Source organism: Ruegeria sp. HKCCD6428 (assembly GCF_013110595.1).
GTDB lineage: Bacteria > Pseudomonadota > Alphaproteobacteria > Rhodobacterales > Rhodobacteraceae > Ruegeria.
Window position 1 is genome coordinate 575192 of record NZ_WVQX01000002.1, and the last position, 115343, is coordinate 690534.

General features: G+C 57.5%; 97 protein-coding genes, 1 tRNA gene, 1 pseudogene and 1 riboswitch (2 of these 100 running past the window's edge). Of the genes and pseudogenes, 50 read left to right on the forward strand and 49 right to left on the reverse strand.

Features of this window, described 5'->3' with window-relative positions:
• The 3 genes in view from gpmI to GS620_RS08040 are tightly spaced (at most 6 nt apart) and all read left to right on the forward strand, a layout consistent with a single transcriptional unit that may run on beyond the window.
• A protein-coding gene (gpmI, locus tag GS620_RS08030) for a 2,3-bisphosphoglycerate-independent phosphoglycerate mutase (RefSeq protein ID WP_171615098.1) crosses the window boundary here: on the forward strand, positions 1–258 show its final stretch. 1260 nt of this gene lie to the left of the window's left edge; the window shows 258 of its 1518 coding nt (coding positions 1261–1518); its start codon lies off the left edge, out of view; its stop codon occupies positions 256–258.
• Positions 255–1385 (forward strand): murein hydrolase activator EnvC, encoded by a 1131-nt coding sequence (locus tag GS620_RS08035; protein ID WP_171615100.1) that lies wholly within the window; start codon positions 255–257, stop codon positions 1383–1385. The genes gpmI and GS620_RS08035 overlap by 4 nt, the downstream gene beginning before the upstream one ends.
• A gap of 6 nt (positions 1386–1391) precedes the next feature.
• A complete protein-coding gene (locus GS620_RS08040) occupies positions 1392–2732 on the forward strand; it encodes a S41 family peptidase (RefSeq protein WP_171119151.1) in 1341 nt (446 codons plus the stop codon).
• A gap of 42 nt (positions 2733–2774) precedes the next feature.
• On the opposite strand, the gene GS620_RS08045 is transcribed toward GS620_RS08040, so the two are convergent.
• The 3 genes from GS620_RS08045 to GS620_RS08055 all read right to left on the reverse strand — a co-directional run bounded on the left by GS620_RS08045 (position 2775) and on the right by GS620_RS08055 (position 5512).
• On the reverse strand, positions 2775–4301 hold the full coding sequence (locus GS620_RS08045; protein WP_171615102.1) for an MFS transporter: 1527 nt from the start codon (positions 4299–4301) through the stop codon (positions 2775–2777).
• Between the two features lie 78 nt (positions 4302–4379).
• Positions 4380–4739, reverse strand: coding sequence for a hypothetical protein (locus GS620_RS08050; protein WP_152460198.1), 360 nt, complete (start codon positions 4737–4739; stop codon positions 4380–4382).
• Positions 4740–4750: 11 nt separating this feature from the next.
• Positions 4751–5512: a DUF6478 family protein gene (locus tag GS620_RS08055; protein ID WP_171615104.1), complete on the reverse strand. Its 762-nt coding sequence runs from the start codon at positions 5510–5512 to the stop codon at positions 4751–4753.
• Between the two features lie 252 nt (positions 5513–5764).
• Between GS620_RS08055 and GS620_RS08060 the strand changes: the two genes are divergently transcribed.
• From GS620_RS08060 to GS620_RS08075, 4 genes are read left to right on the forward strand one after another with little or no spacing between them, the layout of a single operon-like run.
• A complete protein-coding gene (locus GS620_RS08060; protein ID WP_171615106.1) occupies positions 5765–8872 on the forward strand; it encodes an ABC transporter transmembrane domain-containing protein in 3108 nt (1035 codons plus the stop codon).
• Complete coding sequence (locus GS620_RS08065) at positions 8865–9749, forward strand: CPBP family intramembrane glutamic endopeptidase (RefSeq protein ID WP_171615108.1); 885 nt, start codon at positions 8865–8867, stop codon at positions 9747–9749. Before GS620_RS08060 ends, GS620_RS08065 begins: the two co-directional genes overlap by 8 nt.
• 60 nt (positions 9750–9809) lie before the next feature.
• Positions 9810–10739 carry an acetyl-CoA carboxylase, carboxyltransferase subunit beta gene (gene accD / locus GS620_RS08070; RefSeq protein WP_171615110.1) on the forward strand — a complete coding sequence of 310 codons (930 nt, stop codon included), beginning with the start codon at positions 9810–9812 and terminating at the stop codon, positions 10737–10739.
• Positions 10736–12010 carry a folylpolyglutamate synthase/dihydrofolate synthase family protein gene (locus tag GS620_RS08075; protein ID WP_171615112.1) on the forward strand — a complete coding sequence of 425 codons (1275 nt, stop codon included), beginning with the start codon at positions 10736–10738 and terminating at the stop codon, positions 12008–12010. Before accD ends, GS620_RS08075 begins: the two co-directional genes overlap by 4 nt.
• 60 nt (positions 12011–12070) lie before the next feature.
• Here the strand turns inward: GS620_RS08075 and zapE are convergent, their stop codons facing one another.
• Positions 12071–13138, reverse strand: coding sequence for a cell division protein ZapE (gene zapE, locus GS620_RS08080; RefSeq protein WP_171205077.1), 1068 nt, complete (start codon positions 13136–13138; stop codon positions 12071–12073).
• 148 nt (positions 13139–13286) lie between these two features.
• Between zapE and GS620_RS08085 the strand changes: the two genes are divergently transcribed.
• Positions 13287–14522, forward strand: coding sequence for an MFS transporter (locus GS620_RS08085; protein ID WP_171615114.1), 1236 nt, complete (start codon positions 13287–13289; stop codon positions 14520–14522).
• 45 nt (positions 14523–14567) lie between these two features.
• On the opposite strand, the gene GS620_RS08090 is transcribed toward GS620_RS08085, so the two are convergent.
• The 6 genes from GS620_RS08090 to GS620_RS08115 form a co-directional block, all read right to left on the reverse strand.
• Complete coding sequence (locus tag GS620_RS08090; RefSeq protein ID WP_216597842.1) at positions 14568–16607, reverse strand: bifunctional aldolase/short-chain dehydrogenase; 2040 nt, start codon at positions 16605–16607, stop codon at positions 14568–14570.
• Positions 16608–16670: 63 nt separating this feature from the next.
• A complete protein-coding gene (gene mtnA / locus GS620_RS08095; protein ID WP_171615116.1) occupies positions 16671–17777 on the reverse strand; it encodes an S-methyl-5-thioribose-1-phosphate isomerase in 1107 nt (368 codons plus the stop codon).
• A gap of 121 nt (positions 17778–17898) precedes the next feature.
• Positions 17899–18354: a YaiI/YqxD family protein gene (locus GS620_RS08100; RefSeq protein ID WP_171615118.1), complete on the reverse strand. Its 456-nt coding sequence runs from the start codon at positions 18352–18354 to the stop codon at positions 17899–17901.
• Positions 18351–19808, reverse strand: coding sequence for a Si-specific NAD(P)(+) transhydrogenase (sthA, locus tag GS620_RS08105; protein ID WP_171615120.1), 1458 nt, complete (start codon positions 19806–19808; stop codon positions 18351–18353). Before sthA ends, GS620_RS08100 begins: the two co-directional genes overlap by 4 nt.
• A gap of 3 nt (positions 19809–19811) precedes the next feature.
• Positions 19812–20645, reverse strand: a complete 834-nt coding sequence (fghA, locus tag GS620_RS08110; protein WP_171119176.1) for an S-formylglutathione hydrolase — start codon at positions 20643–20645, stop codon at positions 19812–19814.
• A 103-nt stretch (positions 20646–20748) separates the two neighbouring features.
• Entirely contained in the window at positions 20749–21678 is a 930-nt protein-coding gene (locus GS620_RS08115; protein ID WP_171119178.1) for an AEC family transporter, read from the reverse strand.
• Between the two features lie 146 nt (positions 21679–21824).
• On the opposite strand from GS620_RS08115, the gene GS620_RS08120 reads away from it, so the two are divergent.
• The gene (locus tag GS620_RS08120; RefSeq protein WP_171119180.1) at positions 21825–22442 is read left to right on the forward strand and encodes a TetR/AcrR family transcriptional regulator; all 618 of its coding nucleotides are present in this window, start codon (positions 21825–21827) and stop codon (positions 22440–22442) included.
• Between the two features lie 106 nt (positions 22443–22548).
• On the opposite strand, the gene GS620_RS08125 is transcribed toward GS620_RS08120, so the two are convergent.
• Positions 22549–23322 carry a hypothetical protein gene (locus tag GS620_RS08125; protein ID WP_171615122.1) on the reverse strand — a complete coding sequence of 258 codons (774 nt, stop codon included), beginning with the start codon at positions 23320–23322 and terminating at the stop codon, positions 22549–22551.
• Between the two features lie 55 nt (positions 23323–23377).
• On the opposite strand from GS620_RS08125, the gene GS620_RS08130 reads away from it, so the two are divergent.
• Both GS620_RS08130 and GS620_RS08135 read left to right on the forward strand, forming a co-directional pair.
• Positions 23378–23596 (forward strand): hypothetical protein, encoded by a 219-nt coding sequence (locus GS620_RS08130; protein ID WP_171615124.1) that lies wholly within the window; start codon positions 23378–23380, stop codon positions 23594–23596.
• Between the two features lie 93 nt (positions 23597–23689).
• A complete protein-coding gene (locus GS620_RS08135; protein WP_171615126.1) occupies positions 23690–24073 on the forward strand; it encodes a LysR substrate-binding domain-containing protein in 384 nt (127 codons plus the stop codon).
• 92 nt (positions 24074–24165) lie between these two features.
• Here GS620_RS08135 and GS620_RS08140 read toward each other — a convergent pair whose 3' ends face one another.
• Together GS620_RS08140 and GS620_RS08145 are read right to left on the reverse strand one after the other, a co-directional pair.
• Positions 24166–24867 carry a GntR family transcriptional regulator gene (locus GS620_RS08140; RefSeq protein ID WP_152460215.1) on the reverse strand — a complete coding sequence of 234 codons (702 nt, stop codon included), beginning with the start codon at positions 24865–24867 and terminating at the stop codon, positions 24166–24168.
• 78 nt (positions 24868–24945) lie between these two features.
• Complete coding sequence (locus GS620_RS08145; RefSeq protein ID WP_171615128.1) at positions 24946–26307, reverse strand: formimidoylglutamate deiminase; 1362 nt, start codon at positions 26305–26307, stop codon at positions 24946–24948.
• An 82-nt stretch (positions 26308–26389) separates the two neighbouring features.
• Here GS620_RS08145 and hutI point away from each other — a divergent pair, with 82 nt between their 5' ends.
• The 13 genes from hutI to GS620_RS08210 all read left to right on the forward strand — a co-directional run bounded on the left by hutI (position 26390) and on the right by GS620_RS08210 (position 40724).
• A complete protein-coding gene (hutI, locus tag GS620_RS08150) occupies positions 26390–27601 on the forward strand; it encodes an imidazolonepropionase (protein WP_171615130.1) in 1212 nt (403 codons plus the stop codon).
• Positions 27598–29136 (forward strand): histidine ammonia-lyase, encoded by a 1539-nt coding sequence (gene hutH / locus GS620_RS08155; protein WP_171615132.1) that lies wholly within the window; start codon positions 27598–27600, stop codon positions 29134–29136. The genes hutI and hutH overlap by 4 nt, the downstream gene beginning before the upstream one ends.
• Positions 29133–29927 (forward strand): N-formylglutamate deformylase, encoded by a 795-nt coding sequence (gene hutG, locus GS620_RS08160; RefSeq protein ID WP_171119194.1) that lies wholly within the window; start codon positions 29133–29135, stop codon positions 29925–29927. The genes hutH and hutG overlap by 4 nt, the downstream gene beginning before the upstream one ends.
• The gene (hutU, locus tag GS620_RS08165) at positions 29924–31606 is read left to right on the forward strand and encodes a urocanate hydratase (RefSeq protein ID WP_171615134.1); all 1683 of its coding nucleotides are present in this window, start codon (positions 29924–29926) and stop codon (positions 31604–31606) included. The genes hutG and hutU overlap by 4 nt, the downstream gene beginning before the upstream one ends.
• Positions 31607–31748: 142 nt before the next feature.
• Positions 31749–32798 (forward strand): quinolinate synthase NadA, encoded by a 1050-nt coding sequence (gene nadA / locus GS620_RS08170; RefSeq protein ID WP_171119198.1) that lies wholly within the window; start codon positions 31749–31751, stop codon positions 32796–32798.
• A 6-nt stretch (positions 32799–32804) separates the two neighbouring features.
• Positions 32805–34373, forward strand: a complete 1569-nt coding sequence (locus GS620_RS08175) for an L-aspartate oxidase (RefSeq protein ID WP_171615136.1) — start codon at positions 32805–32807, stop codon at positions 34371–34373.
• Positions 34370–35218, forward strand: coding sequence for a carboxylating nicotinate-nucleotide diphosphorylase (gene nadC, locus GS620_RS08180; protein ID WP_171364306.1), 849 nt, complete (start codon positions 34370–34372; stop codon positions 35216–35218). Before GS620_RS08175 ends, nadC begins: the two co-directional genes overlap by 4 nt.
• 126 nt (positions 35219–35344) lie before the next feature.
• The gene (bioB, locus tag GS620_RS08185; RefSeq protein ID WP_152460224.1) at positions 35345–36325 is read left to right on the forward strand and encodes a biotin synthase BioB; all 981 of its coding nucleotides are present in this window, start codon (positions 35345–35347) and stop codon (positions 36323–36325) included.
• Positions 36322–37455: an 8-amino-7-oxononanoate synthase gene (locus tag GS620_RS08190; protein WP_171615138.1), complete on the forward strand. Its 1134-nt coding sequence runs from the start codon at positions 36322–36324 to the stop codon at positions 37453–37455. Before bioB ends, GS620_RS08190 begins: the two co-directional genes overlap by 4 nt.
• On the forward strand, positions 37452–38072 hold the full coding sequence (bioD, locus tag GS620_RS08195) for a dethiobiotin synthase (protein ID WP_171615141.1): 621 nt from the start codon (positions 37452–37454) through the stop codon (positions 38070–38072). The genes GS620_RS08190 and bioD overlap by 4 nt, the downstream gene beginning before the upstream one ends.
• Complete coding sequence (bioA, locus tag GS620_RS08200) at positions 38069–39355, forward strand: adenosylmethionine--8-amino-7-oxononanoate transaminase (protein ID WP_171615143.1); 1287 nt, start codon at positions 38069–38071, stop codon at positions 39353–39355. The genes bioD and bioA overlap by 4 nt, the downstream gene beginning before the upstream one ends.
• Entirely contained in the window at positions 39352–39972 is a 621-nt protein-coding gene (locus GS620_RS08205) for a DUF452 family protein (protein WP_171615145.1), read from the forward strand. The genes bioA and GS620_RS08205 overlap by 4 nt, the downstream gene beginning before the upstream one ends.
• A complete protein-coding gene (locus tag GS620_RS08210) occupies positions 39969–40724 on the forward strand; it encodes a methyltransferase (protein WP_171615147.1) in 756 nt (251 codons plus the stop codon). The genes GS620_RS08205 and GS620_RS08210 overlap by 4 nt, the downstream gene beginning before the upstream one ends.
• On the opposite strand, the gene GS620_RS08215 is transcribed toward GS620_RS08210, so the two are convergent.
• The gene (locus GS620_RS08215; RefSeq protein ID WP_171232251.1) at positions 40705–41502 is read right to left on the reverse strand and encodes a DeoR/GlpR family DNA-binding transcription regulator; all 798 of its coding nucleotides are present in this window, start codon (positions 41500–41502) and stop codon (positions 40705–40707) included. The genes GS620_RS08210 and GS620_RS08215 overlap by 20 nt on opposite strands.
• A 217-nt stretch (positions 41503–41719) precedes the next feature.
• Here GS620_RS08215 and GS620_RS08220 point away from each other — a divergent pair, with 217 nt between their 5' ends.
• The 6 genes from GS620_RS08220 to GS620_RS08245 all read left to right on the forward strand — a co-directional run bounded on the left by GS620_RS08220 (position 41720) and on the right by GS620_RS08245 (position 50131).
• Positions 41720–42664, forward strand: coding sequence for an ABC transporter substrate-binding protein (locus GS620_RS08220; protein WP_171169534.1), 945 nt, complete (start codon positions 41720–41722; stop codon positions 42662–42664).
• A gap of 74 nt (positions 42665–42738) precedes the next feature.
• Complete coding sequence (locus tag GS620_RS08225) at positions 42739–43761, forward strand: glycine betaine/L-proline ABC transporter ATP-binding protein (protein ID WP_171169827.1); 1023 nt, start codon at positions 42739–42741, stop codon at positions 43759–43761.
• A complete protein-coding gene (locus GS620_RS08230) occupies positions 43758–45749 on the forward strand; it encodes a proline/glycine betaine ABC transporter permease (RefSeq protein ID WP_171615149.1) in 1992 nt (663 codons plus the stop codon). Before GS620_RS08225 ends, GS620_RS08230 begins: the two co-directional genes overlap by 4 nt.
• Position 45750: 1 nt before the next feature.
• Positions 45751–46632 (forward strand): phosphotransferase, encoded by an 882-nt coding sequence (locus GS620_RS08235; protein ID WP_216597844.1) that lies wholly within the window; start codon positions 45751–45753, stop codon positions 46630–46632.
• Between the two features lie 8 nt (positions 46633–46640).
• Positions 46641–49085: an FAD-dependent oxidoreductase gene (locus tag GS620_RS08240; RefSeq protein ID WP_171615151.1), complete on the forward strand. Its 2445-nt coding sequence runs from the start codon at positions 46641–46643 to the stop codon at positions 49083–49085.
• A gap of 266 nt (positions 49086–49351) precedes the next feature.
• Complete coding sequence (locus GS620_RS08245; protein WP_171615153.1) at positions 49352–50131, forward strand: inositol monophosphatase family protein; 780 nt, start codon at positions 49352–49354, stop codon at positions 50129–50131.
• A 23-nt stretch (positions 50132–50154) separates the two neighbouring features.
• On the opposite strand, the gene GS620_RS08250 is transcribed toward GS620_RS08245, so the two are convergent.
• The 9 genes and pseudogenes from GS620_RS08250 to GS620_RS08285 form a co-directional block, all read right to left on the reverse strand.
• Positions 50155–51165: an iron ABC transporter permease gene (locus GS620_RS08250; protein ID WP_171615155.1), complete on the reverse strand. Its 1011-nt coding sequence runs from the start codon at positions 51163–51165 to the stop codon at positions 50155–50157.
• Position 51166: 1 nt separating this feature from the next.
• Positions 51167–52117, reverse strand: a complete 951-nt coding sequence (locus GS620_RS08255) for an ABC transporter substrate-binding protein (RefSeq protein ID WP_253283829.1) — start codon at positions 52115–52117, stop codon at positions 51167–51169.
• Between the two features lie 16 nt (positions 52118–52133).
• Complete coding sequence (locus tag GS620_RS08260; protein WP_171119227.1) at positions 52134–52907, reverse strand: ABC transporter ATP-binding protein; 774 nt, start codon at positions 52905–52907, stop codon at positions 52134–52136.
• Positions 52904–53260: a DUF1636 domain-containing protein gene (locus GS620_RS08265; protein WP_171169546.1), complete on the reverse strand. Its 357-nt coding sequence runs from the start codon at positions 53258–53260 to the stop codon at positions 52904–52906. The genes GS620_RS08260 and GS620_RS08265 overlap by 4 nt, the downstream gene beginning before the upstream one ends.
• A gap of 97 nt (positions 53261–53357) precedes the next feature.
• Positions 53358–53555, reverse strand: a riboswitch (cobalamin riboswitch).
• A complete protein-coding gene (locus GS620_RS08270) occupies positions 53549–54238 on the reverse strand; it encodes a D-lyxose/D-mannose family sugar isomerase (protein ID WP_371419764.1) in 690 nt (229 codons plus the stop codon). (Overlaps the previous riboswitch by 7 nt.)
• 95 nt (positions 54239–54333) lie before the next feature.
• A complete protein-coding gene (locus GS620_RS08275) occupies positions 54334–55260 on the reverse strand; it encodes a carbohydrate kinase (RefSeq protein WP_171615157.1) in 927 nt (308 codons plus the stop codon).
• Positions 55261–55290: 30 nt separating this feature from the next.
• Positions 55291–56349: an ROK family protein gene (locus GS620_RS22005; protein WP_253283843.1), complete on the reverse strand. Its 1059-nt coding sequence runs from the start codon at positions 56347–56349 to the stop codon at positions 55291–55293.
• Positions 56326–57627: pseudogene (locus GS620_RS22010) on the reverse strand (GH1 family beta-glucosidase); the annotation flags it as partial. The pseudogene GS620_RS22010 and the gene GS620_RS22005, both read right to left, overlap by 24 nt.
• Positions 57624–58661 (reverse strand): LacI family DNA-binding transcriptional regulator, encoded by a 1038-nt coding sequence (locus GS620_RS08285; protein ID WP_171615162.1) that lies wholly within the window; start codon positions 58659–58661, stop codon positions 57624–57626. The gene GS620_RS08285 and the pseudogene GS620_RS22010, both read right to left, overlap by 4 nt.
• Before the next feature lie 220 nt (positions 58662–58881).
• Here GS620_RS08285 and GS620_RS08290 point away from each other — a divergent pair, with 220 nt between their 5' ends.
• From GS620_RS08290 to GS620_RS08355, 14 genes are all read left to right on the forward strand, one after another.
• Positions 58882–60240: an ABC transporter substrate-binding protein gene (locus tag GS620_RS08290; protein ID WP_171615164.1), complete on the forward strand. Its 1359-nt coding sequence runs from the start codon at positions 58882–58884 to the stop codon at positions 60238–60240.
• 55 nt (positions 60241–60295) lie between these two features.
• The gene (locus GS620_RS08295) at positions 60296–61303 is read left to right on the forward strand and encodes a carbohydrate ABC transporter permease (protein WP_171615166.1); all 1008 of its coding nucleotides are present in this window, start codon (positions 60296–60298) and stop codon (positions 61301–61303) included.
• A gap of 3 nt (positions 61304–61306) precedes the next feature.
• Entirely contained in the window at positions 61307–62455 is a 1149-nt protein-coding gene (locus GS620_RS08300; protein ID WP_171615168.1) for a carbohydrate ABC transporter permease, read from the forward strand.
• 9 nt (positions 62456–62464) lie between these two features.
• The gene (locus tag GS620_RS08305; RefSeq protein ID WP_171615170.1) at positions 62465–64120 is read left to right on the forward strand and encodes an alpha-glucosidase; all 1656 of its coding nucleotides are present in this window, start codon (positions 62465–62467) and stop codon (positions 64118–64120) included.
• Between the two features lie 3 nt (positions 64121–64123).
• Positions 64124–65206: an ABC transporter ATP-binding protein gene (locus GS620_RS08310; RefSeq protein WP_171205107.1), complete on the forward strand. Its 1083-nt coding sequence runs from the start codon at positions 64124–64126 to the stop codon at positions 65204–65206.
• 71 nt (positions 65207–65277) lie between these two features.
• Positions 65278–66027, forward strand: coding sequence for a sugar phosphate isomerase/epimerase (locus GS620_RS08315; RefSeq protein ID WP_171615172.1), 750 nt, complete (start codon positions 65278–65280; stop codon positions 66025–66027).
• Positions 66027–67073, forward strand: a complete 1047-nt coding sequence (locus tag GS620_RS08320; RefSeq protein ID WP_171615174.1) for a LacI family DNA-binding transcriptional regulator — start codon at positions 66027–66029, stop codon at positions 67071–67073. Before GS620_RS08315 ends, GS620_RS08320 begins: the two co-directional genes overlap by 1 nt.
• A gap of 22 nt (positions 67074–67095) precedes the next feature.
• Positions 67096–67845 (forward strand): basic amino acid ABC transporter substrate-binding protein, encoded by a 750-nt coding sequence (locus GS620_RS08325; protein ID WP_171615176.1) that lies wholly within the window; start codon positions 67096–67098, stop codon positions 67843–67845.
• A 64-nt stretch (positions 67846–67909) separates the two neighbouring features.
• Positions 67910–69556, forward strand: coding sequence for an amino acid ABC transporter permease (locus tag GS620_RS08330; RefSeq protein ID WP_171615178.1), 1647 nt, complete (start codon positions 67910–67912; stop codon positions 69554–69556).
• The gene (locus GS620_RS08335) at positions 69553–71517 is read left to right on the forward strand and encodes a beta-galactosidase (protein WP_171615180.1); all 1965 of its coding nucleotides are present in this window, start codon (positions 69553–69555) and stop codon (positions 71515–71517) included. Before GS620_RS08330 ends, GS620_RS08335 begins: the two co-directional genes overlap by 4 nt.
• A 148-nt stretch (positions 71518–71665) precedes the next feature.
• Positions 71666–72790 carry an extracellular solute-binding protein gene (locus tag GS620_RS08340; protein WP_171615182.1) on the forward strand — a complete coding sequence of 375 codons (1125 nt, stop codon included), beginning with the start codon at positions 71666–71668 and terminating at the stop codon, positions 72788–72790.
• A gap of 116 nt (positions 72791–72906) precedes the next feature.
• Positions 72907–74019: an ABC transporter ATP-binding protein gene (locus GS620_RS08345; RefSeq protein WP_171615184.1), complete on the forward strand. Its 1113-nt coding sequence runs from the start codon at positions 72907–72909 to the stop codon at positions 74017–74019.
• A 12-nt stretch (positions 74020–74031) separates the two neighbouring features.
• The gene (locus tag GS620_RS08350) at positions 74032–74952 is read left to right on the forward strand and encodes an ABC transporter permease (RefSeq protein ID WP_171615186.1); all 921 of its coding nucleotides are present in this window, start codon (positions 74032–74034) and stop codon (positions 74950–74952) included.
• Positions 74949–76220: an ABC transporter permease gene (locus GS620_RS08355; RefSeq protein ID WP_170345342.1), complete on the forward strand. Its 1272-nt coding sequence runs from the start codon at positions 74949–74951 to the stop codon at positions 76218–76220. The genes GS620_RS08350 and GS620_RS08355 overlap by 4 nt, the downstream gene beginning before the upstream one ends.
• Positions 76221–76260: 40 nt before the next feature.
• On the opposite strand, the gene GS620_RS08360 is transcribed toward GS620_RS08355, so the two are convergent.
• The 10 genes from GS620_RS08360 to GS620_RS08405 form a co-directional block, all read right to left on the reverse strand.
• Entirely contained in the window at positions 76261–78177 is a 1917-nt protein-coding gene (locus GS620_RS08360) for a beta-galactosidase (RefSeq protein WP_171615188.1), read from the reverse strand.
• Positions 78174–79034 (reverse strand): SMP-30/gluconolactonase/LRE family protein, encoded by an 861-nt coding sequence (locus tag GS620_RS08365; RefSeq protein WP_171615190.1) that lies wholly within the window; start codon positions 79032–79034, stop codon positions 78174–78176. Before GS620_RS08365 ends, GS620_RS08360 begins: the two co-directional genes overlap by 4 nt.
• Positions 79031–79636: a 2-dehydro-3-deoxy-6-phosphogalactonate aldolase gene (locus GS620_RS08370; protein ID WP_171615192.1), complete on the reverse strand. Its 606-nt coding sequence runs from the start codon at positions 79634–79636 to the stop codon at positions 79031–79033. The genes GS620_RS08365 and GS620_RS08370 overlap by 4 nt, the downstream gene beginning before the upstream one ends.
• A complete protein-coding gene (locus GS620_RS08375; protein WP_171615194.1) occupies positions 79633–80526 on the reverse strand; it encodes a 2-dehydro-3-deoxygalactonokinase in 894 nt (297 codons plus the stop codon). The genes GS620_RS08370 and GS620_RS08375 overlap by 4 nt, the downstream gene beginning before the upstream one ends.
• Before the next feature lie 4 nt (positions 80527–80530).
• Positions 80531–81295 carry an SDR family NAD(P)-dependent oxidoreductase gene (locus GS620_RS08380; protein ID WP_171230436.1) on the reverse strand — a complete coding sequence of 255 codons (765 nt, stop codon included), beginning with the start codon at positions 81293–81295 and terminating at the stop codon, positions 80531–80533.
• Positions 81295–83001: an IlvD/Edd family dehydratase gene (locus GS620_RS08385; protein WP_171615197.1), complete on the reverse strand. Its 1707-nt coding sequence runs from the start codon at positions 82999–83001 to the stop codon at positions 81295–81297. The genes GS620_RS08380 and GS620_RS08385 overlap by 1 nt, the downstream gene beginning before the upstream one ends.
• 58 nt (positions 83002–83059) lie before the next feature.
• On the reverse strand, positions 83060–84400 hold the full coding sequence (locus tag GS620_RS08390; RefSeq protein ID WP_171615199.1) for an alpha-glucosidase/alpha-galactosidase: 1341 nt from the start codon (positions 84398–84400) through the stop codon (positions 83060–83062).
• Positions 84397–85245: a carbohydrate ABC transporter permease gene (locus tag GS620_RS08395; protein WP_170345350.1), complete on the reverse strand. Its 849-nt coding sequence runs from the start codon at positions 85243–85245 to the stop codon at positions 84397–84399. Before GS620_RS08395 ends, GS620_RS08390 begins: the two co-directional genes overlap by 4 nt.
• A 1-nt stretch (position 85246) precedes the next feature.
• Positions 85247–86173 carry a carbohydrate ABC transporter permease gene (locus GS620_RS08400; RefSeq protein WP_171119269.1) on the reverse strand — a complete coding sequence of 309 codons (927 nt, stop codon included), beginning with the start codon at positions 86171–86173 and terminating at the stop codon, positions 85247–85249.
• Between the two features lie 92 nt (positions 86174–86265).
• A complete protein-coding gene (locus GS620_RS08405) occupies positions 86266–87525 on the reverse strand; it encodes an ABC transporter substrate-binding protein (RefSeq protein WP_171615201.1) in 1260 nt (419 codons plus the stop codon).
• A 141-nt stretch (positions 87526–87666) separates the two neighbouring features.
• Here GS620_RS08405 and GS620_RS08410 point away from each other — a divergent pair, with 141 nt between their 5' ends.
• The 3 genes from GS620_RS08410 (at position 87667) to GS620_RS08420 (ending at position 92059) form a co-directional block, all read left to right on the forward strand.
• Positions 87667–88473, forward strand: a complete 807-nt coding sequence (locus GS620_RS08410; protein WP_171615203.1) for an IclR family transcriptional regulator C-terminal domain-containing protein — start codon at positions 87667–87669, stop codon at positions 88471–88473.
• On the forward strand, positions 88470–89528 hold the full coding sequence (locus tag GS620_RS08415) for an ABC transporter ATP-binding protein (protein ID WP_171615205.1): 1059 nt from the start codon (positions 88470–88472) through the stop codon (positions 89526–89528). The genes GS620_RS08410 and GS620_RS08415 overlap by 4 nt, the downstream gene beginning before the upstream one ends.
• Before the next feature lie 317 nt (positions 89529–89845).
• Entirely contained in the window at positions 89846–92059 is a 2214-nt protein-coding gene (locus GS620_RS08420) for an NADP-dependent isocitrate dehydrogenase (RefSeq protein ID WP_171615207.1), read from the forward strand.
• A gap of 575 nt (positions 92060–92634) precedes the next feature.
• On the opposite strand, the gene GS620_RS08425 is transcribed toward GS620_RS08420, so the two are convergent.
• From GS620_RS08425 to GS620_RS08485, 13 genes are all read right to left on the reverse strand, one after another.
• Positions 92635–93597 (reverse strand): glycosyltransferase family 2 protein, encoded by a 963-nt coding sequence (locus GS620_RS08425; RefSeq protein WP_371807874.1) that lies wholly within the window; start codon positions 93595–93597, stop codon positions 92635–92637.
• 266 nt (positions 93598–93863) lie between these two features.
• Positions 93864–94973: a LysM peptidoglycan-binding domain-containing protein gene (locus tag GS620_RS08430; RefSeq protein WP_171615209.1), complete on the reverse strand. Its 1110-nt coding sequence runs from the start codon at positions 94971–94973 to the stop codon at positions 93864–93866.
• Between the two features lie 44 nt (positions 94974–95017).
• The gene (locus GS620_RS08435; protein ID WP_171119275.1) at positions 95018–96280 is read right to left on the reverse strand and encodes a transporter substrate-binding domain-containing protein; all 1263 of its coding nucleotides are present in this window, start codon (positions 96278–96280) and stop codon (positions 95018–95020) included.
• A gap of 21 nt (positions 96281–96301) precedes the next feature.
• Positions 96302–97084 carry a PP2C family serine/threonine-protein phosphatase gene (locus GS620_RS08440; RefSeq protein ID WP_171615211.1) on the reverse strand — a complete coding sequence of 261 codons (783 nt, stop codon included), beginning with the start codon at positions 97082–97084 and terminating at the stop codon, positions 96302–96304.
• A gap of 3 nt (positions 97085–97087) precedes the next feature.
• Positions 97088–98128, reverse strand: a complete 1041-nt coding sequence (locus GS620_RS08445; protein ID WP_171364334.1) for an FHA domain-containing protein — start codon at positions 98126–98128, stop codon at positions 97088–97090.
• A 201-nt stretch (positions 98129–98329) separates the two neighbouring features.
• On the reverse strand, positions 98330–100516 hold the full coding sequence (locus GS620_RS08450) for a serine/threonine-protein kinase (protein ID WP_171364335.1): 2187 nt from the start codon (positions 100514–100516) through the stop codon (positions 98330–98332).
• A gap of 341 nt (positions 100517–100857) precedes the next feature.
• Positions 100858–102144, reverse strand: coding sequence for a dynamin family protein (locus GS620_RS08455; protein WP_171615213.1), 1287 nt, complete (start codon positions 102142–102144; stop codon positions 100858–100860).
• Positions 102141–104183, reverse strand: coding sequence for a dynamin family protein (locus tag GS620_RS08460; RefSeq protein ID WP_171615215.1), 2043 nt, complete (start codon positions 104181–104183; stop codon positions 102141–102143). Before GS620_RS08460 ends, GS620_RS08455 begins: the two co-directional genes overlap by 4 nt.
• A 68-nt stretch (positions 104184–104251) precedes the next feature.
• On the reverse strand, positions 104252–105124 hold the full coding sequence (locus tag GS620_RS08465) for a hypothetical protein (RefSeq protein WP_171615217.1): 873 nt from the start codon (positions 105122–105124) through the stop codon (positions 104252–104254).
• Between the two features lie 23 nt (positions 105125–105147).
• Positions 105148–105519 (reverse strand): hypothetical protein, encoded by a 372-nt coding sequence (locus GS620_RS08470; protein ID WP_253283830.1) that lies wholly within the window; start codon positions 105517–105519, stop codon positions 105148–105150.
• 82 nt (positions 105520–105601) lie between these two features.
• Positions 105602–107353, reverse strand: a complete 1752-nt coding sequence (locus GS620_RS08475; protein WP_171615219.1) for a dynamin family protein — start codon at positions 107351–107353, stop codon at positions 105602–105604.
• An 8-nt stretch (positions 107354–107361) separates the two neighbouring features.
• A complete protein-coding gene (locus tag GS620_RS08480; protein ID WP_171615221.1) occupies positions 107362–109374 on the reverse strand; it encodes a dynamin family protein in 2013 nt (670 codons plus the stop codon).
• Positions 109375–109376: 2 nt separating this feature from the next.
• On the reverse strand, positions 109377–109799 hold the full coding sequence (locus GS620_RS08485; protein WP_171230454.1) for a hypothetical protein: 423 nt from the start codon (positions 109797–109799) through the stop codon (positions 109377–109379).
• Between the two features lie 832 nt (positions 109800–110631).
• Between GS620_RS08485 and GS620_RS08490 the strand changes: the two genes are divergently transcribed.
• A tRNA-Leu gene (locus GS620_RS08490) sits at positions 110632–110716 on the forward strand.
• A gap of 455 nt (positions 110717–111171) precedes the next feature.
• Here GS620_RS08490 and GS620_RS08495 read toward each other — a convergent pair.
• From GS620_RS08495 to GS620_RS08505, 3 genes are all read right to left on the reverse strand, one after another.
• Positions 111172–112350, reverse strand: coding sequence for an acyl-CoA dehydrogenase family protein (locus GS620_RS08495; RefSeq protein ID WP_171615223.1), 1179 nt, complete (start codon positions 112348–112350; stop codon positions 111172–111174).
• 194 nt (positions 112351–112544) lie between these two features.
• A complete protein-coding gene (locus GS620_RS08500; RefSeq protein ID WP_171615325.1) occupies positions 112545–113564 on the reverse strand; it encodes an AraC family transcriptional regulator in 1020 nt (339 codons plus the stop codon).
• A 16-nt stretch (positions 113565–113580) separates the two neighbouring features.
• On the reverse strand, positions 113581–113937 hold the full coding sequence (locus tag GS620_RS08505) for a hypothetical protein (protein WP_171119286.1): 357 nt from the start codon (positions 113935–113937) through the stop codon (positions 113581–113583).
• A 24-nt stretch (positions 113938–113961) separates the two neighbouring features.
• On the opposite strand from GS620_RS08505, the gene GS620_RS08510 reads away from it, so the two are divergent.
• Entirely contained in the window at positions 113962–115275 is a 1314-nt protein-coding gene (locus GS620_RS08510) for an amidohydrolase family protein (RefSeq protein WP_171615225.1), read from the forward strand.
• Positions 115276–115302: 27 nt separating this feature from the next.
• Positions 115303–115343: the beginning of a BMP family protein gene (locus GS620_RS08515; protein WP_171615227.1), read on the forward strand. The gene runs 943 nt beyond the window's last position; only the first 41 of its 984 coding nucleotides appear in the window; its start codon is at positions 115303–115305; the stop codon falls past the right edge of the window.

The window sequence follows — 115343 nt, forward strand, 5'->3', positions numbered from 1 at the left end:
GTCGTTGCTGCCTTGGAAAAAGCAGGCGGCGCAATGATCGTCACCGCCGATCACGGTAACTGTGAAGTGATGGTTGATCCGGAAACCGGCGGTCCGCATACGGCGCACACGCTGAACCCGGTGCCCATAGCTTTGGTCGGAGGGCCAGAGGGCGCGCAGGTGCGTCAGGGGCGGTTATCTGATCTGGCGCCGACCCTGCTTGATTTGATGAACCTGCCCAAACCGCCGGAAATGACCGGAGAAAGCCTGCTGTCATGAGGCTGACCGCCCTAGCGATTGTGCTGCTTTCAGCTTGTCAGGCCTTTGCCCAGACCGACGCTTCTCGGGCGGCGCTGGATGCGGCAAGGATGCTGGAACAGGCGTCGATCTCGCTGAGCGAAGCAGACGGCGCAAGGGATCGGGTGCGGGCGCTGACCGAAACGATACAAGCCTATGAGGCCGGGCTGAGCGCGATGCGGACCGGTCTGCGCAAGGCTGCAACACGCGAAGCGCAACTGAGCGCGCAATTGAGCGCGCGTGAAAAGGACGTCAGGCAGTTGCTTGGCATCTTGCAGACCATCGAAACGACCGCGCCGCCAGTGCTGATGCTGCACCCGTCAGGCCCATTGGGCGCGGCGCGGGCCGGAATGATGCTGTCCGAGGTGACGCCTGGGCTCAATGCAAAAGCGCAAGCGCTGGCAGAGGACCTGCAAGAGGTTCAGACCCTGCGTCTGCTGCAACAAAGCGCCTCGGAAACTTTGACCGAAGGGCTGCGCGGTGTGCAGGATGCCCGCACGCGATTGAGCGAAGCGATTGCCGACCGCACTGATTTGCCGCGTCGGTTTGTCGAAGACCCGGTGCGCACGGCCATTCTGATTTCTTCGACCGAGACTCTGGATGGCTTTGCAAGCGGTCTGTCAGAGATTTCAGAAGGCGAGATCATTGAAACTGACGCAAGCATCTTGGATCAGAAAGGACAGATTCCCTTGCCGGTGCAGGGCATCCTGCTGCACAAGGCCGGTGAACCGGACGCTGCAGGGGTCGCCCGCGCTGGTCTGGTCATCGGCACCCGTTCCCGTGCGCTTGTAACATCCCCCACTGCGGCCACGATCCGCTATCGCGGGCCATTGCTGGATTTGGGAAACCTTGTCATTCTGGAGCCGCAACCGGGCCTGTTGTTCGTGTTTTCGGGCTTGCAAGAGGTCTATGGTCAACCCGGGCAGGTGATCCCCAAAGGCACTCCGGTTGGCCTGATGCCGGGTGAAACGCCGGAAATCGGCGCAATATTGTCAACAAGCGGTGATGGCACTGGAACTGATCGCCCAGAAACGCTCTATATAGAGGTAAGAGAAGACAACACCCCGGTGGACCCGGAAACTTGGTTTCGGACCGACAAGGATGGATAAACGAGTATGAAGAAATTTGTGATGGCCGGTTTGGCCGGAACTGTGGCAGGCATTCTTGCGACAACACAGATCGCAGGTCCCCTGCTGGCGCAGGAGGCTGTGAACAAGGCCAGCGTCTATGAACAGCTTGACCTGTTTGGTGACATTTTCGAACGCATCCGTGCGCAATATGTCGAAGAGGTCGAACCCGAAGAACTTATCGAGGCGGCAATCGATGGTATGTTGACCTCGCTTGATCCGCATTCCAGTTATCTTTCGCCCGATGATGCGGAACAGATGCGCGTGCAGACCCGGGGCGAGTTCGGTGGACTGGGTATTGAGGTCACGCAGGAAGACGGTTTTGTCAAAGTCGTGTCTCCCATCGACGACACACCCGCTGACGAGGCTGGGATCGAAGCCGGAGATTTCATCACACATGTGGATGGCGAAAGCATTCTGGGCCTGACACTGGACAAGGCGGTGGATCTGATGCGGGGTCCGGTCGGCTCCGAGATCGTTATTACCGTCGTGCGCGAAGGCGAACCTGATCCCTTCGATGTCACCATTATCCGTGACACGATCAAGCTGACCGCCGTTCGCGCCCGCACCGAAGGCACAAGTGTCGTCCTGCGGGTAACGACCTTTAATGATCAGACTTTCCCCAACCTACAGGAAGGGTTGAAGGAACAGATCGAAGAAGCTGGTGGCATCGACAAGGTCAATGGTGTCGTACTGGACCTGCGCAACAACCCGGGCGGTCTGTTAACACAGGCCATCAAAGTTTCGGATGCGTTCCTGAACGAAGGGGAAATCGTCTCGACCCGTGGACGGGACCCGGAAGAGGGTGAGCGTTTCAATGCCACCCCCGGCGATCTGGCGGAAGGCAAACCCATTGTCGTGTTGATCAATGGTGGTTCGGCCTCGGCATCTGAAATCGTCGCGGGCGCGCTTCAGGATCATCGCCGGGCCATCGTAGTCGGCACCAAAAGCTTCGGCAAAGGGTCGGTTCAGACGGTGATGCCGCTTCGGGGTGATGGTGCGATGCGCCTGACCACGTCCCGGTATTACACCCCATCGGGGCGGTCGATTCAGGCTCTGGGTGTCAGCCCTGATATTATCGTGGAACAACCCCGTCCGGCGCCAGAACCGGAAGAGGAAGAAACCAACGCCCGTTCGCGCTCCGAGGCCGATCTGCGCGGTAGCCTCAACAATGACAGTCTGAGCGAAGATGAGATCCGCCAGATCGAAGAAGATCGCGCCAAGGCCGAGGCAACCGCAGAGCTGAGGGAAGAGGATTACCAGCTGGCCTATGCCATCGATATCCTGAAGGGGCTGTCGGCCTTCAACCCCAACGGGCCGTCACAGTAAAACGGTAAGGGCTGCGGATGTCGCAGCCCTTGGCTCCCGGCTTCAGCTTTCGATCCGGTGCAGTTTTTTTTCGTCGAGAAGCAGCGCCAGAACGAGACCGACCGAGACGGACAAGGCCGAAAAGACGAAAGCCATACTCATCCCGCTGTCAAACGCCGCCGACAATGCCCGTTGAACCGTCTCTGCTTCGCTGGATGACAACCGGCTGATAACCGCATGGGCGGACGGCGTATCAAGTGTTCCGCCGTTGATCGTGCGAAGCTCTGCTTCGGTCAACTTGATGCCCGAAGCGGCCACATACTGGCGAAGCTCAGACAGGCTGACGACGTACATGATGGCCGTGGCACAGGCGACAGAGATTGCGCCGTAAACCAGGTGGGTCATGAAGCTCAGGCCGCCAACCAGACCAGCCCGTTCTGGCTTTACGGCGCACATTGCAGCAGTGCCTGACGGCCCAACCGTCAAAGTTGCGCCCAGCCCGATCATCGCCATGCCGGGCAGGATGCGAAAGTACCCCAGATCACTGGGCAGCACGACAATGGTCGCAGCGCCGATCGTTGCGATCACATATCCCCAAAACAGCAGCCGCTTGGGGCCGAAATCATTGTAAAGCGTGCCCGAAACAATTGATCCCACGGCAAGCAACACGGTCAGCGGCGCCAAGCCCAGTGCCGATTCAAACGTCGACCAGCCCAGCACCTTTTGCATGTATTGGGGAAAATACAGCAGCCCCACAAATGCCGCGGACACGTTGAACATGTTCAGGCCAAGGGTGATGCGAAACTCGCGGTTTTGCATCATCTGCGGCAAAAGCAGCGGCTCTGTCACGCGTTTTTCGACTTTGGGGAACAGAATGAAAAGCGCAGCACTGATGAAAAACAGCATCAACAACGGAACGGATGTCCATCCCCAGTCCGCGCCCACATCCAAACCGTAAAGCAGCAGCAAAACGGCAAAGGACAACACACCCATTCCGGCTAGGTCGAGGTGTTCATCCGGTTTGTGCTGTGTTTCGCGCTCCATCAGGATCAGCGCGGTGGCCATCGAAATGCAAGAAAAGACCACATTGGCAAGGAAAAAGTAGCGCCACTCTCCCAGGTTCACGGCCAATCCGCTGATCATCGGACCAAACACATTGCCGGTGGTCACACCTGCCAGAATTAGCCCCATCACCAAGGCTCGATGTTCTGGCTTTGATACTTTGGTTGCCCCGAAGGCCAGCGTGCAGGGCCATACACAACCCGCGCCGATGCCTTGCAAAGCACGCGCAATGACAAGAAAATCAAGACTGGGCGAAACAAAGCACATGACTGAGGAAAACAGAAAGATCGACAGGCCAAAAAGCATCATTCGGCGGTGGCCATACATGTCGCCAAGCCGCCCGCCTGCGACCATGGTCATGGCGAAAAACAAGGCATAGATGTTCAGAACCCATTGGGTGCTGGTAATATCGGCGTCAAAGCTGCTTTCGATCGCAGGCACCAGCATCAGGGCGCCGGTAAAATCAATACCGATGCCAAATCCGGTAACCATCAAAGCGATGACTTTGACTATGCTGCTGCGATCCATGACAAGGCGCAATCCGCTCTGAAAACGCCAATGATGCACGAATCTGGCAAGATTGACAGGAAAACCAGCAGGAACGGATTAGGGGTCGTCTCGGCAAATCCGGCGGAAAGCGCGTTTCAGCATATCCAGTTCAGCCCGCAGCAAATCAATTTCGGCCCTTAGATCATCTGCGGCGGGCTCACCGGCAATCACCGTGAAGCTTCCCAGTTTTTCGGTTGTGGCTGCATCTGCAACGACGAACGTGTGCACGCCTTCGGATAGGGCTGCAACAGGCACCTGTATGCGCAAGTCCCATCCGTCTTCTGCGGGCGACAGGTCAACATCGCTCAGGGTTTCGCCCTGATAGCTTACCTCGGGGTTAGGCGTACTGCTGGCTTGAATGTGGCCTTGCCAGATTCCGTTTTCGAACCGTATGAAGGTTAGCTTGGTCTGCGTCATGACTGATCTTCTCACAAATCGGCACGATGAAAACGGCAAAACGTAAGATCCCGCACCACCATGCGATTCATCTCGGGCGTTTCAAAAATCAGATCCAGCCAGATTTTTTCGATCCTGCGCTCATTCAGGGGGAGATGCGCCAGATCAAAATCCACGGCCTTTGATACCTCGCTGGGATCAAGGCTTCGCAACACCTGTTCCATATTGGGCCCGTGCTGAATGTTGAGGCGCGCGAAAACGCCCGATGGCTTTTCACACTCGATCAGGGTTTCCAGCCTCACAAGATGCTCGCGCGTTAGATGAATTGCAGCATCCTCAGGCAATTCAACCGAAACGGACAGGAAGGACCCCCCAAAGCTGAAAACCTCGATCACGAGACTGAACGGAGCCAGATCTCTGTCCCCTCTGTTCCGGACTTGCCGAACGGCAATTTCAGAAAGCGGGCAGTCGTGGAACACGCTGACCTGACTGTCCAGAACGGTCTTTCGCGGGGCCGAAGCCACACCCGGTTGCGTCAGGGGCGCACGCCATAGGTCGGGGCGGCAGCTCCAGTCTGTTCCGACGGGTTTGGGAAACTGCGTTGACCCAATCGTTGGCCGGATCAGGCGACTGTCCGCCTGCTGAATCAGATGATCAAGATGCCTGCGCAAGCCGCGGGCCTGATCCCGTTGCAAGCGCAAATCTGCCTGGCTGGCATACGGCGCCTGATGCGCGGCTCGACGCCAGCGCCCCAGAATCTTGCGATGAAAATAGCGATCCAGAATCCTGCCCATGGCCACGTCGTCCGATAATGCCCGGCCTTAGTCAAGGACAACAGCATGAACAAAGCCGCAATAACGGAATTGCTATCGAAGCCTTGTGTTTTCCTGTTGGGGTCCCTCCATAATTTGGTTAGGCGCAACATGCTGAAACTGAACCGGTCTATTCTTGCAATGTACCGGGTCAGTGCTTACCGTTTGGCTCCTGCAAAGTGGGTCATCCCAAGAACAGCCACACAACAGTTTAGCGCATGACAAGGCCAGGTTATGGAGTCCACTTTATTTGCCTTCATTTGGAAATATTCGAAGAAACAGCAACTTGTTCTTCTTCTGCTGACGGTCCTGTCGTTCCCGTTTCTTTACGCCTCGCTGGAACTGCCCAAACAAATCATCAACGACGCAATCGGCGCGCCGGGTGACACGGTAACCATCTGGAACTTCACCGTGACGCAGGTTCAGTATCTGATGATACTGTGCGTTGCATTTCTGGCGACGGTGATCGCGAGTGGTGTCATGAAGATGCGCATCAACACGATGAAGGGCGTCCTAGCCGAGCGCATGCTGCGGCGCCTGCGCTATACGTTGATTCAACGGTCGATGCGGTTTCCGAAATCCTATTTTGCGACCACCAGCCAGGGTGAGCTGGTATCGATGATCACGTCCGAGGCCGAACCGATGGGTGGCCTGATGGGGGATGCCATCGCGCAGCCGGTTTTCCAGTTCGGCCAGATGATGACGATCGTCACCTTCCTGTTCATGCAAAGCGTTTGGTTCGGGCTTGCCAGTATCGCGCTGATCCCGCTTCAGGCCTGGCTGATCCCCAAGCTTCAGCGGCAAATCAACCTTCTGAACAAGGACCGCATTCAGGAAGTTCGACGTCTGAGCTCGGAGATCGGCGAAACTGCGGCGGGTATCAGCGATCTGCGGACCAACGGAGGGTGGCGCTATCGCCTTGCGCAATTCAGCCATCGGCTGGGGAAACTGTTCGAGATCCGTTTCAAGATCTACAACAAAAAATTCTTCATGAAGTTCCTCAACAACCTGATAACTCAGATGACACCCTTCCTGTTTTATTCAGTGGGAGGATATCTGGCGATTACCGGTGAGGTGACCGTCGGTGCGCTGGTTGCCGCGTTAGGCGCCTACAAGGATCTGAGCGGCCCATGGAAGGATCTGCTGACCTATTACAATCAGGTACAGGACATGTCTTTGCGGTGGGAAATCGTCACCGAGAGATTTGCACCGGGCAACATGATACCGGAAGAGCTTTTCGAGGGTGAGCCTGAAACCATTCCGCGTCTGACTGGCGACATAGAGCTGCGAAATGTGACAGTTCGCGATAGCGATGGTAAAACCGTTCTCGAAGATCTCGATCTGACCATTCCGCGCGGCGCGCGCGTCGCAATTCAGTCTGGACAGGCGTCGGAACGCAGTGCGTTGGGACAGCTTCTGACTCGTGAGGTGTTGCCGGCTCACGGTGAGGTGATCATAGCCGGGCATAATCTGCGGGGTCTGCATCAGGCCGTCATCGCGGCCCGGATCGGCTATGCCTATTCGCGCCCTTACCTGTTTGACGGGACATTGGGCGACAACCTCATGATGCCTTTGCGCACGCATCCACGACATCAAGCAGATACGCTCAAGGCCCCGACGCGGTGGCAGATCGAAGCTGTTCGTGCAGGCAATTCACCGGATTCTCTGGACGATGAATGGATTGACCCGGGCCTCGCCGGTCTTGACGATATCGACGAAATACGTGACTGGTGGTTCCAGCTGGTGGAAGCGATGGGTATCGACGAGTTCATGTTCCGCCGCACTTTGCGTACGCAGTTCGACCCGGAAATTCACCCGGTTCTGGCACAGGAAGTTGTCAATTTACGAGGGACCATCGCCAAGCGCCTGGCAGCAAAGGGGCTTGATCGATATGTGTACCGGTTCGACCCTGATCGCTTTAACCCGGCAGTTCCGCTGGGCGGAAACCTGTTGTTCGCGGCGCCATCCAAGGACATTTCTCCGGATATATTGGCGGGTGACGAACGGTTCGTTCAGATGCTCAGGGCCCATGATCTGGTTGACGACGTGATCAGCATCTCTCAGGCCGTCATGGACACGCTCAGCAAGACCTTCGGGCGGGACGGGGCGGATCACCCGCTTTTCCTAAGGCTTGGCATGTCCAAGGACATGTATCACAAATTGCTGGATATCGAAGAACGGCGCAAAGCCAAGGGTGATATGGCCGTGAGCGACCAAGAGCGCGCATTGCTATTGACGGTACCGTTCCTGTTGACGGCCGAGCAGATCGGCCCAAACTTCCCGGAAGAATACAAGGAAAAGATTCTTGCCATCCGCAAAAGTCAGGCCAAGCGGCTTCGGGATGCGATGGGCGGCATGTTCATGTCAGTTGCGCCGGACATCTATGTGCCACGTCTGACCGTGATGGAAAATGCGATCTACGGCCGGGTTTCGTTGATGGCCGGTGCACACGCGGACGAAATAGAAGACGTTGTGGCCGAAGCCATGAACGAAGCCGGCCTGCGACGCCGTGCAGCTGCCATCATCTACGATTTGCCAGCAGGCCTGGGCGGGAACAATCTGCCGACCGTCTTTCAGGAGCGTGCCGCATTCTCTCGCGCGGGTATCAAACGGCCTGACGTCCTGATTCTGGACAGGGCCCTGGCAAGTCACGATTCCGAAAGCCGGTTGCGCACCCGCCTGAAACTGCGGGAATTGTTGCCGGATTCCATTATGATATTTATGGAAGATCACTTTGCACATCCCGAAGCGTATGATCTGTTTGTGGAAATCAAGGATGGCCGTATCGATGGTGTGTCACGATCCAAATCCCCGCAAGAAGTCAGCACGTCGGACGATCTGAGCCGCAAGCTCGAGATCATTTCGGCGACCGAGTTGTTTTCCGGCGTGGATGGCCGCAACCAGCGGTTGTTGGCGTTCTCAGCGCAATGGTACGAAGCAGCAGCGGGGCAAGTCATTTTCTCGCGTGGTCAGGCGCCGGACGCGGCGTATCTGTGCGTCTCAGGGCGGGCCAGGCTGGACTGGCCCACGGATGATGGAAAAAAACGCCCGATCTCGATCATCGAACCCGGGCGGCTGATCGGTGATCTCTCGATCATAACAGGAGAGCCCAGACAACTGGATCTGGTCGCCACCGAAGATTGCAGGTTCCTGCGTATCGGCGCCGAGGAACTGCGTGCCGTGGTCGAAAGCGACGCTTCGGTTGCTACGCAATTGCTGCAGACTGTTGCGGGATATCTGACTACGTTGTCCACAAGAATCAATGCGGCGCAGAACCCCGAGGAGCTGCTCCCGACGATTACGGATCAGGCGATTCAGGAAAGCACGGATAATCATGCCTAAAGCATATTCCGCTCATGACCATCTGGTCGAAACCGCGCGCGGCAAACCGGAAATCTGGCGCCTGTTGCTGGGGCTCTTGCTGGTTGCCGTGCTGGTCAGCGTTCTGAACATGGTGTTTTTTACCGTGGTTGCCGGGATGAGTCCGGAAAGCTGGGCGCAGACGCTTCTGATGGGCGGTTCACCCCTCGCGCTGCTGTTGCTGTTGGCCAGTTTCGGTTTCATCATTCTGGGCGTGGCAGTCGCCGCCCGGCAGGTTCAGCACAGGTCTTTGGTGTCCATCGTGGGCGGGTACCGATTGGCTGCGGGCCAATTCCTCAAAGTGTTGAAAGCACTGCTTATTTTGGGCGCTGTCGGGTTCCTGCTGCCGCCTTATGGCTTTGGCGGATCTCTGTCGCAGAACCTGCCATTGTCAACCTGGCTTCTTCTGTTGCCGGTTTCGGCCTTGGTTGTTCTGGTGCAGACCAGCGCCGAAGAGCTGTTGTTCAGAGGCTATATTCAGCAAACCCTGGCAGCCAGATTTCGATCGCCTGTCATCTGGATGGGGGTGCCATCCATCCTGTTTGCAATTGGACATTACACACCGGACATGGCCGGCGACAACGCGTTGCTGATTGCGCTGTGGGCTTGCGTTTTCGGTCTGCTGACATCGGACCTGACGGCACGGGCCGGAACATTGGGGCCAGCTATCGCCTTGCATTTTTTCAACAACATCATAGCGTTGCTGTTCATCTCGTTGCCTGACAACCTGAACGGGCTGGCGCTGTTCACCCTTCCGTTCGATGCATCCGACGCCGAACAGCTTCGCCCCTGGCTTCTGGTGGACCTTGCCGTGATGTTCGTTTGCTGGCTGGCCGCGCGACTTGCGCTCAGGCGTTGATTGCAATTCCTTCCGTGGCGTCCTATTTGACGTCAACACCGCACAAGCCAAGGTTCCGACATGAACTGGATCACAAACTACGTCCGCCCCCGGATCAACTCGATCTTCTCACGCCGCGAAGTGCCGGAAAACCTCTGGCACAAATGCGACGAATGCGGAACGATGCTGTTCCATCGCGAGCTGGCGGAAAACCAGAATGTCTGCACACAGTGCGACCACCACATGGCGATCACACCGCGAGAGCGGTTCAAGCACTTGTTTGACGGCGGCATCTTTACCGAACTTGAAGTACCCGCGCCAAAAGACGACCCGTTGCAATTCCGCGATCAGAAGAAATACCCCGACCGCATGAAAGCAGCGCAGAAGAAGACCGGCGAAAAGGAAGCCATGCTGGTCGCCTTGGGTGAAATCGGCCGCACCCCCATTGTGGCCGCCGCGCAGGACTTTTCGTTCATGGGCGGGTCGATGGGCATGTATGTCGGCAACGCGCTCATCGCCGCCGCGCAGGAGGCGGTAAAACTCAAACGACCGCTGATCCTTTTCCCGGCTGCCGGTGGCGCCCGTATGCAGGAAGGTATCCTCAGCCTGATGCAGATGCCGCGCACCACCGTGGCAGTCGAGATGCTGAAAGAAGCCAACCTGCCATATATCGTGGTACTGACTCATCCGACAACCGGTGGCGTTACTGCGTCTTATGCGATGCTGGGCGATGTCCATATCTCGGAACCCAATGCGCTGATCTGCTTTGCCGGGCCTCGCGTGATCGAGCAGACGATCCGCGAAAAACTGCCCGAAGGCTTTCAACGCGCCGAATACCTGCTGGATCACGGGATGCTGGACCGTGTCACCAGACGTACCGAAATGCGCGATGAACTGATTACCATCACGCGGATGCTGATGAATCTGCCGCCAGCGATCAAGGGCGATCTGCCTGCACCGGAACCAACCGACGCAATCGAGGCCCCCGCCGAAGAGACAGATCAGAAATGACGGCTAAGACGTCCGACGCCATCCTCGACCGGATGATGGCGCTGCACCCCAAGATCATTGATCTGACCTTGGACCGTGTCTGGCGTCTGCTGGAGGCACTGGACAATCCGCAGCTGAAATTGCCGCCGGTCATCCATATTGCCGGGACCAACGGAAAGGGCTCGACTCAGGCGATGATCAGGGCGGGGCTGGAAGGGGCGGGGCGCTCGGTACATGCCTATACCTCGCCGCATCTGGCCCGTTTTCATGAACGTATTCGATTGGCCGGAGAGCTGATCTCGGAGCCAGAGCTGACGGCGGTTCTGGATGAATGCTACGCTGCCAATGGCGGCGAAAACATCACTTATTTCGAGATCACCACATGCGCCGCCCTGTTGGCCTTTGCCCGCGCCAAGGCAGATTTCACATTGCTCGAGGTCGGGCTGGGCGGGCGTCTGGACGCCACAAACGTGATTGAAAGCCCGGCCGTCACGGTTGTCACTCCCGTATCCATCGACCATGAACAGTTCCTGGGTGATACTTTGGGCAAGATCGCGGCGGAAAAAGCGGGCATCATCAAGCCAGGCGTTCCGTGCATTGTCGGCCCGCAACGGGACGAAGCGCTTGAGGTCATCGAATACACGGCCGCCCGATTGGGTGCGCCTTTGTTGGTTCATGGTCAGCACTGGCACGTACAGGAAGAAAACGGGCGTTTGATTTATCAGGACGAAACCGGTTTGCGGGATGTGCCTCTGCCCAACCTTCTGGGCGCACATCAGATTCAGAATGCGGGCGCAGCGTTGGCAGTTCTGCGCCATCTGAACATGGGCGACGACGCATACGAAGCTGCCGTGACCAAGGCCGAATGGCCGGCGCGAATGCAGCGTCTGAAATCCGGCCCGCTCGTCGATCAGGCCCCGCAGGCCGAGATTTGGCTGGATGGTGGTCACAACGCCGCCGCCGGAATCGCGTTGGCGGATGTGCTGACGAACCTGCCGCAAAAACCCACGCACATGATCTGCGGCATGCTCAACACCAAGGATGTGACAGGGTATCTTGCACCTCTGGCAGAAAAGGCGACAAGTCTGACAGCCGTGTCCATTCCGGGTGAGACCGCAACGCTCAGCGCGGAAGAAACGGCTGCGGCTGCGGCCAAGGTCAACCTTCCCGCATCCACCGCTGACAGCGTATCGGACGCATTGAAAGTGATCACGGACACTGACCCGCAGGCGCGTGTTCTGATCTGCGGCTCGCTCTATCTGGCTGGAAAAATTCTGCAAGAAAACGCGTAGGTGCGTTCCGGCCTCATGATCTGGCTGACACACTGTCTTGGCGCGGGCGATACGGGCGGATCAGCGCCCCTGTCGCCCCCAATCCTGATCCTGCATTTCCCGCAGGCGTGATGCCGTGCGTTCAAATTCGAAGGTTCCTTCGCCTTCGACATACAGCATCTCGGGTTCGGCGGCAGCCGAGCAGATCAAACGCACCCTGGCTTCGTAAAGCGCATCAATCAGGGTGACAAAACGTTTGGCCTCGTTGAAATTGTTGCGTGACAGGCGTGGGATGTCCTCAAGCACCAGCAGCTTTACCTCTTCGGCGATCGCAAGATAATCACCCGGCCCAAGCATGCGGCCACACAGATCATAGAATGAAGCCCGCGCCACCCCGTTGCGAAAGGCGGGCAATTCAACGGCCCGGCCTTTGACGTGCAACACAAGCGGATCAGCGGGTCCACCGGCAAGATCTGTCCAGACTTCTCTGATCTTCTGCCGGGCTTCTGGGCCAATCGGAGTGAAATAGACCGGGGCACCCTCCAACCGGTTCTGCCGATAGTCCGTGGGCGACACCAATTCCCACACCTGCAACTGCTCTTTGATATGGGCAATGAAGGGCAGGAACAGCTGCCGGTTCAGCCCATCCTTGTACAGATCGTCGGGATGCCTGTTCGACGTGGTAACCACGACCACGCCGCCCTCGTGCAACAAGTCAAACAGCCGCCCGACAATCATTGCGTCCGTAATGTCGGTGATCTGCATTTCGTCAAACGCGAGCAAGCGAACTGAATTGACCACCTCCTGCGCCACCGGTGCCAGGGCATCCTCGACATTCTGTTGCCGGGCCTTGTGCATTCCAGCGTGAATCTCCTGCATGAAAGCGTGAAAATGCACGCGCCGTGCTGGGATATTGCCCAGCGTATCGACGAACATGTCCATCAGCATGGATTTCCCACGCCCGACACCGCCCCACAGGTACAGTCCTTTAGGTGGAGGAGGCGCCTTGCGAAAGAGCCCTCGTTTTACCGGCTTGGACAGCGCCGCCCGGATGCGTTCGAATTGGGGCAGAACGGCCTCTTGCGCGTCGTCGCGTGTCAGCGTTCCGTCCGCAATGCGGGCCTCGTAAAGCGAAATAAGATCCGTCATGAATCCGAGCCTTACCCGTCGTCTCGGCCGTTGAAAAGAAGCCATTTTTGGCGACACATCAATTTTGTTTATCCGTGACCGCAAATCTGCTGAATTGACGGTGACACCAAAAGTAATACGGTCCTTCGGACGTAACGCCTGAGGTCCCATGTCTCAATCCGCCCGCTTGTTGAATCCGATTCTGATTGTCGGATGTATCATCATCACGGTCAGCTTCGCTGTTCGTGCGTCGTTCGGCGTATTCCAGATTCCGATAGCCGATGAGTTCGGCTGGCTGCGGACCGATTTCTCGATGGCGATTGCAATTCAGAATCTGGCCTGGGGCATCGGGCAGCCGATCTTTGCTGCGATTGCCGAAAAGGTGGGCGACCGCCGAGCCATCATCCTCGGCGCTCTCACTTACGCGGCTGGCATGGTGCTGACGGCGTGGTCCGTTACGCCGTTCGAGCATCAGATTTACGCGTGGCTGGTGGGTTTCGGCATCGCCGGGACCGGGTTTGGTGTGGTTCTGGCGGTTGTCGGACGCGCGTCCACCGATGAAAACCGGTCCATGTCGCTGGCCATCGTTACCGCTGCGGGCAGCTTTGGGCAGGTTCTGGGGGCGCCGACCGCTGAATGGCTACTGACTTTCCTGCCTTGGCAGCAGGTTTTTGTCGTGTTCGCCGCGGCAATTCTTGCCCTTGTGCTGACCTTGCCCTTCATGCGCGCACCCCAGCCCGTTTCGAAGGCAGAGATGCAAGAAAGCATGAGCGAGATTCTGGGCAAGGCGTTCCGCGACCCTTCCTATGCGCTGATATTTCTGGGTTTTTTCAGCTGCGGATACCAGCTGGGCTTCATCACCGCGCATTTCCCGGCTTTCGTGACCGAGATGTGTGGACCAATCCAGCCCGGAGGCGTACTGCATTCCATCGGGATCACCTCCACATCCGCACTTGGTGCGGTGTCGATTTCCTTGATCGGTCTGGCCAATATCGGCGGCACGCTACTGGCGGGTTGGGCCGGCAACCACTTTCCGAAAAAGTACCTTCTGGCCGCAGTTTATACGGGCCGGACGATTGCTGCGGCTTTGTTCATCGTGTTCCCGATCACACCCTTTACGGTCATCGTGTTCTCGCTGGTGATGGGATCGCTTTGGCTGGCCACCGTGCCGCTGACTTCGGGGCTCGTCGCGCATCTATACGGTCTGCGTTATATGGGAACGCTCTATGGCTTTATCTTCTTGAGCCACCAGATCGGCAGTTTCCTGGGCGTCTGGCTTGGCGGACGCATGTATGACCAGTATGGCGACTACAACATGGTTTGGTGGATCGGGGTCGCGATCGGTGCCTTCAGCGCCATAGTCCACCTGCCGATCCGTGAGAACCGAACAGCAGTTCCTGCCTGAGGCACATCGATACGCCACAGGCAGGGAACCAATCGGGCAAAGGCGTTACCGAAGTTCGGCCTCGGTATTGCCGCCATCCACCGTAACGACATGACCGGTGGTGCGTTCCATCAGCGCCAGCGCAACAAAGGCGTTCGCGACATGCTTCGCCTCGACTTCGCGGCCCAGCAGGTTGCCTGACATATAGGTCTCCTCGGAAACGCCACGTGCGGCAGCGCGTTCCTGAATGAACCCATCCGTCAGCAGGCCAGACCGAATTCGGTCTGCATTCACCCCGTTCACACGGATTCCATATTCGGCCAATTCAAGCGTCAACTGGCGCAATAGGAACAGGGTGGCGGCTTTTGGCGTGCCGTAAGCCCCCATGTTCCGCCCCGGGTTGATCGCCTGTTTGGAGATATTGAACAGGATCTGACCGCCGCGGCCCTGAGCTTGCATCACTCGGGCAGCCTGTGTCGCAAATGCCTTGTGCGCGAAGAAATTCAGTTCAAAAGCCGCACGGAATTCGTCGTCGCCAAGATCCAGCAAAGCGCCCGAAGTCGCCGACCCGGCATTCGATACCATTACATCGATCCCACCAAACCGGTGTATCGCCGCCGCAATCGCGGCATCTGCGGCGCCACTCTCGGTTACGTCGCAGGCATATGTCGAATGCCATGTGCCAAGGGTCGATTTGGCCTCGGCCAACGCCCGTTCATCCCGGTCCACCAGAACGACATTTGCACCGGCGTCAGCAAAGGCCTTGGCGGTGGCCAAACCTATCGCCCCTGCACCGCCGGTCACCATCACAATCTTGCCCTGAAGCGGAGGTGGTGAGCTTTTGCCCAGCTTCGCCTGTTCCAAGGACCAGTATTCACAATCAAAGCGATCTTTTTCATTGATGGGAAAAAAACCGCCCGCGTCTTCGCCCACTGTTCGAACCCGCAGGTTTTGTTCCGCAAGATCCGCCGCTGCCGAGGCAGCCTTTGCGTTCGGGCCCATTCCCAGGACCCCCACGCCCTCGATCCAGGCATGTTTGGGGTCTTGGGGCAGCAGTTTCTTGGGTTCGTCGGCCTGCGGCGCCTGCCGTTCAAAATACGCCCGATAGTCTTTGGCAAACTCTTCGACCTTTGCCTTGATCCGCGCCCGCCCCCCAGACAAATCCGACGCGCGCAATACAAGCGGGCAGCCTTTTGTCCGCAACACGTGATCCGGCGACGCCATGCCCCGCTGGGCCAATGAGTCAATATCCGGACGATCGAAAAACTGCATGACATCCGGCCCGTTGCGGAGGTCAAAAACCGGCATCGGGTCATCCCGTTGGGCCGCCACTTCGGCGATGACCCCGCGCAGGATCGGCAACACCTCAAGATTCTCAGCCGGATCGCGACGGCCAATTGTCGTCAGGTCCTTCATTCCGAAATAGGCAGCAACCTCGTTGGTATGCGCCACGATCCGGTCATAACTTTCCTGCGCCGTCGCGCCGAACGTGAAATGCCCGTGCTGAAGCAGCAGAAGCCCTTCGACATTCGGGTTTTCGTCAAATACCTCGGCCGCCTTTTTGGCCAGCCCGAAGCCAGGCATGATATAGGGCACAATGCCCAGTCGGTCGCCAAAAATCTCGCGGCAGACTTCCTCGGCATTTGGCAGATTGGCGAGCACCAGAAAGGGTGTCGCATGCGTATGATCCACATATTTGTGCGGCAGAAATGCATGCAACAGAGTTTCCACAGAGGGGTTCGGAGAACCCGAATCCAACAGATTGGCGCGCTGAACATTGACCATCTGCGCATCTGACAGATGGTCCAATGCGCGCAGTTTCATCAAAGGATCAAGCCACACGCCCGGCAGGCCCGGTGCCTCGATGCTGTCCAGATCCCACCCAGATCCCTTGACATGCAGAACGCGCTGCGGATCACCGAACAGATCAGGGCGTTCCAGTTTGACCGACGTGTTGCCTCCTCCGTGCATCAGGAGGTCCGGGTTCTGACCGATCAGCCGCGAGGTATAGACACGTTCGCCCAGTTCCTGATCCGCGGGGTCTGTTCCGGCCCGATCACGCCATTTCCGTGCCTCGTCGGCCCTGTACCAGTTTTCAATCATCATTCATTCTCAGCAAGTTGAGCGGGTGCATGATCCGCGTGGGCGATTGCACAATTCAAGACTGTACTAAACAAAGTGTGAACCAGCCCGTTCGGGAAACAACCGGGCAAGCCCGTCAGCAGACGCCTCGCTGACGCCGCGCTCGGTGATAAGCCCCGTCACCAGCCGGTTTGGGGTGACATCAAAGGCAGGATTGCCACCTTCCGTGCCATCTGGCGTCACGCGTACATCCGAGATGTTCCCCTGCCCATCAACCCCCATGACATGGGTGACTTCCCTGGAATCACGTTCTTCGATCGGGATTTCGGCGACTCCGTCGCGAACGGTCCAGTCAATCGTAGGGGAGGGCAGGGCGACGTAAAATGGCACACCGTTGTCCCGCGCAGCCAAAGCTTTCAGATAGGTCCCGATCTTGTTGCAAACATCACCTTGGGCCGTGGTTCGGTCCGTGCCCGTAATCACCAAATCAACCAGGCCGTGCTGCATCAAATGACCGCCGGCATTGTCCACGATGTAACGATGTGGAATGCCATGTTCGCCCAATTCCCAGGATGTCAGCGCTCCCTGGTTGCGTGGTCTGGTTTCATCCACCCAGACGTGCAAGGGGATGCCCGCGTCATGTGCGTGATACATCGGGCTTGTGGCCGTGCCCCAATCCACAGTCGCCAGCCATCCCGCATTGCAATGCGTCAGCAAACGAACCGGTTCTCCGGCGGGTTTTCGGGCCGCGATATCCTTGATCAGTTCCAACCCGTGCCGGCCGATTGCGGCGTTGATCTCGACATCTTCGTCTGCAATCTCCTGCGCCAGCGACCAGGCGCGCTCGGCACGATCACCCGGAGCAAGCGGCATCAGCGCTTCTCGGCATCTGTCCAATGCCCAGCGCAGGTTGATTGCCGTGGGTCGGGTTGCATGCAAAACGTCATACGCGGCATCAAAGGAGGCTTCGGAGCTGTCCCGAGACATCTGCTCGGCAATTCCAAACGCAGCGGTCGCGCCTATCAAGGGTGCGCCCCTGACCCACATATCCCGTATCGCAGCTGCAAATTCATCAAGGGTTTTCAGGGTTACGACCCGAAAATCATGCGGCAACCACCGTTGGTCGATGATCCGGACCTCATCTGCCGGTTTGTCCCACCAAATAGACCGATAATGGGTGCCTTGTACTTTCATAACGCAGTCTCCGTATTCGAAAAGCCTGATCGGAATTCAAGCACAGGGTGCGTTCTAATGAGGTACTTGTAAACGGGCGTTTCGGTATTCGGGTCAGTAATTGATCCGGCAAAAGGAATGGTCATCCCTTTCTGGCGGCACGTATTTCCCGTTCCAAGGCGTCCAGAAACCGCGAGCGGTCGGCTTTGCCGAAGGGTCGCCCGCCGCCGCCGGTTCCCAACGGATTGGCCGCGCGCAGATCGGCCATCAAGTCTCGCATTGCCAGTTGTTGGCCAATATTTGCCGCAGTGAAGGTTTCACCATTCGGGCGCAGCACGCGTGCGCCCGCTTCGACGCATTTTGCGGCCAAAGGGATGTCGGACGTTATGACGACATCCCCTTCTCCACAGCGTTCGGCAATCCATTTGTCGGCCTCATCGGCGCCTTCGGAAACGACAACGACCTGCACCAGCGGGTTGGCCGATGGACGAAGCCCGCCATTGGACACCAGCGCCATCGGCACTTTGTGCCGCGTGGCGACCCGTTCGGCCTCGGCTTTTACGGGACAGGCATCGCCATCGACATACAGCGTCGTCACGCCTTCTTTGCCTCTTTCTTTGCCGGTTCCACCGGTTTCTTTTTGACCTTGAATTCCTCAGGTATGGGCATGCGGTTGAACGCATCCAGGCCCGCGATTTTATACGCTTCGGCAAGTGTCGGGTAGTTGAACGTGTTCTGAACGAAGTAGTCCACCGTACCTTTCAGGTTCAGCACGGCCTGCGCGATATGAATCAACTCCGTCGCGCCTTCACCAACGATCTGGACACCCAGCACCCTGCGGGTCTTGAGCGAGAACAGCATTTTCAACATGCCGTGTTCCAGCCCCATGATATGCCCGCGTGATGTCTCGCGGAATCGCGCGACACCGACTTCGTAGGGGATGTTGCGCTCCTGCAATTCTTCTTCCGACATTCCGCAGGTTGATATTTCGGGCACTGAATAGATGCCATAGGGGTACCACGGGCTTTCCGGCAGCGTGGGCGTTTCAAGCGCGTGACAGGCAGCCACGCGCCCCTGCTGCAAAGAGGTCGATGCCAGTGACGGATGTCCGATCACATCGCCCGTGGCATAGATATGCGGCACCGCCGTTTGATATGTCTTGCGGTCTACCTTGATCCGATTGCGGTGGTCTGTTTCCAGCCCGACGGCATCCAGATTGAGTTTGGACGTCGCCCCCATGCGTCCGGCCGCAAACAGAAGCATTTCAGCGCGAACGTGGCGACCGTTTTCAAGGGTCACTTCCACATGTTCACCGGCGTCTTCAATTTTCTCGACAGCCGAGCCCAAACGCAGGTCGACACCGTTTTCCCGGATCTGATGGGTAAAGTCGTGAATCAACCGGCTGTCGATGAAATCCAGAAACGTGTCGCGGGGTTCGATCAGCGTCACACGCACGTCCAGGGCCGAAAACATCGTGGCATATTCCACGCCAATGACCCCGGCACCGATAACGACCAGCGAGCGCGGAATCTCAGCCATTTCCAGAAATTCATCACCGTCCACTACCGTTTTGCCCTTGAACGGGACATAATCCGGTCGATAGGTTTTCGTACCTGTCGCGATCAGGAACTTCGCGGCCGTCACACGCGTTGTTTCCCCGGCATCGGTTGCGACCTCTACTTCGTGCGGCCCGACAAATCTGGCCAGGCCGTCGAGGGTTTCGACGTGGTTCCGATTGAACTGATGCTCCAACACATCGACTTCATGGTCGAGGGTCATATGCAGGCGGGCTTTCAAGTCTTCTGCCCGGATCTGATCCTTTACCCGGTATGAACGCCCGTAAAAGCTGCGCTCGCGCCAGCCCGACAGGTTCAGAACCGTTTCGCGCAAGGTCTTGGACGGAATTGTCCCGGTGTGGACAGAGACGCCACCAAAACGGTCTTTGCGGTCGATGACCAGCACACGCCGTTTCAGTTTGCCTGCCTGAATCGCCGCAGAACGCCCAGAAGGCCCCGACCCTATGATGATCAGGTCATAATCGTAGCTGCTCATCCCTCAATCTCCGTACAGTGCCTCGGCATGGAAGATGACGTGATCTTCCATAAACGTGGACACAAAGAAGTACGAATGATCGTAACCCGGCTGGAAGCGATACGTCGCTTGCTGGCGACGTTCGGCGATGGCTTGCGCCAACGCTTCGGGGCGCAGAAAATCCATGAACTGATCGTTTGCACCGGTGTCGATCAGGATCGGACCGTCGAAGCCGGTTTTCTTCATCAACAAGGACGCATCGTGTTTTGACCAAAGCGCTTCGTCGTCACCAAGGTAGGCGCTCAGCTGTTTGCGGCCCCAATCCGCTCCGGTCGGGTTCGAGATCGGCGCAAAGGCTGACACCGAACGGAAGCGTCCGGGCAGGTTCATGGCAAGTGTCAGGGCGCCGTGCCCCCCCATGGAATGGCCCGTAATGGCTTGGCGTTCGCTGTCGATGGCGAAGTTTTCGCACAGCAGGGCGGGCAGCTCTTCGGCAACATAGTCCCACATCCGAAAATGCGGTGCCCAGGGTTCCTGTGTTGCGTTCACATAGAACCCCGCGCCCTGACCCAGGTCGTAATCTTCGTGATCTGCGACGCCGTCACCACGCGGTGACGTATCTGGAAACACCACGGCAATTCCCTGTTCCGCGGCCCACGCCTGAGCCCCGGCTTTGGTCATCGCGTTTTCATGGGTGCAGGTCAATCCCGACAAATACCAAAGAACCGGGACCGGGCCGTCCTTGGCCTCGGCTGGAAGAAACAGGCCAAAAGTCATGTCACACTTGCACGACGAGGAAGCGTGGCGGTACACGCCCTGCACACCGCCGAAACAGGCATTTTCCGAAATGGTTTCCATCAGGCACCGTCCTTGTTTTCGAGTCGCAACATGGCTAACGATCCGCGGACCCGGCGTAAAGTCTGTGCGCCTTCGTTGAGAGTATTTTTCGAAAAGGTGAAGGTCAGAATGTGCCCGCCCAGGCGATCACCATCGGCACGGTGAGAATACTTACGATTGTGGATAGAAGGATTGCCGCCGACGCGCGATGCGGGGCAATGCCGTAATGCGCGGCCAGCATGTAAACATTGCCCGCCACAGGCAAAGCAGCGGCAGAGATGGCAACAGTTGCGGGAAAAGTATCAATCGGTATCAGCCATAACAGAGCGACCGCAACGCAGGCCGGATGGATCACCAGTTTGCAGAAGCTCAACCATGCCGCGATCTGGACACGTTCAGCCGACTTGTCTGCCAATGATGCACCAATGGCGAACAATGCACCCGGAGTTGCTGCCCCACCGAGAATGATAAGAAAATCGCCAAGAGGTTCAGGAACAGGCAATTGCAGCGAGGACCAGATGAGACCGGCCGAGATGGATACGATCATGGGATTGCGGACCAAACCCAGTCCGATCAGCTTGAAGGTGGTCGGAGTCAATCTACCGTCACGGCCGCCGTTGATCAGGATCACGATCAGGGAAGAGAACACGACCAGATCGACGGTCAGGACCAGCATCACGGGCCCGATCGCAGCCTCGGAGAACAAAAGGGAAAGCATGGGCAGCCCGAGGAACCCGACATTGCCGATGGCCGCGCACTGAGCCTCGACCGCAGCAGTCGGAATGTCGAGCCCGCGCAGCCAGGCGATGGCCGACGCCAGAACGTAAACGGTCATGGTTCCCAGCAGATATCCTAGGATGAGCCGGGCATTGAAAATCTCGGCAAAGGGAAGGGTGGCGGCAAAGCGAAACAGCATCGCCGACAGCGCAAAGAAAAAGACGAACTTGGTCAGATATGCCGTGGCTTCAGCCGTGAAGAACCGCGTGCGCCCCGCCCAAAAGCCCAGGCCGATAATCGCGAAAAACGGAAGGGTGCGCAGAAATATTTCGACCATGGGCCCAGTCCTAGCACGGTTTGAACGCGCTGCAAGTCCCCGGCATCAAAGCAAATGCAACCTCCGCTTCGCTGAAATATTCGAGAATCGTTGTATCTAAACCGAACGGTTTATAAACTGGCGCGGCTATCGATCGAGGAGAAGACATGACCCAGACCGCCACCATTCTGCGCACCGGCCGGAAATTCGACCAGGTTCTGCGCGGGGCTCGACAGGTTTTCATGGCGGATGGGTTTGAAGGGGCAAGTGTGGATGACATTGCCCGCGCGGCTGGCGTGTCAAAAGCAACGCTTTACAGCTATTTCCCGGACAAGCGCCTTTTGTTCATGGAAGTGGCCCAGACAGAATGCTGCCTGATGGCCGAGCGGGTCATCTCGATGATCGACGAAACCAAGCCTGCCCGCGAAGTGCTTCAGATCACGGCGACGCAATTGACGGCCTTTCTTGTGTCGGATTTCGCGCAGCAGGTTTTCAGGATCTGCGTTGCCGAGCGCGACCGGTTTCCCGAGCTTGGTCGTGCGTTCTATGAGGCAGGGCCGCAAAACGGCCAGCGACAGATGGCCGAGTATCTGGAAAAAGCCGTGGCCAAGGGCGAATTGGCCATTGATGATGTACATATCGCTGCCGAGCAGTTTTCCGAACTGTGCAAAGTGCGGATCTGGACCCGGGCGGCTTTTGGTATTCAGAACACGTTCACCCAGGAAGAAATAGATCAGGTCGCTGCTCAGGCTGTTGACATGTTTCTTGCCCGTTACGGGGTCTGATCCATAAAAGTGATGGCCCGCGCCCGGAACAGGGGCGCAGACCATCGCTCACTCACCAAAACACTCGATACACAACAGTTTAAAGCTGTAAGTCTTGTAAAACCCTTTACTCGATGAAAGTTCTGGCCAGACGCTCGCTGACAGGCTGTGCCAGATATGCAATCACCGTGCGTTCGCCTGTGTTGACGAACAGGTCTGCGGGCATGCCGGGGACCAAGTCCAAAGCCGCCACTTCGTCGGATTGCTGATCGTTCAGTTTGACCCGGGTCTTGAAAAAGCTCTCGCCCGTGCGTTCGTCTTTCAATGCGTCGGTTGAGATATCAAAGAGGGAACCCCGGGCCTTGGGCGCATCGGCCTGCGCGAAAGCCGACAAACGAATCCGTATGGCCTGACCGATTTTCAGCTTGTTGACGTCACCAAGTCTAATCCGGCCCGAAATCGCCGAATTGCAACCGATAAGGATGTCGTCGCCGCCTTTACCGTTCTGCGGATCATCGCCGACCGCGCCGTTCAGCGCATTGGTCAGATCGCTGACGACAATCACGTCGCTATCATCCGAGGCAACGACGTTCTCAATTGAAAACAGCACATCGGTCTCGGCCTGGTTCGAGATCACGTCCTGACCGATGACACCGATGCCCCCTGATGCGTTCACATTCAGCTTGGCGCCTGCATCCGCCAGCGTTTCCTGTACAACCGGGCCGTTTTGGCCGACCCACCCATTGTGCGGATGGATGGCCGAAACTGCGCCGGGGATGGGCGTGTTCAGGTCAGCTTCGTTCCGCCCGACAACGCTCAGTTCGCTGGAATACGAGACTTCTCCGGTCGCCGAATTCCGGGTGATGACTACGGTCGCGTGGCCGGTGACCTTGCTGTCCAAGGCCGGCCCGGGCTCTTGCTCCGCGTTCAGGCTACCGCTCAGGGTGACGGTGCGAATGTCACCCTTGGCCAACCAGATCAAAAAACTTAAACAGGAATTGGGAATCGATCTGTTCCTGCGCCTCAACAACGAGGTGCGCCCGGCACTGTACGGTGCCCGTGTCGTTGAACCGGCTGGGCGCCTTCTGAACGATGCGCAGAAAATCCGTGACACCGCAACCGAGTTCCGCGACCCCGAAGCAGTTCCTTTAACCGTCGGAAGGACTCCGACTTAGGCCCCTTATCTGACCGGGTATCTCTCTGAACCCTTCAGCTCGCTGTTTCCAAGGATGGGGGTCACGCTGATCTAGGATCTGCCTGAAAATATATTGCGTATGGTCGATGATCACTTGCTGGACATGGCGCTTGTGGCGAAGATCAACAGCAGCGCCGCTTTGGATTTCACTTCAATCTGGTCTGAACCATTGTTTCTGGCCCTTCGAAAAGGGCAACCGCTTTGCGCCTTGTCGTCCACCACCCCAGAGGATGTTCCGCCATATGATTTCATCCGGCTTCCACACGGTTTCGGATACGAACTTGAGGGGAGGCTTCCCAAACATGACGGATCAACCCGGATCAGCAAAGGTTTCGACCTGACCACGCTGAGGTTCGAGACGATCTGCCGCCATATTTGCCATTCCGACGATTGTACAATTGTCTCGGCCTTGGCCGCTGAACAACGAGAACCAAATCTCTGCTGCTTCGGACGCTGAACGGGCAAAGGTGACTGCCACGACAGTCAGGAAGGTGGGATCGAAGCGATAAGGTTTTGCCTCTATGTCAAAACCTGTTCGGTGCTCTGGCCTCAATACGTGGTGCGCATCTGGTATCCCTGATGGAAAGTCATGCGCACGAAAGTTACCGGATCGCTGCGAAACCATGTCGTGCGTTCCAGCTGAAACAACGGTGTGCCGGGCGGTACCGCCAGAAACTCCTGCAAATGCCCTGTTGCGGGGACCGCAGAGAAGGCAATTTCAGCGTTTGAAAACGGTACCTCGGACAGCAGCCATTCATTCGGCCCGGTGGTCAGGAAATCTTCGTCGAGAACCTGAGGCACGGTGCTGACGTTGATCCAGCGTTCCTCGAACTGGAATGGACGGTTGTCGGCGTGGTGCATACATTGCAGATGGACGACCTGCGCACCTTCCGGGATGTTCAGCTTTGCCTGCAACCACGCGGGGCAATCGATCAGTGTTCGGCTGACCAGAGCATAGCGGTATTCGGCGTTCATTTCTTCGATGGTCTGCCGAACGACAGTGATCGGTAATTTCGCCTGTTTTACCGGTGTGGTCACAACACGCGTGCCACCCTTGCGTTTGCGGGTGACAATTCCCTGTTCGGCAAGTTCCCGCAGCGCCCGATTGACCGTCGCCCGTGCAACGCCGAATTCGGCTGCCAGTTCCATCTCGGTGGGCAACAGGCTGCCCTGTGGCCAGACACGGGTTTGAATGCGGTTCACGACTTCGTCCCGAATGTCCTGAAAACCGAGGGGTTTTTGATCGGTCACGTGGTGTTCATCCAATTACGTACAAACATATTGCTATTATGAGGTCATTTTTGTCAGCCCGTAAAGGCGGCAGCAAGCTCAAAGCCTCGGCATGAGATCAGCCATGGCCCGCCGATAGTCAGATACGATCCGATCCCGAGCAATATGTCGGCCCAGGCGCACCTGATGGCGGCCGGCCGACCACAGATCGGTCACTACGTGGTCCTTCGCGGCAAAGACCAACCCGTCGAGCAACTGTTCAGGACGCAGGGCACAAAGTGCCGGATCCTGGCTGTCAATGGCAACAAGATCCGCCAGCATCCCTTCTGCGATCTGGCCCGCCGCGCGACCCAGAGCCTGCGCACCGCCCAAAGCCGCATTGCAATACAGTGTCTGTCCTACCGAACCGTCCCCTTCGACCAGGACATTGCGCGACAGGTCTCGCAGGCGTTGGGAATACTCCAGCGTACGCAGTTCCTCTGTCATCGAAACCAACACGTTTGAATCCGACCCGACCCCGAAACGACCACCGGCTTCAAGAAAGACGGCCCCATTGAAAGGGCCATCCCCCAAATTGGCTTCGGTGATCGGGCAAAGCCCCGCGACCGCGCCCGTTACAGCCATATCGCGGGTCTCCTTTTCCGTCATGTGAGTGGCGTGGATGAGGCACCAGCGATGGTTTAACGGTGCATTGCTCAGCAGCCATTCCACCGGGCGGGCGCCCAGACCCTCGTGAACCTGCTCAACTTCCATGGGTTGTTCCGCAATGTGGATATGGACAGGTCCCGTCTTTTTTGCGTTCAGAACCCGGGCAAGATCTTGCGGTGATGTCGCGCGCAAGGAATGTGGGGCAATGCCTATCTGACAGTCACCCGGCAGATCGCCCAGTGCCGCATGCGCATGTTCGACCAACGCCAGATAGCCGTCCACATCATTACCAAATCGTTGCTGTCCCGCTTCCAACGGTTGCTCGCCGACCCCTGCGTAAGAATAAAGTACGGGCAGATGCGTCAGCCCGATTCCCGTCTCGTCCGCAGCAGCCATGATCCGCTGGGACAGCTCTGCAAGATTGTCATAAGGTGTGCCGTCTGGCTGGTGATGCAGATAATGGAATTCACCAACCGAGGCGTAACCGGCTTCCTGCATCTCCATATAGACCAGAGCGGCAATCGCCTGCACCTGATCAGGCGTCAGATGGGCGGTGAAACGATACATTAGTTCCCGCCACGTCCAGAAACTGTCGCGACCGGCCTTTCGGTATTCGGTCATGCCTGCCATCGCGCGCTGAAATGCGTGGCTGTGCAGATTGGCCAATGCGGGCAGCAAAGTGTCGACGCAAGTGTCACCCTCTTGCGCCGTCGCGCCCTGTTGCAGCGACACTATCAGCCCTTGCCTGATTTCTACCCGCAGGTTCGTAACCCAACCGGTGCTCAATAATGCGCGATTAGCGAAGATAGCCATTTTCCACCTCATTTTATGCATAGACATATAAATGATAGAAATGTACTAGAAAAGAAGGAAATGCATGGAGGGTGCGAGTCACATGCAGACGCAAACGCAGGTTTTGACGGATCTTGATGCCGCAACGATGACCGAAGGCGGCGCGCCATACGGTTTGGTCCCGGATGCCGCGATCGCGTTGCAGGACGGACAAATCGCATGGATCGGAGCTGTCGCTGACCTTCCTTCAAGATTCGCCGACCAGCCGCGGACTCGACTCGGTGGACGCCTGGTTACGCCTGCGTTGATCGATTGCCACACTCATGTGGTTCACGGTGGCCATCGCGCCACAGAATTCGAAATGCGCCTGAACGGCGCGAGCTATGAAGAGGTCGCCCGCGCCGGGGGTGGAATCATCTCGACCGTAAAGGCCACGCGCGCGGCCGGCGTGGAGGAACTGGTCGCACAAGCATTGCCGCGAGTTGATGCGATGCTGGCCCAAGGGATATCGGTCATCGAAGTGAAGTCCGGTTACGGGTTGGATGACAAGACTGAATTGAACATGTTGCGCGCGGCTCGGGCGTTGCCGGATCATCGTCCCGTCCGCGTTCTGACCAGCTTTTTGGGGGCTCATGCGGTGCCTCGGGACTATGCGGGCAGGGCGTCGGACTACATTCATCAGGTCTGCGTTCCCACGCTTCGCGCCGCTCATGCCGAGGGATTGGTCGATGCGGTCGATGCCTTCTGCGAAGGCATTGCCTTTCAACCCGAAGAGCTGATCCCGCTTTTTGATGTCGCGACAGAGCTTGGCCTGCCGATCAAGATCCACGCCGAACAATTGTCGAATTTGGGCGGCGCAAAACTGGCTGCCGGATACGGCGCCCTGTCGGCAGATCATATTGAGTACCTTGATGAAGCGGGTGTCCTGGATATGGCGCAGGCCGGTACCGTCGGCGTTATTCTGCCGGGGGCGTTCTACACCTTGCGCGAAACACAGACGCCACCGATTGACCTGTTGCGCCGGCATGCTGTGCCCATGGCGCTTGCCACGGATTGCAATCCCGGTTCGGCGCCGATGACCTCGCTGTTGCTGGCGATGAACATGGGCTGCACCCTGTTTCGCATGACGCCAGAGGAGGCCCTTAAGGGCGTGACGACCCACGCGGCCCGCGCTCTCGGGTTGGCTGACTGCGGTCAGATCTCAGTCGGGCGGCGCGCTGATCTGGCGGTTTGGAATGTCGAACACCCTGCGGAACTGGCCTATCGCATCGGCTTCAACCCTCTTCATACTCGCATATTCGGAGGTATATTTTGACGACGCTCACCCTCACCCCGGGCACCGTTACCCTGTCGCAGCTGGAAGAGATCTTTCGCGAAGAGTGCGCTGTTCGGTTGGACCCCGCCTGCCGCCCGGCCGTCGAAGAAGCGCACAAGCGCATCGCCGATGCGGCGGCGGGAGAGGCCGCCGTATATGGCGTGAACACGGGGTTCGGGAAACTGGCAAGCGTCAAAATCGCGGCCGAGGACACGGCAACCTTGCAGCGCAACCTGATCCTCAGCCATTGCTGTGGTGTGGGCCCTGCGATCCCGCGCGCCCTTGCCAGATTGATGATGGTTCTGAAATTGCTGAGCCTGGGGCGCGGGGCCTCGGGGGTTCGGCCAGAAGTGATCACCCTGCTGGAAGGGATGTTGTCCAAAGGTGTGACCCCGGTGATCCCGGCGCAGGGTTCAGTCGGGGCTTCGGGTGATCTTGCGCCCTTGTCCCACATGGCTGCCGTCATGATGGGCGCTGGTGAGGCCGAATTCGGTGGCGATGTGATGCCCGGTGATGCTGCGCTGTCCAAAGCGGGTCTGCACCCGATCGAATTGGGCCCCAAAGAAGGGCTGGCGCTGATCAATGGCACCCAGTTTTCGACGGCCTTTGCGCTGTCCGGCCTGTTTGGCGCATGGCAGGCGGCGCAAAGCGCGCTGGTTACCTCGGCGCTGACGACGGATGCGATCATGGGTTCGACCGCCCCGCTGCAACCGGAAATCCACACGTTGCGCGGGCATCGCGGGCAGATCGAGGCCGGCGTGACCATGCGGGCGCTGCTGGCCGGGTCGGTCATTCGTGAAAGCCATCGGGATGGCGATACCCGGGTTCAGGACCCGTATTGTATCCGCTGCCAGCCTCAGGTGGTGGGGGCCGCGATGGATGTGCTGAGGCAGGCCGCAACAACGCTGGAAATCGAGGCCAACGCGGCGACGGACAATCCTCTGGTTCTATCGGAAACCGGCCTGATCGTTTCGGGCGGGAATTTTCACGCCGAACCCGTTGGGTTTGCCGCAGACATGATCGCGCTTGCCGTGGCCGAGATCGGGGCAATTGCACAACGCCGCATTGCGTTGATCGTTGATCCGGCGCTCAGCTTTGATCTGCCGCCTTTTCTGACTCCCAATCCGGGCCTGAATTCGGGCTATATGATCGCTGAGGTGACGACTGCCGCACTGATGAGCGAAAACAAGCATCTGGCCAATCCATGCGTGACGGACTCGACGCCCACATCGGCCAATCAGGAAGATCACGTTTCGATGGCGGCCCATGGTGCGCGGCGATTGGGGCAGATGGTTGCCAATCTAGAACGTATTCTGGGGGTCGAACTGCTGTGTGCCACACAAGGGGTCGAGTTCCGCGCGCCGCTGCCTACGAGCGAAACGTTGCAGGCCGTGATGGCGCGGCTGCGAGCCGTGGTGCCGGCCTTGGGTGACGATCGCTTTATGGCACCCGAGATCGAAGCAGCCTCGGCCCTGATTGCCAGTGGTGAGATTGCCCGTGGCACGGGCATCGCCATGCCGGAACTTGGCGCATGAGCGGCCCGGTCGAGATTTCGCGCGGTGACGGTCCGATCGTGCTGGGTCTGCCGCATACCGGCACCCATGTTCCGGCCACGATCGAGGCCAAGTTGAATGCGCGGGGTCAAGCTCTAGCAGATACGGATTGGCATGTTCATACCTTGTATGAAGGACTTCTGCCCAGTGCGACCACGGTTCGGGCGACCTTCCACCGATATGTGATCGACGCCAACCGGGACCCGACGGGCGTGTCGCTTTATCCCGGCCAGAACACGACCTCTCTTGTGCCGCTGACGGACTTTGACGGCCAGGGCATTTGGGACATCCCGCCTTCGGAAAAGGATATCCTCGAACGACGGGAAGCTTTTCATGCACCGTATCATGCCGCCCTGAAGGCCGAGCTGGAACGCGTGAAGGCGGCGCATGGGGTTGCGGTGCTGTATGATTGCCACTCGATCCGCAGCCATATTCCTTTTCTGTTCGAAGGTACTCTGCCCGATATGAGCATCGGCACGAACAATGGGGCGACCTGCGCGCCGGAAATCGAAGCCATAGCGCATGAATTCGCGGCGTCCTCGCCCTGTACGGCTGTTCTGAATGGGCGGTTCAAGGGCGGATGGACAACGCGCCATTATGGGCGCCCCTCGGAAGGGGTTCACGCGATCCAGATGGAGCTGGCTCAGTCGACCTACCTGAAAACTGAAGCGCCGCCCTGGGCTTTTGATACCGACAAAGCCGACCGCCTGCGCCGGTGGCTCAAAGACATTCTTGACGCTATCCATGACACTGCATTGGAGCTTGCCCGATGACCGATCCTCGCAAAAATACCCGTGACATCTATCCCCCGACAGGGCCCGAACTGAACGCCAAAAGCTGGATGACCGAAGCCCCGATGCGGATGCTGATGAACAATCTGCACCCTGATGTGGCCGAGAATCCGCATGAGCTGGTTGTCTATGGCGGGATCGGCCGTGCCGCGCGGACGTGGAAAGATTTTGACACCATCGTTGCCAGCCTCAAGGACCTGGAGGAAGATGAAACGCTGGTGGTGCAATCCGGCAAACCGGTCGCCATCGTTCGGACGCATGCCGATGCACCTCGGGTGCTGATCGCGAACTCGAACCTCGTGCCGCATTGGGCCAACTGGGACCACTTCAACGAGCTCGATAAGAAGGGCCTGATGATGTACGGCCAGATGACGGCCGGTTCGTGGATCTATATCGGGACGCAAGGCATCGTTCAGGGCACCTACGAAACCTTCGCCGAGGCGGGGCGTCAACACTATGACGGGGACCTGACCGGCAAGTGGATTCTGACTGGCGGTTTGGGCGGCATGGGTGGCGCGCAACCTCTGGCGGCGGTCTTTGCAGGGGCGTGTTGCCTGGCCGTCGAGTGCAATCCAGACAGCATCGATTTCCGCCTGCGTACCAAGTATCTCGACGAAAAGGCCGAGACGCTGGACGAAGCGCTGGAAATGATCGACCGCTGGACCAGGGCGGGCGAGGCGAAATCTGTCGGTTTGCTGGGCAATGCGGCCGAGATTTTCCCCGAGATCTACCGGCGGATGCAGGCAGGCGGGATGCGACCTGACATCGTGACCGATCAGACCAGCGCCCATGATCCGGTCAACGGTTATCTGCCATTGGGCTGGAGCATGGCGCAGTGGAAAGACAAGAGGGAAAGCGACCCCAAGGCCGTGGAAAAGGCAGCCCGAGCGTCGATGAAGCAGCACGTGGCCGCCATGGTCGATTTCTGGAACGCGGGTGTGCCAACCCTGGACTATGGCAACAACATCCGGCAGGTGGCGCAGGACGAAGGCTTGGAAAACGCCTTTGCCTTCCCCGGTTTCGTGCCCGCCTATATCCGCCCGTTGTTCTGCCGCGGCATTGGCCCGTTCCGCTGGTGTGCGCTGTCGGGTGATCCCGAGGATATCTACAAAACTGACGCAAAGATGAAGGAACTGTTCCCCGAAAATACCCATCTGCACAATTGGCTCGACATGGCGCAGGAGCGCATCGCCTTTCAGGGCCTTCCCGCGCGCATCTGCTGGATCGGACTGGGTGACCGCCACAAGGCTGGGCTGGCATTCAACGAGATGGTCAAAACCGGAGAATTGAAGGCGCCGGTCGTCATCGGTCGCGACCACCTCGACAGCGGCTCGGTCGCGTCGCCGAACCGCGAAACCGAGGCGATGAAGGACGGCTCGGACGCGGTGTCGGATTGGCCGCTGCTGAATGCGCTGGTCAATACCGCCTCGGGCGCGACATGGGTCTCGCTGCACCACGGAGGCGGCGTTGGCATGGGTTTCAGTCAACATGCGGGTGTCGTGATTTGTGCCGACGGAACCGATGCAGCGGCCAGACGTCTCGAACGGGTTCTGTGGAACGATCCGGCTTCTGGCGTCTGGCGTCACGCAGATGCGGGTTATGCGGATGCCAAGGCCTGCGCACGTAAACACGGGCTGCGTCTGCCGGGGATTCTGGGCTGATTTGCCATTCATCTTTGAATTTGTCTGCATGGCTTAGCGCTAACGTCTCATTTTCCGGTTTCGAACCGGGGATGTTTCCGCTAGGGCTAAGCCGTTAAGCAGCCCGCCAGGCTAACGACAACTGACAAAGGTGGCTCGCCCGTTGCTCGATATTGCACAAGTCCGCACTGTTCTTTCGGACGTCTATGACCTCGCCCCATCGGCCACGTTGGCCAATGAGATGAAAGACACGTTTGCCCGTATGGATCGTGTGATCAGCCCGCCGGATTGGGCGATCTATGCGCCCTATGTGCGGGCGATCAACGCGCTCAAGAAAGAGCGTAACGCCGTGATCCTTGGGCACAATTACATGACACCGGAAATCTATCATGGTGTGTCCGATTTCGTGGGTGACAGCCTGCAACTGGCGATCAAGGCCAGCGAGGTGGAAGAGGATGTGATCGTTCAGGCCGGGGTTCATTTCATGGCCGAGACATCGAAAATTCTGAGCCCCGGGAAAACTGTTCTGATGCCCGACATGGATGCGGGGTGTTCTTTGGCAGAATCGATTACTGCCGAAGGAATCGACGAAATGCGGGCCAAATACCCCGGCGCGCCGGTTGTGTCTTACGTGAACACCACTGCCGAGGTCAAAGCGGCTTCGGATATCTGCTGCACCTCGTCGAACGCCTTGCAGATCGTGAATGCCATGGAGAGCGACACGGTCATCATGACGCCGGATCAATATCTGGCTCAAAACGTGGCCAATGAAAGCCACAAGAATGTGGTTTACTGGCCCGGTTCCTGCATCGTGCATGAACAATACACCGCTCAGGACCTGCGCGACTTCCGGGAATGGAACCCCGGAACGCGCCTGATTGCGCACCCGGAATGCCCGCCGGATGTGGTGGCCGAGGCGGATTATTCCGGTTCAACCAGCGGGATCATCAAATATGTGCATGATGAGAAACCCGAAAAGGCGATGCTGATCACCGAATGTTCGATGGCGTCGAACATCGCGGATGAACTGCCCGAGGTCGATTTCGTAGGGCCGTGCAATATGTGCCCGTACATGAAAAAGATCACGCTGGAAAAGATCCTCTATGCGTTGCACACGATGGAAGGCCAGGTCGAGGTCGCCGAAGACGTGGCAGAGCAGGCCCGCAAATCTGTTCAGGCGATGATTGATCTGTCCCGCAAGCTCGGCATCTGATCGGCAATGACCGACATCACCACGGATCGCGTCATTATTGTCGGGGCCGGGATTGGCGCGCTTTATGCTGCGCTGAAACTGGCGCCGCACCCGGTGGTGATCATCTCGCCTGATCCTTTGGGCGAAGGTGCAAGTTCGGCATGGGCGCAGGGCGGCGTGGCGGCGGCGATGGACCTGGCCGACAGCCCGGAAAGCCACGCCGTTGATACCGTCAATGCCGGGGCAGGCACTGTCGAGCCTGACGTTGCGGATTTGGTGACGCGAGAGGCGCGGGATTATATTCTGGACCTGACCACTTTGGGCACACCATTTGATCGCACCGAGGGTGGCGGGTATGTCCTGTCCCGAGAAGCCGCGCACAGTTTTGCCCGCGTCGTGCGGGTAAAGGGCGATCAGGCCGGCAGTGAAATCATGGCCGCCCTGATCGAACGAGTGCGCGAAACTCCGTCAGTTCAGGTGTTGGAAGGGGTTCTTGCCGTTGCGCTAGAAGTGACGGATGGGCGCGTGGTGGGCGTGGTTTTGCAGGAGGCCTCGGAAAGCGGATCCGCACCCGTGACGCTTCGTGCACCTGCCGTATTGTTGGCGGGTGGCGGTTCTGGCGGGCTTTATGCCCTGACGACCAATCCGGCCCGCATCCGGGGGCAGGTTATCGGAATGGCCGCACGGGCGGGGGCGCTGATCGCCGATGCCGAATTCGTGCAGTTCCACCCCACCGCCATGGACGTGGGTGAAGATCCGGCCCCGCTGGCGACCGAGGCCCTGCGCGGAGAAGGGGCAATACTGATAAACAAGCACGGCGAGCGTTTCATGCAGGCCGTTCACCCTGATGCCGAGCTTGCCCCGCGCGACGTTGTGGCCCGGGCGATATTTGCCGAGGTACAGGCCGGCAACCGCCCGATGCTGGACACCCGCAAGGCTTTGGGCGCGCAAATCAACGAACTTTTCCCGGCGGTTGCCGCATATTGCGCGCGCAACGGAATCGATCCGGTCCGGGATGCGATCCCGGTTGCTCCGGCAGCGCATTACCACATGGGCGGGATTGCCACAGGCACTGATGGCCGCGCGACGCTGGATCGGTTGTGGGTGTGCGGCGAGGCGTCTTCGACCGGCCTTCACGGCGCCAACCGGCTGGCCTCGAACGGTTTGCTCGAAGCGTTGGTGTTTGCACGCATCTGTGCCCGGGACATTGCGCGTTCGATACCGGACACTTCCGCGTCGGAACCTGTGGCCCTTCGATTTGATCAAGCTGACATCCCTGATACGTCCGATGCGGTCAGTATGTTGCGCACGACCATGTCGCGCGATGTTGGCGTTGTCCGGGACCGCGCCGGGTTATGCCGGGCATTGCGCAGGATTGCCACGCTCGAAGAGCAGTATGGCACATGCCCGTCCTTCAGAAACATGTGTGCCACAGCAACCTTGATCGCCGCAGCGGCATTGCAGCGCGAAGAAAGCCGCGGCGCGCATGAGCGATCCGACTTTCCGGAAACTGCCGATGGCCCCGGCAAACGATCCCGGATAAATCTTAGCGACGCGCTGCACATTCGCGCCGAAGCCTGCAAGGAAATATCATGAGTTTTGCGACCCTGCCCGATCTGATCCTCGAACCCGTCATCCGCGCGGCGCTGATGGAGGATCTGGGAGCATACGGTGACGTGACCACCCGCGCCGTAATCCCGCCGAACGCGACCTATATGGCCCGGCTGAATGCGCGTGAGGATGCCGTCGTTTCGGGTATGCAGGTGGCGACGATTGCGTTCCGGCTGGTCGACCCGACGCTTGAGGTTGAGGTGCATGTCAAGGATGGCCAGCCTTGTCGGCGCGGCGACACGCTGATGACCATCAAAGGTTCTGCGGCCTCGATCCTGTCGGGTGAGCGGGTCGCGCTGAATTTTGCCGGTCGTCTGACCGGTATTGCCACAAAAACTGCCACCTTTGTCCAGCAGACAAAGGGCACGAATGCCCGCATGACCTGTACCCGCAAAACCACGCCCGGACTTCGCATCGTCGAAAAACAGGCCGTGCTGCATGGCGGCGGTTTCAATCATCGCTACTCTTTGTCCGACGCGATCCTGATCAAGGACAACCACATTGCCGCCGCCGGGGGTGTGCGTCAGGTTCTTGAGGCGGCCAAAGCGCAAGCCAGCCACATGATGGCCGTCGAGATCGAAGTCGATCGACTGGACCAGCTGGCCGAAGTCCTCAGGATTGGCGGTGCGTCCGTCGTATTGCTGGACAACATGGATGACGAGATGCTGCGCGAAGCGGTTGCCATGGTGGATGGGCGGATGAAGACCGAAGCCAGCGGTAATGTGACGTTGGACCGGGTTGCATCAATTGCGGCGACCGGGGTCGATTACATCTCGTCCGGGGCGCTGACGCATTCCGCCCGAACCGTTGATCTGGGTCTTGATTTCTGAAAAATTTCTGAAAAGCGCGGCATTTCTGCTTGATTTGAGATCGTTTGCGCCAACACGGTTGCGCCTTCAGGTTTTATCGATAATAAATCCTCGCCAACGCAAGCTGCAGGAAGTTTTATAGATAAAATGATCATCCCTCATTCCGGCTGGACCCGAAAGTCTGCGCAAGCTGTTCATGACCTCCCGTTGATGGACCTTCTGTTCCGGGCACAGACCGTACACCGCGAGAACTTTGATCCGAACAAGATCCAGACCTCTAAGCTGCTGTCGATCAAAACCGGCGGGTGCGCCGAGGATTGCGCCTATTGCTCGCAATCGGCCCGCAACGGATCCACCCTGCCTGCATCGAAGCTGATCGAGGTTCAGCGTGTACTGGCCGAGGCCAAAAAGGCCCGCGACGGTGGCGCGACCCGGTTCTGCATGGGGGCCGCCTGGCGCGAGCCCAAGCCGCGCGATATGCCTGCCCTGATTGCCATGGTGGAAGGCGTCAAGGCGATGGGCATGGAAACCTGCATGACGCTGGGCATGCTGGATGACACCCAGGTGGTTCAGCTGCGCGATGCCGGGTTGGACTATTACAACCACAATATCGACACGTCCGAACGCTATTATTCCGAAGTGATCACCACCCGTACTTTCGCGGACCGGATCGACACGATGAACCGGGTGCAGGAAGCCGGAATCAAGGTCTGCTCGGGTGGTATTCTGGGTATGGGTGAACACACTGGCGACCGTATCGATATGTTGCTGACTTTGGCCAACATGACCCCGCCGCCGGATTCGGTGCCGATCAACATGCTGATGCCACAGGCGGATACTCCGCTGGCTGATGCGGAACCGGTTGATCCAATCGACTTTGTGCGGATCATCGCAACCGCTCGCATCCTGATGCCCAAAGCCTATGTTCGGTTGTCCGCCGGGCGCAGCGACATGAGCGACGAGATGCAGGCGATGTGCTTCTTCGCCGGAGCTAATTCCATCTTTGTCGGTGAAACTCTTTTGACGGCGGAAAACCCCGAAGAAGACACCGACTCGATCCTGTTTGCAAAACTTGGCCTTCAGGCCGAAACGGCTGAAGACCATAAGCGCACGGAAGCCGCCGAATGAAAGCAGTCGAACGACTGGAATCCATGCTGGGTGCGCTGGAAGCCCGGCACCGCCGCCGGGTTTTGATCCCGGCGCGCGGGCTGGATTTTGCGTCCAACGACTATTTGGGGTTGGCCGGGTCAAGCCTGTTGCAAGAGGCCGCGCAGGCGGCGCTGGCGCGCGGCGTGCCCGTCGGCTCGGGCGGCTCGCGACTGCTGCGGGGGAATCACCCAGAGCATGAGGCGCTGGAACACGAAGCAGCTGCGTTCTTTGGGGCCGAGGCTGCATTGTTCATGGGCGGGGGGTTTCAGGCCAATCAGGCAATCTTTTCCACCCTGCCGGCTGCCGGGGATCTGGTTTTGTATGACGAACTGGTTCACGCCAGCGCCCACGAGGGGATGCGCGCCAGCCGAGCGGACCTGCGCGCTTTCCGTCACAACGACGTCGCGGATGCGCGAAAGGTTCTGACCGAATGGCGATCCGCTGGTGGGCAGGGTCAGGTATGGGTTGCTGTTGAAAGCGTCTATTCCATGGAGGGCGATCTGGCTCCGCTGGAAGATTTGTCATGTCTGGCGCGTGAAGCCCAAGCTGTTCTGATCGTGGATGAGGCGCACGCAACCGGCGTTTTCGGGGCAAATGGCAAAGGTCTGGCGCATGATCTGAACGCTGACCTTCTGACCCTGCACACCTGCGGCAAGGGGCTTGGAGTTTCCGGCGGGCTGATCTGTGGCCCGCGGGCGATGATCGATACCCTGATCAACCGCGCACGGCCCTTTATCTTTGCAACGGCGCCGTCCCCTCTGAATGCTGCGCTGGTACGGGCTGTCCTGTGTGAACTGGCCGAGAATGACGATTTGGTCGCTGCTGCACGCAAACGTCTGCGCCATGCACATGAGGCGGCCCGTGAAACAGGGTTGCCTGACGCGGCCTTGAACAGCCAGATCATTCCCGTCGTTCTTGGGGACGAGGCCCGCACGATGGCGATGGCACAGGCTTTGCAACATCAGGGGTTCGACATTCGCGGCATTCGCCCGCCAACCGTTCCAAAAGGCACATCCCGTCTGCGCGTCTCGATCACCGGGAATGTCGGTCCCGAGGATATTTCCGCCCTGTTTGCAACCATCTCCAGCCATCAGTCGGAGGCCGCATGAGCGCTCTGGTCATTGTCGGAACCGACACCGGCGTCGGAAAAACAGTTTTTTCGGCTGGCCTGACAGCGGCCCTGAACGCCACTTACTGGAAGCCGGTTCAATCGGGGCTCGAGGATGCGACGGACACGGAAACCGTCTGCACCTTGTCCGGTGTGGACGTGTTGCCCGAGGCGTATCGCCTGAACATGCCTGCCTCACCCCATCTTTCTGCCGAGGATATGGGCATAGAGATCGATCTGTCCCGGCTCGCGCTGCCGCAGGTTGACGGGCCGCTGGTTGTGGAAGGGGCGGGGGGGCTGATGGTGCCTCTGAACCGCAAATCCTACTATCTGGATCTGATTGCCCAATGGCAGGCCCCGGTCGTTCTGGTCGCACGCACGGCGTTGGGAACGATCAACCACACCACGTTGTCCCTGATGGCGCTTCGAAGCGCTGGGTGCGAGGTGGTCGGCGTTGCCTTTGTCGGAGATCCGGAGCCCGACGTGGAACAAACCATTGTCGAAATGAGCAAGGTGCGACACCTCGGACGTCTGCCTTATCTTGGCGACCTGACGCAGCAAAGCTTGTCAGAAGCTTTCTCGTCCATAGACGTGGCGACCGTACGGAGGTTTCTGTGACCCCGCTGGAGTTTGACGCCCACCACCTTTGGCATCCCTATACCAACGTGGCCGATCCCGGTGCGATGCATCTCATCGACCGGGCCGAGGGCGTGTATCTTTACCGGGAGGACGGCGCAAAGATGATAGACGCCATGTCGTCATGGTGGTGCGCCATCCACGGCCACAAGCATCCCGAAATCACATCCGCCATGCAGTCCCAGCTGGAAAAGATGCCTCATGTGATGTTCGGGGGGCTGACACACCATCCGGCCATTGATCTGGGGCGCAGGATGGTCGACATGTTGCCCGAGGGGCTGGACCGCATTTTCTATTGCGACAGTGGGTCTGTTTCGGTCGAAGTGTCGATGAAGATGGCGGTGCAGTATCAAATGGCCCATGGCCGCACCCGCAAATTCGAATTTGCCACAATTCGGGGCGGCTATCACGGTGACACGTGGAAAGCGATGAGCGTCTGTGACCCTGTGACGGGTATGCACGGGCTGTTCCGAGGGGCTTTGTCGATCCAGCACTTCCTCCCGCGTCCCCAGGTTCGGTTGGGGGATGACTGGCCCGAAGACCCGGCGTTGAACGGATTGGAGGCGCTGGAACGACTGTTGGCCGACAAGGGCGATCACCTCGCGGCCCTGATCCTTGAGCCCGTGGTTCAAGGCGCCGGGGGCATGTATTTCTATCATCCCCAATGGCTGCGCGCGGCACGCGCCATGTGCGATGCCCATGACGTGCTGATCATTTTTGACGAGATCGCAACCGGATTTGGCCGAACCGGCAAGCTGTTCGCCGCCGATCATGCGGGCATCACCCCGGATATAATGTGTCTGGGCAAGGCATTGACCGGGGGGCATATCTCGTTTGCTGCTACCGTGACCAGCAAGCAGGTGGCGTATGGCATTGGCAACAGTGAGGCCGGAGTGTTCATGCACGGCCCGACCTATATGGCCAACCCTCTGGCCTGTGCCGCTGGTTCGGCCAGCCTCAGACTGCTGGCCGAGGGGAACTGGCAACGCCTGGTGGCTGATATCGAAGGCCAGATGCGGACCGAGCTGGAGCCAGCGCACAGTTTGCCGGGCGTTGCAGATGTCAGGGTTCTTGGCGCTATTGGCGTTATCGAAATGAAGGAAACGGTTGATCCTTCGGTTGCTCATCGGCTGGCTCCTGAAACCGGAGTGTGGCTGCGCCCCTTTGCGCGAAACATCTATTGTATGCCGCCTTACATTGTTACACCTGATGAGCTCGGCCGGATCACCAGCGCGATGGTCGCTTTGGCCGGGGGGCAGCAATGAAACACCAGTGGCTGGCGCAATCGGATGACAGCAAGCTGACACTGGTCTTCGGGGGGTGGGCGCTGGGTGCTGCCCCGTTCCGCGGGCTGACCGGAGGCGGATCTGTTCTGCTGGTTGATGACTATACCCGGCTCGATGATCCCTTGCCCGATCTGGCCGGGTTTGACCGCGTCGAAATGCTTGCGTTTTCCTTCGGTGTCGCATCCGCGGCCCATTGGCTGGCCAGCACAGTGTTTCGCCCTGACCGGCTGGTTGCTGTCAGTGGTACGTTGCATCCTGCCTGCGCAGACCGGGGCATCGCGCCCGATATTGTCCGGGCCACGGCGGATCAGCTGTCATCGGCAAGTTTCGTCAAATTTTGCCGACGCGCCGGACTGTCTGCTGACATACCTGAACTGGACATCGAGCAGGCAAGAAAGGAACTTCATGCGGTCATCGAACGTGGCTCGGCGCCTGATCCCGGCTTTGATCGGGTTTGGATATCAGAGCGGGACCGGATCATTCCGACCAATGCTCAAAGGGCGGCCTGGGCCGCAACCCCGGATGTGGTCAAGGGCGTCGCCGCTCCGCATGTACCTTTCCAACCGGGTCATAGCTGGACGGAGTGGCTGTCATGACGGCGCAATTGGCCGACAAGGTTCAGCGAAGCTTCAGTCGAAGCTTCCAGACTTACAACGATACAGCCAGCCAGCAGGCCTGGGTTGCCCGCAAGCTGGTTTCCGAGATGCGTCGTGTTGGCGCGCCGAACCGGTTTGATGTGGCCTTCGAGCTGGGATGCGGCACTGGCCATCTGACCCGGTTGCTGCGGCAGAACTTTGACCTTCCCGATTTTCACGTGAACGATATAGCACCGCAGGCTCGGGCGACGGCAGATGCGGAAAATGCGGCCTTCATTGCCGGAGACGTCCGCCTGGTCGAATGGCCCGCAAAGCTGGATTTGGTCGCATCGGCCTCGATGATCCAATGGATGGAGGATCCGGCCGGTTTGCTGCAACAGGTTGCCGAGGCGCTTGAACCCGGAGGGTGGCTGGCGATTTCCGGGTTTGGTCCATTGCAATATCAAGAGCTTGCGCAAATCGGATCGACAGCCCGTGCACCGGGCCTATGCCTGCCTGACGCCCTTGCAACCGCCATAGATGGGCCGTTCAAGATTCTGACGGTTGGCCAAAGCGTTCGGCCATCCTATTTTGACACGCCCAGAGATGTGCTGAAACATTTGCGCAGTACAGGAGTAAATGGCCGGGCTCAGGGTGCATGGACCCGGTCCACCTTGGCCCGGTTCGAAGCTGACTACGTGCAGAAGTTCGGAACTGACGGCAGGGTTCCTCTGACTTACCACCCGGTGTGGGTCATTGCCGAAAAGCGTTAGGCGCTTTTTCGGCGACGACAAGGTCGATTTCATTCGCCGACAGCATCTGGCAGATGTCCTCGGGCGGGGTCACATCGGTAAAGAACAGATTGATCTTGTCGGCAGGTTCCAATGTGACCGGCGCGCGCTTTCCCAGCTTTTCGCCATCGGCCACGACAATGCGGACCTGTGCGTTTTGAATGGCGACGCGGGCCAAGTTTGCTTCTTGCAGGTCGTGCAGCATAAAGCCCGGGTCCGCATTGACCGCCCCGACTGAAAGAATGGCGAAACGGACGTTCAAACGTTTGATCAGGTCCTGAGCTTCAACACCAAATGCGCCCCCATCGTGCGACCGCAGCTCGCCACCAGCCATGAACACCCGGTTGTTGTTTCTTGAAGCCAATGCCTGAGCAACAAAAACCGAGTTCGTCACGACAAAGAGATCGCTGTGGTTGCCAAGCGCCTGCGCCACATAAGCGGTAGTAGAGCCGATATCGAGGAAAACGGAGTCGCCGTCACTGATGACCTCGGCAACCGCCTTCGCCAGTTTCTCTTTCGCGTCAACCTTCTTGTCCAGGCGGCTTTGCAGCGACGGTTCCAGAATGTCTTCGAGAAGATGAACCCCGCCATGGACCTTGCGCACGATGCCGCGTTCTTCCAGATTGCGGACGTTTCGCCGAATGGTTTCCAGGCTGACCCCAAGTTCATTCGCCAGAACGCTTACCCGGCACGACCCGCCCGCGCGAAAAAGGGCGCGCAGGATTTCTTCTTCTCGTTGGTTTGTGGTTGGCAGGTTCATGTTTCGCGCTCTGATGGCATCGTCATAAGGGACGTTAAGCCATACCACAATACCCACATAAAGCAACGTTATCCGCGGGTATGGCTTTAGAAACTTGCTTCATGCAGGAAATAATGTGGCTTTACGTGGTTTTTATTGACACAAAACCCCACGATGTGGTCGTCTGTACTCAATACCACCGATTCATCGAAAAAAATCACGACAGGGAGAAGGTGTTATGAATTGTAAAATGGGAATTTCTGCGCTGGCCATCATGGCCGCCGGAGCCGCAACAACTGCATGGGCTGTTGAGTCCACGGACCCAATCAAACTGACGCTGCACGACTGGTCGGGGCAGTTGATCAATACCAAGATCATGGGTTCGATCCTGGAAGAAGCCGGGTACAACGTTGAATATGTTCAGGCGGATTACATTGCTCAGTTCGCCGGTCTGAAAACGGGTGACCTGCATCTGGCAATGGAAATCTGGGAAACCACCGGACGCGAAGCGCTGGACGAGGCAACCGGCACCGGCAAGGTCGTCAATGTCGGCGAAACCGGCCTGATGGCGATCGAAGAATGGTGGTATCCCAGCTACATGAAGGAACGGTGCCCGGGATTGCCGAATTGGGAGGCGCTGAAAGACTGCGCCGAGGAATTCGCGACGGCGGAAACTGCTCCGAACGGGCGTTATGTCGGCGGCCCGGTGACCTGGGGTGGCTTCGATGACGAGCGTGTCGAAGCGCTTGAACTGGATTTCGAAGTCGTCCATGCGGGTACCGACGCGGCCCTGTTTGCAGAATTGGAATCCGCTTATCAAAGACAGGATCCAATTGTTCTGTGGGTCTACGTCCCACATTGGGCGCCGGCAAAATACGAAGGCGAGTTCGTCGAGTTCCCGCCATTTACGCCAGAGTGTTACAGCGACCCTTCTGTCGGTGTGAACCCGAATATGGCCTATGATTGCGGCAAGCCGCGTGGCCCGATCTGGAAAGCAGCCTGGTCTGGCCTGCAAGAAAAATGGCCGGGTGCTTATGACATCATCGAAGCCTACAAAATCAACAATGATGAAATGAGCGCTATGGTTGGCAAGGCCGATCTGGACGGCGTGGAAATCGACAGCGTTGTTGCAGAGTGGATGGAGACCAACAAAGACCGCTGGTCTGGCTGGATCTCGAAGTAATCCACTGGCCAGAGCGGGCCTGTCGCTCTCTCGGACCGCTCTGGCCTTTTTCGCGAATGAACCGGACCACCCTGATGCCCCCCAAGACCAAACTGTCGTGCCGAAACGTCTGGAAGCTTTATGGCCCCAACGCAGATCGGTTGCTGCGGACAACCCCCGAACCTACGGCAGAAGAAATTCGCAAGGCAGGCGTGATCGGCGCAGTGCGCAACGCAAATATCGAGATCTCGGAAGGTGAGATTTTCGTCATCATGGGCCTGTCGGGGTCCGGCAAATCCACTCTGGTTCGGTGCTTGTCCCGGTTGATCGAACCAACCGCCGGTGAAGTTCTGTTCGACGATGCTGACCTCTTGCGCGCCAGCGAGAATGAGCTGATCGAAATCCGGCGTCACAAGATGGGCATGGTGTTCCAGCATTTCGCGTTGCTGCCGCATCTGACCGTTTTGCAGAATGTGATGTTTCCGTTGACGATTCAGGCCACACCCAAACCCGAAGCCGACGCCAAGGCCCGCGAGGTGGTGGAACTGGTCGGTTTGAAGGGGCGCGAGGATTATTACCCGCGTGAGCTGTCCGGCGGCCAGCAACAGCGCGTCGGCATTGCCCGTTCCTTGGTGACCGAGCCTGATCTATGGTTTCTGGACGAGCCGTTCTCGGCCCTCGATCCGCTGATCCGGCGCGAGATGCAGGATGAATTCCTGCGGTTGCAGGAGCGGTTGCACAAGACCATCGTTTTCATCACCCATGATTTCGAAGAGGCCGTTCGCCTGGCCGACCGCATCGCCATCATGAAGGACGGAGAGGTGATCCAGATCGCCACGCCGGAAGAGCTGGTGATGCACCCGGCCACAGACTATGTGGCTGAATTCACCAAACATATCCCCCGTTCAAAGGTCCTGACCGTCGGCGGTGTCATGGCCCCCGGCGCTGTGGGCGAGGGCAATCCGATCTCTCAATCCACCCGCATCTCGGACGTGGTGGAACGGATTATCGCGGCAGATGCGCCGATCCCCGTCGTGGACGCAGAGGGCCAGCCCATCGGAGCGATTGACCGCAAGGCCGTTGCGCATGTGCTGTTCGGCGGCGGAGACACGGCATGATCCGCCTGACCCGCAGCCAGATGGCCATTCTGCTACTTGTTCTGATCACAATCGTGCTTGGCTATTTCGGTCGTGATTTGAGCAAGGCGCTGGATGCGCGCTGGTTGACCAAGTTCCCTTCGGCCTGGGTGATCCCGTTCAAAACCTACATTTCCTCGGCGATGACATGGCTGATCGAGGATGCCGCCATCGGGCCGGTGTCCTTCACCGATGTCACCCGCGCCATCGCGTGGTTGATCGAGCAGCCCTACAATCTGGTATTGGCCCTGCTGGCCGACGGCTTTGTCAGCGGTCAGGGAAATGACGCGCAGGTCATCCTGCCTGCGATCAGCTGGATCGTGGTCATCACCGCCGTTGTCGCCTTGGGTCAATACTGCCGCGACTGGGGATTGGCCGCTCTGGTCGGGGCCTGCTTCGTCTATCTTGCAGTTTTCGGACAATGGGACAGCGCCATGGTAACGCTGGCCTCGGTCCTGATCGCGGTGCCGATTGGCGCGGGCGGAGGGTTGCTGTTGGGCATTCTCGCCTATCGCCATCCGCTTTTTGAAAAGATCATCTCACCAATACTGGACTTGATGCAGACGATCCCGATCTTTGCTTATCTGGTGCCGATCCTGTTCATGTTTGGGTTTGGCCCGATCTCTGCCTTGGTCGCGACGATCATCTATGCGACGCCACCGATGGTGCGGATCACCACGTTGGCACTGAAAGGTGTGGATCCCGAAATCCTGGATTTCGGACGCATGGCGGGCACGACCCGGCGGCAGTTGATGTGGCGCGTGCTTGTGCCCTCGGCCAGCCACAGCCTGATGGTGGGTGTCAATCAGGTGATCATGCTGACCCTGAACATGGTCATCATCGCCTCGATGATCGGGGCTGGGGGGCTGGGCTTTGACGTTCTCGCCGCACTACGCCGTCTGGACATTGGAGCAGGGTTCGAAGCCGGCATCGCCATCGTGGTACTGGCCATCGCCGTCGACCGTCTGAGCCAGGCCTTTGCCGAACGGATGGGCCAGGTGCATCATGAGGTCGCTGGCTCGTGGATCGCGCGTCATCGCCGGACGGTTCTGGTTGTGGTTCTGATGCTGCTGACATGGGTATTGGGACAGTTCTCGCCTCTGTTGTTGGAATATCCTGAAAGCCAGACCATCACCACTGGCGCGTTCTGGGACAACACGGTCGAATACCTGAACGTCAACTATTTCGACACGTTCGAAGCCATCAAGGTTTTCTTCCTGACCTGGTTCATGATCCCGATCAAAACGGTTCTGCTGGGCATCCCGTGGCCGTGGGCCATCGCGATGCTGTTCCTGCTGGGCTGGCACGCAGGCGGTTGGCGTCTGGCGTTTCTGTGTGGCGGAATGGCCTCGCTGATACTTGTGTCGGGCCTGTGGTCAAAGGCGATGGTGACAGTGTATCTGTGCGGCGCATCGGTCATTCTGGCGACGCTGATCGGGGTGCCTCTGGGTGTTCTGGCGGCACTGAACAAACGCGCTGGAACGGCCATCAATCTGCTGATCGACACGCTGCAAACCTTGCCCAGCTTTGTTTATCTGATCCCTGTCGTCATGCTGTTCCGGGTCGGCGATTTCACCGCCCTGATTGCCATCGTTCTCTATGCGCTGGCCCCGGCGGTCCGTTATGCCGCCCATGGCGTGCGCTCGGTCAGTGAGGAACTGGTCGAGGCGGGTCTGGTTTCGGGCTGCACCCGCAGACAACTGCTGCGCCATATCCGCCTGCCGATGGCGTTGCCTGAAATCCTGCTGGGCGTCAATCAGACGATCATGCTGGCGCTGTCGATGCTGGTGATCACCGCCCTCGTCGGCACCCGCGATCTGGGGCAGGAGGTCTATATCGCCCTGACCAAGGCCGATACCGGCCGCGGTCTGGTGGCCGGCCTGTCGATTGCCTTCATCGCCATCATCGCTGATCGGTTGATCAATGCCAGTGCCCGTCAGGCCCGCATCCGCTTTGGACTGGAGAGTTGATATGAGTCATCCCGACCTGATGACCCGCATCCGCGCTCTGCCGATCTGGCAGGGAGAGATCGAGGCCACTCCGTTGACCGGTGGCATCACCAATGTGAACTACAAGGTCACGGATGGCAGCGGGTCTTATGTGGTGCGTGTGGGCGACGACATCCCCCTGCATCAGGTAATGCGGTTCAATGAGCTGGCCGCCAGCAAGGCAGCCAATGCGGCGGGTCTGTCGCCTGCCGTGCTGCATTCCTCAGGCGATTTGACAGTGCTGGAATTCATCGAAAGCCGCACATTGACGGAAGAAGAAGTCCGCCACCCGAACATGCTGCCCCGAGTTCTGGAATTGGTGAAAGCCTGTCATGTCGAAGTGCCGAAACACCTGCGCGGGCCGTCGCTGGTGTTCTGGGTGTTCCATGTCATCCGGGACTATGCCGCAACGCTGACCGAGAATGACAGCGCCCATGCAAAGCTGATCCCCGATCTGATCGACGCAGGCACGCTGCTGGAACATGAAGCAGGGCCGTATGACATCGTGTTCGGCCATAACGACCTGCTCTGCGGCAATTTTCTGGACGACGGCAACCGCCTTTGGCTGATCGATTTCGACTATGCCGGGTTCAATTCTCCGCTGTTCGATCTGGGCGGGCTGGCGTCGAACAATGGCCTGTCGTCTGAACAGGAAGACTGGGTGTTGGAGAGCTATTTCGAAGCCCCGGTCACCGACGATCTGCGCCACCGCTATACGGCGATGAAATGTGCCTCGCTGCTGCGGGAAACCATGTGGAGCATGGTGTCCGAGATCACCTCGGATATCGACTTTGATTACGCAGCCTACACAGCTGAAAACCTGGCGCGGTTCCGCGCGGCCCTTACCGATTTCAAAAATACCTGAGGACAGACATGACCGACCTTCCGAATACAGCCAAAGCCGTCGTTATCGGTGGCGGGATCATCGGCTGCTCGACCGCCTATCACCTGGCCAAGCTGGGCTGGACGGATACGGTGCTGCTGGAGCGCAAGAAGCTGACCTCGGGCACCACCTTCCACGCAGCGGGTCTGGTGGGACAGTTGCGTTCGAACGCCAACATCACGCAATTGCTGGGTTATTCCGTCGATCTGTACAACAAGATCGAAGAGGAAACAGGGCTTGGCACTGGCTGGAAGATGAACGGCGGCTTGCGTCTGGCATGCAACGAAGAGCGCTGGACCGAGGTGAAACGCCAGGCCACTACGGCGCATTCCTTTGGTCTGGACATGCAGCTTCTGACCCCATCCGAGGCGCAGGAGCTGTGGCCCTTGATGGATGTCTCTGACGTGATCGGCGCGGCTTACCTGCCGACAGACGGTCAGGCGAACCCGTCAGATATCACGCAGGCATTGGCCAAGGGCGCCCGCATGGCCGGAGCGAAGATATTCGAAGATACTAAAGTCACCGATATCGAGATCGAAGATGGCAAAATTCGTGCGATAATCACCGAGCAAGGTCGGATCGAGTGTGAAAAAGTGATCTGCTGCGCCGGGCAATGGTCCCGCACCTTCGCCAGCCGCTTTGGCGTCAACGTTCCTCTGGTTCCGATGGAGCACCAGTACATGGTGACTGAACCTTTCGACGTGCCCGGCAATCTGCCCACTCTGCGCGATCCCGACCGGCTGACCTACTACAAGGAAGAAGTCGGAGGTCTGGTCATGGGCGGCTATGAGCCGAACCCGATCCCCTGGGCCACCAAGGGTATTCCGCAAGGCTTCCACTATACCCTTCTTGACAGCAACTTCGATCATTTCGAACAGCTTATGGAACTTGCGCTGGGTCGCGTGCCCGCGTTGGAGAACGCTGGCGTCAAGACGCTGACCAACGGGCCGGAAAGCTTCACGCCCGACGGCAATTTCATCATCGGCGAAGCGCCCGAGTTGAGGAACTTCTTCGTCGGTGCTGGCTTCAATGCCTTTGGCATCGCGGCTGGCGGTGGTGCGGGCATGGCGCTGGCGGAATGGGTGCATAAGGGCGAGCCGCCCTTCGATTTGTGGTCTGCCGATATCCGTCGCTTTGGCCGCCCGCATTTCGACACCGACTGGGTTCGCACCCGTACTGTCGAGGCATATGGCAAACACTACACGATGGGTTGGCCGCATGAGGAACATGACTCGGGCCGCCCCTGCCGAAAATCGCCGCTTTATGACACGCTGAAAAAGCAGGGCGCGTGTTTTGGCGAGAAACTGGGCTGGGAACGCCCCAACTGGTACGCGGACGTGTCAAAGGGCGAGGTGCCCAAGGATGAATACAGCTTTGGCCGCCAGAACTGGTTCGATGCCGTCGGGCGCGAACATAAAGCGGCACGCGAAGCGGCTGTGTTGTTCGATCAGACCTCTTTCGCCAAATTCGCCCTCAAGGGCCCGGATGCTTTGGCAGCGTTGAACTGGATCTGCGCCAATGATTTGGACAATCCGGTTGGCGCGCTTGTCTATACCCAAATGCTGAACGACAAGGGCGGGATCGAGTGTGACCTGACTGTTGGGCGCGTAGCCCATGATGAGTTCTATATCGTCACCGGCACCGGCTATGCCACCCATGACTTCGACTGGATCAACCGCAGCATTCCCGAGGGCATGAATTGCCAGCTTTTCGATATCACCTCATCGAATGCGGTTCTGTCATTGATGGGGCCAAAATCGCGCGAGATTCTGGCGGCGGTGACGCGCGATGACGTCTCGAACAGCGGGTTCAAGTTTGGCACGATCCGCACCATCGGCATCGCCGGGTGCCCGGTTAAGGCGCTGCGCGTGACTTATGTGGGTGAACTGGGCTGGGAACTGCACCTGCCGGTGGAATATGCACAGACCGTGTATGACGCCTTGATGGAGGCAGGGCGCCCGCATGGATTGATCAATGCGGGCTACAGGGCGATTGAATCGCTGCGTCTTGAAAAAGGCTATCGCGCCTGGGGCTCGGATATCGGGCCGGATCATACGCCGTTCGAAAGCGGCTTGGGCTGGGCCGTGAAACTCCGGAAAAACAATGATTTCAAAGGGCGCGCCGCCTCTGAGGCGCAAAAAACCGGCGGCGTAAAGAAGATGCTGGCATGTTTCACGGTTGACCCCGAGGTTGTTCTTCTGGGGCGTGAAACGATCTATCGGAATGGCGAAAGGGTCGGATGGCTGACTTCGGGCGGCTATGGTTACACCGTCGAAAAGTCGATCGGCTACGGTTACATCCGAAACGCCAACGGTGTCGACGCACAATACGTCACATCAGGGACATATGAATTGGATGTCGCCACTCAGAGGGTTCCTTGCGAAGTGACGCTGCAACCGCTTTACGACCCGCAGATGAGCCGGGTGAAGACCTGACCCGAGGGTGCAAGAGCAGATCTACCGACACACGCACGGCGATCGGAACACATGGGGAAAGCATGCAAACAGGGCAAATCCGCCCAGAGTGTCCGAATGTTCGTCGAATCTGACGGATTTCGATCCATAAGCCATTGATAAAGTTTCAGTATTGTCACACCTCATGCCCATCTGAAAACTGAACTGCAAGACTTCTCATTCAGCTTTCAGGGCAAACAACCTTTCATCCGTCGGAGATTGGATGACTTCAGCCGAAAGGACCGGAAATGGTAACCCCAGATGCGTTGACTGAGCATGCGATGAAGATTGCTGATATTACCTCGGAGTCCGCGATGCGGTTTTTTCGGGGGTCTTTGGGCATTGAATTCAAACAGGATGAAAGCCCGGTGACGCAGGCCGACAAGGCAGTTGAGGCGGAAGTACGCACCTACCTGAAACAGCATTTTCCCGGACACGGCATCTTTGGCGAAGAGCACGGGCAAGAAGCAGGCGACGGGCGTCATATGTGGGTGATTGACCCCATTGACGGAACCCGTTCGTTTCTGTCCGGCCATCCTTTGTTCGGGTTCCTTTTGGCGCACCTTGTGGATGGGCGCCCTCGGATGGGCCTGGTCGGAATGCCGGCCTTGCATGAGACCTATTTGGGTGTGGTTGGTGACGGGGCCAGCCTGAACGGGCAACCGATAGAGGTGTCGAACACCACGCGTCTGGATCAAACGGTTTTGTACGTGAATGAAGGCGACAAAATTTATCGCGATCATCCTGACCTGTTCAGTCGGCTGATGAATGCAGGGCAGACGCGCCGATTTGCCTATGATTGTTATCCCCATGCCTTGCTTGCTTCGGGCCATGTCGATGCTGTGGTGGATTACGATCTGCAACCTTATGACTATCTGGCGCTCTCACCTCTGATCACGGCTGCTGGCGGAGTGATGACCGATTGGCACGGGCATGCGTTAACCCTCGATTCAGATGGCGCGGTCGTTTCCGCCGCAACCCCTGAACTGCATGCTGAACTGCTTGACCTCATCAATGTCGAAAAATGACAGTGTTGCGCAACCTTGGAAAACTAGCTCCCGCGATCAGATTTGAACAAATACAAAAAGACAAAAAGTGATCCTATCGACGTTGTGACGATTCCCACGGGCAACTCCTGCGGAGCCAGAAGAAGGCGTGACAAGATATCGGACAATGTCAGCAGAATCGCGCCCACGATCGCCGAGACGATCAGCAGGTTTCGGTGCAGAGTTCCGGCGATGCCGCGTGCAATATGAGGCACCATCAGCCCGACAAAGCCGATGACACCGGCAACGGAAACGAAACTGGCCGTCGCCAACGCGGCCACGAAGAACATGCTGAACCGCAGGCCCTGAACGGGAATTCCCAGTGACGAGGCTGTGAAATCCCCGGTCAGCAGCGCGTCAAGCCACCGGCTGCGGTAAAGCGAATAGCTCAGGATCAGGCCCAATCCGATCAGGACAAGCGGGAAGGTTTCCCATCTTGCCAGTCCCAGACCGCCAAGCATCCAGAATATCACCGAATGCGCAGCGCGATTGTCGCCAGAGAAAATCAGGTAGTTGGTGATCGCGGAAAACAGAAAGGACACCGCCAGGCCAGCAAGGATCAGTTTTTCGGGTGCGCTCGTACGCAAGCCCTGAACCAGCGCCAGAACAATGCCGGATGCGATCAGACCGCCGCAAAACGCCGCCAACGGCAACGTCCAGATTCCCAGGACATCCCCCGTGACGGTGATCACCAGAACGGCGCCAGCAGCAGCACCAGAGGACAGACCGAACAGAAACGGATCTGCCAGATCGTTTCGCGTCGTTGTTTGCAAAACAACACCAACGACGCCCAGTCCCGCACCAATCACGGCGGCAAACAGGGCGCGGGGCAGGCGAAGGTCGAAGACGATCCGGTGCAAAGGCGACATGTCTCCGTCCACCAGACCGGTTCCAAGGCCGATGGCTGAAAAAACTTCGCGCACGGGGATTGGGGTGGTCCCGTAGACGATGGACAACAGCAAAAGGGCGGTCAGAACAACCGCCCCCAGCAAAATCAAACGGCCCAATTGGACCATATCAGTTGATCTCCGGGTGCATCGCCTTCGCCATCTTCTCGATCGCCTCGATATTTGCCGGACCGGGCGTCAGTTCCTCGTAACGCAGGCCAATCCAGCGCTCGTTCTTTACCGCGTCCGTTTGTGACATTACCGGGTGATCCTTGAGGAACTGGAAAGTGTCCTCTGCGCCGTTGCCGGACTGATAGTCGAGCAGCACCAGAAACTCCGGGTTGGCCGCTGCCACGGCCTCCCACGACGTGCGACCCCAGCTGGTATCCAGATCATGCGTCACGTTCTCGCCACCCGCGGCTGCGATCATTGCATCGGGAATGGCGAACTTGCCGGCGGTAAACGGAGCATCGGCCGGCCCGTCCAGCAGGAACACGCGGGGCTTCGCCAGATCGGCTGTTTTTGCTTCGATGGCGGACAGTTGGTCCTTCCAGCGGGCAACCAGCGCCTCGGCCTTGTCCTCGACCTGCATGACCGTGCCCAGACGCAGAACGTCATCAAACAACAGGTTCATGCTGGCCTCGGGGCGATCCTTGTCCAGATGCACGCAGCTTTCGGACAGAATCATGGTCTTGATACCAAAGGGTTCCAGCGTGTCGGGCGTGACGTCACCGCCGGGTTTCATGCCATAGTACCAACCGGCAAAAAACAGATCGGGTTCGACGGCCACAAGGTTTTCAATGGTCGGGTATTTGGGGGCAAGCTCTGGGATATCGCCACGCTGAGCATCAAAATCAGGGCTTGTTTTGTACCAGCCGGTAATTCCGGTAAGCCCCACGATCTTGTCCTGAAGGCCGAGCGCAAAGGCCATATCCGTCATGTTCATGTCATGCACGACCAGACGTTCCGGCGCCGAGTCAAAAGCCAGCGGTTCGCCGCAATTGTCCACGGTGACGCCCTCTGCTGCCGCGCCACCTGCCAAGCCAGCGAAAACAACGACCGGCCAAAGTTTCTGCATCATATTTAAGTTCCTGTTATTATGACAGTTTCCGTTTTCGGATATCCAGTGCGGGGATCATGCGGCCTTCGTGCTGAAAGCACAGATAATCCACGCCGAATGTCTCACGTACCCGGTCTGGGGTCAGAACTTCGACAACAGGCCCGAACCCCGTCAGACGCGTGGCTTTCATCAGCGCCACATGGGTGGCGAATTCCGGGATCATGACCAGATCATGGACGATCATGACGACCGTTACCCCCAGATCAGCAACCAGAGACAGCATGTGCCCCTTGGCATCGGGGTCCAGATGGTTGGTTGGCTCGTCTAGAAACAGCAAGGACGGGTTCTGGGCCAACGCGCGCGCGATATGTGCGCGCTGACGTTCTCCGCCGGACAGTTGACCCATCGTTTTGTTGGCAAAATGCGACAGCTCGGTCGTCGTCAGAACCCGTTCCAGATCAGCCTTGTGCTGAGCCATCGAACGTTCGCCCTGAATCGGGATTTGCCCCAGCGCAACATAGTCTTGCAGGCGCATCCGCCCGTCAGGCATTTCCTGCTGCCCGACCACAGCAATGGAGCGGGCACGTTGGCGAGCGGACAGGGTCCGTAGGCTTTGGCCTTCTATCCAAACATCACCCAAGATAACCCGTTCGATCCCGCACAGCAGTTTCAGCAGAGTGGTCTTGCCGGCGCCGTTCGGCCCGGCGATTGCCAGAATTGATCCTTCTTCCAGACGAAAGGACACATCCTGCAACAGGATATCGCCATTAAGAGCATAGTACTCCAAATTCTCGGCAACCAGAAAACTCATGAAGCGCCACCGGACGGCAATGCGGGTATTCGCGACAAGGTCTTTGCGAAAAGGGCAGGGGGGCGGTCCGAGGCGCTGGTCCAGCCATCGTCACTGTCGCCGAACTGGGTCGCGAATTCGACCAAGGCGGACAGGTCGTGTGATGTCGTGATATCGCCAAACAGGTACTGCGCTTTGCCCGGGGCCTGAAATCCGACCGTCATGGCCCGTTCACAACCTGCCATGCAGGCCACCATTCGGGTTTCAAAACCGTCAGGCAACCGGGCATTCAGCACGTCTTGCGCAGCCTCGGCAGACATCGCCCCCTGACATGTTGAACAGATCAGAACGTAGTGATCAGAATAGCAGGTCATAGCCATCTCCGTCGTTTGCCAGACGCAGACAGAGGGCACATACCCAGATATTACGCAAACGCGCCATCAAGCCTCCTTCCGAGACGCCCCGCCTCGGGTTGGTTTATAGTGCGATGGCAGGTCTCCTGACTTGCGGGTCGTTGCTTGGCCGACCTTCCCAACCCATGCGGGTCAGTGGTGAAGTGGCGTCGCTCACCGCTTACAGTTGCGGGGGCAGTCACGGACTTGGCACATTCCAGCGCCGCACCGTGTTCCCATTTTCATCCCTTACGGAACCATCCCGCTCAGCTAGTCCGGCAATGCCAGACTTGTCAAGCGGCAGACGAACGCGTTGGTAGATGGAATTGCAATAGCCGCGCCAGCTGTCCTGCTGCGCCAGCCCGGACCGAACGGTGTCAATAGTCTGGTACAAGAAGGAAATCCGGCTCGAGAATCTTTCTCGACCTTTGAAAACCGTGGAATTGGCTTTTCAAACCCAATGTCGGTGCGGTCGTTATTCACGGTCGATACCTCGCCAATAAGGCAATCGCCGCGCTCGGCCCAAAAAGCGTGCCAGATGCCGGGCATCAGAGTTACGCTTTGCCTCGGCTTCAGCCGCACGTACTCTTGGGGTTGCAAGGTTACAGGGCAGGCATCGCTGGGGACCGTCACCGGGTTGTCGCGGTCGACGCCACCGTTTGGATCCGACGCATGAATTTCCAGAACGAGATCGCCGCCGCCCCGGTTGATGATGTCTTCTGCCTTGATAATATGCCGGTGCAACGGAGAAAGCTGATTGTCTTTCGAGATCAACAGTTTTCTGCACAGAGCATCCCACGCCCGGATTTCAGATCCTTCGTCTAAACCAGTGCGTAGAGTGAACGGGAATAGGTAATGTTCGTCGAAATGGCCTTGTGCGTAATCGGTAATATCCCAGCCCGCGGCTGCGGATCGTTTTGGCCAGAGGGCTGCGCATTTTCTCGGGCGACCAATCCGCAAAGGGTGGCAACACGGCGCCGAAGGATTGAATGAACGCCTGTGCCTAGGGCTTGATGTGGTTGATTTCGGATCGTTTCATCATACCATCCCGCAGATCACAGTTCGTGCGACCAAGGGGGCTCCGCCCCGGCTCGGGAAACGGTCACGGCCGCGACGTCAGCGCCCAGTTCCATGGCTGCTTGCAGGCTTTCAACCGTCAATCCGCGCAGACCTGACTTGGTCAGATGCCCTGCGCGGCTGAGCTCGGTCAGAACGCCGGCGTTGAACGTGTCACCTGCGCCGATCGTATCGACCACTTCAACGGGTTTCACAGGAACCGAGACTTCGGAACCATCCGCCAGGTAACCGTGCGCCCCGTCACTGCCACGCGTGACGATGACAACGGAAGGACCCGCCTGCAACAGCACAGACGCTTTTGCGGATTCGGCTTCAGCGCCCGGAATGATCCAGTCCAGGTCCTCGTCTGAAACCTTGACGATATCCGCACGCGAGATCATGCGGTTCAAACGCGTCCGAAACCGGGTTTGATCCTTGATGAAATCCGGGCGGATATTCGGGTCCAGCATCACTGCCCGGTCGGAACCGTGGCGGTCCAGGAGGGCGGCATAAGCATCTGCGCAAGGTTCACACGCAAGGCTGATTCCGCCGAGATACAGGGCAGAGACAGCAGGAAGCTGATCGGGCATGTCTTCGGGCAGCAACATCCGGCCTGCGGTGTTTTCATCAACAAAGCTGTACGACGCGTGTCCATCCGAGAGCTGCACAAAGGCAAGCGTGGTCGGACGGTCCGAGGTGATCACATGTGTCGTGTCCACATGGCTCGCTTTCAGCGCATCGATCAGTTGTTGGCCGAACATGTCCGATGACAAACCTGTCAGCATCCCTACCGGAACACCCAGACGTCCCATCGCGACGGCTGTGTTCAGAACTGCACCACCAGTATGTGGCACAAAACCAATTGCGCCCGATGCGGTCGGTTCTGAAATCATATCTATCAGCGCTTCACCACAGCACAGGATCATGTCTTGGTCCTTTTAGGTAAGAAACTTCGGTTAGTCTGGTTGCTGTCTCAGCGCGTTCTTGCAGAAGTTGTTTGCGCCGATGATCCCGAACTCTGCCTGTTCAGATACGTATAGGTTCAGGGAGCGGCGCAAATCGCTGAAGCGGCCGCCGCCGTTGAACGCATCCTTGAAGTTGTCACTGAATAGCCAGCGGTTTTTCTCGGCAACGCCGCCGACGAGGAAAACGCCTCCCTCCGGCATCAAGGTGACCGCCAGATCACCCATCAAAGCACCTAAGTGGGTGGTAAAAATCTGCGCGGCTTTTTCGGCGACCAGATCGGTGCCGTTACGGGCATCGTTCAGAATGTCCTTTGCAGAGCGCGCTTGAGTTCGCGCTTGACCGGCTGCCAATTCAACCGCCTGATACAGGATCGGCAGGCCGGTTCCGCTTAGGAACATTTCTGCTTCCAGCGCTAGGCTGTCCCCAAAGAAACAGCCCGGTGCGATGCGACGTGCCGCCTCAAAGATATCAACTTCGTCGCGATGGCGCGGGTACAGGCCCACGTGCCCGCCTTCGCCGGAAACCGTGTGATACCTGCCTTCGGAATATAGCAACGCACCAACGCCAAGCCCGGTTCCGGGCCCTACAACCAGCCGTGTGCCTGCTGACGGCGTTGCCTGACCCTGCAAGACCGCCACATCCGACCGGGTCACCTCGGCCACCGACCACGCCGCAGCGGTGAAATCATTTATGACAAAGGTGCGCTCTGCTCCTGTTGCTTTCGCCAACTCGGTTTCCGAAAGATCCAGGTTTGCGTTGGTCAGCTGAATCGTTCCGTCCCTGACCGGCCCGGCTCCGGCTGCTACGACTGCCTGTGGGTTGGTTCCGATCTCGTCCCTGAGGTCATGGAACGCCTCAAGCAGATCTTCCAATGTCCCTGTCGGGTGTTTCCGAAGATCTGCCAATTCTCCGTTCGTGACGACGCCCAGACGTGTGTTCGTACCACCGATATCCGCAACCAGGTTCCAATGCTCATGCACGGCACCGAATGGTTGCGCTAACGGCTGAGAGACGCTCTGACCCCCGGACAGGGCGGATTTCAGCGCCATGAAAGACGCTTTGGGCGTTCTCGCAAGTGTTTCGAAATCCACGTCCACCAGTCCAAACCTCTTCTCGTACCCGAAGGCCCATTCATAATTGTCCAGCAGCGACCAGACAAAATAGCCATTCACCGGAACACCTTGTGCCAAAGCGTCCAGCACGGCCGCAAGGTGCTTGTCGAGATAATCGATACGATCATCGTCCTGCACGCGCTCCTCACTCGCCATACCGTTTTCGGTGATATAGATTGGCAACGCGCCCGTATAGTCTTTCCTTGTTCTGACAAGAAAGCGGGTAAGGGCAGAGGGATCGATTTCCCATCCCATCTGCGTTTTGGGTAACGGTCCGGGAACCTCTTGCAGGCTGGGCCAGGCGGCGTCCGCCGGGGCAATCAATTTTCGGGTATAGTAGTTCAACCCGCACCAATCGACCTGTGTGCCGATGGTTTCAAAGTCGTTCTGCCAGCCCTTGGGCAAGTGTGGCTCCAACCCCTCCAGGGCTGTTTGGGGATATTCCTTGCCGAAAACACCGCCAAGGAAGAATCGGTTGTAGATCGCATCGTAGCGATCTGCCGCAAGCCGCGCTTCCGCGCTGTCATCCGCGGGCTCGGACCATTCGAGGTTGAACACGGCACCCAGATTGCCCATCCCAAGACTGCGCATGGCCTGAATCGCCCGCCCGTGGGCCAACAAAACGTGATGCATCGCCCGGGCGGCGGCGCGGATATCGCGCAGACCGGGCGCATGGTGGCCTTCAAAATGGCTCAGCCAACTGACACACCAGGGTTCGTTGATCGGCGCGGCACTGAACATCCGGTCGCCGATCCGACCCATGATGACCTGCGTATAATCCGCGAACCAATCCGCGATGTCGCGATTGCACCATCCCCCCTGATCCGCAAGCGCTGACGGCAATTCCCAATGATAAAGCGTCACACAGGGGCGGATACCGCGTTCCAGCAGGGCGTCCGCCAATCGGTCATAATAGTCCAGCCCGGCCTGATTGACCTGACCACGCCCGTCCGGCAGTACGCGTGCCCAGCTGGTCGAAAAACGATAACAGTCAAACCCGGCCTCGCGCACCAGATCGAAATCCTGTTCGAACCGGTTCAGGTGATCGCAGGCGACGTCTCCGTTTTCCCCGCGCACCACGTTGCCCGGCGACGCCGCAAAGGTATCCCAATGAGTTCGCCCCGCCCCGCCCTGCGCGTGGCCTTCAATCTGGTACGCAGAGGTGGCAACACCAAAGAGAAAATCTTTGGGAAAATCAGCGCGTGCGTGTTTCATGGTTGCACCTTGTTGGGCGCAGGGCCGGTTGACCTGCCCACGACCAGCTCGGCCTCCAGCAGCCTGGTTTTGACGGGATCATTCGGGGATTTGATGCGCTGGATCAACATGTCAGCCGCCATTTCACCCGCCTGACGGACGGATGAGCGTGTTGCCGTGAAAATCGGAACATCCTGCCCGTTCTTCAAATAGGACAGGTCGTCGTCATGGGCGATCACTGACACATCCGTACCCATCTCAAGCCCGTTTTCGGACAGCGCACGCCGTACGCCGATGGCAGAGATCATCGATGAACACAAAATAGCGGTCGGGGGGGACTCCAGGCGCAACATGTTCTGCGTTTCGTGATGGCCGTAAACCTCTGTCATTTCAGCGCTGCGCATCAGATCGGCATCGGGCGCAAGCCCGGCCTGACTAAGCGCCTCAAGATATCCGTCGCGGCGGCGTTGGGCAAAATCCATATCTTCCAGACCGTTGATCAGAGCGATACGGCGATGGCCAAGGTCAATCAGAAAGCGTGTGGCGCGCATGAACGAACTTTTGTTGTTGACGTCGATCCAGTCATATTGAGCGTCGACGCCGGTCGAGCGTCCGTGCACGATGAATGGGACGCCCATGCGGGTCAGGACTTCGATCCGTGGTTCGTTCACTTTGGGGCCTTGCAGCACGACTCCGTCCACCGCGCCGCGCTGAAAGAGGCTCCGATACGCCTCTTCAATCGAAGTGTCGTCGGCGTTGGTGAACATCATGTCATAGCCATGTTCAGCGTATTTCTTTGCGGCACCGGCGACGAAATCCCCGAAGATCGGGTTGACCATTTCATGTTGGGACGAGCTGGGAATGACGTGGCCGATCACCATCGATCGTCCTGTCGCAAGCCCTTTGGCGCGACTGTTCGGCCGGTACCCGTGTTTGCGCGCCGCGGCTTGAACGCGCGCACGTGTGTCCTCGCTCACTTCGGGGTACCCGTTCAGCGCCCGGCTGACCGTAGTTTGCGAAAGGCCCAGAACTTCCGAGAGCTGCTTCAGGTTCATATTACGATTCAAAGCGCCTTCAATTGAGTGGCTCTTTTTTGTTTTGTGAGCAAATACGGCATCCGTCAACTTGTTTTGCGTTGAAAGCAGAAAATATAATTTATTTTGGCGCTGGGAAGCAAAATATTGACAGGGCGCCAATGTTAGCGGATAACACACATCATCCAAAGCGCTTTGAAAGCGAGTCTTTGAATACATGAAAGCTTGGGAGGAGGATTTGATGAAACACGGGCTTTACGCAGGTGCGGCGGCACTCGCCCTGATGGCCGGATCAGTTCAGGCAGAGGGTGAGATGATCCATGCCGTCGGCGAGGGCAGTTTTGACTGGGATGGGTTTCAGGCCTTTGCCGAAGCGAATGATCTGTCCGGCGAAAGCCTGACCATTTTCGGCCCCTGGCTGGCTGGCGAGGGCAAGTCCTTCGAAAACCTCGTGGCCTATTTCGATGAGGCAACAGGCGCGAATTCCAGCTATGTGGGTTCGGATTCTCTGGAACAGCAGATCCTGATTGATGCGGCCGCAGGCTCGGCGCCGAATCTGACTGTTTTCCCGCAGCCTGGTCTGGCGGCAAACCTCGCAAAACAGGGCTATCTGACGCCATTGGCCGAAGGCACTGCGGACTGGATCAAGGAAAACTTCGCCGCCGGTCAATCCTGGGTCGATCTGGGTACGTTTGAGAACGCGGAAGGGTCTCACGATTTTTACGGGTTCTTCTTCAATGTGAACGTCAAATCGCTGGTTTGGTACGTGCCCGAAAACTTCGAAGACTTTGGGTATGAAGTGCCCGAAACCATGGAAGAGTTCAAAACTCTGATGGATCAGATGGTCGAGGACGGCGAAACGCCCTTGTGCGTCGGTCTGGCCTCGGGCGGCGCAACGGGCTGGCCCGCAACGGACTGGGTCGAGGATCTTATGCTGCGTACGCAACCACCTGAAGTCTATGACCAATGGGTGTCGAACGAAATGAAGTTCGATGATCCCCGCGTCATAGCCGCGATTGAGGAATATGGCAGCTTTACCCGCAATGACGACTATGTGGTAGGTGACGCAGACGACACAGCGGCAATCGATTTCCGTGACAGCCCCAAAGGTCTTTTCGATAGCCCGCCCGCTTGCATGATGCATCGTCAGGCTTCGTTTATTCCCGCCTATTTTCCGGAAGGCACGGAATTAGGGGTGGATGCTGATTTCTTCTACTTCCCGGCTTACGCTGAAAAAGACCTGGGGACGCCGGTGCTTGGGGCAGGGACATTGTTCTCAATCACCAACCCAAACCCTGCAGCCGAAGCCTTTCTGGAGTTCCTCAAAACACCTTTCGCCCATGAGATCATGATGTCGCAGGACGGTTTCCTGACGCCTCATCTGGGTGCAGATCCCGCGAACTATTCGAATGATTCACAGCGGGGACAGGGCGAAATTCTGACCAACGCAACGACCTTCCGCTTTGACGGGTCCGACCTGATGCCCGGTGCAGTCGGGGCGGGTACGTTTTGGACCGGGATGGTCGATTACTCGTCGGGTGCAAAAGATGCAGCCACCGTGGCACGTGAAATCCAGGCGTCCTGGGACGCAATCAAGTGACCAACTCATGGGGCGGTCCTGAGGCCGCCCCGTTTGCCAAACGGATGGGCGTATCATGACACCCGCACTACAAGGCCTGCTGACGATCGCCATCGGCGTGTCGGGTTGCGTGGGCTACTTCTATCTTTCCAACCAGTTTCTGGACAAAGTCCTGTTTCCGCCGCGCGGGCCAAATGCGGGCCGAAACATCAATCGGGCGAACTTGATCCGCCCGTGGTTGTTCCTGTTCCCGGCGCTTGCTGCATTGGGGCTGTATCTGGCGTATCCGGTGGTTGAAACCTTGCGCCTTTCGCTTACGGAACGCGTGCCCGGTGGCGGATACCGCTGGGTTGGCCTGGACAACTATTCCCAAATGGCGGCCGAGCCGAAGTTTTGGGAAGCCATGCGCAACAACATGTTCTGGCTGATCGTCGTGCCGGCCATGTCAACGGCTTTTGGTCTTCTCGTGGCGCAACTGACCGACCGCATCCGCTGGGGGAACTTTGCCAAATCCCTGATTTTCATGCCGATGGCCATTTCATTTGTTGGTGCATCGGTGATCTGGAAACTGGTTTATGATGCGCGACCAGCGGAACAGGACCAGATAGGCATCCTGAACGCGCTGTACATCTTCTTCGGCGGCACCGAACCCAACACGTGGTTAACAATTCCTTTCTGGAACAGTTTCTTTCTGATGGTTGTCCTGATCTGGATACAGACGGGTTTCGCGATGGTCATCCTGTCGGCGGCCTTGCGCGGTATTCCCGAAGAAACCATCGAGGCGGCCATTTTGGATGGGGCCAATCCCTTTCAGATCTTCTTCAAGATCAAGGTACCGCAGATCAAAACCACGATCCTTGTTGTTTGGACGACGATCACGATCACCGTTCTCAAAGTGTTTGACATCGTCTTTGCCATGACCAACGGCCAGTGGGAGACACAGGTGCTGGCAAACTACATGTACGACAAGCTTTTCCGCGCCAATGACTGGGGCGTCGGATCCGCCTCGGCCATGGTGATCATGTTGCTTGTTACGCCGATCCTCGTCTGGAACGTGCGTAACGCGCGCAAGGAGATGGAGTAAGCCATGAGCGATATCGCCGGAACCAAACCCGCGCTCAGATGGGTGGTGCATCTGTCAGTCATCTTCCTGGTGGCTCTTTGGGTCATTCCTACGCTTGGCTTGCTGATTTCGTCCTTTCGGACGGCAGATCAGATTTCGTCCAGCGGCTGGTGGCGGTCTCTGTTTCCCTCTGAACAAAACCTGACGCTTCGCAGCGCCGCGCCCGAGACGCAGGTGCTGGAAAACGGAGTGTATGTCATTCAGGGGGCGTTGTTCGGCGAAGATGAGCAAGCAACGATTTCCAGATGGGGTATCAGTTCGCGCGAGGTTGATGCATTTGAACCGGGCCAAACAGCCGAGCTGCGCCGAGGTGGTACGATCACGGTGGATGCGGCGGGCAACTATAGGATGGAAAACACCGAGGAATTCACCGGGAAACGTGGCGCGCGCATCTTCGTAACAGCGGAACTGCCACCCGAGTTCACTTTGGAAAACTACCGAAAGGTTCTTCTGGATCAAAGCAGTACGGACAGCATGGCCAAGGCTTTTTTCAACACGCTGACGGTTACCATCCCTGCAACAATCATCCCGATCCTGGTTGCCGCCTTTGCGGCTTATGCGCTGGCGTGGATGGAGTTTCCCGGGCGCGCCCTGCTGATCGCGGCCGTTGTTGGCCTTTTGGTCGTTCCGCTTCAATTGGCCTTGATCCCGTTGCTGAAATTTCACCTCAATATCGGGATCGGCAAAGGCTATCTGGGAGTCTGGCTTGCGCATACAGGCTTTGGGATGCCATTGGCGATTTACCTGCTGCGCAACTACATGGCCGGATTGCCGCGTGATCTGATCGAAAACGCCCGCGTCGATGGCGCCACCGAGTTTCAGATCTTTACCAAACTGATCCTGCCACTCAGCTTCCCGGCGCTGGCGTCTTTCGCGATCTTCCAGTTCCTGTGGACATGGAATGACCTGCTTGTTGCCAAGGTTTTCCTGATCGACGCGACCGGCCAGACAACCGTGATGACGAACCGCATCGTCGAGCTGCTGGGTACACGTGGCGGCAATTGGGAAATCCTTGCGACCGCTGCCTTTGTCTCGATCTTCGTGCCGCTGGTCGTCTTCTTCGCAATGCAAAAATACCTGGTCCGGGGCCTGTTGGCCGGATCTGTCAAATAGAGGCGTCTGATGAACGTGCAGAACAACTTTATACACAGCAATGCAACGAAACTGTCTTCGGATTGGTGGCGCGGTGGTGTGATCTATCAGATCTACCCACGCAGTTTTCAGGACAGCAACGGGGATGGAATCGGTGATCTGAAGGGCATCACTGCGCGACTGGATTACATCGCCTCGCTGGGCGTTGATGCAATTTGGATCTCGCCGTTTTTCAAATCGCCGATGAAGGATTTTGGGTACGATGTCAGCGATTACCGCGATGTCGATCCCATGTTCGGGTCGCTGGCGGATTTCAAAGAGCTTTTGGATCAGGCCCATGCGAAGGGTCTGAGGATCATGATTGATCTGGTCCTGTCGCATACATCCGATCAGCACCCTTGGTTCATCGAAAGCCGTAGCAATCGGGAAAACCCGAAATCCGATTGGTATGTTTGGGCGGATCCCAAACCGGATGGCACGCCACCGAACAACTGGCTTTCGATCTTCGGCGGCTCGGCCTGGCAATGGGATGCCCGACGGCTGCAATATTATCTGCACAACTTCCTGACATCGCAGCCGGATCTGAATTTCCACTGCCCGGATGTTCAGGATGCGTTGCTGGACGTAGCGCGGTTCTGGCTTGATCTGGGGGTGGATGGCTTTCGGCTGGATACCATCAATTTCTATTTCCACGACAAGGCGCTTCGCGACAATCCTGCGCTGCCGATGGATCAACGCAACGCCACGATCGCACCGGCCGTGAACCCCTACAACCATCAGGACCACCTGTTTTCAAAAAGCCAGCCCGAGAACATCGCCTTCCTCGAAAGACTGCGGGCCTTGACGGACGAATATGAAGGCCGGGCTTGTCTGGGCGAGGTCGGAGATGCGCAGCGTGGGCTAGAGATCATGGGCGAATACACATCCGGGGATAAGCGGATGCACATGTGTTATGCCTTCGAGTTCCTGGAAAAACGTGCATTGACCGCCACTTACACAAAGCACGTTTTTGACCAGCTGGAAGCGAAGGCAGGTGACGCATGGCCATGTTGGGCATTTTCCAACCACGACGTGCAACGTCACGTCTCGCGCTGGAATTTGGATGTCGCGGCAGGCCGCCAGCACGCGGTTCTCATGATGTGCCTGCGCGGCTCTGCCTGCCTGTATCAGGGCGAGGAGTTGGGCCTGCACGAAGCGGATGTGCCGTTCGAGAAACTGCAAGACCCCTATGGCATCGAGTTCTGGCCCGAATACAAGGGCCGCGACGGCTGCCGCACACCGATGGTTTGGGCAGCACAAGATGAACAATCGGGTTTCAGCACCGCAGAGCCCTGGCTGCCGGTAAGCGCACAGCAGGCCGGGCAGGCGGTGGACCGATTGGAGGCGGATCCTAGCTCGATGTTGAACCACTACCGTCGCGCCATCGCCTTGCGGCATGCGCATCCTGCTTTGGCAAAGGGGGCGCAGACCGGCATGACGGAAACGGGTTCGATTCTGTCTTTTGTGCGTGAGGATTCGCATGAGCAGATATTCTGCGCCTTCAATCTGGGCACGGATTCTGCCGCGTTCAAGCTGCCCGAAGGCAGTTGGCAGGTGATGGGTCAGGACCTAGGCGGTGTCGAAGGAAGCGGCAACGTTGTGCTGAACGCGGCGCAGTTCATCCTGATGTACAGGAAAAAGGGATAAAGCATGTCTGAACTCAACCTCACGGACGTCGCCAAGTCCTATGGCCCTGTCGATGTTTTGAAGAACATCAACCTCGACATCGAACAAGGCGAACTGATCGTTTTTGTCGGTCCTTCCGGATGCGGCAAGTCCACCCTGCTGCGGATGATTGCCGGGTTGGAGAAGATTACAGGCGGCACGCTGGAAATCGAAGGGCAGGTCATGAACGATGTTCCGCCTGCACAGCGGGGCATCGCGATGGTGTTTCAAAGCTATGCTTTGTATCCCCACATGACCGTTCGCGAGAACATGGCCTTTGCCCTGAAAATCGCGAAGATGCCCACGGCCGAGATTGATGCTGCCGTAGACCGTGCCGCTCAAATCCTTCAGCTGGAACCATTCCTGGACCGCCTGCCAAAAGCTCTTTCTGGGGGGCAGCGTCAACGGGTTGCCATCGGGCGCGCGATCGTACGTGACCCAAAGGTGTATCTGTTCGACGAACCCCTCTCGAACCTCGACGCGGCACTTCGGGTGGCCACGCGGATCGAGATCGCGCGTCTGAAAGAGGCCATGCCTGACAGCACCATGATCTACGTGACCCACGATCAGGTCGAGGCGATGACACTGGCCAGTCGGATCGTGGTATTGGCCAACAAGGGCATCGCGCAGGTCGGGACACCGCTTGAACTGTATGAGGCGCCTGACAACGAGTTTGTTGCGCAGTTCATCGGTTCGCCTTCCATGAACCTGCTGTCCGGCACAATCACCGGAACCGGCGAAATGACCACCGTCGAACTGTCATCAGGCGGGATTGCAAGATCCGCGGTTCCAACCGAAGACAGTGACCTGGGGAAAAAGGTCAATATCGGGGTGCGTCCCGAAGACTTGGCCATGACGGAAGAATCCGCGATTCTGTCCGGCAAGGTGGATTTCACCGAAGCCTTGGGCGAAGTCACGCTGCTGTATTTTGAGAAAACCGATGGTGCGGATGCAGTCATTGCAAAGCTGCCGGGAGTTCAGCGCAACCTGCGCGGCCAGACGGTCTCGGTCACGGCCGCACCGGACAAGGTGCATCTGTTCCACAATGGATTGTCCATGCGCAAATAACAGCGAAACGCAGTTCTTGACAGAATTGCGTTTTGTGTTTCACCATAATTGAAACGTTTCAATGGTGAAAAATGCGGGTATCGGCGCAGCTTTACACGGTTCGGCAATGCGGTGACCTCTCGGACCAACTGAAGTTGGTTTCTGCTTGCGGGTTTTCGGATATCGAAACCACCGGTCTGCATGACATGACTCCGCAAGAGATGGCACGCATCGTCCATCAATCAGGTCTTATCCTTCGCTCTGCACATTTCGATTGGGAGGAGTTCCACGAGCGTTTCGATGACATCGTTGAAGTACTTCACCTTTTGAAATGCCAGGTGGCGGTCATGCCTTGGCTGGCGCCACAGGCGCGGCCCGGCACTGTCGAGGGATGGAAGGCAGTGTCGGGCCAGTTGTCCGATTGGGCGGATCGACTGAGGGATCACGGCGTCAGCCTGGCCTATCACAACCACGATTTTGATCTGTTCGGGGCGCCGGGAAAAACGCCTCTTGAACAGATTCTGGCGCAAGAAAACATCTATTGGCAACCTGATATCGGTTGGATCGTCGCGGCTGGTCAGGACGCGGCTGACCTGCTGGCGCGCCATGCGGATCGCATCCTGTCTGTTCATGCAAAGGACGTGGACCCGCAGGGCGGATCAGGCGACAGGCGCTGGCGCAATCTGGGTGAGGGTGTTGTCGATTGGGACGCCACGATACGAGCCCTTTCAACCACCAAGTGCACCGACCTTTTCGTCGAGCATGATGAAACCGCCGATCACAGGCGCACCTTGCAAACGGGGCGGTCGTTTTTGACTGAACGGCTTGGGGGCATCGGCTGATGGCGCGGGCAACGATCAAATCGATCGCCCGTATGACCGGCTATTCAGTCGGCACGGTTTCAAACGCACTGCGCGGCGCTTCTTCGGTAAAACGGGAAACGCGGGAGGAGATCCAAAAGGCGGCGTCCGAGCTTGGGTATCGGGTCAATCTGGACGGCCTGAAACTGCGCACCAATAAATCCTACAGGATTGCGGTATTGGTCGGCGTTTCGGGCAGTGCCGCTGAAGAATGGGAGGGTGTGGAATTTACCCGGATTCTGGCCGGAATATCCGACGCGGTTCAAGGGTCACGCTATGAGTTGAGCGTCTTCAGTGTACGAGATGTTGAAGCCGCATTGCAGACCCTACATTCCATCGTGCAGGAAGGGTTGGCAGACGGCGTGATCTTTTCCGGAACTCGCGTGAATGACCCGCGTATCGCCTATCTGCAAGATAAAGGTTTTCCGTTTGTCACATACGGGATGAGTGACAGTGCCCAACCACATCCTTACGTGGATCTCGACAGTCAGGCTGCTGCTTTTGATGCAACGGCTCGGCTGCTGGCATTGGGGCATAAGCGGATTGCGCTTATCAACCCGCCGGATGACCTGATCTATGCCCGTCAACGTCGCCAGGGGTATTCAGATGCTCTGACAGCAGGTAGCATGGAGTTTGACCCGGCCCTTGTTTATCCCGGCCCGACCACGGCGAAGACCGGGCAAAGGGCCTTTGCGGCGCTCATGCGAATGCACAACCGGCCAAGCGCCATCATTTGCGCGAACGAGGCGATGACCCTTGGCGCCTTGTCCGCTGCGGCCGACATGGGCGTTCAGGTCGGCAGGGATGTCGTTGTTATTTCAAACGACGATCTGAAGCTTAGCCAGTATTTCATACCCCCGCCCAGCACCTACTATTTGCCGATAGGCGAGACCAGCCGCATGCTGGGGGAATTCATGCTTAAAGCACTGGACGGCGTTGATCCGTCGGAAACGCAAAAAAAGATCAGGGCCACATTGATCGAGCGGCAACCTGACACCCCGGCGCCGGGCATGGCGCAGACCAACTGAGCCAACAGAGGAGAAACCGAACATGTTCAAAAACCTATTTGCCGTTGCAACGCTTGCAATGCTGACAGCGCCGGCGGCTTTTGCCGCCGATCTGGAAGGTCGCGTTCTCAAGATCGGAACGGATGCAACCTATCCCCCGATGGAAACCGTCGACGAAACAACCGGTGAAATCGTAGGCTTTGATGTCGATGTGATGAATGCAATCTGTGAAAAGATCAATTGCGTTCCGAATTTCGTAAACACCGCTTGGGACGGCATCTTTGCGGCGCTTCAACAGGGTGAGTTCGACCTGGTCATCTCGGGCGTATCGATCACGCCCGAACGTGAAGAAACTATGGACTTTTCCGAACCGTACATCGTTGTCAGCCAGGCCATTTTGCTGCAAGTCGACAACGCGGATATGACGCTTGAGGATTTCAAAGCGGGTGGCCAGAAACTGGCGGCACAAACAGCGACGACCAACGCCCAACTGGCGGAAGAGCTTGTAGGGCGCGAGAATGTTAGCCTCTACGACAACTTCTCGGCGGCTATTCTGGCGCTTCAAAACGCAGACGTGCAAGGGGTGATCATCGATGGCACCTCTGCCGCGGCCTACGAGCAGGAGTTTGCCGGAGAACTGACCGTGGGCATCACAGGCCTGCAATCGGATCCATTGGGAATCTTGTTTCAGGAAGGTGACCCGACGGTGGATGCAATCAATGCCGGTCTCGCCGCCATTCAGGAAGACGGCACGCTGGACGCGCTGAAGGCCAAATACTGGGGCACAAACTGATCCTTCAAGCCCTTCTGGGCCCGGGGGCTGAGGCTGCCGGGCCATGTTTCAGCGGAGAAGTTCCATGTCGCGTCTCAGCACGATCCGCCCGAGCAATCTTGTATTGCTCGCAGCCGCCCCTTTCATCATCTATCTGTTCGCCACATCCTCGAAATATCTGCGATCTCTGATTGCAATTCTGGGGATCGGCAACAATGCAGGGCCGATTTTCGTCGGCTTTCTGCTGATCGTCTCGGTTGCAATCCTTGGATATCTTTGCGCCCGGTATGCACGTTTTACCAATCATGCCCCCGGTTGGTTGCGCGCTTCGGCCCTTGCGGCGCTGCCCGCGTCAATTGCGCTTTTGGTCATAAGCTTTTTATCTCCACAGCTTTTGATGCCCTTCGCGGAATCCGTTTTCTTTCATGCGCTCAGCGAGAACACATCAAGCCTGATCGACCGGTCCAGTCAGACGTGGGTGTTGTATCCCGAAGTCGTGACCCAGGTTCAAACAGGACTGCAAGTTCTTCTGGCCGGATACACAGCTGTTGTCGCCTTGAGCCTGCTGTCCGCGGCGTTGCGACCCCCTTGGCGCGGGCGCGTTCTATTGGGACTGGAATGCCTTACAGGTGCGGTTTTGTTCTATCTGATGTTCATGGCCCACTGGCAGTTCGCGACAGGCGTTGCCATTACGTTCCGCGCAGCCATCTTCGCCTATATCTTCTCGGCCATTCTGGGCTTGATCTGGGTGGGGCTGCAATCGTTCAAACCACGGGCGCGCACCACGATTCTGTATGGTTCCATCAGCCTGGCATTGCTTGCGATATCAGCATTTTTCTTCATGCAGCCGCAGGTCAGTTACGTTCTGGTCGGAAGCACCGAAGGGCGCATCGCCATCGTGCGCGGCACGCCACAGGCGCAGGCTGACATCATCCGGTTTGGAGAGTTCGACGGGGCCGGCGAACAACAATACCGTATACGCAGCGCCACTGATGCAGCGGCCGCCCTGGAGCAGATTGAAACCGTAGACAGCGTTTCCGGAGCGTTTGTTCCCGTGGACGTTCATTCACAAGGCTATCCGGTTCTGTGGCAGACCAGTTTCTTGCCTGATAAATATCGAAATCCCGCACTGGCTTTTGCTGTATTCGGCTTTCTGCTGCTGACGCTGACCATTGGTGGCGCACAGCACAAGCTGCATCCCTTGGCGGTCGGGGCCGAATTTTTCGTGGACACGATACGCGGCATTCCGATGTTGGTGATCATTCTTTACATCGGCCTGCCCTTGGCGGGCGCGGTCAAGGATGCCACGGGGGGCGGCATTGATATGACCAACATGACACGCGGGATCATCGCGATTTCGGTCGGGTATTCGGCCTATATGGCCGAAATATTCCGCTCTGGGATCGAGGCCATCCCGAAAGGGCAGCTGGAAGCAGGCAGTTCGCTGGGCTTGTCGCGCTGGCAGACGGCGCGGCTGATCGTTCTGCCACAAGCCCTGCGGATCGTCACCCCGCCATTGGGCAACGAATTTATCGCGATGATCAAGGATACCTCGTTGCTGTCCATCCTGTCCGTCCGCGACATGACCCAAAGGATGCGAGAGTTTCAGGCAGCAAGCTTTCTGCCCTTTGCGCCGTTCAATACGGCAGCAATTCTGTATGTGGTACTCACCCTCTGTTGCGCAAGCTTCCTGAAATGGATCGAACGGCGCACGGCAAAGGACAACCGATGAGCAAACTGGAGCTTGGGGTTTGCTACTACCCCGAACAATGGGACCCGTCCCAGTGGCGCAGTGACGTCGCGCGGATGGCCGGGATGGGTTTGGATTGGGTTCGGATCGCCGAGTTCACCTGGGGTCTGATTGAACCGGAACGCGGCCGGTTTCACTGGGACTGGTTGGATGACGTCATCGAGATTCTGGGGCGGGCCGGCCTGCGGGTCATGATGTCGACTCCAACGGCTGCGCCACCCAAATGGCTGATTGATGAGCACCCCGAAATTCTGCCGGTTGGCCCGGACGGCCGGGTCAGGGGTTATGGTTCCCGCAGACATTATTGTTTTTCCAGTGACGTGTACCTGGCCGAGGCGCAAAGGATCGCCACGGAATATGCCGCCAGGTATGGCCAGAACCCGCATGTCCATGCCTGGCAGATCGACAATGAGTACAATGACCACGACACCGTTCTCAGCTATTCCGATGCCGCACGGGCGGGATTTCGGCGCTGGCTGGCAAAACGATACGGTACAATTGGCGCATTGAACGAGGCCTGGGGGACCGTGTTCTGGGGGAGCCTCTATTCCGGCTTTGACCAGATTGAACTGCCCAATGGTTTGGTTGCTACACCCAACCCCACCCATGCCCTTGATTTCAGGCGCTATTCTTCGGACCGGGTGCGGTTGTTCAACAAGACACAGGTGGACGTGCTGCGCGAACATGCGCCGGGTCGAGATATCACGCACAACTTCATGGCCGGTAGTTTCGAATTCGATCACCACGCAGTGGCCGCCGATCTGGATATCGTCGGCTTTGACAGCTACCCGCTGGGTAATCTGATGGGCTCAACCCTGTCAGAGAAGGAAGAGCGCCGTTATCTGCGAACCGGCGCGCCTGATTATCAGGGATTTCATTGCGACTTGTATCGCAGTCAGGGGCGGGGGCGGGTATGGGTGTTGGAACAGCAACCGGGGCCGGTGGACTGGGCGGCACAAAACCCTTCCCCAGCCGAAGGGATGGTTCGGCTTTGGACCTGGGCCGCATATGCACACGGCGCGCAAGCTGTGATGTTCTTTCGATGGCGACAGGCAAAATTCGCGCAGGAACAATACCATACAGCCTTGCTGCGCTCGGATGACAGTCTGGATCAAGCCGCGCTCGAACTGGCTCAGATTGCGAAGGATCGCGAAAACCTGCCGTCAACGACGCGGGGAAAAGCCTCGGTGGCGATTATGCTGGATTACGCTTCGATCTGGGCGGCCGATATTCTGCCGCATGATGATGACTTCCCCAATTCCCATATCTTCCGCGAATGGTACACTGCCTTGCGCAGTCTGGGTGTGGACATTGATTTTGTGGGTCCCGAGGATGGTTTGCAAGGTTACGCCCTGATCGTGTTGCCGCAAAGCATGATCGTGACCCCGGATCTGGCCGCGAGACTTGATGCTTCAGGCGCAAAGCTTTTGATTGGTGCCCGGTCCGGCAGCAAGACAGCTCAAATGCAGACCCCTTCGAATCTGGCGCCGGGTGCGTTGGCGGATCTGACCGGCGTCCGTGTCGCCCGTGTCGAATCGCTGCCGGATATTGCAAGGGAGTCTGTGCAGTTGCAGAACGGTCAGCTATTTGACTTTGCTGGTTGGCGCGAAATCGTCGAGACAGAGGCAAATGTCCTGGCGCGCTTCAAAAGTGCCTATTGCGACGCCAGCCCAGCGATCGTCCGGTCGGATCGTGCGACATATCTGGCCATGGTCCCCGGCGGTGCGCTCGTGCACGAGATTATGCGCGATGTCTTGGAATGGGCAGGGCTGAAGCCTTTAGACTGCGATCCAGACCTACGCGTAACCCGACTCGGTACGTTGCATTTTGCTTTCAATTTTGGTGACATGCCCAAACCCCTGCCTGGTGGTGGATCACGACGAATTTTGATCGGCTCTGATCCGGTTGGCGCGCGCGATTTTACCGTATGGCAGGTAAACTAACGCTCTGAAATTCAACCGAAACGTGTCAAGGGCAAAAACTGGATATAAGAATTCCATAAACTGTCACTTTTGGACTGACGTACGGGCACAGAAAGTCCTATGAATAAAAAATACAAAAACAAACTCATCCAACAATGGGAGATCACCTATGGCTAAACATTCTTCATTTTCGAGACGCTCTGTGTTGAAAGGCGCAGGTGCCGCGGCACTTGCGGCACCCCTTTACAGCAAGAGCGCTCTGGCGTCGTCGGGCGAAATCAACATTCTGATGTGGTCGGACTACCTGCCGCCCAGCTTCATCGAAGAGTTTGAGACGCTTACTGGAATCAAGGTGAACTATACCGGCATCGGCTCGAACGAAGAGATCATCAACAAGATGAAGGCCACCAAGGGCCAGGGTTTTGATATCGTTTCACCGACCAACAACCGGTCGTTGCAGTGGGAACCGCTTGAGCTGCTCCAGCCCTTCGACATGAACCGGGTTCCGATCGATCTGGTGAACCCTGCCATGGCCAAGATTGGTACTGATGCGTGGAACTTTGGCGATTCAGGTGCGCACTGGCTGCCGCATATTTGGGGTACGGAAGGTATCGCTTACCGTACTGACCTGTGGCTGCCGGATGGTGATGCGCCGTCCTATGGCGACGTGTGGTCGGAAGCGAACGCCGGGAAAACCATGGGCCGCGCGCATTCCATGATGCTGGGTGCCGGCCTTTATATGGAACGCGCTGGCGAGATGGAGCCGGGTTCGGTCTGGGCGGCATATGGTGATGAAGACACCATGCGTAAGGTTTGGGGCCAGATCACCGATTGGTGCGTTGCACGCAAGGACCGCATCAAATTGATCTGGAACGACGCCGACACACAGAAGAACGGTCTTTTGAACGAAGGCGTTATTGTTGGCCAAACCTGGGACGGCCCACCCCTTGCACTGAAATCCGCAGGCGAGCCAGTACACTATCAGGCGCCTGTCGAAGGTGCGATGGCTTGGGTGGATGGTATATCCATGCCGACTGGTGCCGCGAATATCGATCAGGTTTACGCTTTCATCGACTTTGCCTATCAGGCCAAGCCGGCCGGTGTTGCCATTGACAGTCACGGCTACAACTCGCCGGTATTGGGCGCCGACCAGTATTCTGGCGACACCTACAAGAAGAACTTTGCCGAGGCCTATCCGGGCGACTCGCTGGCCAATCTCAATCCGTGGCCGGCAGAAGCGCCGTGGTATGCTGAAACCCGGACCGAGTTCGTCAACAAGTTCAAGAGCGCTTAAGCGTTCCGAACCTTCGCTCTCCGCATCCTGCGGGGGGCACCCATCTGCGCGCCGTCCCGGCGTGGCGGACACTAATACTGTGTGGTGACAACACGCACCTCAGGGAGAAACCAAAAATGAGTGCAGGGGTCGGAGTCGATCTGGAAAACCTGTGGATCCGTTTCGGCGACTTCGTCGCTGTGCGCGATGCAAACGTCAACATCAACGGGGGCGATTTCTTTTCTTTCCTCGGGCCATCGGGCTGCGGAAAAACAACCATTCTGAGGGCAGTGTCCGGCTTTCTTGAACCAAGCGAAGGCAACGTCCTGATTGGTGGCAACAATATGCGTGGCATCGGGCCCAACAAGCGTCCGACGGCGCTGATCTTTCAGAACCTCGCATTGTTCCCGCTGATGAAGGTCTGGGAAAACATCACGTTTTCCATGGAAATCAAAGGGGCCAGTGCTGCCGAACGCCGCAGGCGCGCCGATGAGCTTCTGGACATGATTGCGTTACCGGGGCAGGGGGACAAGCTGCCAAGCGAATTGTCAGGCGGTCAACGTCAGCGTGTTGCGATTGCCCGGGCACTCTGCGCTGAGCCAGACGTGTTGTTACTAGACGAGCCCCTTTCGGCACTTGACCTGAAACTGCGCCAGCACATGCGGACCGAGTTGCGTGAAATTCAGCAGCGTGTGGGCATTACCTTCATCTACATCACGCACGACCAGGGCGAAGCGCTGACCATGTCAGACAATATCGCCGTCATGCGTGCCGGTGTGATTGATCAAATCGCCGACGGGAAGACGATTTACAACGATCCCAACACGGCTTTTGCTGCCTCTTTTGTCGGCGAAAACAATGTGTTCCGAGGAAAAGTCAAACAGGTGATGGGCACCGAAGCTTTGATCTCGACCAACCGCTCGGGTGATCTGGTGGCACGGATTTCGACGGCCAATCAGGGCAAGATGAAAGAAGGTGATGACGCGATGATGTTCATCCGTCCCGAGGCCTTTGCAATTGCCCCCGATGGCGCAACGGGTGATCACTTCGTCACTGCCCGGGTCAATCATGAAGAGTTCGAAGGAAACGCATTCAATATCTTTACCGAGGGTGAAGGCGGCAAGGAAATCAAGGTCTCGATCCCCAACCACGGGCAGTCTTTCGACGATCACACCGGGCAGAACATCACGCTGGAATACGAAACGCACAATGCCGTCGTTGTTCCTGCCGGTGAACTGGCCGCAGAATAAGGGGATGAACTCATGCCCCATTTTCTGAAGGAATTCTTCAACCGCAACGGAACCGGTATGGGTTTGGCGATCCTGGGCCTGGTTCTGTTCTGGACCATCGGCCTGATCATCCTGCCGCAGCTTTCGATGCTGGATTTCTCGTTCCGTCCGAACCTTCCGCCGCCAGAGATTGGCGGGCCGAAGGACGTCTATACGCTGGAGAACTACAAGTATCTGATATACGGCCCCGAAGGTGGCAGCCAGGACTACAACACGGTTGACCTGCGGGTGTTCTTCCGCACCCTCGTGGCGGCGGTTTGCGTCACGATTTTCAACCTGATCATCTGCTATCCGATCGCCTACTATCTGGGGCAATCCGAAGGCAGCCATATCCGCATCTTCGCGATCATGCTGATCATTCCTTACTGGATCAACGAGATTCTGCGCGCCTTTGCGTTGCGCATTATCTTTGGTGAAACCGGCGTTTTGAACACGCTGTTCGTGGGACTGGGGATCTGGGATGTGCCGTTCGACTTCATCCGGAACGATATCGCGCTCTATGCCGGTTTGGGCTATGCCTATATCCTGCTGATGATCTTCCCGATGTACAACGTCATAGAAAGCTTGGATAAAAATCAGATCGAAGCAGCGCGAGACCTTGGTGCGCCGTGGTGGCGGATACATTGGCGTGTGGTCATTCCCTATGCCAAGCCGGGTATCAGTTCGGGCTGTACCATGGTGTTCATGCTGTCTGCCGGTGCGTTGGCTGCACCGCAAATTCTGGGCGGGCCGTCGTCGCTGTGGTTCACGCAGCTGATCTATCAGCAGTTCAACGATAACAACGACTGGCCGCAAGGGGCTGCTTACGCGATCGTCCTGCTGGTGACCTGTATCCTGTTCGTGCTGGCCATGATGCGCCTGTTCAAAGTGAACATGGGGGATATCGGGAAATGAACAATTCCTTCCTCCGTATAAGCATCTGGGTCTATCTGGCGCTCTTCTTCCTGTATCTGCTGGGTCCGCTTGTGATCATGTCGATCACCGCGTTCAACTCGTCCGGCTTCCCACGGATGAGCCCGTGGGAATGCCTGACCTTCCAGTGGTTTGGTGAGTTGTTTCAGGATCAGCGAATCCTGAACGGTATCAAGAACTCACTGATCATCGGGATCGGCACGGTCATCCTGTCAGTCGCCATGGGTCTGGCGGGTGCACTGATGCTGACCCAGATCTGGCCAAAGCTGCGGGCGACTTACTACACGATCATCATCGCTCCGATCCTGATCCCCGGCGTGGTTCTGGGTATCTCGACGCTGGTGTTCTGGGACCGGATCAACCGGATGTTGGGACTGGGGGCGGACAGCTTCCTGTCGAATGGCATCTTCCTGACGGTGATCGGCCAATCCACCTTTATCGCCAGCTACTGCATGCTGGTGTTGGTGGCACGCTTGCAGCGCTACGACATGGCGCTGACCGAAGCGGCGCTGGACCTTGGGGCCAGCCACGCGCAGGCCTTCCGCAAGATCCTGTTGCCGTTCATGCGCCCGGCGATTGCATCGGCAGCGGTTTTGGCGTTCCTCGCATCGTTCGAGAATTACAACACCACCACCTTCACCTTCGGTGAATACCCGACGTTGACGATCGAGCTGGCCCAAAAGGTCCGTTATGGCATCACACCCGCGATCTCGGCACTGGCCTTCATCATCGTGGCGCTGACGGTGTTCTTCGCTCTGCTGAACGAAGCCAAGCTGAAGCGTCAGGAACTGGTGGCAGCGGCGCGCAAGAACGCGACGGTTGAGGAACTGGCCGGCAAGATCAAATTGCCCAGCTTCTTTTCCGGCAACATGGCAGCGGTTCTGTTGGTTGTATTTGCAGTCGCGACGATCACGGTTGTCGGCACTGCGGCCACCTACAATCCGGCGCAGTGTATCGCCGATATCCGCGAGCAGAAGAAGTTGGAAGCGGAACAGCGTATTCAGGAGTTGCGCAAACAGCGTGAGGAACGCCGCAAGCAACGCGAAGCTGAAGAAGCGGAACAGGGCGGTGCGCAGTCCACTCCAAAACCGACGAACAACAGCGGCTTTGGCAATGTATTCGCGCCGAACTCTTTAGGGGGCGAGGAAAGCGAAGGCGCAGATGGTGGGTCTGAATCTGAAAGCGCTCCGTCCAACAACAGTGGTTTCGGCGGGGTGTTTGACCCCAACAGCCTGCAAAGCGACGAATAGCGGCGCAGGTTCGTAACCTCGGCACCCGCCCGGACTGACCTCAGGTCTGTTCGGGCGGTTTGCGTTTCAGGATTTTGACGTCACAGCCTTCGACGGTGAGCCCGTTCCATTCCACCGGTCCTGCGTTGTAGTTGATCAGGAAGTCATGATTGGCCGTCTCGCGCAGTCGCAGGCCTTGCGGCATCGTGCGCAATGTCAAATCTGCTTCTTCCGCGGCCATGGCTATCACACGGTCCCAAAGGTCCTCATCCGGGAAACCTGCCAAGTACCAAATACCGTCCCCTGCCTTTAGGGCAGATGTTCCGTCTTCAAAACTCAGCAGGTCTTTGGCCGTTCCTGACAATCGGTCGATCCAATGCCGCGCCGCGCCACCACCCTTGACCGCGCGTTCAACCGTGGGCGGCAGAGTTTCGACCAGATCAACATCGCAATCGATCCTGCTCAGACCGGGTCTGCCCTTTTCAGGAATTTGAAAATCACGGGTGATCGCACCACTGCGTGGCCCCAGAATGGCAAGATCGCATCTCTCTGCCAGGCGGTGTTCCAATTCAGGATCCATTGTGGCCAAACCAGGTGCAAGGATCACCGAGTAATCGGCGGGAATGTCCTTCGCCGAAACAAAGTCTACCGACAGACCGGCCCGTCGCAGTGCGCGATAAGCCGAAAAAACCAATCGGAAATAGTCAAATCCCGCGCCTTGTGGTTGTGTTGCCCACGCCCAGTCCGAGGCATAATCGAACAAAATGGCCACTTTGGCCTGTATCTGTTGCACCGCACCCAAATTGTTTAGGTCATCTGCGGTCTGGCGGGCCTCTGCCAGTGCAGCAGCAGGGTGATTGTTCGACGTCAGCAAGCCGGCATGCATTTGCTCTTGCGCAAACGGGGCTTGCCGCCATCGGAAGTAACTCACCACCTCGGCACCATGAGCCACGGCTTCCACAGACCAAAGCCGCACCATTCCGGGCAGGGGTGCCGGATTATACGGTGCCCAATTCACCGGGCCGGGTTGTTGTTCCATCACCCACCAACGGCCGCGTCCGACCGCCCGGTAGAGATCATGATGAAACGCCTGCATGTCCGGGTCGCCCTGTTGCAGATAGGCGGTCTTGTGCGCGTCGTCGCCTTCCAGCCGGTCCGACAGAAAACCGATCGGATAACTGTCCCAGGTGGCGATATCCAGATCCGCGCCAACTTTGAAATGGTCGAAGTCCAGAATACGGCCCATGTAATTGTGCAAGAGCGGCGCATCGGTCAACGGCCGCAGCGTATCCACCTGTGCTTTGTTGAAAGCCGCGACCTGATCCGAACTGAAGCGCCGGAATGCCAGTACATGAGCCGGGTTCGGCTCGGTCACGGTTTGATTGGGCAGGTCGATTTCGCTGAAGTTGCGATATTCCATCGACCAGAACACATTGCCCCACGCCCGGTTCAGCGTTTCAATTGTTCCGTACCGTTCGGCCAGCCAATGGCGAAACGCCTGTTGGGCAGCAGCGCTGTAGCTGAGAGTGGTGTCGTGACACCCATATTCATTGTCAATCTGCCACGCGACCACATGCGGGTTCTTACCGTACCGTTCACCCAATATCCGCGCGATGCGGGTAGATTCGTCGATATAGCTTTGATGGCTAAAACAGTAATGCCGCCGTGATCCGAACTTGCGCGGGTTGCCATTTTCATCGGCAGCCAGCATGTCCGGGTGTTTGTCCAACATCCAGCGCGGCGGCGTTGCGGTTGGCGTGCCCAGCACGACCTTCAATCCGGCTGCTCCGAGTGTCTCAATCGCGCGATCCAGCCATTCGAATTTAAAAACGCCGGATTGCGGCTCGATGCGGCTCCACGCGAACTCGCCAATGCGCACCCATGTCAGGCCTGTTTCGACCATTTGCGCGGCATCGTCGGCCCACATCGCCTCTGGCCAATGTTCAGGATAATAACAAACGCCCAGTTCCGGCTTCATAAGATGACCTTGTGTTCTGCCTGGCCCTGACCTGCGTTTCGTGCGGCAAAGGTCATGCCGTTGGTCGGTTGGCTGTATATTGCTTCTGCGCTTAATCCCTGACGGGCCGTTGTGCAGAAAAGCGTATTCAGTTCATCGCCCCCGAAAGCGGGACATGACGTATGGGATGCGTCAAATGCAACGGCCTTCAGAAACATGCCGTCGGCCGTGTATGCCGCAATCCGGCTGGCACCCCATTGTGCAATCCAGATATTCCCCTGGGCATCGATGACCGCACCATCCGGGTTCAGACCTTCTTTGCGCAAATCCAGAAAAACTGCGCTGTCGCCTTCCGGCCAACCGGTTTCGGCGTTCAGACGCCAGCGCCTGACTTGTTTCGTTGCGGTGTCACAGAAATAGGCCACCGAACGATCGGGGGCAAAACAGATCGCGTTTGAGATTGTTACATCTGGAACCAATCGCCTCAACTCGCCTCTCCAGAAGCGATAGATTGATCCGGCGCCGGGTTCCGCCTGCTTGCCCATTGTACCGATCCAAAACCCACCCCACGGATCGGCGCGGCCATCGTTTGAACGGGTGACGGGGTTGTCGGCTTCCAGAGGCGTGATCAAGTTCCGCTTTCCGGATTGCAAATCAAAACGCCACAGCCCCGTTTCCGACGCCATAAGAAGCGTATCGCGATCCACCCAGCCCGCGGCGGAGACATGTTCATCGAAGCTCCAGCTTTTGGGCATTCCCCGCTCGCGGGTCATCATGCGCTTGCCGATGATATCGAACCAGAAAAGCTGACGCCTTTCAGGATGCCACAACGGGCCTTCGCCCAACTCGCAGGGGCGGTCGTCAAAGATGATGCTCATCCGGCGGCCTCGTCATAGGCCGTAACGATATGCCGGGCGCGCTCGGCGATTTCGGCGACATCCATTCCGGGTTTGAAAAGTGCAGAGCCTATCCCAAAGCCATCTGCGCCCGCTTTGATCCATTGCCCGAAATTGTCGGGTCCGGCACCGCCAACAGCAAAAACAAGCGAGCCTATGGGCAAAACTGGTCGTAAGGCGGCCAAACCCGCCGGACCAGCCATCACCCCGGGGAACAGCTTCAAACCGGTGGCACCGGCCTTGAGGGCCGCAAAAGCTTCGGTTGGGGTGTAAACCCCCGGCCAGCTTTGCAGGCCCAACGCGACGGAACGCTTGATGACCTCGGCGTCATAGTTGGGCGATACGATCAACTTGCCTCCGGCGACCGACACAGCGTCCACCTGATCGACTGTCAAAACAGTGCCCGCGCCGATCAGGGCCTGGTTTCCAAACGCATCAACCAAAGTGCCGATACTGTCGAGCGGATCCGGAGAATTGAGTGGCACTTCGATCCGGTCGATGCCGGCATCGATAATGGCGCGGCCAACGGCTTTGGCTTCGTGTGGTTGCAAGCCACGCAATATGGCGATGATGGGACGGCTCATGCGGTTTGCCTTGTCATGTTTCGGGCCAGCGCAAGTCCGGCCAGAGTTGCCTCGGTGGCGTTTGCGGTTTCCACGAATGCGCCCTGCCGTTGCAGGGCTGTTGCATATGTCTGCGACACGCCTTCTGCTCCGATAATGGCCAGTTGCTGCCCCAGCCAATAGGGCCGTGTCGCGGCCAGTTCGGCCCCGATCAACATTCCGGAAAGGCGCGCACGCGCGGTGGCTTTGGCCTGACCTTGCAGCAAGTCTGCCGCTCGCAAGTTAAAGAGACGCGCAGCCAATTGTTCGGGCTTTGATAACGTATCCGCAACCGCCTCGGCGAAGGCGTCTTCGTCCCAGCCCGGGCCTACAGAGTGCCGCAGCACGGACTGACCACATAGCAAGTCGAACAACTCACCCGTCATGAAGGTACGAAAGCTTACAACCTCGCCAGCGCTTACCTGAACCCATTTCGTGTGGGTTCCGGGCAGGCAGATAACGCCGTCCCAATTCTGGCGCGCGCCCAGAAACCCGGCAATCTGGGTTTCCTCACCCCGCATCACATCCGGCGGAGTTGTCTGTTTCAGACCGGGTATGACAAAGGCCCGAATGCGCGGGTCTGATCCGGGTACGCGGATAGGGACATCCGGCAAGGGGTCCGAGGGCACGGTCGAATAAGGGGCTTCCACCCAGCCCTGGCGTGCGCCGACCATTCCGCAAGCGACCACATCCACCGGCGCGCCGGGCAACCAGTTTTCGATCAAATCCAGCAGTGCGGCTTGAAACCCGTCAGGCCCGACATGCGCCATGCCCTTGTCGGATTGCGCATGGTCCAGCGCAGTCGAACCCTGCATGGCCCAGGCCCGTAAATGAGATGTTCCCCAGTCGACGGCGATCCATTCAGTATTCATAACATCACCCCGAAACCACAACGCCGCCATCAACAGCCATACATTGCCCGGTCATCGCATGGCTGGCCCTGGACGCCAGAAAAAGTGTTGGTGCTATCATATCCTCTGGCTTCAGGTGCTCTTTCAGACATTGCCGGTCCAAATGGGCCGCCAGATCCTCGGGTGTGGCCCATTTATCCAACTGTTTTTGCGTCAGAACCCAGCCAGGGGCCAGAGCGTTTACGCGGATTTTCCTAGGCCCTAGTTCTCGTGCCAATGACCGTGTCATCCCCGTGATCCCGGCATTCGAGGTCGTATAGATCGGATAGCCAGCATTGCCCATCATGTAACTGATCGAGCTGAAATTGATGATCGACCCGCCATCTTTCATTTGCCGGGCGGCTTCCTGACACGCGAAATAATAGGCTTTCAGGTTCACCTCGATCATCCAGTCCCAGAATTCCGTCGTGGTTTCCTCAAGCGTATGACGTTGGTCGTTGGCTGCATTGTTCACCAAGACGTTCAAAGGGCCATGAGCCTCGACAGCTTTGGCCATCGTCGCGTGCAGCAGTTCGGTATCCGTCATGTCGCCTTGCAGGAACAGCGGCGCGCGGCCGTGCTTGTCGCGCATCTCTTCGACAAACCCGCTGGCATCCGACCGACCAATGAAGGCCACATTGGCCCCCTGTGCCATGAATCCATCTGTCAGCGCCGCACCAACGCCCGAGCCACCGCCAGTGATATAGACGGAGGCCCCGTTGAGATCGTGGAATGTAGCTGGTTGGGTCATCAGTGGCTCTCTCTGGTCACGAGGCGGGTGTCTTTGCCAACAAGAAAATCCAGATCCGCCCCCTGATCCGCTTGCAGTACGTGGTCGATGTAAAGTTTTGCATATCCGCGTGTGTAGTGCGGATCATCCGGTTGCCACGCTGCGCGGCGGGCGTTCAGTTCGTTTTCGTCCACAAGCAGTTCCAGCTCGCCGCTGCTGGCTGAAACACGGATGCGGTCTCCGGTTTTGACCAGCGCCAGCGTGCCACCCGCCTGTGCTTCGGGGCTGACATGCAAAATGACGGTGCCATAGGCTGTTCCCGACATGCGGGCATCCGAGATCCGGATCATGTCTCGTACACCCTCTTTCACCAATTTCGCCGGAATTGGCATGTTGCCGACCTCGGGCATGCCCGGATACCCTTTGGGGCCACACCCTTTGAGCACTAGGATGCTCTTGGCCGTGACCGGCAGGTCTTCACGGTCGATATTGGCCTTCAGTTCTTCGATGTTGTCGAACACGAAAGCCTCGCCCTCGGTTTCAAGAAGCGCGTCAGTGGCCGCCGAAGGCTTGACGATGGCCCCATTCGGCGCAAGGTTGCCGCGTAGGACACGCAGGCCCGCAGCGGGCTTTACAGGATCATCGAAGGGACGGATGACGTCGGTATCGAAACACTCGGCTCCTTCGAAGTGAGCCGAGATATCCTTGTTCAGAACCGTCTTTGCCGGGCGCAGGAACGATTTGAGTTCATTCAGTACAACCGGCATGCCGCCTGCGTAGCAGAAGTCTTCCATCAGGTATTTGCCCGACGGCATGCAGTTGACCAGCAGTGGTATTTCGGATCCGATTTCAAAGTCTTTGAGGGTCAAGTCAACCCCGACACGCCCCGCCAGCGCCAGCAGGTGAACCACCGCATTGGTCGAGCCTCCTACGGCGGCATTGGCGAGGATGGCGTTCTCAAACGCCTCTTTGGTCAGGATGTCCGAGGGCTTGAGGTCTTCGTCGACCATTTCGACGATGCGCCGGCCGGTCATGTGCGCCAGCGCCATGCGGCGGGCGTCGACCGCCGGAAGCGCGGCATTGGTGGGCAGGCTCATGCCCATCGCCTCGACCAGCGACGCCATGGTGGACGCGGTGCCCATGGTCATGCAGACGCCAGCGCTGCGCGACATGCCGGACTCGGCGTTCATGAAGTCCTGCAACGTCATTTCGCCGGCCCTAACCGCTTCGGAAAATTTCCAGACATCGGTGCCGGATCCGATATCCTGCCCGCGGTATTTACCGTTCAGCATCGGGCCTGAACTGACGACGATCGAAGGCAGATCGACTGACGCCGCCCCCATCAACTGCCCCGGCGTGGTCTTGTCGCAGCCGCCCAACAGAACGACCCCGTCAATACCATAGGCGCGGATCGATTCCTCGACATCCATGGCCAGCAGGTTGCGGAACAGCATCGCAGTGGGTTTCATCTGGGTTTCGCCCAGCGACATGACGGGGAATTCTACTGGAAAGCCGCCCGCCTCCCACACGCCGCGTTTTACGCCCTCGGCCAGATCGCGCAGGCCCGAGTTGCAGGGGGTCAGTTCCGACCAGGTGTTGCAGATGCCAATTATGGGTCGTCCATCAAAAGCGTGGTCAGGAAAGCCCTGGTTTTTCATCCACGACCGGTGGATGAAGCCATCCTTGTCGAGTTTTCCATACCAATGTTGTGAGCGGCGTTTTGTCATTTCTGGCTTTGTTTTTCTTGGCGGCAGTTGGATCTGAGTATTTGTGAAAAGATGAAGATCAGGCGGCGCGGGCCGGGCGGCACCAGTCGGGCAGCCAATCGTTGTGGGCTGTCAGCAGATCCGTGACAAGGTTGCGGATCTGGCGCAGGTCCAGTTCGGCGGCGGTGTGCGGATCCATCATCGCGGCGTGATAGATATATTGGGGGTTCTGTTCTGTCAGGGCCCGAACAGTCAGTTCCTGTACGTTGATCTGGGTGCGCATCAGGGCAATCAACTGCGGCGGGATGTCGGTCACGACAGAAGGCTGTACGCCGTTGCTGTCCACCAGGCAGGGGGTTTCGACCGCCGCGCCCATGGGCAGTTGCGGGATCTGGCCGGTATTGGGCAGGTTGCCATAGGCCATGTAGGGCGTGTTCGTAACGATCGCGTTCATCAGGTCGGCCGCGAATTCGTGGCTGCGCGTGACATCGATATTGCGCCCGTCGGTCAGGGTCTTGGCCTGTTCCTTCCACATCTCGACCTGCTCGACGCAGCGGGTGGGGTATTCGTCCAGCGGGATGGAGAATTCCTCGATCAGGTCCTGTCGCCCGTCCTTGATGAACCACGGCACGTATTCGGCCAGGTGTTCCGAGCTTTCTGTGCAGAAATAGCCCAGGTGATCCATCACCTCGTACCGCACCTTGTTGGGGCAGCGCGGCATCAGCAGCGGTGCCTTCGGGAATTTCCCCGTCTGATAGCCCTGGCGCAGTGCCGGATACAGGTCGCGACCTTGATGTTCCAGTTTCAGAAAGAATGCGACGTGATTGACGCCCGCGACTTTGTAGCGGAACTCATCCTTTGGCAGATCCAGATCGTGGGCCAGTTCCTCGACTGTATTTTGAACCGAGTGACAAAGACCCACATGTTTCAGGGTCGGGAAGCGTTCGGCCAGTGCCCAGGTGTTGATGGCCATCGGATTTACGTATTGTAGCAATGTCGCGTTCGGACAGAGTTGCATCATGTCCCCTGCGACATCCCAAAGCACCGGAACCGTGCGCAGGCCTCGCATGATCCCTCCGACGCCCAGCGTATCAGCGATGGTTTGACGCAAGCCATACTGCTTGGGGATCTCGAAATCGGTGATCGTGCAGGGCTTGTATCCCCCCACCTGAAACGCGGTGATGACGAAATCGGCCCCGTCCAGCGCCGCGCGGCGGTCGGTATGGGTCGAGACTGTCGCCCCGGCCCCGACCGAGCGGATCATGGAGCGCGCAACTGCTTCGCTTTCCGCAAGGCGCTGGGGGTCGATATCCATAAGCGCAAAGTGACTGTCGGCCAGTGCAGGGGTTAACAGAGCATCCCCAACGATGTTCTGCATGAAAATTGTGGACCCGGCACCGATAAAGGTTATTTTGGTCATTTCACAGCTCCGAGGGTCAAACCCGCAATGAAGTGTTTCTGCATCAGGAAGAACATGGCCACCGGTGGCAGAGCCGCCACGATGGAGCCCGCGCTCATCAATTGATAAGCGGCGCGGAATTGTGCGTTGAAACTGGTGATTCCGGCAGTTACAGGCTGGCTTTCTGCGCCTTGCGTCAGGACGACGGCCCAGAAATAGTCGTTCCAGATGAAGGTGAAGATCAGCACGCTGAGCGCGGCGATCGCGGGCTTCATCAGCGGCAGGACCACGTACCAGAAGATGCGCCATTCGCTGATACCCTCGACCCGTGCGGCCTCGATCAGTTCAAAGGGCAGGGCGCGGATGAAGTTGCGCATGAACAGGGTGCAGAACCCGGTCTGAAATGCGATGTGGAACAGGACCAGCCCGGTCTTGGTGTTGTAGAGCCCAAGTTGCAGGGTCAGGTCGCGCACCGGCACCATCAGGATCTGGAAGGGCACGAAATTCCCGGCCACGAACATGAAAAAGATCCAGAGGTTCGACTTGAACTTGTAGATGCCAAGCGCGAAGCCGGTCATGCAACTGAGGGCCACCGCTCCGATCACGGTAGGGACGGTGATCATAAATGAATTCAGCAGGTATCGCGGCATGTCCGAATTGAAGAACACCTGACCATAGTTGAAGGCGCCCTCAAAGCTGGACGGCATCCCCCAGTAATTCGCGTTGGTGAAGTCAGCAGCAGGTTTTACCGAGAAAAGAGCAACCGCCAGCAGGGGCCCCAGCCACAACAGAAGGGCCAATGGAAGCATGGCTTGATACGTGATCTGCGCCGCGCGGGGTTGTTTTTCGATGGGTTTGGGAAACATCTTAGCGCCCCTTCTCTTCACGGTACATCGACCACAGGAAGTAGGCGATGAAGCACAACATGATCAGGAATAGGATCACGGCGATGGCCGCGCCATAGCCCATGCGGAAGCCATATTCGGACAGCGCGACCTCGAACATGTAATAGGCCAGCACGCGGGAGGATCCGAAAGGTCCGCCTTGTGTCATGATCGAGATCAGGTCGAAAGATCGCAGTGCGCCGATGATGGTCACGACAAACGCGATAAAGGTTGCAGGTCGCAGTTGCGGGATAATGATGTGCCAGAGCATCTTCCAGCCCTTGGCCCCGTCCAGGCGTCCTGCTTCGATTTGTTCCGGGTCTACAGCGTTCAGGCCGGTAAGGTACAGGATCATGCAATAGGCGGTTTGTGGCCAGAGGCCGGCGAAGATGATGCCATAGGTCACGAAACGCTCATCGCCCAACACGTTTACCGGGCCGAGGCCGAAGAAGCCGAGGAATTCGTTCAGCAACCCGAAGGTCGGATCGTAGAACCAGGTGAACACGAGCCCCACCACGACCTGAGAAATCACGAAGGGAAAGAAAAACAGGGACTTATACAGGCGGATGCCCCAAACGGTCTGATTCAGGAACAGGGCGATGAACAAACCTGCCGGAATCGCAGCCAGGTAAAGGATCAGCCAGATCAGGTTGTTTTTCATCGAGATGTAGAAAGCATCCCGATCCACCCACTCCCAATAAAGGTCTTCGTAGTTACGAAAGCCAACGTATTCGGCAGCGCCCAGGCCGTCCCACTCGTAAAGAGACAGGTTGAAGGACTGGAATACCGGGATAATCACATAGACCAAAAAGAACAGCATCCCGGGGGCCAGAAACAGCCAGGGTGCGATGCGTTGTTGGTTGCGATGGAACCAGCTTTCCTGTTCTGAGGCGTCGGCAGCAACTGTCATGGGAAACTCGGGTCTGTTGGAGCAAGGCGAGTCGGAACCCGCCCTACGATTCAAAGGAGCGTGGGCCGGGCTTTGGCCCGACCCTTGCCTAGTCAGTTATCGTAAATACGCGCGCGCGCGCGCTCGAGTTTGGCCAGTATCCGGTCCAAGTTGTCGGGTTTGACCATGAATTCCTGGAAACCTTCCATGGACACTTTGGCCATTTCCGCAGGCGCGTCGCGGTCCCAGAACTGGGCTACCCCACCGGGGCTGTTGGACGAAAGCATTTCAAAGCCCTGTTGCAGGAACTTGTCGTCATCCACAGCGGATTGCGCGTTGACCGGCAATTGGCCGAGATTCGCGCCGTTGTTGATTTCGGTCTGTTCATCAGCAGAGACCACGAAACGCAGGAATTCGCGCGCAGCTTCCTTGTTCGAAGCATTGGCCGGGATGTGGAACGTGTCGGTCGGGGCGTCTTCGGCCAGCTCAACATCGGGATTGATCGCGACGAACTGGTAGAAATCCAGCTGGTCATCTGTCAGGCCCGCGTCGCGCAACGGCGCCACTGCGAAGTTGCCCATCAGATAGGCTGCTGCCTCACCATTGACCATGAAGGGCAGGGCTTCCTGCCAGCTATATGTCTGGTGATTGTCGATGAAGGCGCCCATGTCGATCAACTGTCTCCAGTTGGCGAAAGTCTGTTTTACCCGGTCATCTTCCCAGCTGACTTCGCCGTTGGCGAGTTGCTGGTGGAAGTCGAAACCATTGGTCCGCATGTTCAGATAATCAAACCAGCCACCGGCGGTCCAAAGGAACTTGGTGCCAATAGTATAGCAGGCCCGTCCGGAATCGACGATTTTCTGGCAGTTGGACAGTTCTTCTTCCCAAGTGGTCGGCTCGCTCAAACCCAGTTCATCAAAGATATCTTTGCGATAGTAGACACCCCACTGATAGTAGGTATAGGGCACGCCCCATTGCTTGCCGTCGATTGTCAACGCGCCCTTGGTCGAAGCGAGGTTGTCGGCGATCTCAGGCTCTGCCCACAAGTCCGACACATCCTCGAACAGACCCGCCTCGACATATGGTTTCATGCGGTTGGCCGCGTACCATGTGGCCACGTCCGGGGTGTCAGCTGTCAGGAAATTTCGAATCTGCGTCTTGTACGCCTCGCGGTCGATAACGGTTGTTTCGATTTCCAACCCCGGATGCTGTGCCCCAAAACGCTCGATCATCGCCTCCATCGTCGCGCGTGGCGCCGGGTTCGATGTGTCCAGAAAAATCCGCAGATCTCCGGTGAGTTCCGCAGCAGCTGGCGCCGCCATCGCGACACCAAGCGCCAGCGCAGCCGTCGTGCGCTTGAAAGTTGAATACATGGTTTCCTCCCTGTTGGTCTCCTGCAAAGTTCCAAATAATGAAACCTTGTTTTATATATTGAAAACTACACATCGACTCGGTTACTGTTGTCAAGACCCTCGTGAGGATGGCGAGGGATAATCGGAGGAGAATGATGGCCCGTGTCAGGTGACGGAACTATAGGCAAAGCATGTAATGTGCTGGATCATGTAGCGTCGTTCGAGCGCCCAGTTCGATTCGCTGAACTTTTGGAAAACAGCGATTTTCCAAAGGCGACCCTGTACCGATTTCTGCAATCCCTGACCAACCAGGGAATGCTGTCTTATGACCGCGACAGGCAGACCTATGCGCCCGGGATGCGGTTGGTTCGGTTGGCCCATGCGGCATGGACGCAAAGCTCATTGGCCCCGATAGCGCGGCCTTTTCTGGATGCCCTCAGCCAAGAAACCGGTGAAACCGTGCATCTGGCGCAGCTTGATTCCAGTCAGGTTCTTTACGTCGACAAACGCAACGCCGCACAACCGATCGAGATGTACTCTCAGGCTGGAAAAGTTGGCCCGGCCTACTGCACGGGGGTCGGCAAGGCGATGCTGGCCTTCTTGGATGAAGATGCGTTGAACAAGGCGGTGTCGCAGCAAAGCTATCACCGATTTACCGACAAAACGCTGACATCCGAAAAGATGTTGCGGACTGATCTTGACAGAATTCGCAGCCGGGGATTTGCCATCGATGATGAAGAGCACGAGCCGGGCATCATTTGCATCGCCTGCCCAGTTCTGACGTCAAACGGTCGGATGCTTGGCGCGATTTCGATAACCGGGTCCACCGAACGTATGGATTTCGATCAACTCGAAGCCTGGGTGCCGCGCCTGCGGCGTGTGGCCGAACAAATTGGAGCCGAGGCACAAGCCTGGCGGTTTCCCGAAACAGGCCCAGGTTCGAAAAACGACAGGATGCTAATGACATGACAGGTGTAACTCTGAATCGGGCAATCAAACGGTACGGTCAGACTCAGGTCATTCATGGGATCGACCTGCAAATCGAAGATGGAGAGTTCTGCGTTTTTGTTGGGCCTTCAGGGTGCGGAAAATCCACGTTGTTGCGGATGATCGCAGGGCTGGAAGAAACCTCGGAAGGTGAGATTCACATTGGATCGCGCGAGGTGACACATATGGATCCAGCCAAGCGCGGCGTGGCGATGGTGTTTCAGACTTATGCGCTTTACCCGCACATGTCAGTGGCCGAAAACATGGGATTTGGCCTGCGCATGAACGGTGTCCCAAAAGCCGAGATCGACCAGAAGGTGCAGGAGGCTTCGAGCATTCTGAAGCTTGATCCCTATCTCAAGCGCAAACCCAAGGCCCTGTCCGGGGGGCAACGGCAAAGGGTTGCGATCGGGCGGGCGATTGTACGCGGGCCCGAGGTTTTTCTGTTTGACGAACCCCTGTCCAACCTGGACGCTGAATTGCGTGTCGAGATGCGCGTCGAAATCGCGCGTCTGCATCAGGAAATCGGTGCAACCATGATCTATGTGACCCATGATCAGGTCGAAGCCATGACGATGGCTGACAAGATTGTGGTGCTGCGCGATGGTCGGATCGAACAGGTCGGCGCCCCGATGGATCTGTACCGTGATCCTGACAACCGGTTTGTTGCAGGTTTCATCGGTTCGCCCGCGATGAACTTTCTCGATTGCGATTATGCCGACGGCCATGTCACTCATCCCGCTTTGGGCCAGCCATTGCCGGTCTCGGCAACCGTTCCTGCCGGAACGGACAAGGTGACGTTGGGGATGCGCCCTGAACATATTCATATCGACCGGTCTGCGGACACCTGCACCGTGGATCTGACCGAAGCGCTTGGGGGTGTATCCTACTCATATTTGCTGACGCCAAATCGTGACAAACTGATTGTCGAAGAGAGGGATGACCAGCGCAGCAAAACCGGCGACCGGATTGGCATATCCATTCAACCTAACCGTGCCATGGTATTTGATCCCGAGACAGGGCAGAGATTTCGGTAATCCTTGGCCGCAACCCGAAAAATTCGTGGGACCAGCCGTGCAGCTTTATGGAAAACATGTGGCGTGACCAGAAGGGAAACGCCAAAGACAGGCGGGCGAAACGTTGAGCTGATGACATCAAAGGCCATCCACGCCCAGCCCGTGGCAAAATGCGCGGGCACAGATGATTGATTCCCAGCGCAACGTGATTTAAGGGAGGCCCTGTCAAAACAGAGTCACCCAGGGGCGGTATCGTGATCGCGCCCCTCCCGCGCCACGCTGAAGTGGCTTCAACTCTTGGATCGCACGCCCCGAAAGGCTTAAAAAGGTAAAAGAATATGGCAGATAAATCGAACTTCGACATATTGTATACCATTGTAGACGAAGCGCCCGAACTGGCCAGCGCCTCGTTCCTGCCCATCATTCGCAAGTTCGCTTCGGCTGCTGGCGTCAGCGTGGGCACCAAGGACATTTCACTGGCCGGGCGCATTCTGGCAGCCTTCCCCGAGAACCTGACGGATGAGCAGCGCGTCTCGGACGATCTGGCGGCATTGGGTGAGCTGGTAAAGACCCCGGACGCCAATGTGATCAAGCTGCCGAACATCTCGGCATCGGTTCCGCAACTGGTGGCCGCCATAGAAGAGTTGCAGTCGCAAGGCTATGATATCCCGGCCTATCCCGAAGAACCTTCGACCGACGAAGAAAAGGCGATCCGTGCGCGTTATGATGCCATCAAAGGCTCGGCCGTGAACCCGGTTCTGCGTGAAGGTAACAGTGACCGCCGTGCGGCGCGGGCTGTCAAAAACTATGCCCGCAACAACCCGCATTCCATGGGCGAATGGACCTCGGACAGCAAAACCAAAGTCTCGTCCATGTCGGGCAACGATTTTTACGCCAATGAGAAATCGGCCACCATCACCGCTGCCCAGGCAGGCGATGCAAGGATCGAGTTTGTCGGCAAAGACGGCAGTGTGACTGTCCTGAAGGACGCGTGGCCGCTGGAAGAAGGCACCGTGGCTGATGCGACCTTCATGTCGGTCAAAGCACTGTCATCCTTCCTTGCAGAGGCCATCGAGGACACCAAGAAAGACGGCACAATGTTCTCGTTGCACCTGAAGGCCACGATGATGAAGGTCTCGGACCCGATCATCTTTGGCTATGCGGTCAAGGCCTGGTTGGCGCCGGTTTTCGAAAAATTCGGTGCGGAACTGGATGCGCTGGGTGTGAATCCGAATTCGGGTCTTGGCGACTTGCTTGAGCGGGTTCAAAACAATGCCGAGATCGTCGCCGCAATAAACGCGATCAAGGCTGATCGTCCATCCATGTATATGGTGGATAGCGACAAGGGCATTACCAACCTGCATGTTCCTTCCGATGTGATCATTGATGCTTCGATGCCAGCGGTGATCCGCGCGGGCGGCAAGGGTTGGGATGAGACCGGTGCCAAGGGTGATACTAATTGCGTCATCCCCGACCGGTGCTATGCAACTGTTTATGATGAAAGCATCAAGTTCTTCAAAGCCAACGGTGCATTGAACCCGGCCACTGCTGGTGCGGTCGCAAACGTTGGCCTTATGGCGCAGAAGGCCGAGGAATACGGCAGCCACCCGACCACCTTCGAGGCACCCGCCGACGGCACAATGCGCATCGTTCTTGCCAATGGTGAGACCTTGCATTCGCACGAGGTCGAAAAGGGTGACATCTGGCGGGCCTGCACCGTCAAGAAGGCGCCGATCGAGAACTGGATCCAACTGGCGATGGACCGTCAGCGCCTGACCGGATCCGAGGCGATCTTCTGGCTGGATGCGAACCGCGCCCATGACGCCGAGCTGATCAAATACGTGGAACCGGCGCTCGAGGCCGCGGGCGTGGCTGACAAGTTCCAGATCATGGCCCCGCGCGAGGCAACGCGCCAGACGCTGGAAACCATCACCGCCGGAAAGGACAGCATCGCCATCACCGGCAACGTGCTGCGTGACTATCTGACCGACCTGTTCCCGATCCTTGAACTGGGCACCTCTGCCAAGATGCTGTCGATCGTCAAGCTTATGAATGGCGGCGGCCTGTTCGAAACCGGGGCAGGGGGCTCGGCACCGAAACACGTGCAGCAATTGGTCGAGGAAAATCACCTGCGCTGGGATTCGATGGGCGAATTCTGCGCGCTTGGGGAATCCCTGAACTTCCTGGCCGACGCCAAAGGAAACGCGAAGGCAGGTGTTCTTGGCGCTGCGGCAGAGGCCGCTACTCAGGGCATTCTAGACAACAACCGGTCGCCAAGTCGAAAAGTCGGCGAACCGGACAACCGCGACAGCCACTACTGGTTCGCGCGCTACTGGGCCGAAGCCTTGGCTGCCCAATCTGACGATGCCGATCTGGCAGCTGAAATGGCACCACTTGCAAAAGCGCTGGCAGACAAAGAAGAGCAGATCTTGTCGGAACTGGCCGCAGTCCAAGGACCGTCGGTGGATTTGGGCGGATACTATCACACTGACCCGGTCAAAACCGCCGCTGTGATGCGCCCCAGCGCTACGCTGAACGCAATCATCGGCTGATCGCCGTCGAACAGGCGGGCGAGTTTCGTCCGACATCAAAACACGAAGGGACCGCCTTTGCGCGGTTCTTTTCATGGAACGCGGGATTGCCAAAAGACCCGCCCCGAACCTTGCGCCTGACGATCTGTTGCTTGCTGTTGCTGCGCCGTTAAAACCTACCTTGTCAGGTTCTATGAACGGCTTGCGCAAAGTGTGCCCGGGAAGCATCTGCGCACCACTTTGGATTTCAGCGCTTGGCCGTCCGCTCGCCAGGCGCAAATTTCGATCGCTTTCCCGAAACTGCGAACAAGGCGGTCAGCAAGGATCGAAAGATCCTGATTTTTGGAAAAAATTTAAGATTTACGGGATTCCCCCAATAGCGCCGATTTTCAGTCCGCGATAGGTATTTGGGGACAAAGAATTTCACTGGTGAGGCCTTAGGGCTATATCACTCACTCAGAAAAATGGCCAGCATTTGGGGTGCTGGCCATTTGCGTATCTGGTTCGCCAAATCCTTGAACAATCCAGCGTGTTCAGGCGCTTACGCGCGAACAGGCCGCCCTTTTGCCCGGCAGGAAACTGGGGGATGGTTTTGATCAGCCAAATCGACGGGTTTGAGCCTCGACAAGCGATGGCTTGATTTGGTCAACGCCTGACGCCGCGACACCTTTGTGCTGCAAATATGACAGACGACGTGCTTCCCTCCGGGCAAGAGCCAGAGATTCCAGAATCAAAGCGCAGACGATGGACAGCATTGTCGCAACAAAACCGGATACTGCGACGACGACAGACGGAATTCTATCGACAAGCCCTGTTTCCAAAAATTCCCGGAATACGGATACAAACACAAAGAGCGAAGGCAAAAACATCAACACGGCCAATGACAGGAAAAACGCAACGGGCTTTTCATCCTTGATCAACAAGCCGATCATTTTGAGAATCCGCCATCCGTCGGAAAACGTTGCCAGCTTGGAGTTCGAATCCGGCAGGCGTGACGAATATCTTGTTTGAACTTCACCGATTGGCATGCGCATCTGCATCGCGTGAACTGTCAGCTCTGTTTCAATCTCGAACCCGTTTGATACTGCGGGGAAGCTTTTGACAAAGCGTCTGCTGAAAACGCGGTAACCCGAAAGCAGGTCGTTGATTTTGCTGTTGAAGAAGAATTTCACAAGCCAACTGAACAACGCGTTGCCAAATTTGTGGCCCCGCCGATAGGCTTCGGTTTCTTCATTCACACGGGCGCCGTTGACCATATCCAGATTCTGCGAAACGAGCAGGTCGATCAATTCCGGCGCCGCCGCGCTGTCATAGGTCGCATCCCCGTCAGCCATAACGTAGACATCCGCGTCAACGTCGGCAAACATACGACGGACCACGTTGCCTTTGCCCTGATATGTTTCGGAATAGACTAGGGCGCCTGCCTCAAGCGCGACCTTGACGGAGTCGTCGGTGGAATTGTTGTCATATACGTAAATCGTTGCGTCGGGCAGGGCCGCACGGAATTGCCGAACGGTTTCACCTATGGCAACGGCCTCGTTGTAGCAGGGCAAGATCACTGCAACGTCCAAATCCGATCTGGTCGCGGACGACGGTGAGTTATTCTGAATATTGAAGGCGCCCTGTATCATATGAAAATCACGCTCTTTCATTGGCATCAATTGAATGATGATCGTGCTTGGGGTTAGAAGGTGCTGCGCATTTGAGGCTGTTATGAAGCAGATAAGAGGCCAAAATTTGTCATTCTGAAAAACCTCGTGTTTAACGCTGACAAAAAAGGGGCCGATTGAAGAACCGGCCCCAAAGTTTCAGCTGAACCGAGGGATCAGTTCGACGCTGCCATCAGTTTTTCGTTGTGCTCGCGCAGCGTGTCGGAGACGATCGCATACCATTCCCCGGTTTCGCGCATCTCGTTCAGGCCTTTGTTCAACATCGCCAGGTATTGCTTGCCGAACGGATTGCTGCGGTGGCTGATAAAGCGCAGCGAGGAAAGCGAGGTCACGTACGGGTTCTCAACCAGGTCGTTCTGGTTCAGTCCCATTTCAACCATTGTGTCCGAGAACAGCTGAACTTCAAAAGTTGCAACATCTGCGGTGCCGGTAAGGACCGCGTCCAGGCATTCACGTGCGGTGATCGGCTGCATCAGCGTAATGGTTTCACCATTGTGCAGACCTTCCTGTTCCAGATCATGGATGAACCAGCCATCCATACGGCAGATGGTGGCGTCCTTCAGTTCTTCAAAGGTTGTCGCATTCGCATATTGGCTTTCCGGAATGGTGTAGAACCCGACGACAATGTCGTAGACCGGAACAGATGAATCGAACTGTGTGCAGCGCACCTCGGTTTCCCAGGACCATTCGTAAGTGCGGTTGGTGCAATCCGGCATGTTCCACGCCATGGACACGTCAAAGGCGCCAAGAGGCAGAAGAGTTTCCAGGTGCGAGTTCCAATCATCCACGAAGCTTACGGAATAGTCGCGCGCGTTGCCGCCACGCTGCAAAGCCGTGGTGCCCAGACGGGTGATTGCTCCGCCACCGTTCAGCGATTCATCTGCGAAAGGTGCCCAGCCATTGCCGGTCACCAGCTTGATCGGCGGCTGGTAGACGCTCGAACGTTTGACGCTGGCTGCACGTTGTTCTTCAGCTGCGATGATTTCCTGCGCGCTCTGACCATTGGGCAGGCTGCCGTCTTCACAGGGAAGGGCCAGAACCAGACCTGGCTCCAGAGCGTTGGGGTTGGTGATTTCGTTCCGGTTCGCGTTGAAGATCGGCTGATAGTTCGACGTACCGTAGGCTGCGATTGCAATGGTCGCCATGGTGTCGCCGTCTTGGACGGTATAGTTGGTACAAGCTTCCTGCGCCGCAGCGGCGCCCGCACTCATCGCGGTGATTGCGGTTGCTGAAAGCGCTACCTTCTTTATCTTCTCGTTAAACATGTCCACTTCCTCCAGACTTTAGTTTGTCAGGCCAGATCGGGGCCTTATCCATTTTCCATTTGATGACGCAGGGCGGTTGACACGATGTCGCGCCATTCGCCTGATTGCTGCATGATTGCCAGACCCTGATTCAGCGTCTCAAGGATCGCTTCCCCATCAGGATTATCTTTGTGGGTCATGACGTTAAGCGACTTGATGGCCGCAAGGTTGGGGTTTTCGATAATCCGGTGCTTGTACCCAAGCCGATCTATTGCCTCGGCTGCCAGATGTGCTTCGATGGCGACGATATCTGCGGTGCCTTCCATCAGAGCGTGAAAGCAATCATCCGGTGACGTTGGGCGCAGAAGTTTGATGACCGGTTCGTACAGGCTTACCGCGTCCATGTGAGACAGGGACCAACCTTCCGGCCGGCAAATCGTTGCACCGGCAAAGTCGGCATAGGTTAATGTCTCTTCATAGCCGGAACCTTCCCGGGCGAAGAACGTATCCACAACCTCGTAGAACGGGTTTGAGAAATTGTAGGTCTCGCACCGGTTGCGATCATCTTCCGACAGCGCAACGGCCTCTTCGCAATTGGGACGCGACCAGGGGAAGGTGGCGTCAAATGCAAGCGTCGGCATCAACAGGTCCAGATGGGATGACCAGTCATTGACGAACTGAATCTTGTAGGCCTGTTCGGGAGCGGCACGAAACATCGCTGTCTCAACCAGATGGGTATAGAGCCCCCGATTGGGCAGAGATTCATCGGTGAACGGAGCGTAGTTCCCACCGGTGATCAACAGCAATTGACGATCCCGAATCTCGGGCCGTTCACCCGTTCCGGCATTCCGGATCAAAGCGGCAGCTTCGGCGCGGGCGGCTTCGATCTCTTCCTTGGCAGCAGCCCGTGCTGCAACGACCGCCTCTTCACTTGCTTTCTTTGCCTCGGCTTCCGCTGCGGCAACACGTGCTTCTGCTTCGGCCACAGCTTTTTCAGCGCGTTCTTCTGCGGCTTTTACCAGTTCAGCCGCCATTTCCGCAGCCAGCCGCTCTGCCTCGGTATCAGCCAGCACCGGAGCGCGCCCGACATCTTCCAGACAGGGCAGCTCCAGAACGTCGCCGACGCGGATAATATTGGGGTTGGAACCGATAACATCCCGGTTCGCGTCGAAAATGATCCGAAAGTCTTCGGTCGCATACACTTCGATTGCCAATTCCCGTAAGCTATCGCCGCGTTGAATTTCATAACTTGAACACGCCTCTTGCGCAGATGCCGCGCCCGTGGCGGCAGCAAGGGCAAGGCTTGATATGAGTAAGTGCTTTTTCATGGGTCCTGTTGCTTTGCCTGTTTAGGTTCTTGTAAGTTTCGCCACTGCGATAGAAAGATTGTCCTGATCCGGGTCACCCTTGGCCTGCACGGCCCTCAGCAATGCTTCGGCAATGTCTTGTGCCAGCCCCTGTTGATTATCCCGCAGAATGGCCTGAATTTCGGTGTCGCTGATATACTGCAACCCATCACTCCCAAGGATCAGGACATCGGCGGGCGACACGATCAATGGATCTTCCGGGCAATCCACTTTGGGAATGGCCCCGCCCGTAACCACGGACGTCAATTGATTGCGGTCCATTTCCCGGGCCACCGCTTCGGTGATCTCGCCAGAAGCCACTTTCGACGCAATCACGGGTGCCATCGAGTGGTCTTCGTTGACCTGCGTCAACGCTCCATCTCGAAACAGGTAAAGAGGGCTGTCGCCGATCGAAATCCAGAACACACGCCGCCCCAGAAGAAGGACACCCAACATGGTCGATCCCATGTTGAACCCTTGGCCCCGGGCCTCGGTGTAGTTGGCGATCGCGGCATTGGCTTGCATGGCGGCCAACGGAAGCGCATCTATCGCGGATCCTTCGTTCAGTGTTTCTGCCTCAAGTTCTGCGTCCAGCGCGTCGCGCCATGCGGCCACAATCATTTCTGAAGCTATTTCACCCGCCTCATGGCCACCCATACCGTCCGCAATCACAACATAACCCGCGTCCGACGCGTCAAACATGCGGGCCGCAATCGCGTCTTCCTGCGTTTCCCGCTGACCCTGGTTCAGGATCAGCGCAACATCATATGCCGGAGTTGCCAGCATCAATCAGGAATCCCGCCAATCAAAACCGTCGTCACAGAAGGCCATGAACCGGATCGAGGTTTCGCTGATGCGGATCAGGTCTCCGCTGGACAGGGCCACGGTGCTGAGAACAGGTTTGCCGTTCAGACGTACAAGATTGGCCTTGCCGCCATGGCCCAAGTAACACTTCCGGTCTTCGGGGTCATAGGCGATGACTGCGTGGTTCGAGCGCGAAATGCCGGTATCGCCAAAATCCAACTGAATGGCCTGGTCATCGTTGCGTCCGATTTGCATCAGGCCCTCGGTGAGCGTAATGCTTGAACCTCGTCCCGGACCGGCTGTTACGACCAGCCAGCCCACCGGGAATGTCTCTTGCGCCGCTTCTGCTTTCGCTACGGGTTCGGAGGATTCGATCAGGTCCTGAACATGCGTATCGGCGCGCTCAAATCCCAGAAATGTCGTCTTGACCCGTGAACGGCGATCCTCGACCGGGGCGGGGGCTGGTGCAACCTGCTCAATCACCGGCTCAGCGGTCTCTTCGACCTGCTTTGCTTCTGGGGCCGGAGCTTCGGCAACCTCAACCTCGCCGACTTCTGGCTCGGTAGGTTCGGACACGACCTCGGCCGTTGCTTCCTCTGGCGAAGTCTCGGCGGGTGTTTCCGTCACATGCAAGGTGACAACCTGCTCAACCTCAACCAGTTCTTCGACATGCTCTTCCCCCAGAACGTTTTTCGGAGCGTCGTCCTCTTCCAGGTGGTCTTCTTCTTCCGAACTGTCTTCGGCGAAGATCGACACCTCGGGTTCGGTCACTGCCTCCGGCTCGGCCTCGTCGAACTCGGGCATCTTTTCTTCGGGGATCAGTTCATCCGTTTCCTCATAGGATTCGGATGTCATGTTTCCACCGGCCAATGCGGCGCGCAGTGCGTTGAAATCCGCAATGGGTTCCTGCTTTTCTTCTTCGCTTACGGCGCCGTCTACTGCGGCCGGTTTCTCGGCAACGTCTTCTTCTTTGGATTTGCCGGCACCTTCGAGAAGCCGGCTCAGAGGGCTTTTGTATTTGAACATGGTGTCGACACCTTCAAGTTAGTGACGCAGATAAGCCGCGTCGTAAGCTGCTACTGTTCCCTGCACGTCAGCGCAGAGCCACTCAATGGATACCCATGGGAACTGGTACATTCTGCGGCGGGCCGGTTCCCGCCAGGGTGGCAAACCTTGATACCACCCTCAGCAAACACACACTGGCAGATCACTTTTGAACCGGTCAGATTACTCCTGTGCAAGCTGCATGATTGCGGCCGTCTCGGCCCCATTGCGCAACACTGTCAGATTTGCCTCAGGCTGCTCGCTTGAAACGAGTGCGGCCAGCATCTCATCAAGGCTTTCCGAGCCGTCAAATGTGATGCCGGAATGGCTTTCATTCAGCAGGACATCGTCTTTTTGCAGGCTTCCTGCCGCGTCAGCCGGAACTGCGTTCACCGTGGTTTGCCATCCGCTATTACCTTCGGCGCTAACGGTAAAGGTGTAACCATTTTCCAAACCAACGGATCGTATGGCGGGAAGGGCCAACAGACCATTTTGCGCCCGGGTCTGACCCAGCGGGCGATAGCGGGCAGCAACCCTTGTGTACCCATCGGCGTCAACCTTCAGGTTATCCAGAACCTGCGCCGCAAAAGGAACATCCTGACGGACTGGGCTGCCATTCAGGGTATAGATGACAGCGCCACGCTGTACCCAATCGCCGATCACGCTCATGTCCTGATTGGCGTCCACCCCCGTAACTGCAATGGTGGCTCCGGTCGAGCCGCGGCGGCGGGATGTCTGGAAGGGGATATCGACATCCCAATGCGCAAACGCCACCTGCTGTTCCGCCGGAACTCCGGCGTTGGCAATTGCATCAGTCGCAGGTGTCTCGATCTCAGACACTGCTGCAATATCAGACGCTTCTTCCGACTGTGCCGGAACTTCGGAACGTTCAGTGTCTGCGGAGGCTGTTTCTGTGGCAGCTGGCTCCGCAGGTACTGATTGTGCCTGCTCGACAGGCTCTTCCGGTTTGGGTTCGGGTGCAATGGCCACTTCGGGTTCGGGATCGGTGGCCTCTGTGACAGAAGGCTCTGTAACGGGCGCCTCTGTCTCAGCGGATTGTATGTCTGCCGTGGGCTGCGCGACAGGTGTTTCTGCCTGGTCTTCCGCCTTGTCGCCGGACATCACAAAGAAACCACCCGCGGCCAAAGCAACTGCAACAACAGCCGCGCCTGCAATCAGCTTGCCGCTGCCGCCGGACCCGCTCTGAACCACTGTATCGACAGCGACCGGGGTTTCCTCTTTCTTAGAGATTTTGGTAAGATCGACATCTTTTTTGTCTTCGTTGCCAAGAACGATGTCCGAGTTTCCGGCCAGCAGGGCCGTAACTACGGCTTCGGCGTTCTCGCTTTCGGCCTTGATCCGGGCCTTTTCTTCCTCTTTATCTTTGCGATCCATGCCGACAATCACGGACACGGGCCGATAGGCGAATGTGTCGAACATGACGCCGGGGCCACGGAACATGCGCAACCAATCCAATGCAGATTGAAGACGATCCGTGGCGTGAACTTCCATCGCCTTGTCAATCGCCTCGAGGAACCCGTCTGGGTATCCTTCGAAACGACCGGTCAATGGCGTGTAGGGGTCATCCTGCCCGTTGTTGAACGCGTTCAGGCGGCTCTGGCCGTCGATGGGGCGTTCACCGCTGATCGCGTGATAAAGCGTGGCGGCCAGAACATATAGGTCGCTGCTGGGCCCTTGATCCGCGCCCCGGACATAGAATTCGTGCGGAGAGTATCCATCCTTGATCACGCGCAGGGTCAGCAATGCTGCCGATTTGTTCGCCGCTTGCTCACGTGCGGCGCCAAAATCGATCAGGACGGGGTCTCCGTTTTCATCAATCAGAATGTTGTCCGGCGAAATGTCCCGATGCAACATGCCGCTCTGGTGAATGAAAGACACCGCGGACAGCATTTTTTCGGTGACCTGAACGATGAAATCAGGGCCGCCGTCATTCTCCGGGTTTTCCACGTAATCCAGCAGGTCGCACCCACGGATGAGGTCCATTGCGATATATGCGGTGTCATTGTCTTCGAACACCTGATGCACATCTACGATATTGGGATGTACCAGACGCGCATGATTGCGTGCCTCCTGAATAAAGAGGTCAATGATCGAGCGCAGGTCGTCCTTGAAGGACGGGTCGTTTGGTTCGACCAGATCACCGTTGCGGCGGCACAGCGCTCCGGGGAAGCACTCTTTGATCACGACGTCGCGCTCCAGGCTGTCGCGCGCCAGGTAAGTGATCCCAAATCCGCCGTTGCTGAGATAGCGCAGGATTTCATACTGCCCGCGCAACAGCTTTGCGCCTGGCTGCAATCCTTCAATTTTCGGTTCGTCGTGCGTCGCGCCGACAGCCTGGTTGTGGCTCATTTCAATCCGCCCGTTCTATTCATTTTGCGGCTTAGAAAAACCGGGCCGACAGCCCACGAACTCACAACCAAAAACAACCGCAGGACACTTGAGAACGGTTAGACGTTTCAAATTTGACTTTATTGGGGCCGCCTGATGGCTTCACTATGGATCGTTTTTCGTATGATGGCATATGTTGTGCCCAATGACATCTACCGCACAAAATACAGACATTGAATATAAGCTGATTGAAAACTTAAACCCGAAATCAAGCGTGTTGGTCCACGAATTCGAAACAATAAAGGGCCGATTCCTCGGCCCTTCGAATCGCTGCAATGCAGCTCAATCTGGACGGGAAAGCGTCAGGTTCCGGTTTTCGGTTGCGCCGCTGCGACCGTGCTGCCAGCCCAGGCAAGGTTGTCGCCCAGCTGCGCCAGAATGCTGATTGCGTCCTTCAATGGCGCGTCCCCGCTTTCGAATTGCAGCAACAAAAGCAAGTCTGTCGCCTTTTCGAATTCTGCGGGAATCCAATCAGCTTCGGGGTCGATTTCGCCACCTTGTTCCAGCCGTTCCGCAAAATCTTCGACGATCTCCTGACAGCTGTTCAGAAACGCGGCCGGTTCGATGTCAGAGGTTTCACGTAAATCTTCATAGATGCTTGCTATTGCGGCCAGCCAGTCCTCGAGAATGGGATTGTTCAACGGGGGCAGGGCAGACCCAAGCGTTGAATGCATTGATGCGGTATCATTCGAAACAGGTTCTGGCTCTGCGCCCTTCAGCGCCTCAAGATAGGGCAGGAAGTCCTGCTGCAGATCTTTCCGCGCAGCCTCAAGATCGCCGCGGCGCCGGTCGGATGCCGCTTCCAGCACGTGTTCCGCAAGGTTCTGCCCGCCGCAGGTTTCCCAAAGCGCAAAGTCGGGCTCGGGCTCTTGCGCCATGGCACGCACGGCGACCGGCGTACCAATTGGGACAACGGCGCGGAACATTCCTTCTTTTTCTTTGTTCAGGCGCGCAAGGACGCGGTCCAGGGCACCCTGCACAGGTGGCAGATCGGCATGTGTTACGGCAAGCAGGCTGTTGGCCCTCAGTTCGGGGGGTACCTGAGACCACAAGTGGCGCTCGGTCTCGCGCCAGGCATTGGTTCCATTTGTGCACCAGATGGCACAATCGACGAATTTCAGCAGATCCAAAGTCGGCTGGTAGGTATCATCCAGAGCACCCGAGCCCGGAAGATCAAACAGTGATATTTCCTTGAGAGCCGGTGTATTGATGCCGACCGATATGAAATCGGGCTGTTCCTCGGCCGCTTTTTCCAGCACTATGCCGGAATAGGTCTTTGGTTCCCTGTTCCACCAACCGACAGTCGTTTCGGGCGCATCCGCGTAGGCGACGATCACCAGCGGCAATTTCAGATGCTGCGGGCCGGTTGGCAGAATGTCCGCACCAGCCAGCATGTTCGCCAGACTTGACTTGCCTGCGCCGAATTCCCCGGCGAAACCGATATTGACAGCGTTTGACAGACGTTCAGCGTGGGACAGAGCCCGCGCACGCATATCCTCCAACGCCTCGTCAGGCGTCAGGTTTTCAGTTGCGGTCAGGAAGCGCTCCAGTTGGCGTACTTCCTTTTCAGTTCCGGGAAATTCAATCATTCCGCAGCCTCTGCTTGTCTTTCATCCGCATCGGGTGTTCCAAAAACCGTCTCCAATTCGGCTGCAATGCGACGCGCCTTGTCGAATGCACCTTGCGCTTCCGCCTGGGCGTTCAGCTCTCCTGAGTTGGAACGGTGTTCAAGATGACCGGCCAGAAGGGCCATATAGTGGTCCAGAACCGTATTCAGCCGTTCCAACAGATCGTCGCGGGTCGTGTCGATCAGGTCATCCCCGATCAGTTCGAACTCCTGCACGATCAGCCGTTCTGCACGCGCCACAACGCTATTGCGCGAGATCAGACGCGACAACCAGTTTACACGCAATTCAACGGTAATGCCACGGGTCAGGGCGGTGGTGTCCGGCCGGAACCAACGTACAGCACTGGTGTTCATGCGATTGTCGACCGGTTCTTGCCATCCCGGCAATGCCCGCAAGGCGGCATTGCAATGCATGTCGATCGCGTAAAGCTCGCTGAGCATGCGCTGCCGAACAACTTGCGACGCCCCCTGTACCAGTTCACGCATACGCTCGCGCAATGGCGTAAAATTGAGCTCGGTCTCTCCGCCTTTTGCCAGCAGAGGCGACTGGCCGTCCGGCCCGCGCACAACGATAGCCACCGATTCCGAGACAGTGTCATCCATGACCCCGCGCAGATTCGACAGGACATCATCCATGTCACGCGTGATCTCCTGCGTTTTTTCAGCAATCAACTTGCGTAGGTCGCCAAGTGTCTTGTCGCTTTCATCGGCATTTCGAACATCCGAGCCGTCTTCATCTTGCAGCGCCCGCAAACGAACCTGAGATCGCTCAAGCTCCCCGCGTGCGAAGCTGTCGAGATGTTGCCAGGCCATCCGCAACTGTTCGTTGATCGGTCCGTCCGTCAAAGCCTGAGTGACATGACGGCGCAGATCGGGCAGGCCCGACGCGATCATTGCGGCAAAGCGCAGAACCGCTTCGCGGCTGATCGGTCCCGGGCCTTGTTTGATCTCGGCCACACCGTTGAGGTATTGCTGCATCTGTTCCGGGTGGGCGCGCAGCCATGCCAGAACGTGGTCGTGGTTCACTCCGGTTTCATCACCGGTCAGAGCATAATGCGCCCATTGCGCACTGCCCATCAGGACATCGATGTTCGAGTTGCCGAGCGCCTTTTCCAACCCGTCCAATACATCCAGACGAACCTTGGCCGCGTCTTCGGCGCCGCCGCCCAATTCGTCCACACGGTTGATGAAGACGACGATCTGCCCAAGTTCCAGCGCTTGCATCAACCGGAACAATTTCAGATCCGCGCGCGACAATGCCTGATGCGCGGACAGAACCACCACAAAGAAATCGGATTCCTTCAGATACTGTCGTGAAATTTCTTCGCGGATCAGCAGGGGATCATTCACGCCGGGCGTGTCGGTGACCGTCAGCGGAAACGGAAAATGGCCCAGGTCAAAAAAGACCTCGGCCTTGCGGGTGATGTCGCTGTAAAGCCCGCGATCACTGCCCGGATCCAAAACCCCGTCTTCGGACGGATCATCCCCGGCACAGACATATCTGGCCAGGTCATCTGACGTCAGTTCGTCCAGATCGTGCTGTTGGCCCAGCAGTTGTTCATAGCTGTCACCCAGACGTCGACGCGCCCGGACCTTCATGGCCTCGACCTGTTCTTCGATCATCTCGCGCTTATAGCTGTCCTCGTCATCGGGAAACATGTTGCGCAGTTCTTCACCTTCGGCGATCAGCGATTGCCATTGGTAATTGTCGAAGAAATGGAATTCGGCACCTTGCGTCCGGCCGGACGGATGGCCGAAATGCATATCGGTGATAACAGTTGTCCAGGGGTTTACATCCGAAGGCAAGTACTCTGCCTGACCGGTGAAGCCGTTGATCAGACGCGATTTTCCAGCCTTGATTTGCCCGACAAACGCAATTGACGGTTTCAGATTGCTAAGATCACCAATGATGCGCGAAATGAACTGGCGCGTTTCATCATTGGTTGCCCCGTTCATTTCTTCTGCTATGCGAATAAGTTCGCGGCGATGTGTTTCACTCATTACTCATTACCCTGGTTACAATAAAAAACAGATTGAAGTAGTCGAAAATTTGAATTCAACGGAGGCAATCATTTTTCGGCCTCCTGCAAAGAGGTCCACAGGTTGACGACCGCCCCCAGTTTGCGGGCTTCGTGGATGGCGACCGCGATCTGACCACCGTCACTCAAAACGGCCAGACCGGCCCCTTTCCCGCCCGATGGCCGCATGACAATCAGTTGCGGGTCTTCACTCTCTTGCTGAGAGTCGCCATCCCAGCCGGCAAGATCAGCCACAAAACGGGCCAGCGTGTCCTGGTCGGGATGCATCGGCTCAGATGGCTTGCAAACGCCTTCCAAAAGAGGTGCGGCTTCGTCCGAACTGTCCACAAACACACGACCCGAGGCGAAGCGGCTCGACGCTTCAAAAAAACGTTGGGCAAATGTTTCCGCTGCATCGGGTGTTGCCTCGGCGGGCAGAGAGTCATCAACAGGTTTCTCAGCACTCGGGACGACGGAAACAATTGGCTCGGACGGAAGCTCGATGGCGGCGCAGGCTTTCTCGATTTCGCTGAACGTGATACCTACCTCATCCACTTCAAGCGCTGTGTCCGGTCTGCCCGACGTCAACTCAAGCGGGGCAGGCGATGCGGAGATCTCCGACACCAATCCAGCCAGCTTCTCGATCAGTTCGGCGCGTGATTCCGTTTCAAAGTCCGGAACCTCACCTGACGGTACCTTGAAGACATCGGTGATCCGGGAGCTGTTCACCTCGATTGCCAGACAATCCCCGTTTGCGGCGGTGAATTCCAACCGGCGCGGCAATACTGTGCCACGGATTGCCCGCAATACCGCAGAACGGCGCGCGGCCGCTGTTTCTCCTGCGATCCTCACGGTCGGAGACAGCCGTGCGACCGAGGTCCGCCTGATATCTTCAAGCAGGTCGAGAATGTCCGTGTCCATCATGCCGTGACCCCCTCTGGTCCCGTTCAAACCGCAGCCGCAACCGGCCCCAGACTGAGATGTGATTTGGTAAGCGCCAGTCCGACATTCGCACTGTTGCGGCAGATATAGCAGACCACATGATCAGGATATTCCTTGGTCCGCAGAAAGATGTTTAGCCTGTCCTTGGAAAAAACGGCGACTTCCCCAAAGCCAGCGCTTTCTTCGTCTGCACTGCCAGCCTGACGCAAGAGCGCTTCAAAGGCTGCAACCCCGCGCCCCTGAAACAGATTGGCCACAGCCACCGCCAAAACATCCAACGAATCCGCGCAGTCGGGATCTGAAACAGAGCTGCCCAAAAGCATCCCTGTCTCCATGTCGATATACCCGGCTGCTATACAGTCGGGTATCGTTTCCATGGCGGAGTTCAGTGCGGTTTGAATAGACATCTAATCCATTGTTTTCATTTATTAGTTTCTCACTAGCTCGATTCGGATACCCTTACAACACATGCCATTCAGCGCCGCTATTTTCTTTGGCTTTCGGAATGGATCGAAGTGCCTCTTTGTTTTGCCTTTCGTTGTGTTCAATGGCGATCTGATCAAACTCGGCCAGAAAGGCCTTGAATACATTCTTCAGCCCTTCTGCATCTTGCGGCAGGTCTTCATTTCTCGAAACCTCCTGCCACATATCCGACGCGCTGAGAGGCGATCCGACCGCAACTTCGGGCAGGCCACTCAGCGTGGCAACGCTTCTTTCAACTGCGTCAACCTGTTCGGTGGTGGCCGCTTCGATCAAACCGCTGGTTTCGGGTTCCGGCTCATACTCATCCGCAGTGTTGCCGGTTTGCGCGGCCATCAATGCCGTAATCGAGGATACAGAAACTTCTATGCCGCGATCTTCAGCCAAATCGGCCTGCTCGGATTCCTCTTCTTCGCCATCCGGCACGATCTGGGTCTCTTGCATCGAAGTGTTCAGCGAGGCAAGCACATCATCGGAATTGTCAACAGCCGCAAGAGGCGCGGGGCTGATTTCAGCATCATCCGGAGCGCCCGTGTCGTCATCCAATGCGTCCTCCAGATCGGCGTCAACGGACAGCTCGAATTCGTCTTCGTCATCCTCAAGGCCCGCGACATTCGTCAATTCCAGCGGGTCGTTCGAGGTGTCCTTGAAAAAGGAACGCAGATCATCGCTTGTGTCGGGTTCAACGGGCAGCGGAACCGGCTCTGCCGTCATCTCTGCGCGCAGCCGTTCAGCCTCTTCCGCATCGATCCGAACCCGCTCGGCCTCATCCGAGCGCCGCTCGACCCGGGCAGGTCGTACCGGGAAGCTGGTTACAACTGTTTCGCCTACAGCGTTCGATTGCCCGGCGGCCTCCAATGGGTTCACCAACCTCAAGGGTGCGGCTTCGTCTCTGGCTGTCGGCTCGTTTGATGAACGGGCAGGTCGCAAAGGTTTGACTTTGGGTGCGTCGGCCTGGCTCTTGTCGATCTGGTATCGAGCCAGCTGATCGGCACGGTTGTCCATAATCTGTTCTGTGATCTCCAGGAAACTGTCGATCATCTTGCCTCCGCCGCTGCGCGACCACATCTCGGCATCGCCTGTCTTGTCCCGGGCAGTGATTGCGTCGCGGGCCGAGAACAGAATGGACCGATTGAACAGGTGACCAGCTTCGCGGTTAACGCGGCGCAGTACTTTTTGACGGTCTTTGAGGCTCAGGGCATCTGCCCGCGTCACCAAAAGCAAAGAGTTGTGTTGCAACCTCTCGGGTAGGGAAACCCATGTCGCGCGTTCGGTTTCGCGCCAGGCTTGTGTCGCGTGGGTACACCACAAAACGCCGTTTGCCTGACCCACCGCGCGTTGCCACACATCCGTCGAGATCTTGGGGTCCGAAATGCCGGGTGTGTCGATCAGGTCGACAGCTTCCAGAATATCGGCCTCAAGGAAGATGCGGATGAACTGTGCATCATTGACGCCAACGGTTTCAAGCTGATCCAGCTCGATCAGTTCAGTGCTTCCGTCATGGCGTTTGATATAGGGCGCCTGATTGCCCCAACTAAACCAGACCGGTGGCAACTGGGTTGCCGTCACCTGCGTCGGCAAGGTTTGCGTTCGCAGCAAAAAGTTCATCAACGTGGATTTACCGGCGCTGAACTCGCCCATCAGGGCGAAAACCGGTTTGCGACGGGACCACTGCTCGATGCGTTCCCATGCCTTCGGAGAAACAAAGCGTGTTTGTGTATCTTTTGCCATTTTTCTACTTATGCCGCTTCGTTGCTTAGATCTTTCAGTATGTCACCCAGAATCTCGTCCTTGGATTTCTGTGGCTGCAAGCCCGCCATCGCCGCCGCAGTCTGACCCGGGTTCTTGTCGGCAGAAGACGAGATGCTCAGCAGTGTTTCCTTCTGCTCGCGCAGGAAATCCGTCAGGATCGCACGGACGTTTTCCAGAACCGCCGCGATCTGGTTTTCCTCGATATCCTTGGTGATCGAGTTTGCCTCGGACGCGATCAACCGCGTGTAATCCGCCGCATATGCCTCAAACCCCTTTCGGCGTTGCCACCAACGTCGCCACCAGGTGCTTTGCAAGTCCAGTGCGATCGTCCGGCCGATGCCGAGAGGCGGCGGAACACGGGGAACAATGGGCGCTTCGATGCTGAATTCGCCCAGATGGTTGCCGAGTATCTTATGATAAAGCGCTTCGACGTCCGCAGCAGCGGTTGCGTACAACGCCCCTGCATCCTTTCGCATGGCGCGGGCGAAACTGAAATAGGCAGCCTTTTGCAACGTCCGCAAACCCGCGGGATCGTATTGCCACGTGCCTTGTTCGCCATTTTTTTCAAGATGCGCGATCAGAGAGTCCGTTGCGCGTTTGACGAAATTGTCCTCGGCTGACTTCAGACGCTCCAACACTTTGTCGCGCAGCGCATTTGTCAACTCGGCGGCTTTCTTTTCGTATTCGGCTGAAACCGTGTTTATCGCCTCTTCGGGCGATACGCCGTCGAGATCCCGTGCAACGCCTTCGCCTTCGGACAGATTCTTGGCAACCGCAGTCGCGCGGATCTGACTGGCAATGTTTCTCGCCCGATGGCGGACGCGGTCCATCAGGCGCGCTCCGGCACCTTCTGCAATGCGCTCATTCATGGCCAGCAGCAGATCGGGCAGACCGGACAGCGCCCAGATTTTGTCGAGCGAGGCCGCCTGATCACCGAAGCCGGCGGCCAGGTAGAACGTGTTCAAAGCCTGGCGCGACTCTTCTGTCAGAATATCCGGGTTCCCGGTCAACGCCGCTTCGGCCCATAATGCGCTGCCAAACACGACGCTGGTATTCGTGTCGATATTGTTTTGTTTCAGCGTGTCCTGAATGCGGTCACGGATCTCTGGAACCTGGTTCACGGGATCGGACAGCTCGTCGATCCGGTTGACGAACAGGATGATCTGCCGGTTCTCGAACTGCGCGATAATGCGCATCAGAGCCATGTCCATGGTCGTCAGGGCTTGGCTTGCCGCCAACACCACAACGCAGACTTCGGATCCGCGCAGGCTGCGCAGAGTGATTTGTTCACGCACCATGAACGTATCGTTCACACCGGGTGTGTCGCACACTTTCAGCGCGATGGGGTATTGCGGAATGTCCATATACAGCTCGGCTGATTTGGTAACATCAGCAAACCGGCCCGTTTTTGGATCAATATCGGGATCATCTTCATCGCCCAGGCAGACATAGCGCTGAATCAGTTCCTCATCGAAATGATCATACTGATGACTTTGGCCCAGGATCAGGTCGAAATGTTTGCCAAGACGTTCCTCTGACTTGGCCTTCATCTCGGCGATCTGGCGGCGGATGTCTTCCATCTCGTCATCTGCGCCGGCGCGATTGGCCAATTCACCGAGACGACCGCCGCCGACCATCAGGTTGTCCCATTCTTCCTGCTCGAAAAACGTGAACTTGGCCTTTGTATCACCGGGCGGGCGCGTGTTGATGTTCAGGGTCGTAACCACCGACGTCCACGGGTTGACGTCTGACGGAAGCAGGCCAGGGCGCCCGGCAAGAATATTGACGATCGAGGATTTTCCGGCCTTGACCTGGCCCACCATCGTGACGCTGGCGGTAAAATTTTCCATCCGGGTCTTGAGGGTCGCCAGCCGTGCCGAGGAGCGCGCATCAGCCACCTCAGTCAGTTGATCAATCTGAGCCGTCAGGGAAGCCATGGTTGCCGTCATCGGTGCCAGTGCTTCGTTGCCCACAGACAAAAGGTGATCGTTGCGCGCCATGCTTAACCTCCGGTTCCCGTTGCAGCAATTTCGGGTGCGTGCGCGACACGCCCCGCCGGAACGCTTGTCAGAGTGTCGATCCGCGCGATCAGGTCCAATGCGTTGCCCAGTATTTCGGCCTCGGCCCGAGGTGAAATGGTCTCGAACGATTTGGAGTCGGCCAGAACTTCGATCGAGCTGAAGCGGTCGCCGTTCTCGAGGCAAGCAACGCGGCGCCCGGTTGGGAAACCTTCGGATTTTGCAGCTGGCAGCGGCATGCGTGCGTTCGCAAGCAGGTAATGTTCACCGGAATGCGTTCGAAGGGAAATACCAAAGCCTGTGGTCGGGTGGTCGCGATTCAGAGTCTTGAGCTCACCAAGGAAACTCTCACGAGCGAAGAAGACAGCTTCTTGCTCGGCGGCAGCGGAGGGATTCAAATCGGTCACAGCAGAAAGCCTTGTATTGGAGTTGAGCAAAAAAAACTCGTACAGGCGCCAAAGTGGCAAAAAGACTCATTAACTCCTGATAAACAACAAGTACCTTCAAGGCGGTGTTATTTTGGCGCGAATAAGATTTTTTAGCGGTTGAATTGTGGCGGCAATGTGGTCGATCTCTCATAAGAATGCCTCAACCGATGCGAGTATTTCGATGCGGCAGATCATACCGAGAAACGTCCGGCAAGCTTGTATGCGTGCATAGTAGGCGCAGCCAAATGAGGCAAAGGCGACGTCTTCTCAGGTGCATTCGAGTGATTTGGAGGTCGAAAATCTTTTAGCTTCATACTTCTGAATAAAAACAAATATTTATGTTTCGCTGCTTTTCTGAAAACACCGGATCTGGAGGATGGAACCAAATGCCCAGGCAGTTCCAGCAGCACAGTCTGAGGCAGTTTTGCGGGTCAGACTGCATCAACTCTGGCCCGTTGTGCCTTGATTCTCCACCAAGTCTGGCGCCACAAGTTCCGACTTGAAGTGTTGGCGTCTATTCAACGTTAGCGCGTTTTTTGACGACTTGATTGTACCAGGCGTCAACATGTGAACCAAAAGCCGTAAAGCAGCTTCATATAGGTACTCTCAAACTGGTTGAAGGTGGGAGTCAGATGCCTCTGGTTTCTCGGCCGTTGTGTTGCTTGCGGTATCAACAAGACCGGAACAGGTTGCAATTCTCAACGAGGCAGCCCGGCAAGTCACAAACTTTGTATTCCTCGAATTTTCCCTCTCGCACTCCGATGCAAGCTTTGTTATTGACCGCTTCATTCCAGCGCAAACGCGCTTGGTTGCGGGTGTGGCGAAATTGGTAGACGCACCAGATTTAGGTTCTGGCGCCGCAAGGCGTGGGGGTTCAAGTCCCTCCACCCGCACCAAATAAATTTACCATAATCATCATTATACGTGTTGTGAATACGCCCGTCTTCAGAGATTGTGGGCACCTTCAAGCCCTTCGTTTTCCAAACATATCGGTGGACCCAATTGACTGGGATACTGCAATGCCCAATGGAGCATATCTGCTTTGGCAGATCCCGGGTTCGTCAGATTGCAATGTTCCGCAATCGCGATTGGCTTGTTTCGGGCTCGATTGAGTGGTCGGGATTTTTGATGTTCTCAACCCCCGTGCCCCTGCCCTTCGCTGGTCACCGTCCCACATGTCAGTGCCGTCAGAAAGCAAAGCTTCATACGCTTTGCGCGACCTTGTTCATGGCGAGTTAGCACCACGGTCAACCATTCAGGCAACTAGCCGCAATAATGCGGCCGGCCTTTTGATCTTGCTGATGTCTGCGCAGAATCTCAGATTGGCGCCGATCGAACCGGTGCGGGACATTCAGTCGGTCTCACCAAAACCTTTCGGTACCGGCAGATCAGGCAGAGTTGCCGCACGTTTTTGCAAGGCCCGCCCGATGACCACACGGCTGATTTCCGTCGTCCCGTCCACGATCCGCAGCATTTGCGCAAGGCGGGACAAACGATCCAGACCGTAGGGCTGCAACAGACCCGCACCACCCAGGGCCTGCGTACAGGTGTTCGCAGCTTTCACGGCAGCATCGGGCACGAACCTTTTTGCATGGGCCGCCATCAAGGGGCCTTCGGGCGTGCCAAGGAATTCTGCCGCCTTTCGGTAGAGAAGCTTTGAGGCTTCAAGGTCGGTTGCAACCTCGCCCAGCATCCACTGAATCCCGTCCAGATCAAGGTTCCTGCCGCCAAACATCTTGCGGTTCTTGGAATAGGACAACGCCGTATCCAGCGCAGATTGCATCAATCCACAGCATCCTGAGGCAATCGAAACACGGGCAATGTCGATGGCCATGAGCGCGCCCTGAAGACCCTGACCAATGCGCAGGATGATGTTGGTTTCATCGACCACGACCTTGTCCATGTACATTTCGGCCAAGGGCAGGAAGTTGTAGGACGGGGTATCGTAAAGCGGCCCAAAACTGAGGCCCGGTGCGTCGGCGGGAATTGCGATCATCGCCATGTCCTTGTGGCCGGGTGCGTCGCTGGTCTTGACCACAGTGAAATAGATATCCGCCTCGGTCGCGAGGCTGACCCATGCCTTCGCGCCGCTGATCGTCCATGTGCCGTCGTCATTGACCACGGCGCGTGAATACATGTTTGTTGCGTCCGATCCGGATTGTGGTTCGGTCAGTGCAAAGTTCGCCAGCTTGCGACCAGATGTCAGGTCCCGCGCCCACTTTTCCTTGAAGGCATCCGCGCCATAGCCGCAGCCCGCGAAGGTACAGATGTTGTGCATCGACAGCGCAAAGGCATATGCGCCATCGCCCCGTCCCAGTTGTTCATAAACCTGTATGCCTTCTGCCAGCGGCAAGGCCTGCCCGCCAAACTCTTCGGGGGCGTAGAGCCCCGTCAGACCAGCGGCCCCGGCCTTGTCCGAAGCATCGCGCGGCCACTTCTTCGCGGCGTTCCAGGCATCCACATTGGGCAGGATCACCTGCTCGGCGTGGTCGCGTGCAGCTTGGAGTATGGTGTCGAGTTTGTCTGACATTGGTGGATCCTTTCACGACGGTCATTCTCAGATGGCGCCACAACCGGGAAGCCATGGATGAGCGGGATGATGAGTTTTTGAGGGCAAAACTTCCGATAAGAACGTTTTTCTACAGAGAGATATAGCGAGCCTGCCCGCTGGGGACCATCTCGTGCAATGACAGATCATTGTCCAAAAGTGACAAATCGGGCACCCTACATTTGCACCCTGCGGTATGAGCTGGGGGTGCTTCCGGTCCAGCGCTGAAAGGCCCGGTGGAAATTGGCCGCCGACGAAAATCCGACTTCATGTGCGATGGCTTCAACGCTTTTGCGCCCCGCCTGAAGATCACGGATAGCGATATCGCGCCGCAGGGCATCCTTGATGGCCTGAAACGATGTACCATCCGCATGCAGCCTGCGGATCAGGGTGCGGGGGGTCATGTGCATCGCGGATGCCGTCTGGGTCAGGGTTGCCGCGTCCCATCCCGATTGGACCAGATAGGTGCGCACCCGCAGCGATTGGGTGTGCTCTCGCGAACTGGTGAAGATCCAGTCTCGGGGCGCGTTGTGCAAAAACCTGTCAAGGTCATTTGTGCTGCGCGCCTGCACTGGACCCAGCGCATTCGGATCGAACGAAATCGCGGTGGCACCTCGGCCGAACCGTAGTGGTGCTGGAAAGATGACCGCGTAGTCCTGATCAAAGTCGGGGCGCTCAAACACGAAATCGACAGCCTTGACCGGAACTTCGTGCCCCGCCAGCCAAGACATGAGCCCGTGGGCAAGTTTGAGTATCAGCATGTGCCCGAACCGCTGAACCTGGGCCGCGCCCCGTGGCTTCAGCGTAAGCACCAACATGTTGTCGGCGTCATCCAGAGCAAACTGGTAGTCATCCAGCAACAAGTTCCAGAAGGTCGAAAAGCGGTAAAGTGCCGATGAAAGAGACGTGGCTTCCCGGACTGTCGTCAAAAGATGTTGCAGAGCTCTCGGCCGGATCGGGCGGCTCCAAAGCCCCATCATCTCATCACCGGTCTCAACTGCGGCAAGTTGATAGAGACATACGATTTGATCCAGCGTGACGCGGCCATGAGGGAGACGCGTATCCGCGACCAAACCCGACCGGCCGAGAAGCGATGCCATCTGCGCCTCGGGGCATAGCGTGCGCAATGCCGTCAGCCAGTCATCGATAAACTGGCTGGAAACCGTGGAAAGGATCGTTGGTGCGACATTGGTCATGACGTGCAAGGAGGTATCACCAATTCCGGTCGAGATGAAACACGGCGCGTGCAGATGGCGGATTGTCAATGTCTTCACCACACAACGCTCTGGTTGAGCTTATTTCAGTGGGCTGGCGCCCCTGTTCGCCGCACCGGTCATCGAATATCGCTGTGCGCCGGCGGGCCAGAGCTTTTGTTTGCGTCAGCAAGCAATCTTGCGGATGAACTGGGCACTCTTTTGGCTCGGGCCGCCAGTGCCCCAAATCCCGGGCAGTAGACGGCCAAAATTTAATCAGTTGGGCTTTGATAATGAGCAGCTGAGAGGCTGAAACAGGCACCAATTCCAGAACACCGTAAAAATAAATAGCAATTTTTTTGAATACTTTTACCATGTGGTCAAATTAGGGGGCGGATGAATGTTTGACATCATCATCAGAAAGGCCAGCTTGCCGGATGGCCGCGAACCGTTGGATATTGCGATCAAGGGCGACCGTGTTGCGGAAATTGCCGCTGACATCATGGGTGAGGCGCGCGAAGAAATCGATGCAACGGGCCGCCTGGTTTCACCTCCGTTCGTCGACCCGCACTTCCATATGGACGCCACGCTGAGCCTCGGGTCGCCACGTATGAATGTTTCGGGCACGCTTTTGGAGGGCATCGCGCTTTGGGGAGAACTGAAGCCCCTTCTGACGCCCGAAGCGGTGATCGAGCGGGCCATGCGATATTGCGATCTGGCAGTGTCGCAGGGATTGCTGGCCATCCGTTCGCATGTGGATGTTTCGTCAACTCCGTTGGTGGGCGTCGAAGCTTTGCTGGAAGTGCGCAAGCTGGTTGCCCCCTATATTGACCTGCAATTGGTGGCATTCCCGCAAGATGGACTGTACCGCGCAGAAAATGCAGAGAAAAATCTGATCCAGGCGCTCGATATGGGGGTCGATGTGGTGGGCGGCATCCCGCATTTTGAACGCACGATGTCGGAAGGCGCCCGATCGGTCACCAGGCTGGCCGAGATTGCCGCAGATCGCGACCTGATGCTGGACCTGCACTGTGATGAAAGCGACGATCCGATGTCGCGCCATGTGGAAACCCTCGCCTATGAGACCACGCGCCTTGGGCTCGGGGGTCGTGTGACTGCAAGCCACGTCACCGCGATGCATTCATACGACAATTACTATGCCTCGAAGCTTGTTCCGCTGATCGCGGAAAGCGGCATGAACGTCGTACCGAACCCGCTTATCAATATCACGCTGCAAGGCCGCTCGGACACTTATCCGCGCCGCCGTGGCCTGACACGCGTACCAGAATTGCGTGCAGCAGGTGTGAACGTTTCCTTCGGGCAGGATTGCACCATGGATCCATGGTATTCTCTTGGGTCCGCCGACATGCTGGAAGTGGCCCATATGGGCGTGCATGCGGTGCCGATGACATCCCGCGAAGCGATGGAATGGGCTTTCACATCCGTTACCCAGAACGGTGCCAAGACCATGGGTCTGACTGACCCGACAATTCGCAAAGGCGGCCCAGCCAACATGGTTGTGCTGCAAGCGCGTGACCAGATTGAAGCTGTTCGCATGAAAGCCACACGTCTTGCCGTCATCAAAAACGGCAAGGTGCTGGCGCGCAGCGAACCAAGACTGGCCGCGCTTTCCCTGCCCGGCCGCCCCTCGACCCTGGATCCCGCGGATTACGCGCCCAGGCCCAATATTCAGGAAGACCACGAACAAAAATAATTGCCACCAACAGAAGAGGATACTCCGATGAAACTCACAACTACACGTCGTCAACTGATGGTCGGCGC

What these genes read in the sequence shown, in the direction of transcription:
- GS620_RS08360 (WP_171615188.1), bottom strand. Translation starts at nt 78,177, where the DNA reads ATGAAGCCGGAACTGGGCGTTTGTTATTATCCTGAACATTGGCCAGAG.
- mtnA (WP_171615116.1), bottom strand. Translation starts at nt 17,777, where the DNA reads ATGAAAGTACAAGGCACCCATTATCGGTCTATTTGGTGGGACAAACCG.
- GS620_RS08350 (WP_171615186.1), top strand. Translation starts at nt 74,032, where the DNA reads ATGCCCCATTTTCTGAAGGAATTCTTCAACCGCAACGGAACCGGTATG.
- GS620_RS08075 (WP_171615112.1), top strand. Translation starts at nt 10,736, where the DNA reads ATGACGGCTAAGACGTCCGACGCCATCCTCGACCGGATGATGGCGCTG.
- GS620_RS08310 (WP_171205107.1), top strand. Translation starts at nt 64,124, where the DNA reads ATGTCTGAACTCAACCTCACGGACGTCGCCAAGTCCTATGGCCCTGTC.
- GS620_RS08085 (WP_171615114.1), top strand. Translation starts at nt 13,287, where the DNA reads ATGTCTCAATCCGCCCGCTTGTTGAATCCGATTCTGATTGTCGGATGT.
- GS620_RS08090 (WP_216597842.1), bottom strand. Translation starts at nt 16,607, where the DNA reads ATGATGATTGAAAACTGGTACAGGGCCGACGAGGCACGGAAATGGCGT.
- GS620_RS08275 (WP_171615157.1), bottom strand. Translation starts at nt 55,260, where the DNA reads ATGATCCTGTGCTGTGGTGAAGCGCTGATAGATATGATTTCAGAACCG.
- GS620_RS08175 (WP_171615136.1), top strand. Translation starts at nt 32,805, where the DNA reads ATGACCGACATCACCACGGATCGCGTCATTATTGTCGGGGCCGGGATT.
- GS620_RS08420 (WP_171615207.1), top strand. Translation starts at nt 89,846, where the DNA reads ATGGCAGATAAATCGAACTTCGACATATTGTATACCATTGTAGACGAA.
- GS620_RS08455 (WP_171615213.1), bottom strand. Translation starts at nt 102,144, where the DNA reads ATGATTGAATTTCCCGGAACTGAAAAGGAAGTACGCCAACTGGAGCGC.
- GS620_RS08035 (WP_171615100.1), top strand. Translation starts at nt 255, where the DNA reads ATGAGGCTGACCGCCCTAGCGATTGTGCTGCTTTCAGCTTGTCAGGCC.
- GS620_RS22005 (WP_253283843.1), bottom strand. Translation starts at nt 56,349, where the DNA reads ATGGCGCTGAAATCCGCCCTGTCCGGGGGTCAGAGCGTCTCTCAGCCG.
- zapE (WP_171205077.1), bottom strand. Translation starts at nt 13,138, where the DNA reads ATGACGGATCTTATTTCGCTTTACGAGGCCCGCATTGCGGACGGAACG.
- GS620_RS08130 (WP_171615124.1), top strand. Translation starts at nt 23,378, where the DNA reads ATGTCACCCTTGGCCAACCAGATCAAAAAACTTAAACAGGAATTGGGA.
- GS620_RS08040 (WP_171119151.1), top strand. Translation starts at nt 1,392, where the DNA reads ATGAAGAAATTTGTGATGGCCGGTTTGGCCGGAACTGTGGCAGGCATT.
- GS620_RS08260 (WP_171119227.1), bottom strand. Translation starts at nt 52,907, where the DNA reads ATGAGTTTTCTGGTTGCCGAGAATTTGGAGTACTATGCTCTTAATGGC.
- hutG (WP_171119194.1), top strand. Translation starts at nt 29,133, where the DNA reads ATGAGCGGCCCGGTCGAGATTTCGCGCGGTGACGGTCCGATCGTGCTG.
- GS620_RS08285 (WP_171615162.1), bottom strand. Translation starts at nt 58,661, where the DNA reads ATGAACCTGAAGCAGCTCTCGGAAGTTCTGGGCCTTTCGCAAACTACG.
- GS620_RS08190 (WP_171615138.1), top strand. Translation starts at nt 36,322, where the DNA reads ATGAAAGCAGTCGAACGACTGGAATCCATGCTGGGTGCGCTGGAAGCC.
- GS620_RS08290 (WP_171615164.1), top strand. Translation starts at nt 58,882, where the DNA reads ATGAAACACGGGCTTTACGCAGGTGCGGCGGCACTCGCCCTGATGGCC.
- GS620_RS08115 (WP_171119178.1), bottom strand. Translation starts at nt 21,678, where the DNA reads ATGGTCGAAATATTTCTGCGCACCCTTCCGTTTTTCGCGATTATCGGC.
- GS620_RS08375 (WP_171615194.1), bottom strand. Translation starts at nt 80,526, where the DNA reads ATGAATACTGAATGGATCGCCGTCGACTGGGGAACATCTCATTTACGG.
- GS620_RS08440 (WP_171615211.1), bottom strand. Translation starts at nt 97,084, where the DNA reads ATGCTGGCAACTCCGGCATATGATGTTGCGCTGATCCTGAACCAGGGT.
- GS620_RS08370 (WP_171615192.1), bottom strand. Translation starts at nt 79,636, where the DNA reads ATGAGCCGTCCCATCATCGCCATATTGCGTGGCTTGCAACCACACGAA.
- GS620_RS08235 (WP_216597844.1), top strand. Translation starts at nt 45,751, where the DNA reads ATGAGTCATCCCGACCTGATGACCCGCATCCGCGCTCTGCCGATCTGG.
- GS620_RS08475 (WP_171615219.1), bottom strand. Translation starts at nt 107,353, where the DNA reads ATGGCAAAAGATACACAAACACGCTTTGTTTCTCCGAAGGCATGGGAA.
- GS620_RS08400 (WP_171119269.1), bottom strand. Translation starts at nt 86,173, where the DNA reads ATGACAGTTGCTGCCGACGCCTCAGAACAGGAAAGCTGGTTCCATCGC.
- GS620_RS08215 (WP_171232251.1), bottom strand. Translation starts at nt 41,502, where the DNA reads ATGAACCTGCCAACCACAAACCAACGAGAAGAAGAAATCCTGCGCGCC.
- GS620_RS08495 (WP_171615223.1), bottom strand. Translation starts at nt 112,350, where the DNA reads ATGTCAGACAAACTCGACACCATACTCCAAGCTGCACGCGACCACGCC.
- GS620_RS08405 (WP_171615201.1), bottom strand. Translation starts at nt 87,525, where the DNA reads ATGTATTCAACTTTCAAGCGCACGACGGCTGCGCTGGCGCTTGGTGTC.
- GS620_RS08385 (WP_171615197.1), bottom strand. Translation starts at nt 83,001, where the DNA reads ATGACAAAACGCCGCTCACAACATTGGTATGGAAAACTCGACAAGGAT.
- GS620_RS08390 (WP_171615199.1), bottom strand. Translation starts at nt 84,400, where the DNA reads ATGACCAAAATAACCTTTATCGGTGCCGGGTCCACAATTTTCATGCAG.
- GS620_RS08395 (WP_170345350.1), bottom strand. Translation starts at nt 85,245, where the DNA reads ATGTTTCCCAAACCCATCGAAAAACAACCCCGCGCGGCGCAGATCACG.
- GS620_RS08345 (WP_171615184.1), top strand. Translation starts at nt 72,907, where the DNA reads ATGAGTGCAGGGGTCGGAGTCGATCTGGAAAACCTGTGGATCCGTTTC.
- GS620_RS08245 (WP_171615153.1), top strand. Translation starts at nt 49,352, where the DNA reads ATGGTAACCCCAGATGCGTTGACTGAGCATGCGATGAAGATTGCTGAT.
- GS620_RS08510 (WP_171615225.1), top strand. Translation starts at nt 113,962, where the DNA reads ATGTTTGACATCATCATCAGAAAGGCCAGCTTGCCGGATGGCCGCGAA.
- GS620_RS08295 (WP_171615166.1), top strand. Translation starts at nt 60,296, where the DNA reads ATGACACCCGCACTACAAGGCCTGCTGACGATCGCCATCGGCGTGTCG.
- GS620_RS08435 (WP_171119275.1), bottom strand. Translation starts at nt 96,280, where the DNA reads ATGAAAAAGCACTTACTCATATCAAGCCTTGCCCTTGCTGCCGCCACG.
- GS620_RS08325 (WP_171615176.1), top strand. Translation starts at nt 67,096, where the DNA reads ATGTTCAAAAACCTATTTGCCGTTGCAACGCTTGCAATGCTGACAGCG.
- GS620_RS08330 (WP_171615178.1), top strand. Translation starts at nt 67,910, where the DNA reads ATGTCGCGTCTCAGCACGATCCGCCCGAGCAATCTTGTATTGCTCGCA.
- bioB (WP_152460224.1), top strand. Translation starts at nt 35,345, where the DNA reads ATGATCATCCCTCATTCCGGCTGGACCCGAAAGTCTGCGCAAGCTGTT.
- nadC (WP_171364306.1), top strand. Translation starts at nt 34,370, where the DNA reads ATGAGTTTTGCGACCCTGCCCGATCTGATCCTCGAACCCGTCATCCGC.
- GS620_RS08060 (WP_171615106.1), top strand. Translation starts at nt 5,765, where the DNA reads ATGGAGTCCACTTTATTTGCCTTCATTTGGAAATATTCGAAGAAACAG.
- GS620_RS08220 (WP_171169534.1), top strand. Translation starts at nt 41,720, where the DNA reads ATGAATTGTAAAATGGGAATTTCTGCGCTGGCCATCATGGCCGCCGGA.
- accD (WP_171615110.1), top strand. Translation starts at nt 9,810, where the DNA reads ATGAACTGGATCACAAACTACGTCCGCCCCCGGATCAACTCGATCTTC.
- GS620_RS08240 (WP_171615151.1), top strand. Translation starts at nt 46,641, where the DNA reads ATGACCGACCTTCCGAATACAGCCAAAGCCGTCGTTATCGGTGGCGGG.
- bioD (WP_171615141.1), top strand. Translation starts at nt 37,452, where the DNA reads ATGAGCGCTCTGGTCATTGTCGGAACCGACACCGGCGTCGGAAAAACA.
- GS620_RS08315 (WP_171615172.1), top strand. Translation starts at nt 65,278, where the DNA reads ATGCGGGTATCGGCGCAGCTTTACACGGTTCGGCAATGCGGTGACCTC.
- GS620_RS08265 (WP_171169546.1), bottom strand. Translation starts at nt 53,260, where the DNA reads ATGACCTGCTATTCTGATCACTACGTTCTGATCTGTTCAACATGTCAG.
- GS620_RS08225 (WP_171169827.1), top strand. Translation starts at nt 42,739, where the DNA reads ATGCCCCCCAAGACCAAACTGTCGTGCCGAAACGTCTGGAAGCTTTAT.
- GS620_RS08300 (WP_171615168.1), top strand. Translation starts at nt 61,307, where the DNA reads ATGAGCGATATCGCCGGAACCAAACCCGCGCTCAGATGGGTGGTGCAT.
- GS620_RS08255 (WP_253283829.1), bottom strand. Translation starts at nt 52,117, where the DNA reads ATGATGCAGAAACTTTGGCCGGTCGTTGTTTTCGCTGGCTTGGCAGGT.
- GS620_RS08320 (WP_171615174.1), top strand. Translation starts at nt 66,027, where the DNA reads ATGGCGCGGGCAACGATCAAATCGATCGCCCGTATGACCGGCTATTCA.
- GS620_RS08205 (WP_171615145.1), top strand. Translation starts at nt 39,352, where the DNA reads ATGAAACACCAGTGGCTGGCGCAATCGGATGACAGCAAGCTGACACTG.
- hutU (WP_171615134.1), top strand. Translation starts at nt 29,924, where the DNA reads ATGACCGATCCTCGCAAAAATACCCGTGACATCTATCCCCCGACAGGG.
- GS620_RS08120 (WP_171119180.1), top strand. Translation starts at nt 21,825, where the DNA reads ATGACCCAGACCGCCACCATTCTGCGCACCGGCCGGAAATTCGACCAG.
- GS620_RS08145 (WP_171615128.1), bottom strand. Translation starts at nt 26,307, where the DNA reads ATGGCTATCTTCGCTAATCGCGCATTATTGAGCACCGGTTGGGTTACG.
- GS620_RS08365 (WP_171615190.1), bottom strand. Translation starts at nt 79,034, where the DNA reads ATGAGCATCATCTTTGACGACCGCCCCTGCGAGTTGGGCGAAGGCCCG.
- GS620_RS08045 (WP_171615102.1), bottom strand. Translation starts at nt 4,301, where the DNA reads ATGGATCGCAGCAGCATAGTCAAAGTCATCGCTTTGATGGTTACCGGA.
- GS620_RS08305 (WP_171615170.1), top strand. Translation starts at nt 62,465, where the DNA reads ATGAACGTGCAGAACAACTTTATACACAGCAATGCAACGAAACTGTCT.
- GS620_RS08415 (WP_171615205.1), top strand. Translation starts at nt 88,470, where the DNA reads ATGACAGGTGTAACTCTGAATCGGGCAATCAAACGGTACGGTCAGACT.
- GS620_RS08055 (WP_171615104.1), bottom strand. Translation starts at nt 5,512, where the DNA reads ATGGGCAGGATTCTGGATCGCTATTTTCATCGCAAGATTCTGGGGCGC.
- GS620_RS08250 (WP_171615155.1), bottom strand. Translation starts at nt 51,165, where the DNA reads ATGGTCCAATTGGGCCGTTTGATTTTGCTGGGGGCGGTTGTTCTGACC.
- GS620_RS08340 (WP_171615182.1), top strand. Translation starts at nt 71,666, where the DNA reads ATGGCTAAACATTCTTCATTTTCGAGACGCTCTGTGTTGAAAGGCGCA.
- GS620_RS08460 (WP_171615215.1), bottom strand. Translation starts at nt 104,183, where the DNA reads ATGAGTGAAACACATCGCCGCGAACTTATTCGCATAGCAGAAGAAATG.
- GS620_RS08355 (WP_170345342.1), top strand. Translation starts at nt 74,949, where the DNA reads ATGAACAATTCCTTCCTCCGTATAAGCATCTGGGTCTATCTGGCGCTC.
- GS620_RS08465 (WP_171615217.1), bottom strand. Translation starts at nt 105,124, where the DNA reads ATGATGGACACGGACATTCTCGACCTGCTTGAAGATATCAGGCGGACC.
- GS620_RS08445 (WP_171364334.1), bottom strand. Translation starts at nt 98,128, where the DNA reads ATGTTCAAATACAAAAGCCCTCTGAGCCGGCTTCTCGAAGGTGCCGGC.
- GS620_RS08335 (WP_171615180.1), top strand. Translation starts at nt 69,553, where the DNA reads ATGAGCAAACTGGAGCTTGGGGTTTGCTACTACCCCGAACAATGGGAC.
- GS620_RS08230 (WP_171615149.1), top strand. Translation starts at nt 43,758, where the DNA reads ATGATCCGCCTGACCCGCAGCCAGATGGCCATTCTGCTACTTGTTCTG.
- GS620_RS08380 (WP_171230436.1), bottom strand. Translation starts at nt 81,295, where the DNA reads ATGACCCAACCAGCTACATTCCACGATCTCAACGGGGCCTCCGTCTAT.
- GS620_RS08505 (WP_171119286.1), bottom strand. Translation starts at nt 113,937, where the DNA reads ATGGTAAAAGTATTCAAAAAAATTGCTATTTATTTTTACGGTGTTCTG.
- sthA (WP_171615120.1), bottom strand. Translation starts at nt 19,808, where the DNA reads ATGAGCAGCTACGATTATGACCTGATCATCATAGGGTCGGGGCCTTCT.
- GS620_RS08450 (WP_171364335.1), bottom strand. Translation starts at nt 100,516, where the DNA reads ATGAGCCACAACCAGGCTGTCGGCGCGACGCACGACGAACCGAAAATT.
- GS620_RS08430 (WP_171615209.1), bottom strand. Translation starts at nt 94,973, where the DNA reads ATGTTTAACGAGAAGATAAAGAAGGTAGCGCTTTCAGCAACCGCAATC.
- GS620_RS08480 (WP_171615221.1), bottom strand. Translation starts at nt 109,374, where the DNA reads ATGGCGCGCAACGATCACCTTTTGTCTGTGGGCAACGAAGCACTGGCA.
- GS620_RS08065 (WP_171615108.1), top strand. Translation starts at nt 8,865, where the DNA reads ATGCCTAAAGCATATTCCGCTCATGACCATCTGGTCGAAACCGCGCGC.
- GS620_RS08050 (WP_152460198.1), bottom strand. Translation starts at nt 4,739, where the DNA reads ATGACGCAGACCAAGCTAACCTTCATACGGTTCGAAAACGGAATCTGG.
- fghA (WP_171119176.1), bottom strand. Translation starts at nt 20,645, where the DNA reads ATGGAAACCATTTCGGAAAATGCCTGTTTCGGCGGTGTGCAGGGCGTG.
- GS620_RS08210 (WP_171615147.1), top strand. Translation starts at nt 39,969, where the DNA reads ATGACGGCGCAATTGGCCGACAAGGTTCAGCGAAGCTTCAGTCGAAGC.
- hutI (WP_171615130.1), top strand. Translation starts at nt 26,390, where the DNA reads ATGCAGACGCAAACGCAGGTTTTGACGGATCTTGATGCCGCAACGATG.
- GS620_RS08500 (WP_171615325.1), bottom strand. Translation starts at nt 113,564, where the DNA reads ATGACCAATGTCGCACCAACGATCCTTTCCACGGTTTCCAGCCAGTTT.
- GS620_RS08470 (WP_253283830.1), bottom strand. Translation starts at nt 105,519, where the DNA reads ATGGAAACGATACCCGACTGTATAGCAGCCGGGTATATCGACATGGAG.